The sequence below is a fragment of the Variovorax sp. P4_B11 genome, assembly GCF_056402355.1.
Genome location: NZ_JBFUHO010000024.1, coordinates 1 through 105,655 on the forward strand (window position 1 = coordinate 1; position 105,655 = coordinate 105,655).

Here is a 105,655-nt window from a genome sequence, read left to right on the forward strand (position 1 = left end):
ATGCCGGTCAGTCCAGCTTCGCGGTCCAGGCGGGCACCGCCGGCAGCAATGGCCTGGGCAGCTTCTCGCTGGCGGCCGACGGCAGCTGGAGCTACACCGCCAGCAACACCCAGGCAGCGATCCAGCAACTGGGTGCAGGCCAGTCGCTCACCGACAGCTTCACCGCGGTGTCGCTCGACGGCACGGCCAACCAGTTAGTGACCGTGACCATCACCGGCACCAACGATGTGCCGGTGATCGCCGGCACGGCCAGCGGTGCCGTGCAGGAAGACATGGCGGTGGTTGATGGTCACCTCGCGACCGGCGGTGCGCTGACGATCGCCGATGTCGATGCGGGCCAGTCGAGCTTCGCGGTCCAGGCGGGCACCGCCGGCAGCAATGGCCTGGGCAGCTTCTCGCTGGCGGCCGACGGCAGCTGGAGCTACACCGCCAGCAACACCCAGGCGGCGATCCAGCAACTGGGTGCAGGCCAGTCGCTCACCGACAGCTTCACCGCGGTGTCGCTCGACGGCACGGCCAACCAGATGGTGACCGTGACCCTGGCCGGCACCAACGATGCACCCGTCCTGAGTGCTGCCGCCACGCCGATCCTGGCATCGGTCAACGAGGATGCTGGCGCACCGGCCGGGGCTGTCGGGACGCTGGTGTCGAGCCTGGTGAATCTGAACCCGCCGGCCGGCGGCCTCGACAATGTGACCGATACGGACAGCGGCGCCATGACCGGCATCGCCTTGACCGGCGTGAATGCGACCCACGGAAGCTGGTGGTACTCCACCAATGGCGGCGCCAGCTGGGCGGAGGTGGGTGCGGTGTCGGACGCGTCCGCGCTGCTGTTGGCTGCGGACGCGAACACGCGTGTCTACTTCCAGGGGAGCTCGAACTTCAACGGGACGGTCAGCGACGGCATCACCTTCCGCGCCTGGGATCAGACGAGCGGCGCAGCAGGAACCAAGATGAGCGCCGCGACGAATGGAGGCAGCTCCGCGTTCTCGAGCGAGACCGACGCGGCGAGCATCACTGTCAGCGCCGTGAACGACGACCCGGTCGCGGTGGCCGACAGGATCATCGTGTCGGACAACACGCTCGTCACGCTGTCCGTGAACTCACTGCTCGGCAACGATACCGACATCGACGGCCTTGCGTTGTCGATCACTGGCGTCGGCAGCGCGGTCGGAATTTCAGGCCTGACCCTGGATGCTGCCAACGGCACGATCAGCTTCACCAGCGGCAGCACAGCGGGAGCCACGGCCGGCAGCTTCCAATACACCGTGTCGGACGGCGCCGGGGGCACCTCGACCGCAACGGCGACGATAGACATCAGAGCCTTGTCCAGCGGAAACGGCGCCGATACCCTTGATCTCAGCGCGACCGGCACCTACCAGGCTTCCTTCATCGATGGCCGCGGCGGCGCCGACAACCTGACGGGCGGTGCGGCCGGCGACGTCTTCGTCGGAGGGATCGGCAACGGGGCCGACACGCTGATCGGCTCTGCCGGCAACGACCTCCTGATTGGCGGCGATGGCAACGACACCCTGACAGGCGGCGCCGGCAACGACGTCCTGCGAGGCGGCACCGGCAACAACGACGCGATGGACGGCGGCGCCGGCACCGAGGATCTGCTCGACTTCTCGGACGGGACCGTGGCAGTGAATTTCACGCTGGTCCAAAGTGCGGCATCGACCAGCATCGCGAACGGCACAGGCGGGCTCGGCACCAATGACACGTACCAGAACATCGAAGGTGTGATCGGCACAAGTCTGGCAGACACCCTCATCGGCAGCGCATCCAACGACATCATCCGCGGCGGCGCCGGCAACGACACGCTGGACGGCGCAGGCGGAACCGCCGACCTGCTCGACTTCTCGGACGGCACGGCCGGGCTCACGTTCACGCTGACGCAAGGCAGCAGCGCGACGATCTTCAATGCCAGTGCCGCAGGCCTCGGCACCGACAACTACAAGAACTTCGAGGGGGTCATCGGCACGGCCTTCGCCGACACGATCACCGGCTCGACATCGAACGACCAGTTGCGCGGCGGCGGCGGCAACGATGTGATCAACGGCCTCGCCGGCGACGACCGCATCGTGGGCGGGGCTGGCGCCGACACGCTGACCGGCGGCGCCGACAACGACACCTTCGTCTTCGACTCGGCGCCGAACGCGGTCGACTTCATCACCGACTTCAACGCCTCGGGGTCGGCGGCGAGTGGCGACCTGATCGAACTGTCGCTCGGCACGTTCACGGCGCTCTCGACCGCGAATGGCAGCACGCTGTCGGCGGCCGAGTTCGCGTCCTTGAACGGTGGTGGTGCTGGAGACACGGTGGGTGCGGGGGTGCACGTGATCTACGACAGCGCGACGGGCAACCTTTACTACGACGCGGACGGCCTCAGCGCCGCCAACCGCACGCTCGTGGCGACGCTGACGCTGAGCAATCCGGCCGACACATTCGACAACAACGACATCAAGGTCGGCCTGTGACTTCCGGTGCGCTGTCCCCCAAGGCGGCTGGCGGACCACACGGGAAGTCGCCGAGTTCATGAAGCCTCTGCTCCAACTGCTCAAGCGGCCGCTCCTTGTGGTCGCGGGCTTCTCCTTCTTCGTGAACCTGCTGCTGCTCGCGCCTGCGCTTTTCATGCTGCAGGTGTTCGACCGCGTGCTGACGAGCCAGAGCAAGGAGACGCTGTTGGTGCTGTTGCTCGGCGTGGCCGTGGCCCTCGGCCTGATGCTGATGCTGGACTACCTGCGCAGCCGGCTGCAGGGCGTCGCGGGCCATCTGATCGCCGAGTACCTGTCTCCAACCGTGGCCAAGGTCATGCTGGCCCACACGGCGAGCCGCGCCGAGCGCGCGCCGTCCGAAGGGCTGCGCGACGTCGCGGCGCTGCGCAACCTGTTCTCCGCCCAGGGTCTGCTGGCGCTGTTCGACACGCCCTGGGCGTTCGTCTACGTCGCCGTCATCTGGCTGGCGCATCCGCTGCTGGGCATGGCGGCCGCAGCGGCGTCGTTGCTGATGATCGTCCTTGCCGTGGCGAACGACCGGGTCACCCGCCGCGACATCGAAGCGCTGCAAAGGGAAGCCGCCAAGGCCACGCGCTACCTCGAATCCTCCATGCAGAACGCGGAGCTGGCGCAGTCGCTCGGGATGGGGGACGCGCTGATCAGGCGCTGGCGTCATCTGAGCGCCGGCGTTGCGTCGCTACAAGGTCCGACCGCGCGCAAGTCGGTGGCGATGGCGGCGCTGACGCGTACCACACGCCAGTCGGTACAGGTCCTGCTGCAGGCGCTCGGCGCGTACCTCGTCATCACCGGCGAAGGCACGCCGGGCATCCTCGTGGCCTGCACCATCCTGCTGGGCCGGGCGCTGGCGCCGGTGGAGCAGGTGGTGGCGAGCTGGCGCGTGCTGGCCGAGGGGCGTCTCGCCTTCACGCGCCTGTCGGATCTGCTGGGCGCCGCCGAGCGCCAGCCACAACGCATGGCGCTGCCGGCCCCGACCGGCCGGCTGCACGCACAGGGCCTGGTGTTCCGGGCACCACGGAGCGAACGGATGATCCTTGCCGGCGTATCGCTGAGCCTGGAGCCCGGTGAGTCGCTGGCCATCACCGGCGCCAGCGGCGCCGGCAAGTCGACCCTGGTGCGCCTGCTGACCGGCCTGTGGAAGCCCCACGCCGGCGTGGTGCGATTGGACCACGTCGATCTGGCGCAATGGTCTCGCGAAGCGCTCGGGCCTTGGCTCGGCTATGTGCCGCAGGCCGTCGAACTGTTCGAGGGCACCGTCGCCGACAACATCGCGCGGCTGGGCGATGTCGACTCGCAGCAAGTCGTGCGGGCAGCGCAGCGAGCCGGTGTCCACGAACTGATCCTGACGCTGCCCGAGGGCTACGATACCGTGATCGACACCATGGGCGTGATGCTGTCGCCGGGCCAGCGTCAGCGCATCGCGCTGGCACGGGCGCTGTACGGAGACCCGAAGCTGCTGGTACTGGACGAGCCGAACTCCAACCTGGACGGGTCCGGCGAACTGGCGCTCGCAGCGGCGTTGAGGGCGCTGCGCGGGGAAGTCACGGTGATTGTCGTCACGCACCGAAGCACGCTGGTGCAGCACATGGACAAGCTGCTGGTGCTGGAGGCCGGTCGCGTACAGCAATACGGGCCGGTGGAAGAGGTCATGCAGTCGATCAAGCGATCGAGCCAGGGCACGGGCGGCGCCCAGGTGGTGATGATGCAGCCGCGCCCGGTGGAGAAAGTGTCATGAACAACACGGTCCATGCCGTCGCGGCCAATGATCCCCTGGCGCTGCACTTGCGCGACGCGCGCCGTCTTGCGAACTGGGGCATGGCCGTCCTTGTCTGCGGCGTGCTTCCGATCGCGGCCTGGATGAGCTTCGCGCCGTTGTCGTCCGCCGTGGTGGCGCAGGCCCATGTGAAGGTGGACCTCAACCGGCGTCCGGTGCAGCATGCCGAAGGCGGCATCGTGCGCGAAGTGCTGGTGCGCGACGGCCAGCGCGTGCGGCAGGGAGAGCCCTTGCTCGTGCTGGGCGACGTGTCGGTGGACGCCGACAGGAACCGGCTGGATCACCGTGTCAAGACCGAGCGCGCCAGCATGGCGCGGCTCGACGCCGAGCAGACCCTGGCGCGCGCGATCACTTTTCCGCCGGACGTGGTCGAAACTGCGGCGGTCGACCCACGGCTGGCCGAGCAGATGGACAAGGAACGCGCGCTGTTCGAGGCGCGGCGCGATGCGTTGGTTGGACAAGTGCAATTGCTTCGCTCGCAACGCGAAAAGGTGGCGGAGGAGATCGTCGCGCTGCGCGCCCAGATCGTGCAGGCGAGCGAATCGATGAAATTCCAGAAAGGCGATCTCGAGACCAACAAGAAGCTGCTCAAGGACGGGTTCATATCAGCCGCCCGCATCGCCCAGCTGGAAGGCGCTGTTGCCGACTACGGGGTGAAGATCGAGGAGCGACGTGCGGAGCTGGCACGCGCCCAACAGCGCGCGGTGGATGCCGATCTGCGCATCCGATCGTTGGAGAGCGACTATCGCCAGCAGGCGAGCGACCAGCGAAAGGCCACGGCGGCGCGGCTTTCCGAGATCGAGCAGGAGCGGCGCAAGTCGCTCGACGCCTCGGCGCGCCAGGTGATCACCGCGCCGGCCAGCGGTGAAATCATCGACCTCAAGTATTCGACACCCGGCGCGGTGATCCCGCCGCGCGAGACGATCGCGGACATCGTTCCCGAGGACGCCCGCCTGCTCATCGAGGCACGCGTGCGAACGGAGGACATCAACCGTGTCCGGCGTGACCAGCCGGCGGACGTCCGATTCACGGCCTTCCAGTACCGCACGACGCATCTGGTGCATGGCAAGGTTGTCTATGTCTCTGGCGACCGCCTGATGGAGCGGGCCAGCAACATCCCCTACTACTCGGTGCTCGTCGAGGCCGATCCGGCTTCCCTGTCGGAGGCCGGAGACCTCAAAATGTTGGCGGGCATGCCCGCGGAGGTCTACGTGACGGGAGAGACGCGGACCGCGCTTCAGTATTTCCTGGAGCCGATCCTTCAGGTCCTGCGCCGCTCCATGCGGGAGCGTTGATCCGCCGGCTGTCAGGGCCCATTGGCCTGCTGGCGCGGCTGGTACCGGCCGAGGTGGTCAATGCTGTGCCTGCGATGGGCAAATGCCCTCGGAAACTGCGAAGCCCGCCATGTGCGGGCTTTTTGCATAGCGATCATGGCGCGCTCCTTCGGCGAGCTCTCGTGTGTAGCGTTTTGTCATGCCTGACGTAGCTCGAAGCAGGCGTTCAGTCCTCTTCAAAAAAGGGCATGACGCTCATGAATACGCTTGCTTGCATGCCTACATTGGACCCTAGGCAGGATCCAGCATTCGAACTAACGAGGCCCGGCCTGTCGGTGAAAGAGAAAAATCATCTTGGAGATGCGCATGCGATTTGTCGTCTTTCTTGTCGGCCCCCTTGCGACGGTGGCATTGGCCGTTGCGTTTGGCTGGCCGGTGCTGCTTGCAGGCTTTGCTCTTGCATTGGGTACGCTTCTTTTCTCCACTGCCGACACCGAAGCCGGGGAGTCGTCGTATTACGAAGAAGGCTTGGGCCAACTCAAGAGTTCCTCGGGCCAAACCGCCGAAGCGGTGTCGAAGGCAGTATTGATGGCCCCCGACTGAGGGACGATTGCCTCCAAAATTCCGAGCCGCCCACTTGGGCGGCTTTCTTCGTTCCGCGCGCGGCGTCATGTCGTCGTGCCTCACTTCGCCAGGTCTTCAACATTGGTACGAGCGCTGCCGACGCAATGGTGACCCTATGCGCGGCCACGCGACTCAACCATGACCGTGCGGCATCTCGTCGTTGTCCATGCCCCAGTTGATCGAGCGAATGAGTGTCCGCACTCATGAAACCGCCAACTAAGTCTCACACGGCCGATTCAACACGTTGGATCTGGTAACACCGAGTTATATTTGCTTACAAAAGTAGTATGCTGGGCCCGCCATAGAGGCAATGTGAAGCTTGCACATTTGCCTTGCTGGGATGAGATGTCGGGAAGGAGGGGCCAGATGCTTGTTCACAAGCCGGACGGAAGAAATGAAGTCGATACGAGTCTTGTCGCCGATGCACAGATGGTGGCCAGCATGCGGCTGGTGCTCTCCATTTCTGCCCTGTCGGCGGTTCTTGTGGATCCATCTGGATTGAGAGGAATCGCAGGATTCACCTGGCTCCCATTCTTCGGGTACATCCTGTACGGCCTGGTGGTGTACATCTGTTCGCGCCTGGACACGCCGTTCTCTCACAGCAAGGCGGTTCACTGGCTGGATCTCTGCTGGTATGCGCTGATCGTCCTCTCCACGGACGGAATCCACAGTTTCTTCTTCCTGTTCTTTTTCTTCGCCATCCTCACCTCATCCTTTCGATGGGGCTTCGAAGAAGGCGCGCGCGTGACCCTCGCCTCGGTCGCATTGTTCGCGGCCTGCGGCGTGGGATCGACGACCGAAAAGGATCTGCCCCGCCTGCTCCTGCGAGCTACGTTTCTGCTGGCGCTCGGCTACATCAGCGTCCATTGGGGCGGGTCGAAAGTCGAATTGAAGCGGCGCCTGGCGCTTCTTCGCGATGTCAGCCGCCTGTCGAACCCGAGGTTTGGAGTCGACCACACCATCACCAGCGTCCTGGAAAAGATCCAGATGTTCTTCAAGGGAAGCTGCTGCATCCTGGTCATGCGGGACAAGGAGTCCGGCTCCTGCTCCATGCGCACGATCAGGGGGGGAGGCGCGAAGCATTCGGTCAATGCCGAGTGGATCGGCGCGGAAGCGGCTGCGCCTCTCATGGCGCTTCCGCAGAACCGCAACGTCGCCTACAGCCGCCCCCACTGGCCGGCCCTGTCTGCGTTTGCCGGGGCCGCAGCATTCGACAGCGCCGAGGGCAAATGGAGCAATCTCGATGGGCGGGCAAGCGACAGCCTCGCCGAGCTTCTGGATGCTCGTTCATTCATCTGCGCACCGGTGTCGCTGAGAAGCAGCGAAGGCCGGCTCTATGTGTTCTCCGGCCGGAGGGCCTTCAGGAAGTCCGACGCGCTCTTCCTGAGCCTTGTCGGCGCCCAGGTCTTCCCAGTGATCGAAAACATCGAGTTGCTGGACCGGATGGCCTCGGAAGCGGCTTTGCAGGAACGGCAAAAGATTGCTCTCGATCTTCACGACACTGCCATTCAGCCCTACATCGGATTGACCATGGGCCTGAGCGCCCTGCGCAACAAGGCTGCGGCCGACAACCCGCTGATCGGCGATCTCGACAAGCTCGGGGAGATGGCCGCAAAAGTGATTGGCGATTTGCGCCGTTATGCCGGCATGGTCAGAAACGGGCTTGGCAAGACGGAGCAGGCGCTCATCGTCGGCTTGCGGCAGCATGCAGCGCAGATGAAGGACTTCTACGGGATCGATATCGCGGTCCGCGTGGAAGGTGAACTCAACGTGTGCGACCGTCTGACCGCAGAGGTCTTGCAGATCGTGCGCGAGGGCTTGAGCAACATCTGCAAGCACACGCTCGCGCGCCGCGGAACCGTCAAGCTGGAATGCGCGGACGGCTTGATCAGGGTACGGATCGAGAACGATGCCGACGGAACCCAGTCGGTGCAATTTCAGCCGAGGTCGATCATGGAACGCGCCGCCGCCCTGGGTGGAAACGCGAACGTCCGAATGGGGACAAGCGGCGCCACCGCCGTGGACATCGAAATACCTGTGTAGGAGGGGAATCATGCAGCCAGCGGAAAAATCCATCGGCGTGATGCTTGTCGACGATCACCAGACGATGCTGTGGGGGTTGTCCAGATTGATCGATGGGGAAAGCCCGCGAATGCGGGTGGTCGGCACGGCGGGAAACTGCGACGACGCGCTCGAACAGGCCCGCAAGGTGGTGCCCGACGTCATCCTGCTGGACCTCGACCTGGACGGGAAGAGCGCGCTGGACATCCTGCCCGGCCTGCTGTCCAACTCGGTGTCGCGCGTGTTGATACTGACGGGCGAGCGCCAGCAGAAAACCCTGGACCTGGCGGTGCTCGGGGGCGCACGCGGCGTCCTGCGCAAGGACGCCGCCGCGGAACACGTGCTGCGGGCCATCGAGAAGACGCACAACGGCGAACTGTGCCTGGACAACGAAACAATGGGCCGCGTGTTCGCGGAATTCATCGACGCGAAGCGGCCGCACAAGATCGATCCCGAGGCGGAGAAGCAGGCGACGCTGACCGCGAAGGAGAGGAAGATCGTTCACGCCGTGGTCGATGGCTGCGGTGCGTCGAACAAGACGCTGGCCGAGCGGCTCTTCATCACGGAGCACACGTTGCGCAATCACTTGACTTCGATCTATCAGAAGCTGGAAGTTGCGAATCGGCTTGAGTTGTATGTCTATGCGGTGAAGTTTCAGTTGGGCAAGCCGTTGTCCTGAGGACGACGAGCCAGGCGAATCGTTTCGCGCATCATCTACCGCGGCAATCCCGTGTCGACACGCACATGGACGACAGCCGTGTCGTCTTGATAGACCCTGCGCCAGCCCGGGAGGTCGTCGAGCACCGCGATCGCGGATGTTCCGGGTGCGAGCAAGGTCCATCCGAACCCGTGCTCGTTCAGAAACTCGAGGAACTGCTTGCGCTCCTTGAGCTTGAGTGCACCCACCAGTTTCTCGAGGAATGCGTCGCCGTACATATCCCCGCGGCCGTCGACGAACACCGGGATGCCTTCGTAGATCAGAAAGCCGCCGAAGGAGTATTCGTTCAGCACCGCCCCCTTGGCGCCGGCGGCCATCGCGGCGTCGATCGCGGGCTTGGGTGTGATCATGGACGCGGGCGCGGGCGGTCGTAGATGCATGGATGTCGCTGCGAACAATGCCGTCGCGCACGCGCACACGGCGATGGAGATCGGCCGTGCCGGCGCGGCCAGCGACAGGAACCATCGGTCGAGCGATTGCGCGTCCCGGTTCGGGGATCCCGTGGCGTACCAATGCCGCGCGAACGGGGTCGCCATCAGAAACGGGACAACGAGTCCCAGCACCGAAATGTTTCTTTGATGCTTCAGCGCCAGGTGAATCAGCCCGAACACGAGAACCGTCCGCAGCCACGGCAAGCGTACCCGGCCGCTGAGCGCAAGGGCCAGCAGCAGGAGCAGCCATAGCTCTAGCGAGCTCGGTTGCTGGAAATTCGGCGACCGAAACTCTCCGATGTTGGCAAGTGCGAACTCCATCATCGTCATGATGTAGACCGTATGCCAGAGCGCCTGCCAGCCGCTGGGTGTCAAGATCCCCGCGCCTACAGACAGCGCGACGAAAAGGCCCCACGATCTGGCGACCGCCATGCGCATGCCGCGCGGATGTGCAAGCACCGCATCCAGCGCCATGCCGGCGCCGAGCAGCAGGCCCAGGACGAAGCTGCCGTGCATGTTGGCCCAAAGGACCATCAGGCCGAGCAGCCACCACGGCGGACTGCGGCGCGCCTCCGCCGCATCCACCAGCGTCGATATCCATAGCGCCAGCAGTAGCCAGGCCATCACGTGAGGCCGCGCGAGCAGGTGCGTCGAGAGCATGCTCCCGGCAAGCACGGTGAACAGCAGCGCGTGCACCGGCTCCATGCGGGCCAGCAGGAATCGCATCAGCAGCGCGAGCACAAGGGCGAAGCTGCAGGCCGCAAGCGCAGCCAGACCCGCCCAGCCGCCGAGTCGATAGACGCCCAGCATCACCAGTTCGGACAGCCACTCGAACGCCGTCCAGGGCGCGCCGGGCATCGAATGCGAGAACGGGTCGAGGGTCGGCACGGAGGCGTGCTCCAGAATCCAGCGTCCGGCGGCGAGGTGCCAGTAGGTGTCTGCATCCCGCAGCATCAGATTCGGCTGGTATGCGATCAGGGCCACGATCGTGGAGACGAAGACGATCAGCGGCCACGACAGACCCCAAGTTCGCACTGCGGGCGCTGCCGCGCTGGCGTCGATCGTTGAATTCATGGGCCTGACCTTTCTCGAAGTGGGGATCTTCTTGGAGCAGCGCGTTAGCCATTGCCATTCAGCATCGGCATCAGCGAGCGGATCACCTGGATCGCCGCCGGCCCCATGACCACCATGATGATCGATGGAAACACGCACACCACCAGCGGGAACAGCATCTTGGTCGGCACCTTGGCGGCCAGTTCTTCGGCGCGCACCTGACGCTTGTGGCGCAGGTCGTCCGAGAACACGCGCAGCGACTCGCCAATGCTGGTGCCGAACTTGTCGGCCTGGGTCAGCATGGTGGCGAAGGTGGCAATCTCCTCGACCCCGGTGCGCGTCGCAAGGTTGCGCAGCGATTTCTCGCGTGCGCTGCCGGCTCGCATCTCGAGGTTGGTCCAGTGCAGTTCCTGGGCCAGCGCTTCGCTCTTGATGCGGATCTCGTCCGTCACTTTCGTGAGCGCCGCGTCGAGGCCCAGGCCGGCCTCCACGCAGACCAGCATCAGGTCGGCGGCGTCGGGAAAGTTTTCGAAGATCTCGCGCTTGCGGGCCTTCGAAAGCAGATGGAGAGACGCGTTGGGAAGGTAGCACGCGACCAGCGCCGCCGCCATGAGCCAGAAGACCAGCGTCAGCCCTTCGGTCGGATTTGTCGCCTGCAGAAGGACGAAGGTCATGAAGGCGAACAGGAAGGGCAGCACGGTCTTGACGCCGAAATAGATCAGGGTCGCATCCGGGTGCCGGATACCAGCGTGGAGGAACCTGATCCGCAGGGGCGATGCATCCTCGTCGGCGGTCGGCGAGGACAACTGAGCGAAGGGGCCGACGAGTTTGACCACGGTCTCGGCCCATGCCGATTTCTCGGGCTTCGGCGCCAGCGCCTGCAGTCGCTGCTGGGCGCGGGTGGGCGCCCACCACAGGTACGCCCCGATCAGCCCGAGAGTGACGGTCAGAAAGACCAGCGCGGAAAGGACCAGCATCTACATGCTCCTAGACGTGAATGCGCACAATGCGCCGCATGATGAGAACGCCGATCGCCATCAGGACCAGCATGTGCTTGATGATCGCGATGCCGATCGGGTCGGTCCACAGGAGCGACATGAACTCCGGATTGACGAGGTTCATGGCTCCGGCGAGCGCGAAGGGCATCACCCCGAGCACCCAGGCCGACAATCGTCCTTCGGACGACAGGACGCGGACCTTGGCCAACAGCTTGAGCCTTTCGCGGATCAGACGGCTCAGGTTGCCGAGCACCTCGGTCAAGTTGCCGCCCGACTCGCGCTGGATCAGCACCGCAACGACGAAGTAGCGCACGTCGGTAATCGGGATGCGCTCGCTCAGATTCGTCAGCGCCTGCTGCAGCGACACGCCGAAGTTGACTTCGTCATGCACGATACGGAATTCCGACGCGATCGGCTCCGCCATTTCCTCTCCGATCATCTGGAGGCCCGATGAGAAGGCATGCCCCGCGCGCAGCGCGCGCGTCACGAGGTCGAGCGCTTCGGGCAGTTGCGCCTCGATGCGCTTCAGACGGCTGGCGCGGCAATGGGAAAGGTACGCCAGAGGCGCGAGCGCGAAGACCGCGCCGGCCACGAGCCCGGAGCCTTCGGTCTGGTGCGCCAGCCCCACGACGGCCATGAAGCCCACCACGCCCAGCGCGGCACAGCCGAGCAGCAGCTTGGACACCGTCCAGTCGAGGCCGGACTGCAGGATCTGCCGGTCCAGCTTGTGCGCGCGCGGCACGCGCAGCAGCCAGCGCTGCAGCGCCGGGACGTCGCTGAGCATCCGTTCCTTCAGGACCTTGGCCTGGGGCGTGCTGTCGCCCGAGCCGGAAAGGGCCTGCAGCCGCTTTTCGAGCTTCCGCGCTTCCGGGCCCTTGTACGACTTCCACACGAGGTAGAGGCCTTCGAGGAGCAGCAGGACCGCGACGAAGACCAGCACCACGACCATGAACAATGAATTACCCGTGAGGTTCTGCATGATCCCGCCCCCTCAGTGGTAGTTCTTTGTCGGATCGAACATCGCGTCCGGCAACGGCACGCCGAAGGCGCGCAGCCGTTCGGCGAATTTCGGCCGCACACCGGTCGCATGGAAGTAGCCCTCCACCTGCCCTTCCGGTCCGACGCCAGTTTGCCGGAACGCGAAGATCTCCTGCATGGTGACGACTTCGCCCTCCATGCCGGTGAGCTCCTGGATGCTCGTGATCTTGCGCTTGCCATCCGTCATTCGCAGCGCCTGGATGACCACGGTGATCGCGGAGGCGATCTGCTGCCGGGCCGCGCGGTGCGGCAGGTTGAGGTTTGCCATGCCGATCATGTTCTCGAGTCGTGAAAGGGCGTCCCGCGGGGTGTTGGCATGGATGGTGGTCAGCGAGCCCTCGTGGCCCGTGTTCATGGCCTGCAGCATGTCCACCGCCTCGGCCCCGCGCACCTCGCCGATCACGATGCGGTCGGGCCGCATGCGCAACGCGTTGCGCACCAGCGCGCGCTGCGTGATCTCGCCGCGGCCCTCGATGTTGGCCGGCCGGGTCTCCAGGCGCACCACGTGCGGCTGCTGCATCTGCAGTTCGGCGGCATCCTCGATGGTGACGACTCGTTCGGACTCGGGGATGTAGCCGGAGAGGATGTTGAGCAGCGTCGTCTTGCCGGCGCCGGTGCCGCCCGAGATGATCATGTTGACCTTGGCCTTGGCGAGCCCTTCGAGCAAGGCCGCCATCGGCGGCGTCAGGCTCTTCATGTCCTCCACCAGGTTGCTCATCTTCAGCGGTATGTGGGCGAAGCGGCGGATGGACATCATCGGCCCGTCCAGCGCCACGGGCGGGATCACCGCGTTCACGCGCGAGCCGTCGGGCAGGCGGGCGTCGACCATCGGGCTCGACTCGTCGATGCGCCGCCCCACCAGCGAGACGATCTTGTCGATGATGCGCAGCAGGTGCTTCTCGTCCGTGAAGCTCACCGAGCTCAGCTCCAGCCGCCCGCGGCGCTCGACATAGATCTGGTCGTAGCGGTTCACGAGGATGTCGGACACCGTCGGATCCGCCATCAGCAGCTCGATCGGGCCGAAGCCCAGCATTTCGTGCTGGATATCGCGAATCAGCGTGCGGCGCTCCAGGTCGTTGACCGCCGCCTGATCCTCCTGCACCAGGCGGCCGACCATCGTCGCGATCTCCTGGCGCAGCGCTTCCGGGGCCAGCGTGTCGAGCGAGGCGAGGTCGAATTTCTCGAGCAGCTTGAGATGCAGCCGGCCCTTGAGCGCCTTGTAGGCCTCGGAGCTTCCGGTGCCGTGGGAATCCGCTGCCCCGTGCTGGGCAGGAAGGGCGGCGGCATCGTTCGCCACCACGTTGAGTTTTTCGCGCAGGGACATGGGAGGCCTTTCGAGAATCAGGCGCGGCCGAGGAGCCGGTTGAACAGGCTGGGGCTCTCTTCCTGTCGCGGCGACAGCGCCAGGACCCACTCGGCCAGGCTGCGTACCACCGGATTCGAGCGCGACAACTGAGCCAGCGGAATGCCGCGGTTGACGGCGGCATTGACTTCCTTCGGCGAATCGGGAATCAGGCGCTGGGCGGCGCCGCCGAGCGACCGGCGCACCTCGGGTGCGCCGATCTCGCTGCTCTTGACGATGCGATTGACGAGCAGTTCGATCTTCTCCGGCGAGTAGCCCAGCGACTTGAACACGCCGAGCAGCTTCGTGGCGTTGCGCAGGCCCGGCAGCCCGGCCTGCAGCACGGGGAAGATGCGATGCGCGCGGTCGAGCGCTCGAATCGACAGCGTGTCCAGCGAGCGCGAGATGTCGAGCAGCACGAAGTCGTACTGCAGCACTGCGAGGTTCAGGATGGCGTCGATGTGCTCGGGCTTCACCTCCATGGCCATCGAGGGGTCCTCGGGGGCCGCGAGCAGGCTGAAGCTCGGCGTGATCTTGACCGTGCTGGCCTCGAGGAAGGAGGCGTCGAGCCGGCTGAATTCGCGCGCCACGTCGGCAATGGTCGACTTCGGCCTGTCGTCGCTCATGAACGACAGCGCGTCGCCGAACTGCAGGTTCAGGTCGATCAGCAGCACCGAGTTGTGCTCGGCGAGCTGCCAGGCCAGGTTGGTCGCGAGGAAGGTGGCGCCACTGCCGCCCTTGCACGGCATGAAGGCCAGAACCTTGCCGGCGGGCATGCCGTGCGCGCTCGCGAGCTTGGCCGCGACGCGCTGCACCACGGCTTCGAGGGCGGCGGCGCTGGCCGGCGAAGGCAGCACCTCGCGCACCCCGGCGCGCATCGAGTTCAGCAGGAAGTCGGGCGTGTGGGTCGCGCAGAGCAGCACGACCGCGGTGCGGGGGTGGTGCGTGGTCACATGCTCGACCATCGAGAGTTCGTTGGGGTCGCAGCACATGCCGTCGACCAGCAGCAGGTCGGGCTGCTCCTGCTCCACCAACTGGCGCATCCTGCTCTTGCCGCCTTCGGCCAGCACGACCGTGTGAGACCGGGCCTCGAGCACCTTGCCCATCTCCTGCAAATGGCTCTTGTTGGGCGAAATAACGGCAATCTTCATGGGGGTTCCTTCAGGAGCAGATGGCGGCACTGTTCGGGTCCTGCCGCATGATTTCGCGCGGCAGGAAAGTGGGGAAGGTGGGCATCGGAATCGGGGCTCGCGCGGCCAGCCCCGCGATGGGTGAGATCCACTGGTAGTTGAGGCCGGTGATGGTCACCGTCACGCCTTCGCAGGTAGAAGCCGAGCAGCCGGCGGGGCTCCAGGCCACGCCGATGGTGCTGATCTGGGGCAGCATGGCCTGCATTCGGGACAGCACCTGCGCCTGCTGCGAGGTGTCGTCGCAGACCGCCGCGTATCGGGCGCCCGCGCGGGTGGCTTCCTGGGCCGCGCTCCAGGTGAACAGCATGCGGCTGAAATCCATGATGCCCAGCAGGAAGGTGAGGAAGAGGAGCAGCGCGAGCGCGAACTCGACCGTGGTGGCACCGATCTGGCGATGGATCATGTCTGGGCCCTCATGGTGGCGGTGATGTCGCTGAAGACGATGTTCCCGTTGGCGTCGCCGATGGTGACCATCCCGAAGATGCTGGAGACCATCGAATGGAAGCTGTAGCTGCTCACCCGCACGGTGACGGTGGTGACCACCGGATTGCTGCCGGTGGTCTGCCACGTGCAGCAGCTCCCCGCCGGGACATTGGCGAGGGTGAGGCCGCGCGCCAGCGGCGTTCCCGTGCCGGCGAGGTTGCCGTACACCATCAGGTTGCGCGCCTCCGTGATGTGGGTGCCGGGCGTCTGGAACGACAGGTAGCGCACCGCGTCGCGCGCCGACTTGGTGACGGCGTTGTACTCGTACATCGCCCGGCCGAATTCGGTCGTGATGAAGGTCAGGAGGAGCAGGAAGGGAATGATCAGCGCCAGCTCCACGAGGGCCACGCCGCCTTGCCGGGTTTTCATGGTTTTCATGGTTCTCATGGTTCTCATGGGCTTCACCGGACCAGTACCGGAACGAGCGGCCCCGCCGAGCCGCCGGGCAGCCCGCTGGTTGTGCAGGGACTCCCCGTCGCGCCGGCATTGCCCCTGAACTCCAGCTTGGCCTGGGACATCGGGATCGAGAGCGGCTGCAGCATCAGCATGCAGGCGTAGTCGATCACGCTGTTGGCTCCGTTGATCACGGGCACCGTGACGATGCGTCGGTTGGCCCCGTACTGCATGTGGCCGCCCGTCGTGTTGCCGGGCGCCGCCAGGTTCTGGAAGCTGTTGAGCGACAGCCCCGTGATCGACTCGCAGCTGTTCGAGCCATTGACCCTGGTGCCCGTATCGGCACAAGAGGCGTATGCCGCGCGCTTGGTCACGAAGTTCTGCGCTGCGCCGGCACCGGGCGTGCCGTCGTACGCGTTGAAGGCGGCCGGCCAGTTGGTCGTGGTGTAGGCATAGCCCGTGAAGTCGGGATGGTTGGCCGCCGGGCCGCTGCTGTTCTTGTAAATGCCGAAGCGGGCATTCCATGCATCGGCCACGGAAGTCTGCACCCCGGGCGTGCCCAGGTTGTCTCCCACGCGCGTTCCGCAATGGCCGTTCATCTCGGCTTCGGTTTCGGAGGCATTGTTGCTGCCGTCGAGGTTGGCCCAGCCGATCTCACCGCCCTGTGCCGCGTTCTGCGCATTGATCAGCACCACCCATTCGCCGACGGTGAATCCGTAGTTGGGTGCGGCGCCGCCGGCCTTCGGCTTCATCGCGATGGGAATGGGACAGGTCGTCTGCGCGCTGGCGCGTGTGGCCACGGCCGAGGCAAGCACCGAACGCGTGCCGGGATTGGCGGCCGTATCGCCGGTGAAGGCGCCCATGGCCTGCATCAGCCGCGTGACCACGTTCGACTGCGTGTGCTGGCACTGCGCATAGCGCGCGTCGGCGGGCACGGTGGTCGGGACGTAGGCCGAATCCTTGAAGGTGATGTTGGTCGCGACGATCTGGCCCTGCCCGCTCCAGTTGGTCGATTGCATGTTGACGCGGTTCAGATTGCCGGCGGTCATGCCGGCACTGGTGGCGCGGGTCAATGCGGTGCTCTGCCCGTCGAGTTCCTGCGCGGCCGACAGGGCGCAGCTGTCCATGGCCGTCTGCAGTTCGGTCTTGACGACGAACAGGTGTCCGAAGTCCAGAGCGATCCCCATGAAGCCGAGCAGGAGCAGCAGGACCAGCGCGGTCGTGACGATCACGGCGCCTTGCTGTCGACGAAGGCTGGAGAGCTTGCGCATGGTCGAATCTCTGATCGGGGTCGTGGGGGGTCAGACGCAGGTCGCTGTCAGGCAGGTTGCGAATCGCGCGATGAAGGTGGAGAAGCTAGATCCGATCAGCAGCGGCTGAAGCCCCAACACCAGCGCGATCGAAATGAGCGCGACGATCAGCGCGTATTCGATGACCAGTGCGCCTTCCTCATCGCGCAGCAAATTGGCGGGCATGGGGCTTCTCCTTTGACAGGTCCTGTGGTGTTCGGGCTCGATGAGCGAGGCGCCAGAAGGCGGGTCTGCGCTCTTCGGCGCGGTGTCGCCTCCGGGAGTCTTCAGACGCAGGCGTTCGTGGTCAGGCAGTTCGTGACGCGGCCGATGAACGTATTGAAGGACCCGCCACCAAGAGCCTGCAGGGCGATCACCAGGGCAATCGACACAACGGCGATGATGAGTGCGTACTCGACGACCTGGGCGCCGTCCTCGTCGCGCAATAAGTTCGTAAACATGATTTTCTCCTTCGACAGGTTGGGTATGGTTGAGCTCGATGAGCTCGATGAGCGAGCTAGCGAATGCGGGTCCGTGCTCTTCAGCACGGTGCCCGCCTCGTGATGCATCTTTCAGACGCAGGCGTTCGTGGTCAGACAGTTCGTGACGCGACCGATGAACGTATTGAAGGACCCGCCACCGAGAGCCTTCAGCGCGATCACCAGGGCAATCGACACGACGGCGATGATGAGCGCGTACTCGACGACCTGGGCGCCGTCCTCTTCCTTCGCAAGGGGACGCAGGAAGTTGTTGATCAAAAGAAGAAGGTAGTTCATGAATAAACCTCAAGAATGAGTAATAAGAAAGAAATGGGTTGGGGCGGAAGGTCCGCCAGGTGAACATGGGTCGTCGTTGGCTGAACTCCTTTCCGCCAGAGGCAATGAAGACGTGCACGGGCGGCGGACCTAGCGGCCCCCGATGTTGCCGCCGATGTTGATGACATTCACCACCGGCGGCGGCTCCTTGAAGCTGTCGTGGTAGTGATTGAGCCCGTCATGCGTCGCCCGCCCATCCAGGCCCATCGCCATGTCCGGGTTCTTCCCGGCATCCGGATTGATGGTCATCTTTCGCTTCGCATCGCGCACCGCATCGCCGAAGCGCGCGTCGTAGTTCGGCGTCGAGGTCTGGCAACCCGCGGCCAGCATGGCAAAGAGAATGGCAAGGGCCTGCGTCTTCATGGTCTGCACTCCTTATTGCTGCGATTGAGGCGGCGGCGCATCGGCCGGTGGCGTCGAGCTCTCCATCGCGCCGTTCAAATAGATCTCGGCCCGGGTCGGCACCACGTGGTTGTCGGTCGGCAGCCGCGGCGATTCCGCCAGCGGCTTGACCAGGCGCGGCGTGATCACGAACAGCAGCTCGGTCTGGTCGTTCTGGAATTCGACGCTGCGCGCCAGTGCGCCCACGACCGGGATTTCGCCGAGCCCTGGAAAGGCCTTCACGGCCGAGGCGATGTTGTTACTGATGAGACCGGCGATCACGAAGCTCTGGCCGTCGTTGAGCTGGACCGTGGTGTCTGCGCGGCGCACCCTCATCGAAGGCAGCACCGCCGTGACGCCGTTGACCGTGGTGAAGGGCGAGCCGGTCTGGGAGAGGTCCGACACTTCGGAGATCATCTTCAGATTGATCAGGCTGCCGTTCAGGACCGTGGGCATGAACTTCACGCCGATGCCGAATTCCTTCTCTTCCAGGGTGAGGACCGGCGTTCCGCCCGCATTCGATTGCGCGACGGGAATGAAGATCTTGCCGCCCGAGAGAAAGCTCGCCTGCTGCCCGCTGATCGCCATCACGTTCGGCTCGGCCAGCACGCGCAGAATGCCGTCGTCCTTCTCGCCGTCGATGGTCAACCTGGCACGCCCCACCCGCAACGCGTCGAGTAGCCCGGCGCCGCCGCTCAGGAAGTTCGACAGCAGCGTGTAGGTGTTCATGCCGTTGCTGTAGCTGTTCTGGTAGGCCAGTCTCGCGCCCAGCTTGTCGAGCAGCTTCTTGCTCACCTCGGCGATCTTGACTTCGAGCATCACCTGCTGCGCCGATGCCGTGCGCATCATGTTGATCACCTTCTTGCCCTCGCCGTACGAGTTCGCGAGGATCATGACCTCGTCGAGCTTGCCCGGGTCGCTGACTTCGCCGCTGAGCACCAGCGTGTTCTCGGCGCCGCGCACCTTGACGCGCGTCTCGCCTGGCAAGATCTCGGCGAGCTTGGCCTGCAGGGCGCCCGGATCGATGGTGACGACGATGTCCTTGATGAAGCACACGCCCTCGGCGTTCTGCATGATCACGTTCATCGAGCCCGCGCGCTTGCCGCGGAAGAACAGGTCGGTCGGGCTCAGCAGCATGACCTCCATGTCGGCAACGCCATCGCCCCCGTTGCCCCCCTGCACGGAGGCCGGCATGGCCTGCGGCGGCATCGGCGCGTAGGCGCCGGGCGGCATCGGCGCGTAGGCGCCGGGGGGCATCATCACGGGCCGCGGCGAGGGTGGCTGGCCACTCACGAGGATGCGGGTCACGCGCGACTTGAGCGGGATGACCGTCGACTTGCCGAGCGTGACCGTGGCCGGCGTGTCGACCTCCACGCGCGAGCAGCGCTTGTGGTCGGAGAACTGGGCCGAGGCCATCGCAGGCGCCGTGGCGGGCGCGGCCATCGCCGAGCCTGGTGCGGGCGGGGTCTGTGCCAGGACGCCGGGACCGGACATCAGCACCGCGCAGGCGGCAAGGGCGACGACCGTCTTGTGGGCACGAAGCAAGTAAGTCAAGAGCTGGACTCCTTCTGGTGATCGATCGGTGTTCAGAAGCAGCTCAGCGAGCGGCTGGCGTTCTGCACGACTTCGACGCAATTCGCCGGCGGCAACACCACCGGCCGGGGCCGGGGCGCGGCAGGCTTGGCCTCGGCCACGACCTTCGCCTCGACGGGAGCGGGCGCGACCACTTCCTTGATGCCGAACAGCTGGTTCTTGGTGATGCCGTTCGTGGCCACGGTCTCGCTGTCGCCTTGGTTGCGCAGCACCAGCGACAGGGTGCCGACGCTGCGCGCAAGGTCGAGCTTCTCGGAATCCTCCAGGCTCAGCTCCAGCGTGACGGCGCTCACCACCTTGGGCTTGGTGTCGTCACGCCCCGCCTCCTGCGCCACGGCCAGCACGAGCACGCGCTCGAGCACGGTCTTGCTGATCGGCTTGGCGTCCTCGCTCTTGCCCTTGTCCTGCTGGGCGTGCACGACCACGTCCACGTAGTTGCCCGGCAGGGCGAAGCCCGCGACGCCGACCACGTCGTTGACGCGCACTGTCATCGCGCGCTTGCCCGGTGCGATGACGGCCGAGAGCCCGCCCTGCGTGCCCTTGGGCGCGAGCTTGCCCTCGAGCACGGCCTCGCCCCGCAGCACGCCCACCTTGGCGACGCGGTCCTGCAGGTCCTTGATCTCCGCGAACGTGCCGGGCGGCAGGGATCCGCTCGGCCAATCCACGACCGAAAGCATCTGCGCATTGATGCGGCTGCCGAGTTCGATGTCGTTATTCGCGACCACCACCTTGTTGGACGCGATAGTCCCCTGGCGGGCCACCCACCCGGCCGCATAGACCGCGGCGGCCAGACCCGTCAGCAAAGCCAAAACCAGAAGACCCAGTGCCTTGATATTTCTCATTGCCTGCCCCAGTAAATAACGCCTGTAATTCCTGCGACCTGTCTCGGCTCATGCAAAGCCAAGTTGCCGGCCCAGCACATAGCCCATCGTTCCGATGCTGATGCAAATGCCGTAAGGGAGTTTTCCGACCGATTGGGTCGCAGCGATAGGAGCTTCCGGCCTGGCGCCTGCCATGCCAAAAGCCAACATTCCGTACACCGCGTCTTTGGTGTTGTTCAGCATGCGGCGCAGCTTTCCCTTGCAAAGCGCGAATCCAATGGCTGCTATTCCGCCGACGATGAATGCGAAAAGGACGGCCTGGAATGTTTCATGGACACCCAGAAATGCACCAACCATGGCCATGAGCTTCACGTCACCCGCGCCCATGACACGCAGCGCATACAGCGGAAGCATGGTGAAAAATCCGATGAGGAGGCCTCCAATCGCCGCCAGGAAGGCCGTCGACGGCGAGACGGCAATGGCCGTCTCGTAGACCAGCGCAAATGCAGCGCCGCCAACCGTCAGCCAGTTGGGAATCCTGTAGCTGCGGTAGTCGCTGACAGAGGCGAAGATGAGCAACGCGAACAGGACCACGGTGCGCGGATCGGTCGCCAGCATCCCGAGAAGCTCGAGCAGTGCGTGAAATTCTTGTGTATTCACAGTTTTCCGTTCGTTCAAAAAAGCTTATGAATTCCTTCGCCATGCGAGCAACAAAAGCATGCAGACGACCAGAATGAGAGAGCCAACGAGCGCGTATTCCATCAACGAGGCCCCGGCCTCGTCCCTCAATAAATCAGCGAGCGCGAATGACAGACGACCGGCAAATCGCATTCGGATCTCCCAATTGCTCTTTCATATTGAATCTGTTGCATTTGCCAGTCCGGCATCCGCTCTGGCTCCAATGTAGGAGCGAGAAGAAGCCGATGCATGAGCGCTGCGTCCTGAATTCAGCAGGACGGACCGCCTCTTTTGACCCGCGAGATTCAGGACAAAAAGCCTACAAAAGTACTCATTCTTGAAGGGGATGTAGACCGGCGCGACTCGCCAGACGCGGAGCCTGGGCTGTCGGCGGCTGTTGCCGCGGGTGGTCCGCAAGGCACAGGAATACATGGCGGCGCATGCCGATCAGCCGCTGTCACTGGCCGATGTTTGCCGCGAAGTCGGGTGTAGCGCGCGGGCCTTGCAACTGGCGTTTCGCCAGCACGCGGGGCAGGGGCCGATGGAGTTCTTGCGGGAACTCAGGCTCGACAAGGTGCGGGGCGAATTGCTGGCATCCGCTGGCGTGGCTGGGAGCGGTGTGCGCGAGGAGAGGAATGATCGGAATGAATGAAAAGACGACTCGACGCGAAGCAGTCTTGGCCATGACTCTGGGAGCGCTCGGCGCATGGGTGCCGAGCGCCCATGCGGCTGATGGCCTCTTGATCGACGCCAAGGACGCAGTCGAGGATGCGCTCACGGACGTTGAAACAGACGTCAAGGCACGGCAGGCGCGCGACCTCGCGATCGAGGCCTATGTCTATGCCTATCCACTGGTCACGATGGAGCTGACCCGGCGCACCTTCGTCAACGTCGTGGAACCCGATGCAAGCAAGGCGCCGATGGGCCAGTTCCTCAAGCTGCGCGGCTACCCGGCCGTCGACAACCATGCCGTGACGGCGCCGAATGCCGACACGCTCTACACCACCATCTGGCTCGATGTGACGAAGGAGCCCTGGATCATCAGCTCGCCTGACATGAAGGGTCGCTTCTGGCTTCATCCTCATGATGCGTTCTCTATTGGCCGAAGGAAACGCCGCCCTCGTTGCTGGACGGCAGTTGGACCATCCCGCGCGCCAAGGCGGTCTGATACGCCCCCCGAAGCGCCTTCGGCGCCTCCCCCTCAAGGGGGCGATACCGGCGGCCCGGCAAAGCCGGTTCCGCGGCATCCCTGGCATTTGGCTGCGCCGGCTTCATGCGCCGCGGGTCGCGCGATCGCGTGGTGGAAAACTGAGATGGACAGCATGGTCTCCGCCTTGGCTTCAGATCTCAAGGTGGGGCGGCTGGCCGCTTGCAGCGCAGGCTATATTTCTGACTCAGCAACAAGAGAACAGAAATCACCATGCCAAAAGCCTATTGGGTCTGCGCGTACCGTGCCGTCAAGGATGCCGACAAACTTGCGGCCTACGCGAAACTGGCCGGCCCGGCCATCACTGCCGGCGGTGGGCGCTTTCTGGCGCGCGGTCTGCCCGCCAAGGTCTACGAGCACGGCTTGACCCAACGCACCGTGTTGATCGAGTTCGACAGCGTCGAGCAGGCTACGGCCACGCATGACAGCCCTGAGTACCAGGCCGCGCTGGCCGCCCTGGGCGACGGTGCCGAACGGGATCTCCGGATTGTCGAGGGGCTCTGAGCCGCGCGTGAAGGCGGATTAGGGAAACACCGCCAGGCCAGACCTCAAGGCGCATCGCTTTCCCTCAGAAACGAAAGAAGGTGTCCTCGGATGTCCTGCAACTGCTGATCCGTCAGCCGGTGATGAATCAGCAAGTCGGGAAGCTTCGGCGCCAGGTTTCTCAGGTCCTGACGCACTGGCTCCGGAGAAACGTCCAGCAGGTGCGTCACGGCAAGACCCATCGCTATCTGCTGCGCCTCCAGTTTCTGGAGAGCAGCCTTGACATATTCCTCGTTCATGGGCGCCCCTTTCGAAAGACGTGGGTGGGTGGGAACTTTGCATTGTCGATGGGCCGTGGCGTTCAATCTCGCTCCCTGCAACCGTGAATACTTGCGGCAAGGGCTGGACGGTCATCCCAGGCGATGGGCAACGCTCATTCCAGGCGCGAGCCACTGCCTGCCGCATCGAACAGATGCATCGTCCCCGGCTTCGGCCGCAGGTGCAAGGTATCGCCCGGCACCACGGCCAGGCGCTCGCGAACCAGCACAATCACCGGCATTTCGCCCAGCCGCAGGCTGAGCTGGGTCTCGGAGCCCAACGGTTCCACCAGCAGCACCTGCGCCGGTACGCCCTCGCCAGCCGCGCAGGGCTCCAGGTGTTCCGGGCGCACGCCGCAGATGGACGCACGGCCGGCATGCGCGGCGGCGCCGGGCATGGGCAGCAAGAGGCCGCCAGCCGTGGCAAAGCCTTCGGACGTGCAGTGCCCGGGAATGAAGTTCATGGCCGGCGAGCCGATGAAGCCGGCCACGAACAGGTTGGCCGGCCGGTCGAACAGCTCCAGCGGCGCGCCCACCTGCTCGACGCGCCCGGCGTTGAGCACCACGATGCGGTCGGCCATGGTCATGGCCTCGACCTGGTCGTGCGTGACGTAGACGGTGGTGGTCTTGAGCTTCTGGTGCAAGGCCTTGATCTCCCCGCGCATCACGATGCGCAGCTTGGCGTCCAGGTTGGACAGCGGCTCGTCGAACAGGAAGACCTGCGGGTCGCGCACGATGGCGCGGCCCATGGCCACGCGCTGGCGCTGGCCGCCCGAGAGCTGGCGCGGATAGCGTTCGAGCAGCGGCGCCAGGCCCAGGATGCCGGCCGCCCAGCGCACCCGCTGCGCAATCTCGGCCTTGGGCCGGCCGCGGTGTTCCAGCGAGAAGCCCATGTTGGCCGCCACCGTCATGTGCGGATAGAGTGCGTAGTTCTGGAACACCATCGCGATGTCGCGGTCCTTCGGGTCCAGTTCGGTCACGTCGCGCGTGCCGATGCGGATGCGCCCCTGCGTGACCGACTCCAGGCCTGCGATCATGCGCAGCAGCGTGGACTTGCCGCAGCCCGAGGGGCCGACCAGCGCGACGAACTCGCCATCGCGGATCGACAGGTCGATGCCGTGGATGACCGCGGTGGTGCCGTAGTGCTTCTGGAGCTGGGCGAGCTGGACTTCTGCCATGAATGCGATTGGGGTTGAGAACGATCACTTGAGCCCGGTATGGGCCAGGCCTTCGACGAACTGCTTTTGCGCCAGCACGAACACGATGAGCACCGGCAGCGCGGTGAGCGTGGCCGCCGCCAGCTGGATGTTCCACATCGGTCCGCCGTAGGCGTCGGTGTACTGAGTCAGTGCCTGCGGCAGCGTGAACATGCTGGGCGTGGACAGGAACACGATCGGCTCCAGGTACAGGTTCCAGCTGTGCAGGAAGGTGAAGATGGCCACCGACGCCAGCGCAGGCCGAGCCAGCGGCAGCGCGATGGTGCGAAAGATCTTGAAGCGCCCGAGTCCATCCACCCGCGCCGCCTCTTCCAGCTCCAGCGGCAGCGTGATGAAGAACTGGCGCATCACGAAGGTGGCAAACACACTGGGCGCGCCGAACACCGGGACCAGCAGGAGCGGCCAGTGCGTGTTCACCAGCCCCAGCTTCAGGAACAGCTGGAACAGCGGCACGATGGTGACTTCCGAAGGAATCAACAGGCCGGTGAGCACCACGATGAAGAGCGCATTCGCACCTGGAAAGCGGATGCGCGCGAAGGCGTAGCCGGCCATCGACGAGACGACGAGCGTTCCGGCGGTGACCAGGGCGGCGATGTAGGCCGAGTTCCAGTACTGCTGCGCAAAGGGCTGGATGCTGAACACCTGGCGGTAGCTGCTCCAGTCCGGGTGGGCGGGAAAGAGCTGGGGCGGGAACACGAAGATCTCGCTGATCGGTTTGAGCGAGGAGGTCACCATCCACCACGTGGGAAACACGAAGGGGATGAGCAGCACGCACACCAGCCCGTAGAGCGCCACCTTCACGCGCGGCGAGAGTTCACTGTTCATGAAAGACGAACTTCCTGCGCAGCTGCCACTGCGCCAGGGTCAGCAGCGCCACGATGGCGAACAGCAGCACCGCCAGCGTCGAGCCGTAGCCGAAGCGGTGGAACTGGAAGGTCTGCTGGTACAGGTAGTACACCAGGACGGTGGTCGACACGCCCGGCCCGCCCTGCGTGAGCACCGCGATCTGCGCAAACACCTGCAGCGAGCCGACGATGGTGATGATGGAGGTGAGCAGCACGGTCGGGCTGATCAGTGGCAAGGTGATGCGCCGGAACTGCCGCCACGCCGGCGCACCGTCGATGCGCGCGGCCTCGTACAACTCGCGCGGCACGCCCTGCAGCGCGGCCAGGAACAGGACCATGTTCAGGCCCACGTTCTTGAACACCTGCACCACGATCACCGACACCATCGCAGTGCCGGGCGAGCGCAGCCAGTTGGGCCCCTCGATGCCCACCAGCGCCAGCATCCCGTTGATGCCGCCGTTGTGCTGCAGCAGGAAGCCCCAGACGATGGTCCAGGCTACCAGCGACACCACCACCGGCGAGAAGAACAGCGTACGCAGGAGCGTGATGCCGGCCAGCTTCTGGTTGAGCAGCACGGCCAGCAGCAGCGCCAGGCCGAGGTTGAACACCACCAGCCCGGCGCAGAACAGGACAGTCGCACCCAGCACGCTCGGCAGCGTCGGGTCCTGCAGCAGCTGCTGGTAGTTCTGCGCGCCGGTGTAGCTGAAGGTGTTGGCCAGCACGTTCCACTCGTGCAGCGAATACCAGAACACCAGCGCCAGCGGCAGCAACACGAAGAGCGCGATGCCGGCCAACTGCGGCGCGGCGAACAGGTAGCCGGCGGCGCGCTCGCGCCGAACCATCGTCCAGAACGAACGCGGCGCGTGCTGCGGCTCGGTCATCGCTCGATGCATCGCCGGCTGCGCTTTCGCCTATTGCGCCAGCAGCGGGCCGATCTGGCCGCACACCGACTGCATCGCCGCCTGGATGTTCGCATTCGGCTGCCAGACCGCGTCCATGCCCGAGCGCACCATCTGCTGCAGGCGCGCGAAGCCGGTGTGGCCCGGCATCAGCTTGCCGGTCGAGATGCCCGAGACCACCACCGCATCCAGCTGGGCCGGCGACAGCAGCGCATTGGTCTTGCCCAGCGTCTGCGCGTTGAGTTGCGACTTGCGCGCCGAGGGGAAGAACTGCGCGAGCTTGGCCGAGTTCTCCGGGTTTGTCATGTAGGCCACGAAGCGCGTGGCGGCGGGAGCGTTCTTGCTCGCCTTGAGCACGCCGACGCCGGCCTGCCCCACCAGCGCGTACTCGCCCACCGGTCCCTTGGGCAGGGGCACCAAGTCCCAGGCGAAGGGCTTGTCCTTGGGCAGCAGCGAGGCGCGGCTGATCTGCGTGATGGTCATGGCCGCATCGCCGGCGAAGAAGTCCACGTTCTGGCCCGGGCCGGGCATGGCCTTCTTGTTGAACACCGCGTCGTGCACGAAGGTCAAGGCATCCACCATCGGCTTGTCGGCCAGGGTGCAGCGCTTGCCGTCGGCGCTCCAGGGTGTGGCGCCCCAGCCGTAGGTGACCGACGACAGGAACTGCCAGGCCTGGTAGTTGAAGTCGCGCACCACCAACCCACCCTTGCCGGGCTGCGACTGCGCCACCGCCTGCGCGACAGCGATGGCACTGGGCCAGGTCCATTGGCCGGCGGCGATCAGCTCGGCCGGCGTCTTGGCGCCGGCCTTCTTGATCAAGTCGTTGTTGACGAACACGCCGAAGGGCGAAGTCGAGAAGGGATAGGCGTAGAGCTGGCCGTCCCGGCTCCAGCGCTCGGTGGCGCTGGCGGGCACCTCGCCCAGGTTGTAGCCGGCCGTGCCATCGAGCGCCGCCGTGAGCGGCACCAGCGCGCCCGAATTGACGAAGTCGGAGGCCGAGGTCTCGAAGATCCAGGCCATGTCCGGCGCATTGCCGCCGGCGATCTGCGTGGTCAGCGCGGTGGTGTAGTTCTCGAAGGGGAGCGGCTCGAAGCGCACATTGACGTTCGGGTTGTCCTTCTTGAAGCCCTCCGCGATGTCGTTGAAGAGCTTCAGGTGCGCCTCGTTGGCGCTCCAGATGGTCATGCGCAGGTTGACCTCCTGCGCCATCGCGGCGCCGGCCAGGGACAGCGCCAGCGCTCCGGCGAGGGCAGCCAGCAGCGAACGTTTGCGGATGGGATGGGCCATGTGTGTCTCCTCGGTTCTGGTGAATGTCGGGGTCGATGAAATTCAGTAGGCCCGCACGTCGGGCCAGTGCAGCTGCACGCCGGCCTGCTCGATCCGCGCCTGGAACGCGGTCAGTTGCGCGTCCGACGCCTGCACCTGGTGTGGCGTCGCGCCGGTGTTCAGGCAGTGCGCGGCCAGCATGCCGGCCACCTCGCCCACGTTCCATTCCACCGGATGCAGCCGGTAGCAGCCGTTGGTGATGTGGGTGGTGGCGATGTTCTTTCCACCGGCCAGCAGGTTCGTCATGCGCCGCGGCAGCAGCGCACCCAGCGGAATCTCGAAGGGGCAGGAGGGCACGTCGATGTAGTTGTCGCCGCCGGTGGACGGGTGCAGGTCGATGCGGTACATGCCCACGCCCACGCTGTCGCGGTACTTCACCGCGCCCTGCTCGCCGCGCACGGCATGCGACAGGTGCTGCTCGACGATGCGCGTGACGCCCAGGATGCGCCGGCTCTCGCGGATGTAGGGCGCCATCGCCAGGCCATGCTCGGTGCCGGTGATGTCGCCGCGCAGGCGCAGGCCGCGAAAGCCGGTGCCGCCGTCCGCGCGCGGCGCCTCGGTCTGCAGCCAGTAGAACATCGCGTACGACAGCTCGGCCGCGGCCTGCAGGTGGCGCTGCTTTTCGGCCTCGGGCAGGTCGATGATCGAGGCTTCCATGTAGTCGATCATCGGCCAGTTCACCAGGCAGATGTCCGAGGCGTAGGCGCCCGGCACGAAGTTGCGGCGCGCCGCGATGCGCCGGAAGGTCCACAGGTTGTGGTCGCCGCCGCCCTGGCGCTGGTCGGCGTCCACCCGCAGCGGGTCGTCGTCCGGGTTGGGCGTGAAAGTGCGCTCGACGATCTCCAGCGTGCGCGGATGCGGCGCCTTGAAACCCAGCAGCGGCCCGCCCCAGAAACCGGGCTGGACGGTGCGCCAGCGGTCGTAGTTCTTCGGCTTGTCGATGGTCTGGTCGCCTTTGACATGGTCGATGGCGAAGCAGATCGACACCGCCTGCACGTTGTCCGGCTGAGCCGTGGCCGGCGCGCTCGGCTCGCCCGTGTCGGCCTGGCTTTCGAAGCCCTTGGCGTACTCGGTCCCGGTGAGCGGAAGCAGGTCGCCCAGCTCGGTGGCGTCGATCACGTAGGCGGCCGCCACCGTCACCTCGCGCCCGCTGTCGCGGTGGCGCAGGGTGACGGCGCGCACCGTGTCGCCCTGGGTGTCCGCCGCCACCGGGCGGTACGGCTGCAGCACCGTCAGCAGGCCGGCGCCGCGGTAAGGCGCGAGCATGGCCTCGAGCACGGCCAGCCCCACGCGCGGCTCGGCGCAGACGCGGCTCACCCAGCCGGCACCGGGGTTCAGCTCCGGCCAGGCACGGCTGGCCGCGGTCAACGGATAGTGGTCGCGGTAGTACTGGCGGATGCCGTTGCGCAGTTGCCGGTAGCGCCGGGTGATGCCGAACTGCTCGACCCAGGTGTGCTCATCTGGCGGCACGGCCTGACTGGTGAGCTGGCCGCCGATCCAGTCGTACTCCTCGCTCATCACCACGTGGCGCCCCGCCTCCAGCGCGCCGAGCGCGGCGGCGACGCCGCCCAGGCCACCGCCCACGATGAGGATGTCGGTCTTCAGTTCTTGCATGCTGTGTCGGTCTTCCTGCTTGTTCGTTGGATTCAGCGCGGCGCCGGCCCCAGGGTGTCGCCGGCGATCGGCTCGCAGGGCAGCAGCACCTGCTGCACCGGCTCGCCCGCGCCGCCTTCGACGCGCCGCACCAGCATCGCGGTGGCCTGGCGGCCCATCTCCTCGCGCGGGATGCGAAAGGACGCGAAGCGGGTGCGGCTGCTCTCGGCGCGCATGTGCGAGCCCAGCGCCATCACTGACAGGTGCTGCGGCAGGCGCAAGTCGCGCGCGTGGGCCGCCGCCTCCAGCCGCATCGCATCGGCCAGCTCGACGCAGAACACGGCGGTAGCGCCGCTTTGCAGCACCGCGTCCACCAACGCGGCATCGGTGCCCGCGGTGTCGGTCATGTGCAAGGCGATACGCAGGTCGGTGCCGAGCGCGGCATGGAAGCCACGCCAGCGGTCGGCCGTGGATTCGGCGGTATCGGTGGGGCCGAGGTAGGCCAAGCGCGTGTGGCCGAGGGCGCGCGCCTGCTGCACCAGCTGCCCGGTGGCGGTGGCGTAGTCGGCGCCGACGAAGGGCACGCGCGCGCCCGCGTCCTCGCGCCGGCCGATGGCCACGAAGGGATAGTCGCCCGCCACCAGCCGCTGCAGTTCGTCGCGGTCGAAGGCGCGGCCCAGCACGATGCAGCCGTCGGCGATGCGCAGCCGGCTCTCCTCGGCAAAGATCTTTCGCTGCGCGCCCTGGCCGGCGCCGGTGAGCAGGAGCAGGTCGTAGCCGCGCGACTGCGCTTCTTCCTCGATGCCGAACAGGAAGGGCAGGAAGAAGTCGGCCTGCGCACTCGGGAAGGCCGGCTCGTAGGTGAACACGCCGAGGATCCGGTTCGCGCCCTTGGCCATGCGCCGGGCGATCGGGTCGGGCACGTAGCCGGTCTCGCGGATGATCTTTTGCACCCGCTCGCGGGTTTCCTGCGGAATGCGCGCCAGCGCGTTCGCGGCGCCGTTGAGCACCAGCGACACGGTCGCCTGGCTCACGCCGGCGAGCTTGGCGATGTCGATCTGGGTCACGCGACGGTGGGAGGCCATGGATGACGAATGGCGTTGATTATGCGTATTAGCTGATTGCTAATGCGCATTATCTTGAGATCGTTCGACAATTCAAGGGCCGAATGGGGAGGGATTTCCCGTGGCGCGGCCCCGCGGGCTCGTCGATGTCGTTCTCCGCCGCCGCTTGCACCGGCGCAACCCGCCGATTCTCTGGCGGACGGACAGCGCCTTCGATGGGCAAGTCAGGAGCAGGACAGGGCCGGCCGGTCATAGTGCGCAATCCGAAGAACGTGACCGGAGGGCGCATGGAAGAGACTTGTCAACGGTGCGAACGCATCGAGGCTCATCCGCGCCGGCCCTGGGAAGGCGCCATGATCGAGCGCTCCGTCAAACGGGATTTCCGCGGCGCAATCATCGCGAAGTGCGAGTGCCCCCATTGCGGTGCGCTTTGGACACGGGCGGAAGATCCCATCAAGGGGTCGTTGACCTGGGAAAGATCCGATTAGACGAAGGTGGATCTTGCGGGCCGGGCTGGACCATTGCCATGGTTCGGATGCGCTGCCGCGCACCCGAACTTCTGAAAGCCTGCAGGGGGCCCTGAACTGCCTGAGCGATTCGCGAGTTCAGTCCCGATCGCCTCGTTCATCCCAATCCCGACGATGGTGATGGCGATGGCGCCAGCGGTCGCCCGGCTCGTAATAGGCCTGCGCGGGCGGGCCGTAGTACACGGGTTCCGGACGGACATACACGGGCGCGGGTGGGCGGTAGTACACCGGGGGCGCTGGCTGATAGTAGACCGGCGGTGCAGGACGCGAGTAGACAGGCGCCGGCTCGTAGTACACGGGGCCAGGCTCGACCACGCCGACCGAAACACCAGGCACGTTGACGCCGACAGACCAGTTCACCTGGGCATTCGCTGACGCCGCGGCGAAAAGCGCGCCAGTTGCCAAGGTGCCGGCGGCTGCCCACTTGAAGAAGAAAGAACGAGTGAAGTTCACAGGGATCATCCTGAGAGGGCAGCGAAGACCGCCCCATGCAGCAAACAACGTGCGACCCGCGTACGACGTCGACGTCTGCGCCATGAAGAAGGTTGCCAAACGTCACGACGCCATCGTCCGCCATTGGCGCTGCTCCCCAAGCCCTCAGACCCCAAGCGAATCGCCCGCAGGAACCACGAGGTCCGCGTGGCCGAGGAATTCCCGCTGCCCAAAGTCGAGGGCTCGATCAAGGAGTTGGACGTGCTCAACACCGGGGCGGTGATCCTGAACGGCGTATTCGACCTCGCGCAACTCGAGGCGATCGTGGCGCACATGAAGGCACTTGGTGCACCGGAGTAAGGCGCATCAGAAGACCGGGCCATCGGTGACTTTCTTTTCCCGCTAGGCGGATCAAGCGAAGCGCCAGGCGCTTCGGTTGCAATTCCTGCAACGGCCGAGCGCCCAAGATGCGGATCGAGCTTTACAACGGTGAAAACCCGAATACAAAAGTATTCATTTACGCCCCCTAACGGGGCCGTGCTGCGTATCATTTTTGTAGCGGAAAGTATCCCGGTTTCGATGAATCGGACTGGAGGGGTCGATGTGCAATATGAGCAATGTTGCCGCACCACCATTGGCTGCGCATCGCGTGTGGGCGGATGATCCTGCCGCCTTTTCCACGCACAGAATCACCGCGCTGCATCACAATTTTCACGAGCACCCGCTCTTCCAAATTGCCGAACTCGTCAAGCTCGGCAAGGAGCTCGCGCGCTTTGATCAGTGCCGATTCATGAGGCCCGGCAACACGGTCGCCTCCGTCATCGCGCACGATAGCCGGCATCCTGATGGGCGCAGCATCGACGAATTCTTTCAACGTCTGGAGGAGCCGAGTTCGACGGTGGCCCTCTACAACATCGAAGTCATTCCGCGCTACCAGGCCTTGCTTTTCAACATTGTCGACACCATGCGAGGAAGCGTCGAGCCTGAACAGCCCGACATCTTCCGAGTGAATGGGTTCGTCTTCATGTCGGCGCCGCCCTCCGTGACGCCTTTTCATATCGATCGCGAGAACAACTTCTGGCTGCAGTTGCATGGGCGCAAGGTCATGAACGTCTGGGATCACCGGGACCGGACCATTGTCGCGGCCGACGCGGTGGAGGATTTCATCGTCACCCAATCGCTCAGGAAGGTGCGCTTCAAGGAAGAGTTCCTCGCTCGCAGCCAAGAGTTCCATGCGCGCCCGGGCGACGGCGTCTATTTCCCGAGCACCTCGCCGCACATGACGCGTTCCGAACCTGACTGGACCTCCCCCGGCGATCGCGTGTCGATCTCGATCGGCGTGACCTTCTACACATCGGTCACGCGAAAGGTCGCGCGTGTACACCAAGTGAACCGTGTCCTGCGCCGGTGCGGGTTGTCGCCCGCCTACCCGGGCGATTCACCCGCGATGGATGTACTCAAGGCGTCCGTGGGCGGGCTGGTCGGAGCCACGCGAGCCAGACTCGTCGGTATGACCGCCTCGGCGCGACGCTTCAAGATGGTGACGACACCGCCGCCGGGCTCCTACTAGGAAGAATGCATTGGAGTGCGGCCTGCGAGACCGCCGGCGGAGAGTGTGAGATTCGAACTCACGGACGGTTGCCCGTCGGCAGTTTTCAAGACTGCTGGTTTAAACCACTCACCCAACTCTCCTGGACTGCCTTCGTCGCGCGGGAAGGCAGGGTCGGGATTTTAGTCTGAGCCTTGGGCCGCTTCCGCAGCCGAATCCGGCGCCCACCCCCGCAGCACCAGGTCCACGATGCCTTGCGCCCACACCCGCCGCTCTTCCGGCCCCGCCAGGGGCTTCGAAATGAAGAAGCGCACCCCGCCGAAGGCCAGGGTCGACAGCTGCACCGCCCCCAACTCGGGCTGGGGCACGTGCAGCCGGCCCGTGCGGTGCGCCTCGGCCAGGTACTCGACGACCGGCGCCAACACGTAGCTGTTCTCGGCGTACAGCGACTTGGCCAGCTCGGGGAAACGCACCGCCTCGGCGATCACCAGGCGCATCAGCGCCAGGGTCTTGGGCTCGGTGGCGCTCAGGTACATGCGCTCGACCAGGTCGAGCAGCACCTGCCGCTCGTCGCTGACGCGGTGCACCAGCGTGTTCTGCATGGTCTCGCGGGCGTCGCTGACGGCGCGGTGCACCACCTCGCGGAACAAGGCTTCCTTGTTGTCGAACTGGCGGTAGATGGTGATCTTGGCCACGCCGGCCTCGCGGGCAATGGCCTCGATGCTGGTGGCCGAGTAGCCCTTGTCCAGGAAGGACTCCAGCGCCGCCGCCAGGAAGGCTTCGCGCAGCGCGGCCGCCTGCTCGGGGCTGGGCCGGCCGCGGGCGCGGCGCTTGATGCTGGCGTTGCTCGTTGTCTCTAGGGCTTCGATGTCGTTGTTCTGGTCCATGGCTTTGTCCCCGTTCAGTCCGGCAGGAAGATGGACTGCAGGTCGCTCAAAAAGTCGAATCCACGCGTCGTCGGCCAGACGCGTGCGAGGTCTCTTTCTATCAAACCCTTGCGCTCGGCCTCCTCGAGACCGCGCTGGATGGAGGTAATGGCCAGCCCGGTGCGCTCGCCGAATTCCGCCAGCGTAAACCCATCCTTCAGTCGCAGGGCATTGAGCATGTATTCGAAGGGCAAGGCCCCGATGCCGACCTCGTCGCTCTGGGCAACGGCACGGCCGGCGATCGCGTTGTCCATGTACAGCCGCGGCTCCCGGTACCGCACCTGCCGCACCACCCGGTGCGCAAACGTCAACTTGCTGTGGGCGCCGGCGCCGATCCCCAGGTAATCGCCGAACTGCCAGTAATTCAGATTGTGCGCACAGGTATGCCCCCTCTGGGCGTAGGCCGATATCTCGTATCGCTGGAGGCCGGCGGCGGCTGTGCGCTCGGTGATGCGGTCGAGCATGTCGTAGGCCAGGTCGTCCTCGGGGATCACGGGCGGAAACTTGGCGAAGTAGGTGTTGGGCTCGATGGTCAGGTGGTACACGGAGAGGTGCGGCGGCTGCAGCGCCAGCGCCTGGCCCAGGTCGGCGTCGAGCCCTTCCAGGGTCTGGCCCGGCAGCGCGTACATCAGGTCGAGGTTGAAGGTGTCGAAGGCGGCCGCGGCCTCTTCCACCGCGGCAATGGCCTGGGCGCGGTCGTGCACGCGGCCGAGCGCCTTCAAATGCGCGTCGTTGAAGCTCTGCACCCCCACCGACAGCCGCGTGACACCCGCCGCCCGGTAGGCGCGGAAGCGGTCGCGCTCGAAGGTGCCGGGGTTGGCCTCCAGGCTGATCTCGCAGTCGGGCGCGAGCTTGAGGCGGGCCCGCAGGTCACCGATCAGGCGGTCGATGGCGGCCGGCGAGAACAGGCTGGGCGTGCCGCCGCCGATGAAGATGGTGTGCACCGTGCGGCCCCACACCAGCGGCAGCGCGGCGTCGAGGTCGGCCACCAGGGCGTCGATGTAGCGCTGCTCGGGCAGGGCCTGGTCGGTGGCGTCGTCGCGCCATTCGTGCGAATTGAAGTCGCAGTAGGGGCACTTGCGCAGGCACCAGGGCAGGTGCACGTAGAGCGACAGCGGCGGCAGCGCCGCGAACTGCAGCGGCCCCGGGCGCATCAGGTGCAGCACGTCGTTGGCGCCGGCCGCGCCGTCGGCCGCCTCGTCGGCGCCGGTGGCGATCGGGATCACGATGCTCACGACATGGGCCAGCGGTCGCGCATCAGGGCCAGCATCGCGCGCGCGGCCTGACCGCGATGGCTGTTGGCGTTTTTGACGTCGGTGGGCAGCTGGGCAAAGGTCTTGCCGAACTGCGGCAGGAACATCACGGGGTCGAAGCCGAAGCCGTTGTCGCCGATCGGCTCGCGGGTGATCTCGCCCGGCGCGCGGCCGACCGCGATCAGCGGCTCGGGGTCGTCGGCGCTGCGCAGCGCGACCAGGGTGCTGACCAGCGCGGCGCGGCGGTTGTGCACGCCGGCCATCTGCTCGAGCAGCGCGCGCACGTTGTTGGCGTCGCCCTTGGCGTAGCCGAACCGGGTGGCATAGTAGGCGGTGTCGACGCCCGGCAGGCCGCCGAAGGCCTCGACGCACAGGCCGGCATCGTCGGCGATGGCCGGCAGGCCGGTGGCAGCCGCCGCGTGGCGGGCCTTGGCGAGCGCGTTCTCGACGAAGGTGCGGAAGGGCTCGTCGGCCTCGCCGACGCCGAGCTCGGACTGCCGCACCAGCTCGACGCCGAGCGGCGCGAACAGCGCCTGCAGCTCGGCCAGCTTGCCGGCGTTGTTGGATGCAAGAACCAGTTTCATCGCCAGGGGGCACAAGTCATCAGGCCGCCAGGGCCTGCGTCTGCAGCGCGGTCAGCTCGACGATGCCCTTCTCGGCCAGGGCCAGCAGCTGGTTCATCTCGTCGCGCGAGAAGGCGACGCCTTCGGCCGTGCCCTGCACCTCGACAAAGTGACCGGCGCCGGTCATGACGACATTCATGTCGGTGTCGCAGGCCGAGTCCTCGGTGTATTCGAGGTCGAGCAGCGGCGTGCCCTTGACGATGCCGACCGAGACCGCGGCCACGTGGCCGAGGATCGGCGTCGCCTCGATCTTGCCGTCGGCCAGCAGCTTGCTGACCGCGTCCTGCGCGGCCACGAAGGCGCCGGTGATGGCCGCGGTGCGGGTGCCGCCGTCGGCCTGCAGTACGTCGCAGTCGAGGTGGATGGTGCGCTCGCCCAGGGCCGACAGGTTGAACACGGCGCGCATCGAGCGGCCGATGAGGCGCTGGATTTCCTGCGTGCGGCCGCTCTGCTTGCCGCGGGCGGCTTCGCGGTCGCTGCGGGTGTGGGTGGCGCGCGGCAGCATGCCGTATTCGGCCGTGACCCAGCCCTCGCCGCTGCCGCGCTTGTGCGGCGGCACGCGCTCTTCGACCGAGGCGGTGCACAGCACGCGGGTCTGGCCGAACTCGATCAGCACCGAGCCCTCGGCGTGGATGGTGTAGCCGCGGGTGATGCGCACGGGACGCAGCTGGTCGGCCGCACGGCCGCCGCTTCGAACGAAAACTGTCATGGTGATCCGGAAAAAGGTGGGGAGAAACTCAGGCCCCGAGCGCGACAGGCCGGCGCCGGGCCGCCCCAAGGCGGCCTGCGGCCCCCTCGGGGGGCAGCGAGTACACGAAGTGACAGAGCGCGGGGGCCACATTCGGCCGGCGCCGGGCCGCCCCAAGGCGGCCTGCGGCCCCCTCGGGGGGCAGCGAGTACACGAAGTGACRGAGCGYGGGGGCCAYATTCGGCCGGCGCCGGGCCGCCCCAAGGCGGCCTGCGGCCCCCTCGGGGGGCAGCGAGTACACGAAGTGACGGAGCGTGGGGGCCATATTCATCAGCCTTTGCGGGCGGCTGAGCGGCGGATGGCTTCGTTGATTTCGGCGATGGAGCGCTCGATGGCGTCGTCGTCGAGGTCGTCGAGCTCGCTGTCGGAAGGCATGCCGGCCTGGATGGTGGAGGCGAACACGCCGTCGCTGATGCTGTCGGTGGAAACGCCGCGCTTCTGGCCCAGCTCGTCGTGGGTTTCCCATTCGAGCGCGATCAGCGTGACGTTGTCGCTGTGGCTGCCGCCGTTGCGCAGGGCCATCTCGGCCAGGTCGGGCGCCGAGTCAGACACCGGCTTGCCCGACGACAGGATGTGCACGATGACACCGTCGTCGAGCACGCCCCAGACGCCGTCGGAGCACAGCATGATGCGGTCGCCGCGCTGCAGCGCCAGCGGCGCCGAGACGTCGAAAAGCGGCGTGGTCGGCGAGCCCAGGCAGGTCAGCAGCAGGTTGCGGTTGACCGGCTCGGGGCCGGCGTTGGCACGCGGGCGCTCGGCGTGGGAGTGGTCGCGGGTGCGGGTGAGCAGCTCGCCGTCGCGGATCACGTACAGGCGCGAGTCGCCGCAGTGGATCCAGGTGGCCGTGTTGTCCTGGATGACCGCCGCCACGACCGTGGTGCGGGGCGTGTCGAGCATGCCCTTGTTGCCGGCGTAGCGCATGATCTGCTGGTGCGCGGCCATCACCGCCGAGGTCAGGAAGGCCTTGACGTCCTTGACGACCGGCCGCGCCTCGTGCTGGTAAAGCGCCGCGATGGACTGCAGCGCCAGCTGGGCCGCCACCTCGCCTTCGGGGTGCCCGCCCATGCCATCGGCCAGCACGAAGAGGCCCGACTCCCGCGTGTAGCAGTAGCCCATGCGGTCTTCGTTCTTGAGACGGCCGCCTTTGCGGCTGACCTGGAATACCGAGAATTTCATGCCGGTCGTGTAGTGGGTGCTGCGGCTTTGGGCAGGCCCTTCTTTTCGAAGGAGCGCATGTTGTCGATGGAAAGACGCACCTTCTCGCCGACCGTGAGCTTGGTGTAGCGGCGCTCGCCTTCGCGGCTGAGCTCTTTTTGCAGCGCGAACACCGACTGCGGGCGCGACAGGGGGTCGAGCGACATGCACCACTCGACCACCTCGATCAGGTTGTCGGAGTAGATGCCGCGCAGCCGCGAGAGCGACAGGCCGAGGCGGTCTTTCTCGATGCGCTGGGGGGCATCGTTGGGCGGGTAGCCCTGCATGCAGGCGTAGATGCAGGCGCCGATGGCATAGATGTCGGTCCAGGGACCCATCGACGAGTCGCGCCGGTACATCTCGGGGGCCGCGAAGCCGGGGGTGTACATGGGGCGGATGAAGTTGCCCTCCTTGGACAGCACCTCGCGGGCGGCGCCGAAGTCGATCATCACGGCGCGGTCGTCGTCGGTGACGAAGATGTTGGCGGGCTTGATGTCCAGGTGCAGCATCTTGTGCTGGTGGACGATGCGCAGGCCGCGCAGGATCTCGTCGAAGAGCGAGCGGATGGTCGACTCGCGGAATACTTTCTGCTTCTTCAGGTCGCGCGCAGTAACGATGAAATCCTGCAGGGTGGCGCCCTCCAGGTAGTTCATGACCATGTAGACGGTCTCGTTCTCGCGGAAGAAGTTGAGCACGCTGACCACCGAGGCGTGCGAGATCTGGGCCAGCGAGCGGCCTTCCTCGAAGAAGCTCTTGAGGCCCAGGCGGTAGAGCGAGAGCTTTTCGGGCGGCACCTGGGGGGCGAGCTCGCCGGTGCCGCGGGTGGCCAGCGACGAGGGCAGGTATTCCTTGATGGCGACCTGCTGGCCGCCGGTGTCGACGGCCAGGTAGACGACGCCGAAACCGCCGGCGGAAAGCCGCCGCACGACGCGGTAGCCCCCGATCATGGTGTCGGGAAGCAGGGGCGAAGGTTTGACCTTTGACATAATCCGGGAGTTTCGCCCGAAGGCGATGGTGCAGCAAGCGAACGCCGTGCCGAGCCCTCGGTGAAAAGCAAACAAACCACAGCGAGGCGCGATGCCAGTTTACAGCATGACCGGCTATGCCAGCGGCCAGAACGGCCCCACGGGCAGCCACTCCGACACCGAGGCACGGCCCCAGCCAGCGGGCCGGCTCGGGGTCGAGATCCGTTCGGTCAACAGCCGATTCCTCGACCTGACCTTCAAGCTCCCCGAAGAGCTGCGCCAGCACGAACCGGCGCTGCGCGAGCTGCTCACCGGGCAGTTGAAACGCGGCAAGGTCGAGCTGCGGGTGGCGATCGAGAACACCGCCACCGCCGGTGTCGCCGACCCCTCGCCCAGGCTGCTTCAGCGGCTGAACGGGGTGCAGGACACCATCAAGGCCTGGCTGCCGAGCGCGCGGGACCTGAGCGTGGCCGACGTGCTGCGGCTGGCGGCCGGGGATTCGGCGCCCCGGGGCGACTGGGGGCCGGAGCTGACCGATCTCACCGAGAAGACCGTGAAAGCCCTGATGGCCGCGCGCGAGCGCGAAGGTGCGCGGCTGGCCAAGATGCTGCTGGACCACCTGGGCCAGCTGCGCAAGCTGGCGGCCCAGGCCCTGCCGCTGGTGCCCAAGCTGGTCGAGCAGCAGCGCACCCGTTTTCTCGAACGCTGGACGGAGGCCATGGGCCTGGGCGGCGGCACCACCCCGCCCGAGGCGGCGCAGGACCGGGCGCTGTCGGAAGCCACGGCCTTCGCGATCCGCATCGACGTCGCCGAGGAGCTGACCCGGCTCGACTCGCACCTGGACGAGATCGAGCGGCTGGTGAAGAAGGGCGGCGAGATCGGCAAGCGGCTCGATTTCCTGATCCAGGAACTGCACCGGGAGGCCAACACCCTGGGTTCGAAGTCGGCCACGCTGGAGCTGACGCGGATCGGGGTGGACATGAAGGTGCTGGTGGAGCAGATGCGGGAGCAGGTGCAGAACATCGAGTGAGGGTTTCAGCCGGCCGAGAGAGGGTGCTCGGCCGCTATCCCGACTACCGCATCAAGGATGCCCGGGAGACGGTCAGAACTCGTCGTACTTCTCGCGGCTGCCGCGCGCGCGGTCGACCGGATACTTCACGGCGTCGACCCTGAAGTTTGGCCTGCACCGCCGCGATCGGATCGATGCCCAGCGCGCGTCGAAAACGATCATGCGGACGGCCAACAAGGCTGGCATCGAAATGAGGCGACGATGCGCCGAACCCCTGTCACAACACGAGGACCTGAAACGTCTGAAGTGCACATGACCGACCCCACCGCCACCTTCAACCGCCTCCGCCCGCGCCTGCAGGGCATCGCCTACCGCATGCTCGGCTCGGTGGCCGAGGCCGAGGACGTGGTGCAGGACGCCTGGCTGCGCTGGCATGAAGCCGATCAGGCCAGCATCGACAACGCCGAGGCCTGGCTGGTGACCATCACCACGCGGATCTCGATCGACCGGCTGCGCGCCGCCAAGGTGCAGCGCGAGCACTACGTCGGCTACTGGCTGCCCGAGCCGGTGCTGACCGATGCGCCCTCGACGCCCGAGCAGACCAAGGAGCTGTCGGACGATGTCTCGGTGGCCTTCCTGTTCATGCTCGAACGCCTCGCGCCCGAGGCGCGCGCCGCCTTCCTGCTGCGCGAGGTGTTCGACGCCGACTACGACGAAGTGGCCAAGGCCATCGGCAAGAGCGAGGCGGCCTGCCGCCAGATCGTGCACCGCGCCAAGACGCAGCTGCGCGAGGCGCGGCCGCGCTTCGCGGTCTCGCGCGACACGCACCACCAGCTGATGCGCGGCTTCGCCGAAGCACTGTCGCGCGGCGACTTCGCGGCCATGAACGGCATGCTGGCCGAGAACGCCGAGCTGATCGGCGACGGCGGCGGCATCGTGCCGAGCTTCGGCAAGCCGCTGCTGGGCGGCCAGCGCATCGCGCAGCTCTTCTATGCCACCCACCTTCGCTTCGGCAACGGCGTGCGCGTCGAGCTCGCGATGGTCAACGGCGAATGGGCGCTGCTGCGCTTCATCGACGGGGTGCTCGAATCTGCCCAGTCGTACGAGACCGACGGCGAGCACATCACGCGCATCCACGTGCAGCGCAATCCCGAGAAACTGGCGCGGCTGGCGGCGGCTTTCCAGGGCCATTGAGGCGGGGTCTGTCACAAACCGGCGAGCTGGCGCGTCTTGTGGGTATGGATGAAGAAGATCCGTCCATACCGCGAAGTTTCGCAAGCGGATGCCTCAGCCGTTCTGGGGCGCTCCAGGAAGTGACCATGACCCAACGCATCAACGCCATGCAGCAATCGCCTGCGCTGTTCAAGAAATTCGTCGAGTTCAGCATGCTGCAGAAGGACAGCGCCATCGAGCAGAAGATCCAGGACCTCGTGCACATCCGCGCCTCGCAGATCAACGGCTGCGGCTTCTGCCTCGACATGCACGTGAAGGAAGCCAAGCTGCACGGCGAGCGCGAACTGCGCCTCTACCATCTGCCGATCTGGCGCGAATCGACCCTGTTCAGCCCGCGCGAGCGCGCCGCGCTGGCCTGGACCGAGATCCTGACCCGGCTGCCCGAGCACGGCGTGCCCGACGAGGTCTACGACCGCGTGCGCACCCAGCTGTCGGAAAAGGAGCTGTCGGACCTGAGCTTCGTCGTGATGGCGATCAACGCCTGGAACCGCCTCAGCGTCGGCTTCCGGACCGCGCCGGGCTCGGCCGACAAGGCCTACGGCCTCGACAAGGCGGGACTGGAGTGAACAAAACCATGGAGATCGTCGCTCGATCCCCTGCACCATCGTCCAGTCGACGCACCGAGCGGCAAGAGCCCGTGGCTGGGCTCGGCGGGGTTCACTTCGCATCCCCCAGTCCCCCGACCCGCTCCACCCGCTTGCGCACCGCGCCCTGCATCACCTCGGGTGCCGCCACCAGCGTGAACCAGTGCCGGGCCCGCGTGATGCCGGTGTAGACCAGCTCGCGCGTCAGCACCGGGCTGGCCCGTTCGGGCAGCAGCAGCGCGGCATGCGCGAACTCGGAGCCCTGCGACTTGTGGACCGTCATCGCGAACACGGTCTCGACCGCGCGCAGCCGGCTCGGCAGCACCCAGCGGATGCCGTCCTGGCCGTCGCCGGCGGCGAAGGCCACGCGCAAGGTCCAGCGCGGGCGCTGCTCGCCAGGCACCGAGCTCGGCATCGCCAGCGTGACGCCGACGTCGCCGTTCATCAGGCCCAGGCCGTAGTCGTTGCGGGTGACCAGCACCGGACGGCCGGGGTACCAGCCGCCATGCTCGGCCTCCAGCAGGCCCTCGGCGCGCAGCAGGCCGGCGATGCGCTGGTTCAGTCCCTCGACGCCCTGCGGGCCGCTGCGCAAGGCGCATAACAGCTGGAACCTGCCATAGGCCGCGAGCACCTTGCGCGCCCAGGCGTCGAAGTCGGCCTGCGCGGCATCGATGCCCGGCTTGCCTTCGCGCATCTGCGCCAGGTAGTGGCGGTAGCCGGCCGGCGGCGGCACGGCCTTCCCGCCATCGAGGCGCCCCTGTCCCTGGCCCGCGAAGCCCTCGGGGGCGCCGTCGACCACCAGTCGGCGCAGCGCCGCGTCGTCGAGGCTGCGCTGCTGCGACAGGTCCGCATAGCCGCGCTCGAACACGCGCCGCGCCGCGCCGGCGTCGCCCGCATTGACCGCCTCGGCCAGCTTGCCGATGCCGCTCGCGGCACTGAAGCGATGGCTGATGCGCAGCTTGACCACCGCCTGGTCGAGCGGGCTGCCGTCGACATCGCACAGCTCGGGCTCGAGCAGTTCGCCGGTGACGGCCTGCAGCCATGTGTCGGTGTCGACGCTGTAATGGCCCGCATCGGCGCGCCGGCAGAGGTCGCCCAGCACCGCGCCGGCCTCGACCGAGGCGAGCTGGTCCTTGTCGCCGAGCAGGATCAACGGCGCATGCGGCGGCAGCGCCGCGAAGACGGCCGCCATCATCTCGAGGTCGAGCATCGAGGCTTCGTCGATCACCAGCAGGTCGAGCGCCAGCGGATTGCGAGCGTCATGGCGGAAATGGCGGGTGTCGGGGCGGCTGCCGAGCAGCCGGTGCACCGTCGTGACCTCGGTCGGGATGGCCGCGCGCACCGCCGCCGGATCGGCCAGCCCGTCGAGCGGCAGCCGCTCGACCGCGCCGGCGATCGATTCGTTGAGCCGCGCCGCCGCCTTGCCGGTGGGCGCGGCCAGCCGGATGCGCAGGCGGCGGCCCTCCCCGCCGGCCAGCGCCAGGTGCTGCAGTACCGCCAGCAAGCGCACCACGGTGGTCGTCTTGCCGGTGCCCGGGCCGCCGGTGACGATGCCGAAGCCCTGCCGCGCCGCGAGCGCGCAAGCGATCTTCTGCCAGTCGACGGCGGCGCCGTCGCGATGCGGGAACAGCACGTCGAGCGCCGCGGCCAGGGTGGCCCGGGCCTCGGGCGCGGCCACCGCGGTGGGCGTCGCGACCCGCTCGGCGATGGCCGCGCGCACCGATTGCTCGTACTGCCAGTAGCGGCGCAGATAAAGGCGATGGCCGATGCGCACCAGCGGCGTCGCGCCGGCGCCGCCGCCGACCAGCGCGGGATGCGTCAATGCCTTGGTCCAGCGCGCCAGCGTCACGCCGGCCAGCAAGGTCGAAGGCGCGGTGATCGGCGCGGCGTCCTCGGCCGCCCGCCCAGCGCCTTCGGGCGGCATCGACAAGACCAGGCCCGCATCGGCCAGCGCGGCCTGCAGGTCCAGGCAGGCATGGCCGCGGCCGAGCTGATGGCTGGCGAGCGCGGCGCCGAGGATCAGCAGCGGATCGGCATCGGGCGCCTTCTGCGCCAGGAAGGCCGCGAAGCTGCGGTCGAGCGCGCGCAGCCAGCCTTCGGCGACCCAGCGATCGAGGTCGGCGAGCAGGGGCGCGTGGCGCGCGGGCAGCGGGCCGAGGAAGACGCCGGCGGACACGGACGAGGCTTTCATGCCGACAACTCCGTCGCGGGGATCGCCGCACCGCCGAACAGGGCGTCGAGCGCATCGATCAGCACTTTCGGCGGCCGCTCGCAGTGCAGCCCCTGGCCCGGCGCCGCGTGGCCGCGCAGGAAGAGGTAGACCGCGCCGCCGACATGGCGCTCGTAGTCGTAGTCGGGCAGCCGCGCGCGCAGCAGCCGGTGCAGCGCGAAGACGTAGAGCACGTACTGCAGCTCGTAGCGGTGCTGCAGCACGGCGTCGCGCAGCGCGGCGGGCGTGTAGTCGGCATCGCGCGGGCCCAGCCAGTTGGACTTGTAGTCGGCCACGAAGTAGCGGCCCTGGTGCTCGAAGACGAGGTCGATGTAGCCCTTGAGCATGCCGTTGAGCTGCTGCGGCAGCAGGGCGGCGCGCGGCGCGCCGCCGAGCGTGTGGCGGCAGACCAGCGCGTCGAGCGCGCGCAGGTCGACTTGCTGCACGCCGAACCAGAACTCCATCTCGATCTGCACCCGGCCCAGCGACGCCGGGGCCACGGCGCCGGCATCGGGGCCCAGCGCGGCGAGGTCCAGCGGCGCGGCCAGCCAGCCCAGCAGCCACTGGCGCAGCGGCTCGGTCCAGGCGCTCCAGCCGCTCAGGTTGCAACGCCGGGCGATCAGGTCGGCCAGGTCGGCCTGCGCCGCCACGTCGGACCGCACGCGCCCGAAGCCCTGGCGGCCCACCCATTCGAGCAGGCCGTGCAGGAAGCTGCCCGGGCCGGCGCCGCGCGGGAAGTCGTGCAGGCCGCCGGTGCTGGGCGCGTTGATCTCGACTTCCGGCGCGGCGGCATCGGAGCGGCTGTCGGCGTAGATGTCCTCGGCGGCACTGGTCGGCGTCGGCGGCAGGGCCAGCCGCGTCGCGGGCTCGCCGAGCGCCAGCGCGGCTTCGTCGTCGAGCGTGTCGGCGGCCCGGCTCAGCGCCGAATAGCTGGCGATCCACCAGCGCTCGCGCGGGCCCGGGGGCAGCGCGGGCTCGGGCGCGAGCTGCGGGGCGGCAGCGACCGGGCGATAGCGTTCGTCGCCCGCCGCGGGCGCGGCTTCGACCGCGATCGCCGCAGAAGTCTTTGCCAGTTCGAGCAATGCGTCGGTGAGAGCGGAAGACGGCAGCGACGCGCCGCCGCCCAGCAGGTAGCCGAGCGCGCTGCGCTCCACGCCGGCCAGCGGCGCGACGCCGATCCAGGTCGCATGGCGGGCACGCGTGAGCGCCACGTAGAGCTTGCGCAGGTCTTCGCCGAGGCGCTCGCGGTCGACGCGTTCCAGCGCATCGGCATCGGCCTGCAGCGCGACCACGCGTCGCCCCTGGTCGTCGTGCCACTTGAGCGGCAGGTCGTCGGCCTTGGCGGCTCGGAAGGCGGTGGCGAAGGGCAGGAAGACCAGCGGATACTCGAGCCCCTTGGACTTGTGCACGGTGACGACCTTGACCAGGTCGGCATCGCTTTCGAGGCGCAGCTTGCGCGCCTCGTTCTCGCTCGCGCTGTCTTCGCGCTGCTCGGCCAGCCAGCGGATCAGCGCGTGCTCGCCGTCGAGCTGCGCGCTGGCCTGCTGCAGCAGTTCGGCCAGGTGCAGCAGGTCGGTCAGCGTGCGTTCGTCCCCCGCGGCCAGCAGGCGCTGCGGCACGCCGAAGTCGTTCAGCAGGTGGCGCAGCATCGGCAGCACGCCCTGGCGCCGCCAGGTCTGCTGGTAGCGGCGGAACTGCAGCACCCGCGCTTCCCACTGCAGCTCGTCGTGGTTGAGGCGGTCGAGTTCGGTCCAGCTCAACGCCAGCGCGGCGCTGCCCAGCGCGGCGCGCAGCGGCCGGTCATCGTCGGGCTCGGCGCAGGCGGCCAGCCAGCGCTGCAGCTCGGCCGCCACCGGGCTCTCGAAGACCGAATCCTTGTCCGACAGATAGACGCTGCGCACGCCGCGCTGGGCCAGCGCCTGGCGCACCGCGCCGGCCTCGCGGCCGCTGTTGACCAGCACCGCGATGTCGCCGGGCTGCACCGGACGCAGCGCCTCGCCTTGTTTCGCGAAGCCGGTGCGGCCAGCCAGGCCATCGGCGAGCAGCCGCACGATCTCGGTGGCGCAGGCGGCGGCCATCAGGCGCTGGGCCTCGCCGTTGCCGGGCGGCGGGTCGGCATCGAGCGTCCAGCAGGTGAGCGCGGATGCGTCCTCGCCGGCGACAACCCAGCGCTCGCTGCGGCCCCGCGCCTGCACCGCGAGGAACGGCAGCGGGTTCTCGCCACGCGCGCGGAACAGGAAGGCGCCCTGCCCTTCCTCGCGCTCCTCGGCCTGCCGGAAGACGCGGTTGACCGCCTCGACCATCGCGGGGGTCGAGCGGAAGTTGGTGCCGAGCGTGGCGTGCCGCCCGCCGGTGTCGCGCCGGGCCGCCAGGTAGGTGTGGATGTCGGCGCCGCGGAAGGCGTAGATCGCCTGCTTGGGGTCGCCGATCAGCACCACGGCGCTGTCCTGCGCGTTGGCGGCGATGCCGTAGACGGCGTCGAAGATGCGGTACTGCAGCGGATCGGTGTCCTGGAACTCGTCGATCAGCGCCACCGGGAACTGGCGCCGGATCAGGGCCGCGAGACGCTCGCCGTTGGGGCCCTGCAGCGCGGCGTCGAGCCGGGTCAGCAGTTCGTCGAAACCCATCTGGGCGCGGCGCGCCTGCTCGCCGGCGAAGCGCTCGGCGGTCCAGCGGGCCGCGTGGCGCAGCAGGTCCTGGCGGCCGTCGGGCAGGGTCCTCGCGGCGTCCTGCAGGCCGGCCAGTGCGTGCAGCGCCGGATGGCGCAGCAATGCGGTGTCGCCACTCCAGCCGTCACTCAATCCGCTCGGCGTGAGCCGGTCCCAGGCAGTCTTGGTCAGCGCGGGCAGGAGCGCATCGCCCTCGGCCCAGTCGCGCAGCTTCTGCATCCACTCCTTGCGCTTGGGCAGCTTGCACTGCTTGGCCGCGGCGGCGGCCTCGAGGCCCGCCAGCAGCTCGGCGGCCCAGCCTTCGTCGCCGGCCCACGGTGCCTTGAGGACGGACAGCTCGCGCCCGGTGCGCTCGCGCGCGCGCTGCAGCGCCGCGGCAGGCGGCAGGCCTTCGCCCAGCACCTCGCTCAGGCCGACCAGCTTCTCGACCGCCTTCAGCAAGGCATCGGGCGTGGCCCACCAGCCGTGCACCTGCTTCGCATCGGCCGGCGCCAGCGGCGTGAAGAAGCTGCGCCAGTAGTCGCGCACGACCTCGGCCTGCAGCTCGCGCTGATCGGTCTCCAGCGTCTGCGTGAACAGGCTGCCGCTGTCAAAGGCATGCTCGCGCAGCATGCGGTTGCACCAGCCGTGGATGGTGGACACCGCGGCCTCGTCCATCCACTCGGCCGCGAGCCGCAAGGTGCGGGCGCAGGCCAGCCATTGCGTGGGCGGATAGTCGGCGCGCAGGTCGTGTAGCAGGTCCTCGCCCGGCGCCTTCGGCTGCACCGCCGCGGGATCCGCGAGGAAGGCCTCGGCCGCTTCGGCCAGCCGGGCCCGGATGCGGTCGCGCAGTTCCTTGGTGGCGGCATCGGTGAAGGTGACGACCAGGATCTCGGGCGGCGCCAGCGGCCGCGTGAAGGCGGCCGCGCCGCCGTGCCCCAGCACCAGCCGCAAATACAGCGCGGCGATCGTGAAGGTCTTGCCGGTGCCGGCGCTGGCCTCGATCAGCCGGCTGCCGCGCAACGGGAAGCGGAACGGCTCCAGCAGGGAGGGCAAGGTCATGCGGCCTCCCTGGCCGGCGCCCGGCCGACCGCATCGCTCATCGGCTTCAGCAGCGCCAGGGCCCAGCGGGCGAACTCGCCATCGGCCCACAACGCCTCGAAATCGGGATAGGCGCGGGCCAGGTAGGCATTGCCGTCGCGTTCGCCGAACTTGCCGTACTGCGGGTCGCTGTCCTCGTAGCTGGCGCGTGCGGCTTCGCGCGCCGCGCCGGCCGCCGGATCGGCCGCGGAACCGCCCTTGCCCAGCCACGCCAGGGCGCTGCGCAGCGCCATCGGCAGCGGCCGGGCAAGGCCCTGCTGCCAGGCGTCCAGCAGCACCGACCAACTGGCACGCGCCTGCGCCACGTCGAGCGCATGCAGCGTCACGCTGCCGGCCTTGCTGACGATGCGGCTGGTGAGCGCACCGCCCTCCAGGTGCGCAGCCACGTGCGCGACCCAGAAGGGCACCAGCTTGTCGAGGCGGTAGCGGCCGTCCTTGACCAGGCTGCCGCTGTCGAGCAGCAGGCGGCAGCGCTCGCCGCCGGCATTCGCGCGCAGGCCGCCGAGCCAGTCGGACAGGCGCAGCGGCTCTGCCAGGCCCTCGGGCAGGTAATCCAGCGCTGCATCGGGCAGCGCCTCGGGCCATTCGGCCAGCGCCTTCGTGTACTCGGCGAACATCTTCTCCATCGGCTCGGCCAGGCGCTCCTGGGCGAGGTCGGCGAAGTGGCCGGCCGGCAGTTCGCCGCGCCGCGCCATGCGCGCAAGCTGCGCGGCCATCGCCTCTTCGCGCGAACCGCCGGCCTCCAGCGCCGCGCGCTGCGCCTGGATCAGTTCGTTCTGCAATTGCCAGTTCTCCAGTGCATCGATGGCGAAGGGCTCCTCGTCCTCGCCGACCGGATCGTCGACCTCGAAGTGAATGCCCAGGCGTTGCCTGAAGAAGCTGCGCACCGGGTCCTTGAGGAAGTCGGCCAGCAGGCGCAGCGTGAGCGGGCCGTCGAAGGCCCAGGGCGCCAGTGCCGGTGCACCGGCATCCGCTTCGATCGACGGTGGTGCCTGCAGGCCGGACCGCCATTCGCGCGCATGGCTGAACAGCCGCGCATCGCCGCCGAGCGTGAAGTAGGCCGGGTGAAAGGGCTGGAGCCGGTGCTCGACAGTCAACGCATGCAACAGCCGCTTGGCGGCTTCCTGCTGCGTCAGGTGCTCGTCGCCCGCCAATCGCCAGCCGGCCGCGAGGTGGTCGCGCAGCTGGGCCACCAGCACCGAGGGCGGGCGCTCCGAATGGTCGAGGATGCTGCGCCCGACCCAGCTGATGTGCAGACGCTCGCGCGCCGACAGCAGCGCCTCGAGGAACAGGTAGCGGTCGTCCTCGCGCCGCGAGCGGTCGCCGGGCCGCCAGTCGTGGCCCATCAGGTCGAAGTCCATCGGCACGCGGCTGCGCGGATAGTCGCCGTCGTTCATGCCCAGCAGCGCCACCACGCGGAACGGAATCGCGCGCATCGGCATCAGGGTCGCGAAAGTCACGGCGCCGGCGAAGAAGGGCTGGTTGAGCGTCGGCTGGTCGATCTGCGCCAGCCAGTGCTCGCGCACCACCGACAGGGGAATCTCCTCGGCCAGGCCGGCGCTGGCGCAGGCGTCGAGCCACTGCTGCAGCGAGATTTCGAGCCGCTTCAGCGTGAAGCCGTCGCTGTCCTCGTCGGCGGCGAAGAAGTCGGCCAGCAGCGCGCGCAGCCGCTCGCCCCAGGTCGCGGGCGCGGCCGGCGTGGCCAGCGTGCGCCAATGCGATTCGAGCGCGGCCAGCAACTGCACCAGCGGGCCGAGCAGCGCGGCGTCGAGCCCGCCCACCTCGTCGAGCGGCTCGACCTCTTGCCAGGCCTCGCCGCTGCCCACGGCATAGCCCAGCAGCATGCGCTGCAGGCCGAAGTCCCAGCTGTTCTGCGCCAGCGCCTCGGGCAGGTCGAGCATGCGGCGCTGCTCGGCATGCAGGCCCCAGCGGATGTTGGCCGCCGAGATCCAGCGGTGCAGCAGCGGCAGCTGGTTCTCGTCGATGCCGAAGCGGGCACGCAAGGCCGGCACTTCGAGCCAGTCGAGCAGGTCGCTGACCGCGATGCGCGATTGCGGCAGGGCCAGCAGCTTCTCGAGCGCGCCCAGCAGCGGGTCGTGGTGACGCTGGCCCTGGTCGGCCAAGGTGTAGGGCAGGTGGCGCGGATCGTCGGCGGCCAGCAGGCCGAACACGGCCTGGATGTGCGGCGCGTAGGCGGCGACGTCGGGCACCATCACGATCACGTCGCGCGGACGCAGCGTGTCATCGGCCGCAAAGGCCGACAGCAGCTGGTCGTGCAGCACTTCGACCTCGCGCTGCGGGCCGTGCGTGACGTGGAAGCGGATCGAGCGATCGGCCTGCGCGTCGACGGCCGGCCAAGTCTTGCGGGTCTCGGCCAGCGGGCGCAGGTCGCGGATGTCGTCCTGCAGCTGGCGCAGCAGCGTGTCCCGCGGGTTGGCGTCGAAGCAGTCGATGCGCTGGCCGATGGCATCGAAGTGCTGCGCGTAGGCCTCCTGCGCATCGTGGGCGTCGAGCAGGCGGATGAAGTCGCGGCCCTGCTTGCCCCAGGCGGCCAGCAGCGGCTGCGCGTGCAGGTGCAGGCTCTCCTCGGCGATGACGCCTTCGCCGCCCGGGCGCCGGCGCTGCCGCAGCCGCTCGGCGCGCAGCAGGTCCTTGTCGGCCACGATGTGCGACCAGTCGTGCTCGCACGGGTTGTGCACGCACATCAGCACCTGCATCCAGCGCGCCAGCGCACCGAGCACCTCGAGCGACTGCTGCGGCAGCGACGAGATGCCGAACACCACCAGCCGCCGCGGCAGTCCGGCCGGCCGCTCGCCCTGCCAGCCGGCGGCCGCGGCCATGAAGCGCTGGTGCACGGCGGCGCGACTGTGGGTGGCGCCGGCCGGGCCGACGTCGCCCTGCAGCGCGCGCCACAGGCGCGGCTGCCAGCGCAGCTCGTCGGGCACCGGCTGGGCACCGGTGCGGCTGGCGACGATCCGGTCATGGCCTTCGGCCCAGCCGGCCAGCCAGTCGGCCCGGTAGACCTGGTACTGGTCGAACAGGTCGGCCAAGCGCTCGGCCAGCTGGTGGCGCTTGCGCAGGTCGGCGTCGTCGGCCAGGAAGCGGCGCAGCGGCGCGAACACCGCCTCGCCCTGCAGCGCGGGCAGCAGGCGCATCAGCCGCCATACCAGCAAGGGCTTGTCGAAGGGCGAGGCCGCGGGCACGGCCTGGACGCCCAGCACCGTGCGGTAGGCCTGCCAGATGAAGGCGGCCGGCAGCTCGGTCTGCAATGCGGCGGCGATGCCGATGCCGCCCTGCCCGGCATCGCGCGCCAGCGACAGCTTGAGCCACTGCGCCACGCCGTTGCTCTGCACCAGCACCCATTCGTCCTCCAGCGGCGCCAGCGGATGGCGCGCCATCCAGGCCAGCATCAGGTCGCGCAGCGCTTCCGGATGGTTGCTGTGCACGGCCATGAAGCCGGGGAGGAGGACAGGGTCGGTCATTGCTTGGGGGATGGGGGATCGTGTCAGGCCAGCGGCCGCACGGCCACGCCCATGTCCTGCCAATTCTGCGGGTGGCAGGTGAACAGCAGCACCTGGTGGCGCTGCGCGGCATCGAAGAGCACGCGCTTCATCCGGGCCAGGCGCGGCGCATCGCTGTGCACCAGCGCATCGTCGAGGATCAGCAGCGTCGGCCGGCCGGCCTGCTGCAGCAGGTCGGCGTAGGCGAAGCGGCTGATCAGTCCGAGCTGCTCGCGGGCGCCGAAGCTCAGGTCCTGCACCTGGCCCGATTCGATCGCGCCGCCGTCCTGCGTGCGGATCAGCGTGCCGGGCGCGAGGCCGGCGTCGATCTGCACCGTGGCGCCGGGCAGCAGCAGCGGCAGGTAGTGCTGCAGCCGCTCCTGCAGCGGCGCCTGCAGGCGGGCCAGCGTGGCCTGGCGCTTGGCGTCGAGCATGCTGCACAGCAGGTCGAGCGCCTCAGCGCGGCGCTGCAGTTCGGCATGGCGGCGGCGGGCCTGGGCAAGGCGGCCGGCCAGCGCGTCGCGCTGCTCCTCCAGCCCCTGCGCGCCGGCCTGCTGCAGCGTGTTCTCGAGCAGCAGGACGTCCTCGCGGCGCTGCTGGTGGCTGCGCGTCATCTGCTCGATGCTGCGCTGCAGGCGGTCGATGTCCTGGGCCACGATGTCGGGCCGGGCCTCGCGCACTTGGGCGCCGGCCTCCTCGATCCGCGCCGCCAGCGCAGCATGCTCGGCGCCGGTGGCCAGCAGCTGCAGCTGCGCCTCGGCCTGGCGCCGGGTGCGCGCCGGATCGGCCAGCGCGGCCTGGGCCGCGCGCTGCTCGTGCCGGGCCGTGTCGTGCAGGCTCTGCGCCGCGGCTTGGCGGCGCTGCGCCTGGACCAGCGCGGCGGCGGTGCGCTCCTCGGTGGCCGCGGCGGCGTCCTGCTCGGCCTCGGCCTGGTCCTGCGGCCGCACGGCCTCGGCCGGGGCCGCCGGCAGGCGGGCCAGGGCTTCCTGCGCCGTGCGGATGCGCGACTGCGCCTCGGCCTGGGCGCTGCGCAGCGGCTCCAGCCCCTTCGGCGCGACGATCGCGAAAGCCTGCTCGGCCAGCCGCATCTGCGCTTCGCGATCGGCGACCGCGCCGAGCCGCGCCTGCGCTTCGGCAAGGTCGGCCACGCCCAGCGCCAGCAGCCCGGCCTGCAGCCCCTGCTGCGCCTGCGCATGGCTGCGGGCCAGCTGCGCCAGGTCATCGCCGCCCGGCGTGATGATCAGCTCGCCGCCGCCGGGCAGCTGGAGCGTGGTCGGCGCATCGAGCAGCCGCTCGCCGCGGGCTTGCAGGTCGAGGCTCTGGCCCTGGGTGCGCAGGCCGAGCCTCTGGCCCTCGGGCAGGTTGAACTGCAGCCGCGTGGCCACCGCCTGGCGCCGCAGCGCGGCATCGCGTTCGGCGCGGTCGAGTTCGAGCAGCCGCTGCACCTGGGCCTTGCCGATGGTGGGCGCCGCGGCGGCAACGGCGCGCAGCGCGGCCAGGCGCTGCTGGGCTTCTTCGGCGCGCTGCAGCGCTTCCGCGCTGCGAACGCGCTCGGTCTCGGCCTGCCGCACCTGCTGCCGCAGGCTGTCGCGCTGGCCTTCCTGCCGGGCGATGCGCGAGGCCTCGCGGGCTGCGTGGGCACGCGCGCGGGCCGCTTCGGCATGCTGGCGCGCCGTGGCCACAGCCGCATCGGCAGCCTGCAATTGCTCGGCGGCCTGGGCCTGGGCCTGGCCGCGGGCGGCGGCGTCGGACTGCTGCCGCGCCAGCGCTTCGAGTTCCTTGGCGAGCAGGCCGCGGGTGCCTTCGAGTTGAAGCAGGCGGGCCCGGTCGCCGTGCAGCTGCGCCTGGCTCGCCTGCAGCGCCTGCTGCCGCTGGCGGGCGGCGGCCAGTTCCTGGCGCAGCGCCTCCCAGGGCTGGGCCACCTCGTCGGTCCGATGCTCCAGGCGCAGCGCGGCCAGCTGGTCGACCTGCTGGCGGTAGCTGGCGATCTGGGTGTCGAGCGCATCGGCCTGCGATTGCAGGGTGGCGATCGCCTCGGCCGCCTCGAGGTAGGCGGCGCGCGGCTTGCCGGTGCTGGTCAGCAGTTCATTGCGCTGAGCCCGGAACTGCTCCAGCAGCTCATCGCCGCCGGTGGCCGCCAGCGCGCCCGCAGCGGCGCCGACCTGCCCCTGCAGTGCATCGTGCAGATGGTCGCGCGCCGGGTCCACGTCCAGCTCCTGGCCGGTGCCCTGCTCGACCCACAGCAGGCCCGGAATGCCCCAGTGCTCGGGCTTGCTGGCCCCCTTGCTGGCGAAGGCGAAGCCGAGGCTCTGGGCCAGGTGGTCTTCGGCCTCGGTGCCGTCCAGCGTGCGCACGCCGATGCGCAAGGTGCAGCGCTTCTTGCCGAGGAAGCTCTTGACCAGCTGGTGCGGCTGGCCGTCGAGCACGAAGTCGAGCTCGACTTGCGGCGCCGCGCTGCTGCCCTCGCCCCAGGGCCGCAGGTCGTCGACCACGGTGGAGCGGTGGCGCTCGAAGAAGGCGGCGCGGATGGCGCGCACCAGCGTGCTCTTGCCGGCCTCGTTGGGGGCCGCGAGGATGTTGAGCCCGGGTTCGAAGCCGCGCAGCTCCAGCGGCTGGCGGAAACGACGCAGCTGCTCGACGCGCAGCCGGGTGATCTGAAGGCTCATGCCGCCGCCGCCTCCAGCGGGACGATGGCCGCCGCCGGCGCGCGCTGCACCAGCGCGGTGGCCAGCAGGGCGAGCGCGTCCTGCGCGACCTGCGCCTGCGGGTCGGTGCCGCCCTGGGCTTCGCGCAGCGCGGCGATCACCTCGCCCAGGTAGCCGTCGGCCTGCAGGCCGGCGATGTCCTCGTCGGTCGGCACCAGCTGCAGCGCCGACAGGTCGGCCTGCAGGTGGCGCGCCCGCGCCTCGGCGCTGCCGACCGCGGCTTGCAGCCGCTGCCGCCCTGCCAGGTCGATGCGGCCCTGCACGCGCAGGTCGACCACCTCCTGGGCGCCGAGCTCCGCGAGTTGCGCCAGCAAGCCATCGAGATCGCTCGCGACATGCAAATGGGCGCCCAGCAGGTGCCAGCGGAACTGGCCGACGGCCAGCGGCGTCACCTGCGGCTCGGCGCCCGGCGCCGTGATCTCCACCAGCAGCGCCTGGCCGGCGTCGTTGGCCTTGAAGCGGTCGGGCTCGGGCGTGCCGGCGTACCAGGTGCGGGCGTCGATGCGCTTGCAGCCGTGCCAGTCGCCCAGGGCCAGGTAGTCGAGCCGCGCGCTGGCGGCGCGATCGGGCGCCAGCGGGTTCGCCGAATCGATGCCTTCGGCCAGGATGCCCTGCACGCTGCCGTGCCCGAGGCCGATGCGCAGCAGGCCGGCCGGCGTCTCGGCGCCGTCGAACCAGGCCGTCAGGTCGTTGTAGGTGTGGCGCTGCGTCAACGGGGCCGGCAGCGCCGCGAAGCCCTGCGCCTCGAAAAGCCGGAGCTCGGGCGCCAGCAACAGATGGACGTTGGGCGGCACGGCGCCCAGGCGCTGGGCGCGGGTCCAGACGCTTTCGGCCAGGGCGGCGTCATGGTTGCCGGGAATCATCAGCCAGGGGCCGGCGTAGCCCGCCAGCGCATTGAACAGGCGGCGCACGGTGCGCTCCGACACCGTCTGGGCGTCGAACACGTCGCCGGCGACCAGCACCGCGTCGACCCGGTGCTCGGCCGCCAGCGCGGCCAGGCGCTCGACCGCGGCGATGCGCGCCTGCGCGAGGATCGGCGCATGTTCGGGGTCGAAAGAAGCGAACTGGCGCCCGATCTGCCAATCTGCGGTGTGAATGAAGCGGGGCATGGATCTCCAGAAAACCGGGGACGAGGTGGTGAGCGGGTCGAGTGTTGCATTTTCTGCGGTCGACCCCGGGGCCGGCGGGCACTGGAGCCCGGCTGATAAAATGCCGAGGATCGCACCGCCGCTGGTTCGCTCGCCTGCCTTGATCGCATGCCGTCGCCCGACAGCGCAGCCAACCGTAATCGAACACAGAACACCAGCGAATGGACTACCCCGGCAACATCTTCGTGGTCGCTGCACCCAGCGGCGCCGGCAAATCGAGCCTGGTCAAGGCCCTGATGGAGCTCGACTCGGCCGTGCAGCCCTCGGTCTCGCACACCACGCGCCCGCCCCGCGGCCAGGAAAAGCACGGCCGCGAGTACTTCTTCGCCTCGCACCCCGAGTTCGACGCCATGGTCGAGGCCGAGGCCTTCGTCGAATGGGCCCACGTGCACGGCCAGCGCTACGGCACCTCCAAGAAGGCGATCGAGGAGCGCATCGCCCAGGGCGCCGACGTGATCCTCGAGATCGACTTCCAGGGCGCGCTGCAGATCCGCAAGACCTTCTCGAACGCGGTGATGATCTTCATCCTGCCGCCGAGCTGGGAAGAACTGCGCTCGCGGCTCGAGCGGCGCGGCGAGGACAGCGCCTCGATCATCGAACTGCGCCTCCAGAACGCTGCCGAAGAGATGGCGCGCGCAGGGGAATTCGACTTCGTTATAATCAACGAGGTATTTGAGCGCGCACTTTTCGACCTGAAAGCGATCGTCCACGCTCAGCGGCTGCGCTATTCCGCACAGCGCCGCGCACGCGCCGACACCTTCGCCGCGCTGAACATTCCCTGAAACGACCCCTCGTCCGCCCACCGAAAGATCCTCATGGCCCGCATCACCGTCGAAGATTGCCTCGTTCACATCCCGAACCGCTTCCAGCTCGTGCTGGCCGCCACCTACCGCGCGCGCATGCTGAGCCAGGGCCACGCCCCGAAGATCGAAAGCAAGAACAAGCCGGCCGTGACCGCGCTGCGCGAAATCGCCGAAGGCAAGATCGGCCTCGAGATGCTCAAGAAGGTCCCCGGTTGAGAAGTTGATGCTCACATGCAACAAGGAAGCACCGTACGCGGTGCTTTTTTTGTGCCTGAATGCGACGATTCGGCGGCCAAGCTAAAGTGGTACCCATGAGCGCGGTCGTCAAGCCCCAGACCGGGGCACCTCCTGCCCTGCGGCCGAGTCCCGCAGCGCTGAACGCGGCCGCCGCCAGTTTCGCGGCCCTGACCGACCGGCTCGACTACCTGGGCCCCGAGGACATCGATCAGGTTCGTCGCGCCTACCGTTTCGCCGACGAGGCCCATCTGGGGCAGTTGCGCAACAGCGGCGAGCCCTACATCACCCACCCGATCGCGGTGGCGGCGCAATGCGCCGAATGGAAACTCGACGCCCAGGCGCTGATGGCGGCCCTGCTGCACGACGCGATCGAGGACTGCGGCGTCACCAAGTCCGAGCTGATCGAGCGCTTCGGCGCCCCGGTGGCCGAACTGGTCGACGGCCTCACCAAGCTGGACAAGCTGCGCTTCAACACCCGCGAGGAGAACCAGGCCGAGTCCTTCCGCAAGATGCTGCTGGCGATGGCGCGCGATGTCCGGGTGATCCTGGTCAAGCTGGCCGACCGCACCCACAACATGCGCACGCTGGACGACGCGCCGCGCGAGAAATGGGCCCGCATCTCCAGCGAGACGCTCGACATCTACGCCCCGATCGCGCACCGGCTGGGCCTCAACCAGACCTACCGCGAGCTGCAGGACCTGTCGTTCCGGCACCTGCGGCCCTGGCGCTATTCGGTGCTGTCGAAAGCGGTCGCCAAGGCGCGCGGCCGGCGCCGCGACCTGATCCAGAAGGTGCAGCAGGAGGTCGAGACTTCCTTCGCCGCCGCCGGCATGAACGTGCGCATCGCCGGCCGCGAAAAAACGCTCTACTCCATCTACCGCAAGATGGACGAGAAGCACCTGAGCTTCGCCCAGGTGACCGACATCTACGGCTTCCGGCTGATCGTTCCGACCGTGATCTCCTGCTACACCGGGCTCGGCATCCTGCACCAGATGTACAAGCCGCTGCCGGGCAAGTTCAAGGACCACATCGCGATCGCCAAGCTCAACGGCTACCAGTCGCTGCACACCACGCTGGTGGGCCCTTCGGGCGTCAACGTCGAGTTCCAGCTGCGAACGGAGGCCATGCACGTGGTGGCCGAGTCGGGCGTCGCGGCCCACTGGCTCTACAAGGCGGCCGAGCCCACGACGGCGACCAGCGAGCGGCTGGGCGCCAAGTGGCTTCAGTCGCTGCTCGACATCCAGGACGAGACCCGCGACGCCGCCGAGTTCTGGGACCACGTCAAGGTCGACCTGTTCCCCGACGCGGTCTACGTCTTCACGCCCAAGAGCCAGATCATGGCGCTGCCGCGCGGCGCGACCGTGGTCGACTTCGCCTACGCGATCCACAGCAACATCGGCGACCACACCTCGGCGGCGCGCATCAACGGCGACCAGGTGCCGCTGCGCACCGAGCTGAAGAACGGCGACGTGGTCGAGATCATCACGGCGCCGGTGTCGACGCCCAACCCGGCCTGGCTCGGCTTCGTGCGCACCGGCCGCGCCCGCTCCAAGATCCGCCACTACCTCAAGACCCTGGCGCATGCCGAATCCGAAGGCCTGGGCGAGAAATTGCTGGCGCAGGCGCTGCGCGCCGAAGGCCTGGGCAAGCTGCCCGAGGACGACGCCGAGCACCAACCGCTATGGGAAAAGCTGCTGCGCTTCACCGGCAACCGGAACCGCTCCGAGCTGCTGACCGACATCGGCCTGGGCAAGCGCATCGCCAGCATCGTGGCCAAGCGGCTGATGGCGCTGCTGGCCGAGCGCGGCGAGAAGCCCGACGCGCTGATGCTGAGCCGCGAGCGCTTCACCGCGCACGAGGGGGTGTCGCAGGGCGCGGTCACGCTGGACGGCAGCGAGAACTCCTCGGTGCGCTTTGCGCTCTGCTGCCGGCCGATTCCGGGCGACGGCATCGTCGGCTACCTCGGCCACGGCGAGGGGCTGGTGGTCCACACCGAGGAATGCGGCGTCGGCCAGCGCTTGCGCTACAAGGACAGCGAGCGCTTCTTCGCGGTCGAATGGGCCGACGAACCGGTGCGCACCTTCGAAACCGGCGTGGTCATCACGGTGCGCAACGACAAGGGCGTGCTGGCGCGCGTAGCGGCGACGCTCGCCGATGCCGAAGCCGACATCACGCACGTCGAGATGGCCGACGAGACGCCGCAGGATTCGACCGACCTGCGCTTCGTGATCGCGGTGCGCGACCGCACGCACCTCGATGCGGTGCTGCGGGCGGTGCGGCGGACGTCGTCGGTGCTGGCCGCGGCGCGGACGGTTCCGGCGCCCTGAATATTCAGGTCAGGCCGACGCCGGGCCGCCAGCGCGGCGAAGTCCGCGCTTCGCGCAGACGGGCGGCCTGCTGACTCCCCCTCGGGGGGCAGCGACCCACACGAAGTGGGGGAGCGTGGGGGCCCTAGCTCTCGGGGTAGCTGACCGACAGCACCTCGATCTCGTGCACGCCACCGGGCGTCGCGAGCTTGACCACATCGCCTTCCCTGGCCTTCAGCAGCGCCCGCGCGATCGGCGAGATCCAGCTGACCTGCGCCTGGGCGCTGTTCGCCTCGTCGATGCCGAGGATGGTGACTTCGCGCTCCTCGCCTTCCTCGTCGGCGTAGCGCACGGTGGCGCCGAAGAACACCTGGTCGCGGCCGTGGTGCACCGTCGGGTCGGTCACCTCCGCCACCTCGAGCCGCTTGGTCAGGAAGCGGATCCGGCGGTCGATCTCGCGCAGCCGCTTCTTGCCGTAGAGGTAGTCGCCGTTCTCGGAGCGGTCGCCGTTCTTGGCCGCCCAATGCACCGCCTCGACCACCTTCGGCCGCTCGTTGTCCATCAGGTCGAGCAGTTCGGCGCGCAGCCGCGCATAGCCGGCCGGCGTCATGTAGTTCTTGCCGCCAGCGGGCAGCGGCGGCAGGGCGGCGCCTTCGCCGTCATCGTCGCCGCTGTCGCTTTCCTTCGTGAATGCCTTGCTCATGCTCCGAAGCTTGTATCACAGCCAAAAGCCAGGGCCTGTTCACCCTATTTCCGGGGATCGCGTTGCCACGCGAAGGGGCTGGATGCAAGGCGCCTGCGCGCAGCAAGGCTTCCGCCTTGCAAGCGCGGGCAACGCCGCAGACGGCCCCTTCGCGCGGCAACCCGAAGGGAAGGCATGCCAGGACGAGCCACTCGGCGTTGCGCTCCTCGCATGTGCCAACGCACATGCCGCGTCGCGCGCCTTGATTGGCCCGTCCTGGCATGCCTTCGCGACCCCGGAAATAGGGTGAACAGGCCCTAGTCGGTGGTGCTCAGCACCTCGCCGAAGACCTGCCATTGCGAGCCCGTGAAGCGCGCCAGCTGGCCCTGCTTGACCAGGAAGAAATCGGTCGGCGTGGTGTTCAGCGACATGCCCGTCAAGAGCAGCGGCAGCCTCAGGTTCTTGATGTTGGCGGCCTGCTTCATCACGTTCTCGCGCGTGAGATCGTTGCCGCACTGCTTGAGGATCTGCACCATGGTCTGCGCCGCCAGGTAGGCGTAGAGGTTGGCGGCGTCCTTCGGGTCGCCCTCCTTGTAGTAGCGGCCCATGAAGGCACGCCACTCGAGCATCGCCGGGTCGTCCTTCCACTGCGGGTCGTTCGGGTCCTTGTAGTACAGCAGCGTGAGCAGTCCGGTCGACTTGTCGAGCCCGGCCGGTGCCAGCACCGAGCCCACCGAGGCGGCGACGTTGTTGACGATGTGCAGCGGCTTCCAGCCCGAATCGAAGGCCTTGCGGATCGCCTGGGCCGCGAACTTCGGCGTCGTGATGTCGATGAAGGTGTCGGCGCCGGAGTTCTGCAAGGTGAGGATCTGCGAGTCGACCGTCGGGTCGGTCACTTCGTAGCTGGCTTCGGAGACGACCATCCTGGCGCCCTTCGCGCCCAGGCCGTCCTTCACGCCCTTGAGCAGGTCCTTGCCGTAGTCGTCGTTCTGATAAAGGATCGCGATCTTCGCGTTGGGCTTCTCCTTCATCAAGTACTTGGCGTAGATCAGGCCTTCGGCCTGGTAGCTCAGGTTGAAGCCGAGCGTCCACGGAAAGTTCTGGGGGTCGGCCCACTTGGTCGCGCCGGTGGCCAGCAGCAGGTGCGGCACCTTCTTCGCGTTCACGTACTTGTGGATCGCCGAGTTGCTCGGCGTGCCCAGCGTCTGGAACAGCGCCAGCACCTCGTCCTGCTCGACCAGCCGGCGCACCTGCTCCACCGCTTTCGGCGGACTGTAGCCGTCGTCGAGGCTGATCAGGTTGATCTTCCGGCCGTTGATGCCGCCGTTGTCGTTGATCATCTTGAAATAGGCCTGCTCGAGCTTGCCGATGGTGCCGTAGGCCGAGGCCGGTCCGCTGTAGGGCATGGTCTGGCCGAGCTTGATCTCGGTGTCGGTGACGCCGGGGCCGTATTTCTTCTGCGCCAGCGCCGGTGCCGCGATGACGGCGAGGGCCGCGGCGAGCAAGGTGGCGCGACGGTAGGGACTGAATTTCATGATGTCTCCTTCTGTGTCAACGATGAACTCTCTTGTCGCTCGCGCCGCTGCCGGAAGCGGCCGGCGAGGATGCGAACCAGCCCGGCCACGCCGGTGGGCATCACGTACATGAAGACGATCAGGAAGATGCCGTAGATCGCCCACGGTGCGGCCTTGGAGATCTGGTCGGCGACGTTCGGTATGAACTGGATGAACAGCGCCCCGTAGATCGCGCCCTGGATCGATGCCAGGCCGCCGATCACCACACCCACCACCAGCGTGATCGACAGGAAGATGGTGAACGAGTCCGGCGCGACGAACTGGACCACGATCGCCCCCAGTGCCCCCGCAACGCCGGTGTACATCGCCGAGACGCCGAAAGTCAACGACTTCACCATCGCGGTGTCGACCCCCATCGCCTGGGCCGCGATCGGCTGGTCGCGGATCGCCACCATCGCGCGTCCGATGCGCCCGCGCAGCAGGTTCCAGGCGAGGACGAACATCACGACCAGCACCCCCAGCACCACGAAGTAGAGCCACTGGTCCTGCGAGAGGCCGGTCCATTCGGGCGCCTCGGGCTTGACGATCACGATGCCCTGCGCGCCGCCGGTCCAGTGCTCGAAGTGCTTGTACTTGAGGATCTGCGGCATCGCCACGCCGAGCGCGAAGGTGGCCAGCGCGAGGTAGAGCCCTTCGAGCCGCAGTGCCGGCAGGCCGAACAGGAAACCGGCCAGCAGGCAGACCGCGCCGGCGGCCGGCAGCGTGAGCCAGTAGGGCACGCCGAACTGGTCCATGAGGATCGCCGCCACATAGGCGCCGATGGCGTAGAAGGCGCCGTGGCCGAGCGAGATCTGGCCGTTGTAGCCGGTCAGCATGTTGAGCCCGAGCAGGGCGATGGCGTAGACCAGCGCCAGCGTGAACTGGAACACCCGGTAGTTGCTGACCACGAAGGGCAGCGCGCAGGCCAGCGCGACCAGCAGCAGCAGGCCTGCCAGTTGGGCCCTGCTCGGCGCCGTGCGGGTCGGGGTGGGTGGCCGCTTCATGGCTCAGACCCGCGTGACGCTGACCTTCCCGAACAGGCCCGAGGGCCGGATCACCAGCACGCCGACGATCAGCACCAGCGCGACTGTGAGCTTGAGTTCGGTGCCCAGCACCGCGCCGACCAGGTTCTCGAGCACGCCGACGATGAAGCCGCCGAGCACCGCGCCGCCCGGGCTGTCGATGCCGCCGAGCAGGGCGGCGGCGAAGGCATACAGCAGGATGCCGGCCATCATGTTGGGCTCGAGGAACACGGCGGGCGCGACCATGATGCCGGCGATGGCGCCGATCGCCGCCGCCAGGCCCCAGCCGAGGGCCAGCATCCAGCCGACCCGGATGCCCACCAGTCGGCTCGAGACCGGGTTCTGCGCCGCCGCGCGCATCGCCAGGCCCAGCGGCGTGTAGCGGAAGAACACGAACACCAGCGCCAGCACCGCCAGCGTGATGCCGATCGAGCCCAGCTCGTGCGAGGACATGAAGCGATTGCCGAACAGCGGCTCGGCCGGGAACGGGCTCGGGAAGGGCTTGATCGTGTAGCTGAAGATCCAGCCCGCGAGGCTGTTGAGGATGACGAGCAGGCCGATGAAGACGATGACCACCGAGAGGATCGGCGCGTTCTCGACCGGCCGCACGACGATGCGCTCGATCAGCACGCCGAGGGCGAAGGCGATCGCCACCGTGACGAAGAACGCGGCCCAGTAGGGCAGTCCGGCCTGCATCAGGCTCCAGGCGATGTAGGTGGAGAACATCGCGAGCTCGCCCTGCGCGAAGTTCACCAGGTGCGTGGCCTGGTAGATCATCACCAGCGCCAGCGCCACGCTGGCATAGATCCCGCCGGTGGCGAGGCCGGAGAGCACCTGGTGCAGGAGGAGGTTCATGGCGCCGCGCTCAGTAGCCGAGGTAGGAACGCCGCACCGCTTCGTCGTTGCGAACGGTCTCGGCGCGGCCGGAGATCACCACGCGGCCGGTTTCGAGCAGATAGGCGTGGTCGGCCAGCCGCAGCGCCAGTGCCGCGTTCTGCTCCACCAACAGCATGCTCACGCGCTCCCTGGCATTGATCTCGCGCAGGATCTCGAACAGCTCATGCACGATGCGCGGCGCCAGGCCGAAGGAGGGCTCGTCGAGCAGCAGCAGCCGCGGCCGCAGCATCAGGGCGCGCGACACCGCCAGCATCTGCTGCTCGCCGCCCGACAGCGTGCCGGCCTGCTGGTAGCGGCGCTCGCGCAGCCGCGGGAAGTGGTTGTAGACGCGCTCGAAATCGGCCGCCACCTCGGCCTTGTCGCGGCGGGTGTAGGCGCCCAGGCGCAGGTTCTCCTCGACGCTCAGCGCGGCGAAGGTGCCGCGCCCGTCCGGCACGTGGGCGACGCCGAGCCGGACGATGGACTCGGTCGCGCGGCCCTCGATGCGCTGGCCCGCGAAGGCGATCTCGCCCTCGGTCCTGACCATGCCGCAGACCGCCCGCAGGGTGGTCGTCTTGCCGGCGCCGTTGGCACCGAGGATGGTCGTGATGCCGCCCTCCTCGACGCCGAAGTCGATGCCGTGCAGCACCCTGCTCGCGCCGTACTGCGCGCGCAGGCCGCGGACGTCGAGCAGGCGGGCCATCAGTCCGGGTCTCCCAGGTAGGCGCGGATCACTTCGGCGTTGGCCTGCACCTCGGCCGGCGAGCCGTCGGCGATGACGCGGCCGAAGTCCAGCGCCACCACCTGGTCGGAGACCCGCATCACGAGGTTCATGTGGTGCTCGACCAGCAGCATCGTGAGCCGGAGCCGCTCGCGCACCTGGCGCAGCAGGTCCATCAGCTTGCCGACTTCCTCATGGTTCAGGCCGCCGGCCGGCTCGTCGAGCAGCAGCAGCTTCGGCCGGCTCGCCAGCGCCCGCGCCAGCTCGACGCGCTTCTGGGTGCCGAAGGGAAGGTCCATCACGCGGGTGGCGGCCACGGCGCCGAGGTCGAGCAGGTCGACCAGCTGGTCGGCGTGCGCTTCGAGCACCTGCTCTTCGCGCCGCACTCCCGGCAGCCGCAGGGCATTGGCGAGGAAGCCGCTGCGGGTGCGGCAATGGCCGCCAAGCAGGATGTTCTGCCGCACGGTCATGGTCCGGAACAGCGCCAGGTTCTGGAAGGTGCGGCCGATGCCCATCGCCGCGACGCCGTGCGCCGGCGTCTCGACCAGCGAGCGGCCCTCGAACGAGATGCGGCCCTCGCTGAAGGCATAGAGCCGCGACAGGCAGTTGAAGAGCGTGGTCTTGCCGGCACCGTTCGGACCGATCAGGCCGACGATGAAACCCTCGGGCACCGCGAACGACACCTTGTCGAGCGCCGTGATTCCCCCAAAGCGCACCGTGACGCCTTCGACGCGCAGCAGATCGGCACGGGGGGCAGGCGAGGCGATTTCCGACTCCTTGCACAGTGGAACCCAACCCGAGCGGGACACTCGGATGCCACTGGATACAAAAGATACCGGTGTTCGGACGAATGGAAAGCCGGCTTTACCCTTGATTGCCCGGCGCGGCAGCCCACGGCTGCGCCGGCGCGCGGACCGCGAAGGCCTGCTGCCGGATCGGAACTGGGAGAGCCTGGGTCAGGCGCGGCGCTCAGCCGACCTGCACTTGCGCGTCGGACGGCAAGGGGCCGGATGCACCGAAGGTCTGCTGCTGGACTTGCACGGGCTCCGTCGCGAGGGCCGACGCCTTCTTGGGCACGACGCCCCGGACGAGGTGCCTCGGCACGTGGTGCTTCTTCTTCAGCAGGGCCAGGGCCTCGCTGCGCGCGGGCTCGGAGGCCGGCAGGAACATGTGCAAAAAGCTCATCGTGGTCGCCCCAATGAACGCCAGGATTCGACAGGGGCCCCTGGCTTGGCCGGATGGCGATTATGGGCGGCGGGCGGTCCGCCGTCACTGGCGGCCCCGCCGGCGGTAGTGTTGATGGGGCCGCCGGTTACACGTGCGACCGACCCGCCCTGCCCGACGATGGTCATCACGGAGCCCGGCGGGCGGCCGTGGATCTCATGGCCCAGCGCGCTGTACCGCGAGACCTGGCGGACTCTCGCGCCCTCGGCGACGCCGCATGGGCTCACGAACCGCCCGGGATGTTGGCGACGATGCGCTTGCCCATGCTGACGCGCGGCTCAACCACGTAGCCAAGCGCTTCGTAGAAGGCCGCCACCGACTCGCTGCCGGGCGCAATCTGCAGGTTGATCTTCATGCAACCCCGATCCGCCAGGGCGCGCTCCGCGTGCGCGACCAAGGCCGTGCCGATGCCCCGCGACCGATGCCCCGGATCCACGGCGACCGAGTACAGCCAGCCCCGGTGTCCGTCGTAGCCCGCCAGCACGGTGCCGACCACCGAGCCCTGCGCCAGAGCGACGAAGAAAAGACCATCGGCGACCGCCAGCTTCTTGTCGATGCCGAGGGCGGGAGCGTTGTGCGCCGTGCCGTAGCGGAATGCGGTCTCCCAGAGACGGATCACCTGCGCTCGGTGGACATCATCGAGGTACGGGGCGACCAGGGTCATGCAGTCCCTCTCGGGGTCCGGGGCATGGCAGGCGACGCAGAACTTGTTGCCGTCGGGATCCCGGAAGTAGGCGCCGTAGTAGTGCGGGTGGTACTGGGCCCTCAAGCCGGGTGCGCCTTCGCAACTGCCGCCCTGGGCGAGCGCGACGCGGTGCACCGTGCGCACCATGGCCCGGTCGGCCGCGGCGAAGGCCACCATCTGGCCGTTGCCGGGCGCATGCGGCAGGCCGTTGTGCGGCTTGCAGATCACGAAGAAGGGCCGCGTGCGGCCGGTGCCGTGCCAGCCGGCCCAGGGCTTGTCTCGCTCGCAGAAACGAAGCTCGAGGCCCAGGCCCTGCATCACCGGCCGATAGAAAAGCAGTGCGCGCTCGAAGTCGCCCACGCTCACGAAGACATGCGAAAACATCTCGGCTCCCCGGAGCGCTTGCCCCTGACGAGCCGAAGATAACGGAAAGCGCTCAGTTCTTCGCCGGCACCGGCACCTCGGTGGGGCGAGAACGGCAACAAACCGGACGTCCTGCGCACGCTCCAGCTACCAGAACCGCCACCAAGGCCGCGCAGGCCTGCCTTCGGGCTCCAGCGGGGTGCGATCGGACGGCGTGGAACCCAGGCGCCTGCGCAGCTCCGCCTCCATGCGTTGCGCCTGCTTCAAGGCATCCGGGTCGCCAAGCGCGGCCCGCTTTCGCAGCACATACGCGGCCGCGGCGAGTTCTTCGTCTCCCATCGTCTCCATTCATGAAATTCTGGCTGCGGCCGTCGAGGCGGCCAATAAGCCATCCGGCCGGTGCAACTCGGCCGCGCGACATGCGCCCGCCCCAAGTCTTGGTGGTGGATTTCGAAGACGCGGCCACGCCGGTGGCCAGGAAGACCCAGGCAATCAGGCTGACGAGCGTGCCGCCCCAGCCGAACCCGGTCCTGCAGTCGACCTTGAAGAATTCCGCGACCAGCGGAAAGCTGTCGACGATGACCATGCCCCATCCGGTGGTCCTTGCGGCTCGAGCAGGCGGAGGGAAGGACCGACTCCCCTGAAAGGCCCCCCAAAAGAAAATGGCCTAGAGGAGAAAAATCCTCTAGGCCATTCGAGAGAGTGGTGCGGCTGGCAGGAATTGAACCCACGACCCCTTGGTTCGTAGCCAAGTACTCTATCCAACTGAGCTACAGCCGCACAGCTTGCGATTATAGCATCCATTTCAGCCATCTGTCCACGCTTCGATTCTTGACTTGCAAAAGAAGCTTCGCGCAAGCAGACCCGAGTCTCCGGCGGATGCTTTTGGTAGGCCGTGCTGGGCTTGAACCAGCGACCAACGGATTATGAGTCCGCTGCTCTAACCAACTGAGCTAACGGCCCACGTGGCACCGATTCTAGTAGGGCGCGGCGCCCTTCCCTACTTGCGGTGGCTCAGCGCGTTGGTGACCAGCTTCGACGTGATGTCGACGATCTGGATCATGCGTTCGTAGGGCATGCGGGTCGGGCCGATGACGCCCAGTGTGCCGACAACCTTGCCGTCGACCTCGTAGTTCGCGCTGACGATCGACAGGTCGTCGAAGGGCACCACCTGGCTCTCGCCGCCGATGAAGATGCGCACGCCCTCGGCCTGGCTCGAGACGTCGAGCAGGCGCATCAGCTGCGTCTTGTGCTCGAACAACTCGAAGGCGCGCCGCAGGTGCCCCATGTCGCTGGAAAAGTCGGTGACCGCGAGCAGGTTGCGCTCGCCCGCGATCACGACCTCGTCCTGGGCCTCGGTCATGACCTCGGAGCTGACCTGCACGGCAGCCTGCATCAGCGCCGCGATCTCGCCGCGCAGCTGCTCGACCTCGGACTGCAGCCGGTCGCGCACCTGCTCGATCGAGAGGCCGGCGAAATGGGTGTTGATGTAGTTGGAGGCCTCGACCAGCTGCGACTGCGTGTAGTCGACCTCGGGGAAGATCACGCGGTTCTGCACGTCGCCGTCGGGCGCGACGATGATCACCAGCAACCGACGGTCGGACAGCCGCAGGAACTCGATCTGCCGGAACACCGAGGCGCGCCGCGGCGCCATCACCACGCCCACAAACTGCGACAGGTTCGACAGCAGGTTGGCGGCGTTCGCGATCACCTTCTGCGGCTGGTCGGCCGCCAGGCTCGGCGCCGACGCGAACTGCTCGCGCTGCGCGGTCAGCATGGTGTCGACGAAGAGGCGGTAGCCCCGTGCGGTCGGAATGCGACCTGCGGACGTGTGGGGGCTTGCGATCAGCCCGAGCACCTCGAGGTCGGACATCACGTTGCGGATGGTCGCGGGGGACAGGTCCAGCCCCGGCGCGCGGGAAAGCGTGCGCGACCCCACGGGCTGCCCGTCGGCGATGTAGCGCTCGACGAGAGTCTTCAGCAGCAACTTGGCACGGTCGTCCAGCATCGAATGATTTTAATGTTGTAATTTGTGAATGAGCTCCCGCTTTCGGCATGTCGCACTGATCGGTAAATACCAGGCCTCCGGCGCCCGGGCGCAATGCGGCGCGCATGACGACGTCATGGAGGGGATCGGCGCCTTCCTCGAATCGCAGGGCTGCAAGGTCTTCGTCGAGAAGTCGCAGTCGGACTCGGTCGAATCCGGCCCCTATCCCGCACTGACGGTGGAGGAAATCGGCCAGCAGTGCGATCTCGGCCTGGTGGTCGGCGGCGACGGCACCATGCTCGGCATCGGCCGCCAGCTGGCGCCGCACGACGTGCCGCTGATCGGCATCAACCGCGGCCGGCTCGGCTTCATCACCGACATCTCGCTCGACAACTACCAGGCGACGCTGATCCCGATGCTGGCCGGCGACTACGAGGAAGACCTGCGCACGCTGATGAAGGCGCGGGTGGTGCGCGACGGCGAGTCGGTGTTCGACACCCTGGCAATGAACGACGTGGTGGTCAACCGCGGCGCCACTTCGGGCATGGTCGAGCTGCGGGTCACGGTGGGCCACCATTTCGTGGCCAACCAGCGCGCCGACGGCATGATCATCTCCACGCCCACGGGCTCGACCGCCTACGCGCTGTCGGCCGGGGGGCCGCTGCTGCATCCCGCGGTGCGCGGCTGGGTGCTGGTGCCGATCGCGCCGCACACGCTGTCGAATCGGCCGCTGCTGCTGCCCGACGCCGACGAGGTCACGATGGAACTGGTCGGCGGGCGCGATGCCAGCGCCAATTTCGACATGCAATCGCTGGCCACGCTGGCCATCGGCGACAAGGTGATGGTGCGCCGCTCGGACTATCGGGTGCGCTTCCTGCATCCGCGAGGCTGGAGCTATTTCGACACCTTGCGCAAGAAACTGCATTGGAACGAAGGGGGATCTTGAGATGGCGTTGAGGCGCATTGCGCTGCGGGATTTCGTGATCGTGCGGTCGCTCGAGCTCGATTTCTCCGCCGGCTTCACGGTGCTCACCGGCGAGACCGGCGCCGGCAAGTCGATCCTGATCGACGCACTGCAGCTGGCACTGGGCAACCGGGCCGATGCCGGCGCGGTGCGCGAAGGCGCCGAGCGGCTGGACGTCAGCGCCGAGTTCGATGCCGACCCGGGCCTGGCCGGCCGGCTCGACGAGGGCGGCTTCGAAGGCGGCGATGCTCTGCTGCTGCGCCGCACGGTCGACCTCCAGGGCCGCAGCCGCGGCTGGATCAACGGCAGCCCGGCCACCGCCACCCAGTTGCGCGAGCTCGGCGACCACCTGCTGGACATCCATGGCCAGCACGCCTGGCAGAGCCTGACCCGGCCCGAGGCCGTGCGCGGCCTGCTCGATGCCTATGCCGGCATCGACACCGGCGCGCTCGAAAGCGCCTGGCAGCTCTGGCGGCAGGCGATCGGGGCACTCGAAACCGCCCGCTCGGCCCAGGATTCCCTGCAGCGCGAACGCGAACGCCTCCAATGGCAGGTCGCCGAGGTCGCCAAGCTGGCACCGGGCGAGGACGAGTGGGAAGAGCTGTCGGCGAGCCACAGCCGCATTTCCAACGCCCAGGCGCTGATCGATGCCGCCGAGGGCGCCAGCAACGCGCTCGAGGATGACGACAGCGGCGCCCTGGCGGCGCTAGCCCGCGCCCTCACGCTGCTGCAGAACTGCGAGCACATCGAGCCGGAATTCAAGGCGCTGGGCGAGGTGCTGGCCTCCAGCGTGGCCCAGGCCTCGGACGCCGCGCATTCGCTGCACAGCTACCTGCGCCAGGCCGACCCCGACCCCGAGCGGCTGGCCGAACTGGACGAGCGCATGGGCAGCTGGATGTCGCTCGCGCGCCGCTACCGGCGTCCGCCGGCCGAGTTGCCCGCCTTGCTCGCCGGCTGGCAGGCCGAGTTGAAGGCCCTCGACGCGCAGAGCGACCTCGACGCGCTCGAGCGCACCGAGCAGTCGGCGCAGCAGGCCTACCTGAAAGAGGCCAAGGCCGTGGCCAGGGCCCGCAAGCAGGCGGCGCCCAAGCTCTCGCAGGCGGTCACGCAGGCGATGCAGGAACTCGGCATGAAGGGCGGCCGCTTCGAGGTCGCACTGCAGCCGCTGGCGCAACCCGGCCGGGCCGGCCTCGAAGAGATCTCCTTCCTGGTCAGCGGCCATGCGGGCAGCACGCCGCGTTCGATCGGCAAGGTGGCCTCCGGCGGCGAGCTCTCCCGCATCGCGCTGGCCATCGCGGTCACGACCAGCGAGCTCGGCGCCGCCCAGACACTGATCTTCGACGAGGTCGATGCCGGTGTCGGCGGTGCCGTGGCCGAGACCGTCGGCCGGCTCATGAAGCAGCTCGGCCGCGACCGCCAGGTGCTGGCGGTGACCCACCTGCCGCAGGTGGCGGCCTGCGCGGACCACCACCTGGTGGTCGCCAAGCGCCAGACCGCCGCCAAGGGCCAGGACACCGCCCGCACCGAAAGCAGTGTCGCCGTGCTCGACGGCGAAGGCCGCGCCCAGGAGGTTGCCCGGATGCTGGGCGGCGAGCGCGTCTCCCGAACCTCGCTGGCGCATGCGCGCGAGATGCTGGGCCAGAAGGCACAGGTGGCCGAGACATGAGCCTCGAACTCGTGCTCATCACCGGCATGTCCGGTTCCGGCAAGTCCGTCGCCCTGCACGCGCTCGAGGACGCGGGCTATTACTGCGTCGACAACCTGCCGCCCGAGCTGCTTTCGCCCTTCATCGCGCTGCAACAGCAGCAGCATGTCGCCAAGGTGGCGATCGCGATGGACGTGCGCAGCGGTGTCTCGCTGCCCCTGGTGCCGCAGCAGCTCGAGGGCCTGCGGCAGCAGGGCATTTCGCTGCGCTCGCTGTTCCTCGACGCCACCACCGATGCCCTGGTGCGCCGTTATTCCGAAACCCGGCGCCGCCATCCGCTGTCGCGCCAGGAAGGCCGCACCGACGCGCCCGAACAGCAGCGCGTGCTGGTGCAGGCGATCGAGCTCGAGCGGGAATTGCTCGCCGACCTGCGCGATGGCGCCGACGTGATCGACACCAGCATCATCCGCCCGGCGCAGCTCCAGAGCTACGTCAAGGCGCTGATCTCGGCACCCGACAGTGCGCTGACCCTGGTGTTCGAGTCCTTCGCCTTCAAGCGCGGCGTGCCGCTCGACGCCGACTTCGTGTTCGACGTGCGCATGCTGCCCAATCCGCACTACGTGCCGGCGCTGCGCGCACTGACCGGACGCGATGCGCCCGTGATCGAGTGGCTGCGCGAGCACGAGGATGTCGCCCGCATGTACGGCGACATCGAGCAGTTCCTGCAGCGCTGGCTCGACGCCCTGGCGCGCGACCATCGCAGCTATGTCACGGTGGCCATCGGCTGCACCGGCGGCCAGCATCGCTCGGTGTTCCTGGTCGAGCAGCTGGCGCGCGGCTTCGGCGCCCGCTGGGCCGCGCTCAAGCGGCACCGCGAGCTCGACAGCGCCTAGGGCCTGTTCACACTATTTTCGGGGATCGCGTTGCCGGGCAAAGGGGCTGGATGCAAGGCGCCTGCGCGCAGCAAGGCTTTCGCCTTGCAAGCGCGGGCAACGCCGCAGACGGCCCCTTCGCCCAGCAACCCGAAGGGAAGGCCTGCCAGGACGAGCCACTCGGCGTTGCACTCCTTGCATGTGCCAACGCACATGCCGCGTCGCGCGCCTTGATTGGCCCGTCCTGGCAGGCCTTCGCGACCCCGGAAATAGGGTGAACAGGCCCTAGCTGCTGCTCACAAGCCGTTTTCGCACGGGTGCCGGCAAGCCCAGCGCGGTCCACTGATCGGCGGCAAACCAGCCCCCCGTCCCGGCCAGTGGCTGCGTGCTGCGGCGTTCGACCGCCACCGGATGCAGGTGCAGATCCTTGTGCGTGAGCACATGCAGGAAGGCGGCTTCGTCGTGGACGCTGGCGAGGTCCCTGGCAGTGAGCGTTGCCGCCAGCGCCTCGCGACTCTCGTAGATCGGCACACAGTAGAGCCCGGCCCAGATGCCGCGCGACGGCCGCTTCTCCAACCACACGCGCCCCCCCGGGTCGCGAGCCAGCAGCATCCAGAGCGACTGCGACGTCCGCCGCAGCTTGCGGGTCTTGACCGGATAGTTCTCCGGCGCCCCCTGGCGGCGGCCCGCGCACAGGTCGCTCACCGGGCAGATCATGCAGCTGGGCTTGCGCGCCAGGCACACCGTGGCACCCAGGTCCATCAAGCCCTGGGTGTAGCCGGCGATGGCGCCTCGATCCTCGGCCGGCGGCAGCAGTTCGGTCGCCTCGTTCCACAGCAGCCGCTCCTGGGCAGCCGACGACAGGTCGCCGTCGAAGGCCAGCAACCGTGACAGCACCCGCTTGACGTTGCCGTCCAGGATCGCCACCCGTTCGCCGAAGCAGAAGGCCGCGATCGCCGCCGCGGTCGAGCGGCCGATCCCGGGCAGTGTCTGCAGTTCGGCCGCCGTGCGCGGGAATTCGCCGCCGAAGCGCGCCACCACGTCCTGTGCGCAGCGATGCATGTTGCGCGCGCGACTGTAGTAGCCGAGTCCGCTCCAGAGCCCGAACACCTCGTCCTCGGTGCCGGCCGCCAGGTCGGCCACCGACGGGAAGCGTGCCAGGAAGCGCGCGAAGTAGCCGAGCACGGTGCTCACCTGGGTCTGCTGCAGCATCACCTCGGACAACCAGACGCGATAGGGGTCCCGGGTGTTTTGCCACGGCAGCTCGCTGCGGCCGTGGCTGCGCTGCCAGGCCACGATGCGCTCGGCGAAGCCCGGTGCGCGCCCCTGCGGACTTTCAGGCAACAAGTTCGGTCCGTGCCACCGGAGCGTTCGGCGCTTCGTTGCTGGTCAGCAAGGTGGTGAGCTCGGCCAGCCGCCGGTGCAGCTCGCCCAGATGGCCCTCCTGGGCGGCCAGCTCGGCCAGGCGCTCGTCGAGGCTGCCAGCCGCGCCCTGGATGCGTTCGACGGCCTCGATGCGCTTGGTGAAATTGCGGCGCCGCTCCCTGAGCTGCGCATCGAGCTGGGCGCCTGCACCCTTGCTCCAGCGCTCGACCTCGGTCATCGCTGCCTCGTTGACCACCCGCAGCCGACTGGCCAGCGCGCGCACCAGCTTGTCGCAGAAATCGGGCTGTGCCAGCTTGAGCATGTTGCCCACGCCCAGGTAGTGGACATGGCTGCGTTCGATCTGGTCGAGCTGCTGCTCGAAGCCCGACAGGTCGGGCTCGGGCGGCGCCTGCAGCGTGAAGCCGTGTTCGGCATTGAGCTGGCGAAAGGTCGCATGCAGCATCGACTGGATCTCGGCGCTGGTCGCCTGCACCTCGCGCAGGTTGTTGCGCAGCGATTCGAAGGTCTCGCCGTAGACCTTGCGCACGCTGAACTTGATGCCTCGCCGCTTGAGCGCCGCCGACAGGCGGCCCATGTCGGCCTTGAGCGCGGTGCCGCCGAGCACCGCATAGACCTCGCGCAGCAGCTTGCCCTGCACCGAGCGCAGCGCCAGGATGCGGGCGTTGCTGCCCTCGAACTCGGTCTGCTCGGCCTCGATGCGGGTGCGCATGTGGCGGATCACCGATCCGTTCTTGCCGCGCAGGCCCTGCAGTTCGAGCGCCTGCTCGGACAGGTCGCGCTGGCGCACGTTGAGGATGCGCGCGGCCTCGGTCCTGAGGGCGACGATGCCGGCATCGACGGCGAGCCTGAGCATTGTCTCGCGCTTGCCAAGCAGGCCCTCGCCGAGCACCGCCTCGAGCGCCGGCAGCCGGCTCGCCTGGAGCAGCGGCACATCGCGGCGGATCTTGGCCTGCAGCCCCTTCTGCGCCGAGACCGGCAGGACCTGCGGCAGCGGGACGCCGAGCAGTTCGGCGGCACCCTTGCGCTGGCGCTGGATCTGGGCATCGATCTGGGCCGGCGTGCTGAGGATGTCCCACATCGTGTCGATCTTGTTGAGCACCACGATCCGGGTTTCGCTCAGGTCGCCCTCGGTGACCAGGTGCTCGCGCCAGATGGAAAGGTCGGAACGGGTCACCCCGGTGTCGGCGCCGAGAATGAAGACCACCGCGTGGGCCTGCGGAATCAGGCTCACCGTGAGTTCGGGTTCGGCGCCGATCGCGTTGAGGCCGGGCGTGTCGAGGATCACCAGCCCCTGCTCCAGCAGCGGATGCGGCATGTTCAGCACCGCATGGCGCCAGCGCGGGATCTCGACCCGGCCATCCGAATCGGGCACCGGGTTGTCGTCCGGGACATCGTCGCTCCAGAAGCCGAGTGCGCGCGCTTCCTCGAGCGGCACCCAGCGCACCTCGGCGACCTTGCTCATCGCCTGCGACAGTTCCTCGGCGTTCTCGACATTGATCGCGATCTCGATCCAGCGCTCGGGCTCGTCGCGCCAATGGGCCAGCGAATGCGCCTCGAGGCGGGTTTCGATCGGCAGCAGACGCAGGCTGGGCGGCAGCGTGTGGTCATAGCCGAGCTCGGTCGGGCACATCGTGGTGCGGCCCGCGCTGGCCGGCATGATCCGGCGCCCGTAGCCGGCGAAGAAGATCGCGTTGATCAGCTCGGATTTGCCGCGCGAGAACTCGGCCACGAAGGCGACCATGACCTTGCTGGTGCGCAGCTGGGATTCCAGGTCGCGCAGCCGCTCGGCCACGCTCTGGTTCAGTAGTTCGTTTTCATTCAGCCAGCGGGACAACCACTTGAGGCGGTGCGCGAAATTGCGCCGCCAAGCGCCATGCTTGTCGAATTGCTGATTGAAGGAATCGGTCAAAGCAGGATTTGTAAGGGCGACTTACAAAATATAGCATCGGCACGCGCTTCGGGGCGCCATTCACTGGTGAGATTCAATGCTTTTGGCACACCGGACAGAAATAGGTTGCGCGCTGGCCCTGGCGAATCATGCGCACCGGTGTCGCGCAGACCCGACACGGCTCGCCCTCGCGCCCGTAGACCGTGGCCTCCAGCTGGAAATAGCCGCTCTGGCCGTCCACGTTCGAGAAATCCCGCAAGGTGCTGCCGCCGCGCTCGACCGCCCGCGCAAGAATGTCCCGCACCGCGGCATGCAGGCGCAGCGCACGCGGCCGGCTGATGCGCGCGGCCGACAGGGTCGGGCGGATGCCGGCAAGAAAGAGCGCCTCGGACGCATAGATGTTGCCCACGCCGACCACCACGTCGCCCGCCAGCAGCACCTGCTTGATCGGCGCGCGGCGCCGGCGCAGGCCGGCGTGGAAGGCCTCGAAGTCGAAGGCATCGCCGAGCGGCTCCATGCCCAGCCCGCCGAGCAGCTTGAGCGCCAGCGGCGAGCGCTCGTCCTCGACATGGACCACGGCACCGAAGCGGCGCGGATCGTTGAGCCGCAGCGTGCCGCGGCTGGTGACGAGATCGAAGTGATCGTGCGCCCCAGGGGCGGGCAGCGCGGTGTCGAAACGCAGGCTGCCCGACATGCCCAGGTGCATCAGCAGCAATCCGGCATCGAGGTCGACCAGCAGGTACTTGCCGCGCCGGCGGACGGCGCGCACGGTGCGCCCCACCAGTTCGACGGGATCCACCGTCAACGCCCAGCGCAACGGCTTGCCGACCCGCACCGCCTCGATGCGGGCGCCCGCGATGCGATCCGCGAATCCGCGGCGGGTGACTTCGACTTCGGGGAGTTCAGGCATGGGAGCGGGCTGACTTGAAAAAAGGTCGGCGTTGAAACCCCACGCGACAAGACGCAAAAGGCTTGGATTATTATGGCTTCGATGACCTTTACGCCTCGCCGATCCCGCCTTGCGGCGGCCGCTTTCCTGGCCCTGATCGCGCTCGCGGCGCAAGGCCAGACCGAAGCGCCCGCACCCTCCGGCCCCGCATCCATCGTCGACCCCGCGCGGCCCGCAGGATCGCCCGAGACACCGGAGCCCCCCAAGGCGAGCGCGCAGGCCCAGCCGTCGGCAATGACCGCCGAGCTGTTCTACGAAGTGCTGCTGGGCGAGCTCAACGCGCGCTCCGACCCTGGCACGGCCTACGGACTGGTGCTCGACGCCGCCCGTCGTGCGCGCGACGGCAAGCTGTTCCAGCGCGCGGTCGAGATCGCACTGCAGTCGCGCTCCGGCGATTCCGCCCTGGCGGCGGCCCGGGCCTGGAAGGAAACGCTGCCCGATTCGCGCGATGCACGCCGCTTCGAGCTCCAGATCCTGATCGCCCTGAACCGCATCGCCGAGACGGTCGAGCCGCTGCGCGCCGAGATGGCCGCCACGCCCCAGGTCGAACGCCCGTTCCTGATGGCCGTGATCGCCCGCAACTATTCCAGGGCCACGGACAAGAAGCTCGCGGCATCCGTGGTCGAACAGGCGCTGGCCGACGAACTCGCAAGCCCCGCCACCGGGGGGGCCGCCTGGGCCACCGTGGGCCGCCTGCGGCTGGCCGCCGGCGACATCCCCGGTGCACTCGACGCCGCCATCAAGGGCCAGCAACTGGATCCGTCGGCCGAGGGACCCGCGCTGCTGGCGCTCGAGATCATGGACCCCAGCCAGCCGCTGGCCGAGCCGATCGTCAAGCGCTACCTCGCCGGACCGAAGGCCCAGCCCGAAATGCGCGTCGGCTACGCACGGGCGCTGGTCGAGGGACGGCGCTACGCCGAGGCCTCGGCCGAGCTCACGACGCTCACCGCGGCCCGGCCCGAACTGCCCGAACCCTGGCTGCTGCTCGGCAGCCTCCAGATTCAGGCGCGCCAGGACAAGGCGGCCGAGGCCTCGCTCAACCGCTTCATCTCGCTCGCGCCCACGCTGCGCGACCCCGAGAGCCGCGAGCGCGGCTTGACGCAGGCCTACCTGCTGATGGCGCAGCTGTCCGAGCGGCGCAAGGATTTCACCGGCGCCGAGGGCTGGCTGGCCCGCATCGACAGCACCGACGACCTGGTCGGCGCACAGGCGCGCCGCGCCGCGCTGCTGGCCCGCCAGGGCAAGCTGGCGCAAGCGCGCGAGCTGGTCCGCAGCCTGCCCGAACGCACCGCGGACGAGAAGAAGCAGAAGTTCCTGACCGAAGTGCAGCTGCTGCGCGATGCCAAGCAGTACCAGGCCGCCTTCGACATGCTGGCCCAGGCCAGCGCCGCGGCGCCGACCGACACCGACCTGATCTACGACCAGGCGATGGTGGCCGAGAAGCTCAACCGCCTCGACGAGATGGAACGCCTTCTGCGCCGCATGATCGAGATCAAGCCGGACAACCAGAACGCCTACAACGCGCTGGGCTACTCGCTGGCCGATCGCAAGGTGCGGCTCGAAGAGGCGCGCACGCTGATCCAGAAGGCGGTGCAGCTGGCGCCCGACGATCCGTTCATCGCCGACAGCCTGGGCTGGGTCGAGTACCGGCTGGGCAACATGGCCGAGGCCACGCGCATCCTCGAAGACGCCTACAAGCGCCGGCCCGACCCCGAGATCGGCGCCCACCTGGGCGAAGTGCTGTGGGCCGCCGGCCAGCGCGATCGCGCGGTGAGCATCTGGAAGGAAGCGTCGCTCGCGGATGCGGACAACGAGACGCTGCAGGAAACGCTCAAGCGCCTGCACGTGAAGCTTTGAACCGGCGCCGGGCGCTGCTGGCCGGCGCGGCCGGCCTCCTGCTGCTGGCCGGTTGCGCAAGCCCCGGGGGACCACCCGGCGCGGCCCGCCCCGAGGCCTGGAGCGGCCGCCTTTCGCTGCGCATCGACGGCGAGACCACGCAAAGCTTCTCGGCCCTGTTCGAACTGCGCGGTGCGCCGCAGGCCGGCGAACTGATCCTCACGAGCCCGATCGGCAGCACCCTGGCCCAGCTTCACTGGGCCCCCGGCGAAGCCCTGCTCAGGAACGGCAGCGAGACCCGCCGCTACGACTCGGTCGATGCCCTGATCGAGGCCGCGACCGGGGCGGCGATCCCGGTCGCCGCCCTGTTCGCCTGGCTGGCCGGCCGCGAGGAGCGGGTGCCCGGCTGGCGGCCCGACCTGTCGCAGGTCGCTGCCGGCCGCCTGCAGGCCACGCGCGAGTCGCCGACGCCCCGGGCCGACCTGCGCATCGTCTTCGAGCGCGCATGAAGGCCCTCTACGACCTCCCGGCGCCGGCCAAGCTCAACCTCTTCCTGCACATCACGGGCCGGCGGGCCGACGGCTACCACCTGCTGCAGTCGGTCTTCATGCTGATCGACTGGTGCGACACGCTGCACATCGAAAAGCGCGCCGACGGCGCGATCACGCGCGAGGACCTCACGACGCCGCTGCCGGCCGACGACCTGGTCGTGCGCGCAGCCAAGGCGCTGCAAGCCGCCGCCAAGACACCTCTGGGGGCCCACATCGGCGTCGCCAAGCAGGTGCCGGCGCAGGCGGGCATGGGCGGCGGATCTTCCGACGCGGCCACCTGCCTGCTGGCGCTGAACCGGCTCTGGGGCCTCGACCTGCCGCTCGCAACGCTGGAACGGATCGGCCTCGGCCTGGGCGCCGACGTGCCCTTCTTCCTGCGCGGGCACAATGCCTGGGTCGAAGGAATCGGCGAGATCATCACGCCGATCGCGTTGCCGCCAGGATGGTTCGCGGTCGCGAAACCACCCGAAGGACTCGATACCCGTCAGATTTTTGCAGCAGAGGATCTGCAACGCTCAACTCCTGCTGCTATAATCTCGGGCTTTGCTGCACATAGCGAATCGCGCCAGGGTCAAATCGAAAAACGATTTGGCTTTGGTCGGAACGATCTGCAGCCGGTTGCCCAGCGCCTTTGTCCCGCGGTCACCGAAGCCATCGAATGGCTCGGTCGCCAAGGACTCGAGGCCCGGATGACCGGTTCGGGAAGTTCGGTGTTTGCAGCAATGCCGCACGACGCGGAACTCGCCGAAGCCCCCATGGGCTGGCAGGTTCGCAAGTGCAGCAACCTGGCCGTTCACCCCCTCGTGGGTTGGGCGGCCTGAGAAGATAATCAGGCCGCTCACGCGATCTGACGTGGTAGATATCAGGCCGCTCACGCGATCTGAATTGATAGTTATCAGGCCGCTCACGCGTCCTGGTGCGACATATATCGGTTGGCGACCTTGGTCGTCGACCCGTGTAGGGGAGTCGCCAAGCTGGTTAAGGCACTGGATTTTGATTCCAGCATGCAAAGGTTCGAATCCTTTCTCCCCTGCCAAATTCATTCAAGAGATTTTTGGCGGCTCCTCAAAGAGCCACTTCGCATTGCCGGGACGCACTCATGCAGGTTCAACACCCTGACTTCATGGTTTTCACCGGCAACGCCAATCCGGGCCTTGCCGCCGAGATCTCGCAGCACCTGGGCACCTCGCTCGGCGCCGCGCGCGTCGGTCGCTTCTCCGACGGTGAAGTCACCGTCGAGATCAACCAGAACGTCCGCGCCCGCGATGTCTTCGTGGTGCAGTCGACCTGCGCGCCGACCAACGAGAACCTGATGGAACTGCTCATCATGGTCGACGCGCTCAAGCGCGCTTCGGCCGAGCGCATCAGTGCCGTGATCCCCTACTTCGGCTATGCGCGCCAGGACCGCCGTCCGCGCTCGAGCCGGGTGCCGATCTCGGCCAAGGTGGTGGCCAACCTGCTCGAAACAGTGGGCGTGGCCCGCGTGCTGACCATGGACCTGCACGCCGACCAGATCCAGGGCTTCTTCGACATCCCGGTCGACAACATCTATGCGTCGCCGGTGCTTTTGGGCGACCTGCGCCAGAAGAACTACGAAGACCTGATCGTGGTCTCGCCCGACGTCGGCGGCGTGGTCCGCGCCCGGGCGCTGGCCAAGCAATTGAATTGCGACCTCGCGATCATCGACAAGCGCCGTCCGCGCGCCAACGTGAGCGAGGTCATGCACGTGATCGGCGAGATCGACGGCCGCAACTGCGTGATCATGGACGACATGATCGACACCGCCGGCACGCTGGTGAAGGCGGCCGAGGTCCTGAAGGAACGCGGCGCGAAGAAGGTGTATGCCTACTGCACGCACCCGATCTTCTCGGGCCCCGCGATCGAGCGCATCGCCCAGGGCAGCGCGCTCGACGAAGTGGTCGTGACCAACACGATCCCGTTGAGCGACAGCGCCACCGGCTGCACCAAGATCCGCCAGCTGTCCGTGGCGCCGCTGATCGCCGAGACGATCCAGCGCATCGCCAAGGGCGAGTCGGTGATGAGTTTGTTCTCGGACCAGGAAAATCTCTTCTGAGATTTCCATAAAGCCTGTTCCGAGAGAAGAGCCGGGCTTTCCGCAGCGGAAGCCCATTTTGAAACCGGAGTCGCACTGGTCGCGGTCGACTTCCACAGGAGTTATCCATGAAATTCGTCGCTTATGAGCGCGCCAAGCAGGGCACGGGTGCGAGCCGCCGTCTCCGCATCACGGGCAAGACGCCCGGTATCGTCTACGGTGGCGAAGGCCAGCCGCAACTGATCGAGCTCGATCACAACGCGCTGTGGTACGCCCTCAAGAAGGAAGCCTTCCACTCGTCGATCCTCGAGATGGAACTTGCCGGCGCCACCACCAAGGTGCTGCTGCGCGACGTGCAATACCACCCGTTCCGCCAGCTCGTGCAGCACGTCGACTTCCAGCGCGTCGACGCCCGCACCCGCATGACGGTCAAGGTGCCGCTGCACTTCAAGGGCGAGGAAGAGTCGACCGCCGTCAAGCTCGACCACAACCTCGTGAACCACGTGATGACCGAACTCGAAGTCAGCTGCCTGCCGGCCGACCTGCCCGAGTTCATCGAGGTCGACCTGTCGGGCCTGACCAAGAACGCCACCGTGCACGTCAACGACATCAAGCTGCCCAAGGGCGTGAAGTTCGTGAGCCACGGCAAGGTCAACCCGGTGCTGGTCTCGGCCGTGCCGCCGCTGGTCGCCGAAGAGCCGGCCGCCGGCACCGAAGGCGCCCCGGCCGAAGGTGCTGCGGCACCGGCCGCCAAGGCCGAGGCCAAGGCGCCCGCGAAGAAGAAGTAATCCTTCGGACAGCAGCGTTCATCGCTTCGACGGCCCGCCCAGTGCGGGCCGTTTTCATTTGTCGGGCGCAAGTCACAATCCATTCCCATGATCAAGCTGTTTGTCGGCCTCGGAAATCCGGGCCCTGAATACGAAGCCACGCGCCACAACGCCGGCTTCTGGTGGATCGACGCGCTGGCCCGCGACCTGAAGCTCACGCTCACGCCCGAACGCAGCTACCACGGGCTGGTGGCGCGCACGCAGATCGGCGGCAAGCCGATCTGGCTGCTCGAGCCACAGACTTTCATGAACCTGTCGGGCAAGTCGACGGCCGCGCTGGCGCGCTTCTTCAAGATCGAGCCGAACGAGATCCTGGTCGCGCACGACGAACTCGATGTGGTGCCCGGGCAGGCCAAGCTGAAATTCGGCGGCAGCCACGCCGGCCACAACGGCCTGCGCGACATCCATGCCCAGCTCGGCACCGGCGACTACTGGCGGCTGCGGCTCGGCATCGGCCACCCGGGCGTGAAATCCGAGGTCGTGAACTGGGTGCTGAAGAAGCCGCTGAAGGAACAACGCGAAGCGATCGAGGATGCGATCGTGCGCACGCTGCACGCCTTTCCGGCCCTGGTGGCTGGCGAGATGGACAAGGCGACCCTGCTCATTCACACGAGCAAGCCGCCGCGCCCCAAACCTCCGCGGCGCGAGCCCGGCGACGGGGGTGCACCCGCCGCGGGGTAGCGGAAGCAAGAGAGAGAAGGAACAGGGAGACAACAAGAATGAGACTGTCACACGCACGAATCGCAAGCCGGGGCAGCCTGCTGCTGGCGGGCGCCTGCATTCATTGGGCCGCGCAGGCGCAAGGCGTCAGCGGCGTCTGGCGCTGCGGCGATACCTACACCGACCAGCCCTGCAATGCCGGCCGGGCCCTGCCGCTCGATGAAGCCCCCAGCACGGCACGCAAACGCGAAGCCGACCGGGCGACGCGGGAAGCCCGCGCCGAGGCGCAGCGCATGGAACGCGATCGGCTACGGCTCGAAGCTGCGCAGGGGCCCGGGCAAGCGGCGCTGATCGACAACGCGCCCCGGGCGCGAGAGGCCGCGCCGGAGCCTCGGGACACCGCAATGAAAAAGGGCAAGGCAAGAAAGGATCCGCAGTACCTGAGCCCGCAGGATCCGTCGGCGCCGGGCAAGAAGAGGCGCCCCAAGGCGGGCGCCGCGAACGACCCGAAAAGCTAGGGCGCCGGGGCGGCGGCCGGGTCCGCCTGCGCCGCCGCCTTGGCGGCCTTGGCTGCCGCGAGCCGCTCGAACTTCTGCCACAGGGTCTCGCGGGTTTCGACGTAGCCCGGGTGGGTCGGGATGCAGGCGACCGGACACACCTGCACGCACTGCGGTTCGTCGAAGTGGCCCACGCATTCGGTGCACTTGTGCGGGTCGATCTCGTAGATCTCTGCGCCCATGTAGATCGCGTCGTTGGGACACTCCGGCTCGCAGACGTCGCAGTTGATGCATTCGTCGGTGATCATGAGAGCCATGGGGTCGATTATCGATCGACTCGGGCATGGACGTTGCGTGTCGGGTTATGCTGCGGCCCGCCCTATGAGTCTGTTTCTCTTCAAGCGTTTCCTGACCCTGATCGCGACCCTGGTCGGCGCATCCGTCATCGTTTTCCTGGTGCTCGAGATCCTGCCGGGCAATGCCGCGCAGATGCTCATGGGCCCGGACGCCGCACCCGAGGCGGTGGCCGCGCTGGCCGCCAAGCTCGGCCTCGACCAGCCGGCCTGGACCCGCTACTGGCACTGGATCGCCGGGCTGCTGACGGGCGAGCTCGGCGACAGCTACGCCTACAGCTCGCCGGTGCTCGACCTGATCCTCGAACGCCTCGCGCTGACCGTGCCGCTGGCCCTGCTGGCGATGGCCTTCACCACCGTGCTGGCGCTGGCGGTCGGCGTGACCGCCGCGGCCCGCCACAACAAGCTCGGCGACGTCGGGCTGATGGGGCTGACGCAGGTCGGCATCGCGATCCCCAACTTCTGGTTCGCGATCCTGCTGATCCTGGTCTTCTCGGTGCAGCTGCAGTGGTTCTCTGCCGGCGGCTTCGAGGGCTGGGGCGAAGGCATCCTGCCGGGGCTCAAGGCACTGCTGCTGCCGGCCCTGTCGCTGGCGGTGGTGCAGGCCGCGATCCTGGCGCGGATCACGCGCTCGGCGGTGCTCGAGGTGATGCGCGAGGACTTCGTGCGCACCGCGCGCGCCAAGGGCGTGTCGCAGCGCGCCGTGCTGTGGAGCCACGTGCTGCGCAACGCGATGATTCCGGTGGTCACGGTGATGGGCATGCAGTTCTCCGAACTGCTGGCCGGCACCATCGTGGTCGAGAACGTCTTCTACCTGCCGGGCCTCGGCCGGCTGATCTTCCAGGCCATCAGCAACCGCGACCTGATCGTGGTGCGCAACTGCGTGATGCTGCTGGCCGCGATGGTCGTCATCGTCAACTTCGTGGTCGACGTGCTGTACGCCGTGATCGACCCGCGCATCAAGGCTTCCGACATATGAGCGCAGCGACATGAGCGCCCTTCCCACCGCCGTGCCGAGCGCGGCCGCCTTCAAGGTGCCGGGCTTCTGGCGCCGCGCCCTGCGGCACCGCAGCTTCACGATCGGCGCCGTGCTGAGCCTGTTGCTGATCCTGGCGGCGGCGGTCTCGCTGGTCTGGACGCCCTGGTCGCCCTACGAGATGGACCTGGCGAGCAAGCTGCAGAAGCCGAGCTGGACCCATTGGCTGGGCACCGACACCTTCGGCCGCGACGTCGCCACGCTGCTGCTGGTCGGCGCCCGCGCCTCGATCCTGGTCGGCGTCATCGCGGTCGGCATCGGCCTCACGGTCGGCACCGCGCTCGGGCTTCTGGCCGCGGCGAAGCGCGGCTGGGTCGAGGAGGCGATCATGCGGCTGACCGACTTCACGATGGCCTTCCCGGCGATCCTGTCGGCGATCATGATGACCGCGGTGTTCGGCGCCGGCATCGTCAACGCGATCATCGCCATCGGCATCTACAACATCCCGACCTTCGCGCGCATCACGCGCGCCTCCGCCAACGCGATCTGGTCGCGCGAGTACGTGGCGGCGGCGCGGGCCTGCGGCAAGGGCGCCTTCTCGATCACGATGCAGCATGTGCTGCCGAACATCTCGGCAGTGCTGATCGTGCAGATCACGATCCGCTTCGCGGTCGCGATCCTGGCCGAAGCGGCGCTCTCCTACCTCGGCCTCGGCACGCAGCCACCGCAGCCTTCGTGGGGCCGCATGCTGAGCGAAGCCCAGACCATGATGTTCCAGGCCCCCCTGCTGGCGGTGTTCCCCGGCATGGCGATCGCGCTGGCGGTGCTGGGCCTCAACCTGCTCGGCGACGGCCTGCGCGATCTGCTGGACCCCCGCCTTGCCCGCGCCCGCTGAATCCCCCATGCCCCTTCTCGAAGTCAACGACCTCCATGTCCAATTGCAGACGCAGCGCGGCCCGGCCGAAGCGGTGCGCGGCATCGGCTTCACGCTGGAGCGCGGCGAAACGCTGGGCATCGTCGGCGAGTCCGGCTGCGGCAAGTCGATCACGGTGCAATCGCTGATGGGCTTGTTGCCATCCAGCGCCAAGGTCAGCGGCAGCATCCGCTTCGACGGCACCGAGCTGGTCGGCCTGCCGGAGCGCGAGATGTGCCGGCTCCGCGGCGACCGCATCGGCATGATCTTCCAGGAGCCGATGACCGCGCTGAACCCGGTCCACACGATCGCGCGCCAGGTCGGCGAACCGCTGCGGCTGCACCGCGGGCTGTCGGCCACCGAGGCGCGCAAGGAAGCGCTGGCGCTGCTCGAGCGGGTCGGCATTCCCGATGCCGCATCGCGCCTGGACGCCTATCCGCACCAGTTCTCCGGCGGCCAGCGGCAACGCATCGGCATCGCGATGGCGCTGGCCTGCGGGCCCGACCTGCTGATCGCCGACGAACCGACCACCGCGCTCGACGTCACGATCCAGAAGCAGATCCTCGAGCTGATCCGCGGCCTGGTGGCCGAGCGCGGCATGGCGCTGATCCTGATCTCGCACGACCTCGGCGTGATCGCCGAGAGCGTCTCGAAGATGCTCGTGATGTACGGCGGCAGCGTGGTCGAGAGCGGTCCGACCGCCGCGGTCTTCGCCGAGCGCGCCCATCCCTACACGCAGGGCCTGTTCGCGGCCCGCCCGGCGCTGGGCGCGCCGCGCGGCGTCAAGCTCGCGACCATCCGCGGCAGCGTGCCCGAGCTGGTCGACCTGCCGCCGGGCTGCCCCTTCGCGGGCCGCTGCCGCTTCACCGTCGATGCCTGCCAGGCCACGCGACCGCCACCGGTGCCGCTGCCGCATGACCACCGCGTGCGCTGCATCCGGCTCGACGAGATCGCCGCCGAGGAAGGAGCTGCAGCGTGACCGAACATCGCTTCGACCCCGACCCGAAGTCCGCCCCGCTGCTCGAAGTCACGGACCTCGTGCGCCACTACACGCTGCCGCGCGAGCGCCTCTTCGGGCCGCCTCCGCTGGTCCAGGCGCTCAACGGCGTGAGCTTCAGCGTCCGGCCCGGACAGAGCCTGGGCATCGTCGGCGAATCGGGCTCGGGCAAGTCGACCATCGCACGGCTGGTGATGGCGCTGGACCGGCCGACCTCGGGCAGCGTCAGGCTGCTCGGTCGCAACCTGCACGCACTGCCGAAGAACGAACTGCGGGCCGCGCGGCGCGATGTGCAGATGGTGTTCCAGGATCCCTACGGTTCGCTCGACCCGCGCCAGACCGTGGCGCGGATCGTCGCCGAGCCGTTGGAAGCATTGGCCGAATTGCCGCGCAAGGCGCAGCGCGAGCGCGCGGCCGAGTCGCTCGCCGCCGTCGGCCTGCGCAGCACCGACATGGACAAGTACCCGCACGAGTTCTCGGGCGGCCAGCGCCAGCGCATCGCGATCGCGCGCGCCCTGATCACCCGGCCGAAGCTGATCGTCGCTGATGAGCCGGTCAGCGCGCTCGACGTCTCGGTGCAGGCCCAGGTGCTCAACCTGATGCAGGACCTGCAGCAGCAGTTCGGCATCAGCTACCTGCTGATCAGCCACGACCTGGCCGTGGTGAACCACCTGTGCGACGAAGTCTGCGTGCTGCACCGCGGCATCGTGGTCGAGCGCGGGGCGCCGCAGCGGCTCTTCGCGCACGCGAAGCATCCGTACACCCAGGCGCTGCTGGCGGCCGTGCCGCGGCCCGAACCGCTGACTTCTGCATGAGCAAATGCTTGCCCTGCGGACGCCCGTTGGCGATGATGTAACGTTGTATTTCCCTACCTGCTTTTCCCTGGAGCCCTGAACCATGCTGAATCGCCGTACCCTCCTGACCACCGCCGCACTCGCCACCGTGCCGCTCGCGCTGCCGCAAGCCGCGCTGGCGCAGGGCCGCAAGGACTCGATGGTGATCGGCATGACGCTCGAACCGCCGGGCCTGGACCCGACCGCCGGCGCCGCCGCCGCGATCGCCGAGATCGTCCAGTACAACATCCTCGAGACCCTGACCAAGATCAATGCCGACGGCAGCGTCTCGCCGCTGCTGGCCGAGAGCTGGGAGGTCTCGCCCGACCTGCGCACCTACACCTTCAAGCTGCGCCGCGGCGTCAAGTTCCAGAACGGCGAGCCCTTCAACGCGCAGGCGGTCAAGTTCTCCTTCGACCGCGCCGGCGGCGAAAAAAGCACCAACAAGGACAAGCGCACCTTCGCCAACATCAGCACCCAGGTGGTCGACGACTACACGGTGGTGCTCATCAACAAGGAGATCGACCCCGACCTGCCCTTCGTGCTGGGCCAGGCGACGGCCGTCATCGTCGAGCCCAAGAGCGCCGACACCAACGCCACCAAGCCGGTGGGCACCGGACCCTACAAGCTCGACAGCTGGAACAAGGGCAGCTCGCTGGTGCTGAGCAAGTGGGACGGCTTCCGCAATCCGGGTGCGGCGAAGCTCAGCAAGGTCACCTTCCGCTTCATCTCCGACCCGGCGGCCCAGGCCGCCTCGCTGCTGGCCGGGGACGTCGATGCCTTCCCGCGCATCGCCACGCGCGTGGTGCCGCAGTTCAAGAACAACCCGCAGTTCCAGGTGATCCTGGGGGGCTCGCGGGCCAAGACCATCCTGGCGATCAACAACAAGCGCAAGCCGCTCGACGATGTGCGCGTGCGGCGCGCGATCTCGATGGCGATCGATCGCAAGGCGGTGATCGAGGGTGCGGCCGACGGTTTCGGCGTACCCATCGGCAGCCACTACGTGCCGGGCGCGGCGGGCTATGTCGACACCACGGGCGTGAATCCCTTCAACATCGAGAAGGCCAAGCAGTTGCTGGCCGAGGCCGGCGTGAAGACGCCGCTTGAACTCACGATGACGCTGCCGCCGCCGCCGTATGCGCGCCAGGGGGGCGAGGTGATCGTTGCCCAGCTGGCCAAGATCGGCATCAACGTGAAGATCCAGAACGTCGAATGGGCCCAATGGTTGAGCGGCACCTACGGCAACAAGGACTACGACCTCAGCATCGTCTCGCACGTCGAGCCCTTCGACCTCGGCAACTACGCCAAGTCGGACTACTACTGGGGCTATCAGTCGAAGGAATTCAACGCGCTGTTCGACAAGATCAAGGCGACCGGCAACACGGCCGAGCGCAACAAGCTGCTGGGCGATGCGCAGCGCCTGCTGGCCAACGACGCGGCCAACGCCTTCCTGTTCCAGCCGCAGTTCCCGGTCATCGCGAAGAAGGGCGTCAAGGGCCTCTGGAAGGAGATGCCGATCTTCGCCAACGACCTGGCGGCGCTGTCCTGGTCGTGACCGGCGCGCTGTACCAGCTGTCGGCGCAGGAACTGATCGCCGGCTACCGCGAGAAGCGTCTTTCGCCGGTCGAAGTCACGCAGTCGGTGCTCGCGCACATCGAGCGCTGGGAGCCGCACCTTCAGGCCACCTGGCTGCTGCGTCCCGAGTCTGCGCTCGAACAGGCCCGCGCGGCCGAGGCGCGCTGGGCCCGAGGCGAGCCACTGGGCCCGCTCGACGGCGTGCCCACCACGATCAAGGAAAACATCGCAACCCGGGGCGATCCGATGCCGGCCGGCACCGCGGCGACCGAGCTGCGACCGGCCGCGGCCGACGCGCCCCCCGCGGCGCGGCTGAAGGAAGCCGGCGCGGTGATCCTGGCCAAGACCACCATGCCCGACTACGGCATGCTGTCCTCGGGACTGTCGAGCTTCCATGCGCCGGCGCGCAATCCCTGGGACCTCTCGCGCACGCCCGGCGGATCGAGCGCCGGGGCCGGCGCCGCGGCGGCCGCGGGCTACGGGCCGCTGCACATCGGCACCGACATCGGCGGCTCGCTGCGGCTGCCGGCGGCCTGGTGCGGCATCTTCACGCTCAAGCCCAGCCTGGGCCGGATCCCGATCGACCCACCTTACATGGGGCGCGCCGCGGGCCCCATGACGCGCACAGTGGCCGATGCGGCGCTGATGATGGCGCCGCTGACGCTCGCCGATGCGCGCGACAGCATGAGCCTGCCGCCACAGGACATCGATTGGTCCGGCTTCGACGTGGGCGCCGATCATCTGCGTGGCCTGCGCATCGGCTTGCTGCTCGACGCCGGCTGCGGCCTCGCGGTCGCGCCCGAGATCCGCGCCGCGGTCGAACATGCGGCCCGCCTCTTCGAGCGCGCGGGCGCGATCGTCGAGCCGATGCCGCCTTTCATGATGCAGTCCATGCTCGAGGGCATGGACCACCTGTGGCGCATGCGATCGCTGGTCGACATGAAGGCGCTGCGGCCCGAACAGCGCGCCAAGGTGCTGCCCTACATCCGCCAGTGGGCCGAGAGCGCCGAGGGCTTCGGCGGCGAGCATGTGTTCCGCGCCTTCAGCCAGTTCCATGCGACGCGCGTGGCCAGCGTGGCGGCCTGCGCCCGCTACGACTACGTGATCTCGCCGACCGCGCCGAACCTGCCGGCCGCGGCCGAGGCGCCCTCGCCCACCAACGACCCGCTGCACCCGCTGGAGCACATCGGCTTCACGGTGCCCTTCAACATGTCGGAGCAGCCGGCGGCCTCGATCAACTGCGGCTACAGCGCCGGCGGCCTGCCGATCGGCCTGCAGATCGCGGGGCAGCGCTTCGATGACCTGGGCGTGCTCCGGGTCTCGCGCGCCTTCGAGCTGATCCGCGATCCGCAGCGGCCCTGGCCCGAACCGCCGGGCGGCTGATCGGCAGGACGAAACGCACAACGCCATGCGCTTCACCGACAGCCTGGGCAATCCGGTCACGGTCGACGACGCCGCGAGCCTGCCGGCGATCGATGCCTTCGTCGAGGGCTTCATCTCCTGCGAGGCCCGCGCGGTCGACGCGCTGGCCGCCGCCGAAGATGCCAGCCCGCTCGTGCAGGCCTACTGCGCCACCTTGCACCTGTTCGCCGAATCGAAGGATGCGGCGGCCAACGCCCGCCCCTTCCTCCAGCGCGCACAGGCCGGCGCGTTGCGCGCCACGCCGCGCGAGCAGCGCTACATCGAGGCCATCGCGGCCTGGGCCGCCGGCGACATCGCGCGCGCGATCGCGCTGCACCGGGAGCAGGCCAACGAGCATCCGCGCGACCTGGCCTCGCTCAAGCTCGGCCAGTACCACTGCTTCAATACCGGCGACTGCCCCGGCATGCTGCGGCTCGCACTGGCGGCGCTGCCCGCCGCCGGCGACGTGCCCTACCTGCACGGCATGGCGGCCTTCGGCTACGAGCAGTGCCACCTGATGCGCGAGGCCGAGGCCAGCGCGCGACGGGCCATCATGATGCGCCGCAAGGAGCCCTGGGCCCACCATGCGCTGGCCCACGTGATGCTGACCGAAGGGCGACTCGCCGAGGGGCTGGCCGTCATGCGCGCCCTCAGCGACACCTGGGTCGGACTCAACTCCTTCATGGTCACCCACAACTGGTGGCACGTGGCGCTGTTCCTGATCGACCTCGGCCGCGATGACGAGGCGCTGGCCCTCTACGACCGCGAGGTCTGGGGCGTGGTCAAGGACTACTCGCAGGACCAGATCGGTGCGGTCTCGCTGCTGGCGCGCTTCGAGCTCGCAGGCATCGACGTCGGCGAGCGCTGGCACGACCTGGCCCTGCACCTGGCGCAGCGGCTCGACGACCATGTGCTGCCCTTCCTGGACTTGCAATACCTCTACGGGCTGGCCCGCGCCGGGCGCAGCGAGGCCGACGTGCTGCTGCACAACATCGAGGCCTTCGCACCGAACGCGCCGCCTTCCACGCGCGACGCCTGGCAGCGCGTCTGCGTGCCGGCAGCGCACGGGCTGCGCGCCCACGCCCGCGGCGACTTCGCGGCGGCGATCGATGGATTGGGCCTGGCCCTGCCCCGGCTGGTCGAGATCGGCGGCAGCCATGCACAGCGCGACCTGTTCGAGCAGGTGTACCTCGATGCGATGCTGCGCCTCGGCACCGAGTCTTCGCTGGCCGGCGCGCAAGGCATCCTGCAGCAGCAGCTCAACGGCCAGCCCGAGTCGCTGCGGCTGCGCCGGCAGGCCGCCGCGGTCTACATGCGGCTCGGCCTGCCCGCCTTCGGCTGATCAGCCCTTCGCCACTTCGTGGGCAGCCATCTGCTCGAGCGCCTTGACCAGCGCCGAGTGATCGAGCTGGTCCCAGCCGTGGGCGGCACAGGACTGCATCAGCTGGGCCGCGGACGCGGTCTGCGGCAGCGCCACGTCCATTTCCTTCGCGCCCGCGAGCGCCAGGTTCAGGTCCTTCTGGTGCAGCGCGATGCGGAAGCCCGGGTTGAAGGTGCGCTTGATCATCCGCTCGCCATGCACCTCGAGGATGCGGCTGGCCGCGAAGCCGCCCATCAGCGCCTGCCGCACCTTGGCCGGATCGGCGCCGGCCTTGCTCGCGAACAGCAGCGCCTCGCCGACCGCCGCAATGTTGAGCGCCACGATGATCTGGTTCGCCACCTTGGTGGTCTGGCCGTCGCCATTGCCGCCGACCAGGGTGATGTTCTTGCCCATGGCCTCGAACAGCGGCCTGGCGCGCTCGAACACCGCGGCGTCGCCGCCCACCATGATCGTCAGGCTCGCGGCCTTGGCGCCGACCTCGCCGCCCGAGACCGGCGCATCGAGGTAGTCGCAGCCGAGCGCGTTGATCTTCTTCGCGAAGCGCTTGGTCTCCATCGGCGCGATCGAACTCATGTCGATCACGGTCTTGCCCTGGGTCAGGCCCGTGGCCACGCCGTCCTCGCCGAACAGCACCTGCTCGACGTCGGGCGTGTCGGGCAGCATCAGGATCACGACCTCGGCCGCGCGCGCGACCTCGGCGTTGGTCTTGCAGACGGTGGCGCCCTGCAGGGCGTCAGGCACCTTGCTGCGCGTGCGCACGACCATCTCGTGGCCGGCCTGCATCAGGTTCTGCGCCATCGGCGCGCCCATGATGCCGAGGCCGATGAATCCGATCTTCATGTTCTGTTTCCTTTCAGTAGGTGGAGGAGCCGGGCGCGGCCGGTGCGGCGCGCATCCTGGAAAGCAGCTGCTGCGAGCCGGCCGCGATCATTCGCGCATCGGAGCTCACGGTGACGAATTGGAAGCCCTTGGCGATGCGCGCCAGCGCGCCCTCGGCCGTGCCGTTGTGGATGCCGGCCACCAGGCCGTGCGCCTTGGCGCGCTCGAGGATGTGGTCGATGGCCTGCGCCGCCGGCGGGTCGACATCGTCGAACACCGGCCGGCAGCCGAGCGCCAGCGAAAGGTCCGACGGCCCGATGTAGACCGCGTCCAGCCCCTCGACCGACATGATCGCATCGAGGTTCTCGAGCGCCTGGGCGGTCTCGATCATCGCGAAGGTGACGATGGTGTCGTTGGCATGCTGCGCATAGTCGGCGCCGCCGTAGAGCGAAGCCCGGATCGGCCCGAAGCTGCGCGTCCCGCGCGGCGCGTAGTGGGTATAGGCCACCAGCTTCGCGGCCTCGTCGGGCGTGCTGATCATCGGGCAGATGACGCCGTAGGCACCGGCATCGAGCGCCTTCATGAGCGCGCTCGGGTCGAGCCAGGGCACGCGCACCACGGGCACCGTGTCGGTGGTCGAGATCGCCTGCAGCATCGGAATCATCGCCTGGTAGTCGACCACGCCGTGCTGCAGGTCGATGGTCAGCGAGTCCCAGCCCTGGTGGGCCATGGTCTCGGCCGAGAAGCCGTTGGGGATCGCGAGCCAGCCGTTGACCGCGGCGCCCCCCGATTTCCACAGCGTGCGCAGGCGGTTTTCTCTCATGGGTGGCTCCTTGGGGGGGTCAACGGTCGAAGGCCGGCCGCTTGGGATCGAATGTCCAGCCGGGAATGAGCGCCTGCATCGCCATGGCGTCGTCGCGCGAGCCCAGGCCGTGCTGCTTGTACAGCTGGTGGGCCTTCTCGACCTCGGCCATGTCGAGCTCGACGCCCAGGCCCGGCTTCTTCGGCACCTGCACGTGGCCGCCGACGATCTGCAGCGGGTCCTTGGTGAGGCGCTGGCCGTCCTGCCAGATCCAGTGGGTGTCGATCGCGGTCACGCGGCCCGGGGCGGCGGCGCCGACCTGAGTGAACATCGCCAGCGAGACGTCGAAGTGGTTGTTCGAATGCGAGCCCCAGGTCAGCCCCCAGTCGCGGCAGGTCTGGGCCACGCGCACCGAGCCGGCCATCGTCCAGAAATGCGGATCGGCCAGCGGGATGTCGACCGACTGCAGCGCCAGCGCATGGCTCATCTGGCGCCAGTCGGTGGCGATCATGTTGGTGGCGGTCGGCAGGCCGGTGGCGCGGCGGAACTCGGCCATCACCTCGCGGCCCGAGAAGCCCTCCTCGGCGCCGCAGGGATCCTCGGCATAGGCCACCACGCCGCGCATGTCGCGCATCAGGCGGATCGCATCCTTCAGCAGCCAGCCACCGTTGGGGTCGAGCGTGACGCGCGCCTCGGGGAAGCGCTCGTGCAGGGCGACGATGGCCTGCACCTCTTCCTCGCCGCGCAGCACGCCGCCCTTGAGCTTGAAGTCGTTGAAGCCGTACTTGTCGCGCGCCGCCTCGGCCAGGCGGACGATGGCCCCGGGGGTCATCGCCTGCTCGTGGCGCAGGCGGAACCAGTCGTTGTCGGCCTCGGGCTCACGGGCGTAGGGCAGATCGCTCTGGTCGCGGTCGCCGACATAAAAAAGATAGCCGAGCATCTCGACCGCATCGCGCTGCTGGCCTTCGCCGAGCAGCGCCGCGACCGGCACGCCCAGGTGCTGGCCCAGCAGGTCGAGCAGCGCCGATTCGATCGCGGTCACGGCGTGGATGGTGGTGCGCAGGTCGAAGGTCTGGAGGCCGCGGCCGCCGGCGTCGCGGTCGGCGAACTGCTTGTGCACCCGCTGCATCACGCGCTGGCAGTGGCCGATCGACTGGCCGACCACCAGATCGCAGGCGTCTTCGAGGGTCTGGCGGATCTTCTCGCCGCCGGGCACCTCGCCGACCCCGGTGCGGCCGGCGTTGTCCGTGAGGACCAGGATGTTGCGGGTGAAGAAGGGACCGTGGGCGCCGCTCAGGTTGAGCAGCATGCTGTCGCGGCCGGCGACCGGGATCACGCGCAGGTCTGTGACGAGGGGGGTTTCATTCGGCATGGCGAGATTCAAAAAAGTTCAGCAAGCGAGGACCAATCCATACCCCAGGCCAGGAACACCGCGCAACCGGCTGCGCCGGGCCGCTGGTGTTGCCCCCGGTCGGGGGTGGGCGCCCGGACACGAAGTGCCGGGCAACCTGGGGGCGAGCTCAATCCACCGTGATCTTGCCCGTCTCGATCACCTTCTTCCAGCGGGCGAACTCCTGCTGCTGGAACTTCGCGAATTGCTCGGGCGTGTTGGCGACCACCTCGAGGCCGATGGTGGTGAACTGCTGCTTCACGGCGGGGTCGTTCAGCGCGGCGGCCATCGCATCATGCGCCTTGCCGCGCACCGTGGGCGGCAGCCCCTTGGGGGCGACGATGGCCTGCCACGAATAGACCACGAGGTTCCTGATGCCGGCCTCGGCCGCAGTGGGCACCTCGGGCAGCACCGGCGATCGCTTGTCGCCGGTGACCGCGAGCGCTCGCAGCTTGCCGGCGTTGATGTTCTGCACCACCGCGTTGACGTTCTGGAACGAAGCGTCGACCTGCCCGCCGAGCAGGTCGGTGATCGCCGGCGCGCCGCCCTTGTAGGGCACGTGCAGGCCGCTGGTGCCGGTCTGCTGCCAGAACAATTCGGCCGTGAGGTGGTCGCTCGAGCCATTGCCCGAGGAGGCGAAGGTCATCTTTCCCGGGTTCGCCTTGAGGTTCGCCACGACGTCGGCCACCGTCTTGTGCGGCGACTTGGCCGGCACCACGAGCACGTTGGGCGCCTGGACCGCCACCGTGATCAGGTCGAAGTCCTTCAGCGCGTCGTATTGCATGCCCTTGATCAGGTGCGGCGCGATCACCAGCGGTCCCAGCGAGCTCACCAGGAATGTGGCGCCATCGGGGGCCGAACGCTTGACCTGGGTGGCGCCGATGGTGCCCGTGGCGCCGGCCTTGTTGTCGACCAGGAAGGTCTGGCCCAGCTTCTCGCCGAGCTTCGGCGCGATGGCGCGCGCCACCATGTCGGTCGATCCGCCGGGCGGGAACGGAACCACCAGGGTCACCGGTTTCTGGGGCCAGTCCTGGGCCTGGGCGCCGAGCGCCGCGAGGCCGAGGGCGAAGCTGCCGAACAATCTCTTCATGTCTGTCTTCTGGGAGTGATTTGAAATGGTAGCGCTACCTTAGATAAACCAATGATAGCGCTACCGTTCCGGGAAGAAATCAGAATCAACTAGGGGTTTGTACGGATCAGGCGCTCTCGCGCTCGACGATCGAGAAGCCGATGTCCACCACCCGTGGCCCGACTTGCCGACCCTCCGCCCGGTCGACGATGAACTGGGCGGCCTGGCGGCCGATGGCCGTGCCGTCGATGCGCACCGTCGTCAGTGCGGGATGCAGGTCGGCGGCGAATTCGAGGTCGCCGAAACCGACCACCGCGACCTGGCCGGGCACGGCCACGCCGCGCGCCTGTGCCTCGGTCATGACGCCGAGCGCCAGCAGGTCCGAACTGCAGAACACGGCATCGATGCCGGGCGCTTCGCGCAGCAGTTGCGCCAGCGCCGTACGGCCGCTCTTCAGCGTCGTCGGCGCCGGCACCCGAACCACCGCCACCTCGGGCAGCCCGGTGCTGCGTGCGGCTTCCTGGAAGGCCTGCAGCCGCCGGAAGGCGCGCTCGTCGTCGCCCGCGACGACCGCCAGCCGGCGCCGGCCCCGGGCATGGAGGAATTCGACCACCGCGCGGCCGACGGCGGGGTGCGAGAAGCCCACCAGCATGTCGAGCGGCGTCGGCGTCAGGTCCCAGGTCTCGACCACCGGGATGCCGGCAGCCAGCAGCCGCTTGCGCCCCTCGGGTGAATGCATGATGCCGGTCAGGACGATGCCGTCGGGGCGGCGGCCGATGATGGCTTCGAGCAGCGCGTCCTCGCGCGAATCGACGTAGCCGCTCTGGCCCAGCATCAGCTGGTAGCCGCGTTCGGCCAGCGCCTGGGTCAGCGATTGCACGGTCTGCAGGAACACCGGGCCGGCGATCGTCGGCACCACCGCCGCGACCAGCCGGCTGCGGGTGGACGCCAACCCGCCGGCCAGCACGTTGCGCACGTAGCCGGTGCGCTCGACCGCGGCCGTGACTTTCTTCAGCACCTCGGCCGACACCTGCCGGGGCGAGCTCAGCGCCCGCGAGGCGGTGATCGGCGCCACGCCCGCGAGCCTGGCGACATCGTGCAGCGTGACCGCACCGCTGCCGCGGCGGGCACGTCGGGCGGGGGGCTGCTCGCTGCTCATGCTGCAGATTCTAGGCGCTTGGTAGCGCTACCGAAGGGCCGCACGCCTCAGGCATCGTAGTCGCGTGGCACCACGAATCCGCCGAGCGCGCGCTCCACGGCCTCGGCGAAGGCGATCGTCGTGCGATCTTCCAGGTAGGGGCCGATGATCTGCATGCCGACCGGCAGCCCCTCGTCGCTCCGCCCGATCGGCATGACGGTCGCGGGCAGGCCGGTCAGCGTCGCGAGACTGGACCAGGGGGACTGGTCCTTGTAGGCGATCTCGCGTTCGTCGACGCGCAGCCGCCGCGCCTCCATCTCGCCCTGGTCATGGGCGAAGGCCGGTGTCGGCGCGACCGGGCACAAGACCACATCCCACTGCGCGAAGAACGCGCGCCACCGGTGCGCGATGCTGGCGCGCACGCGGTCCGCGTGGATCCAGTCGCGGTGGCTGATGCCGGCTTCGACGCCCGGCATGTCGGCACCCAGCTGCGCCCACAGCAGCTGGCCCCACAAGGATGCAATCCGCGCCAGGTCCGGCAGCAGCGGGCTGCCACGGCCGACCCGGCAGCCGGCTCGCTCGAGCGCTTCGCCGAGGCGCTGCAGGGCCGAACGTACCGCCTTCGAGGTCGGCACCAGCGGATGCGCGTCGAGCAGCAGCACGCGGAAATCGGCGAGCGCGGCGTGGCGCGCGGGCGGCAGCGCCAGCCGGTAGGCGATCGCTTGCGCATCGTCGGGACCGGCGACCACATCGAGCGCCAGCGCGAGGTCGGCGGCGCTGCGCGCCATCGGGCCGACCACGGCGAGGTCGACCGCCGGATCCGCCGACAGCGCCGGCGTGCCCGGCGGCGCGCTGCCGCGCATCGGCACCAGGCCGTGCGTGGGCTTGTGCGCGAAAACGCCGCAGAAATGGGCCGGCACGCGCAGCGAACCGACCAGGTCGGAGCCGAACTCGAGCGAGACATAGCCCGCCGCCAACGCGGCCGCGCCGCCGCCGGACGAGCCTCCCGGCGTGCGCGCCAGGTCCCACGGATTGTTCGTGGTGCCGTAGACCGGATTGCTGGACTGCCAGTCGGCCAGTTGCATCGCGACGTTGGTCTTGCCGAGAACGACGGCACCGGCCGCCTTCAGGCGTCGGACCAGCACCGCGTCTTCGGCCGCGGACGGCTGCCCCGTACCCGGAATGCCCCAGGTGGTCGGCAGGCCCTCGACGTTGAAGGCTTCCTTGACCGTGACGGGAACGCCCAGCAGCGGGCGGCGTTCACCGCGCGCCAGCGCCGCATCGGCGGCCCGGGCCGCCTCGCGGGCACGCTCGAAATCGCGCACCACCACGGCATTGAGCGCGGGGTCGAGTCGCTCGATGCGCGCGACCGATCGCTCCAGCAGGGCGACGGCCGAGGTCGTTCCGGCTTGCAGCGCCGCGACGAGTTCCCGGGCGGTCGCGTAGTCCATGGGCATCGGTCCGGCGGGTTTCACACGGCTACTTCTTCAGGTGCCGGCTCTGGTCGTAGGTCGGCTGTGCCGGCAGGTCCGCCAGGTGCCGCGTGTCGGCCCAGTCGACGATCTCGATCTGCTCGGGCTGCGCGGCATCGGCGATGCGGATCCGGTTGAAGCCGGCATTGGGGATGTCGCTCTGACGCGGTCCGTTGAGCCCCAGTCCGCGCGCGGTCCGCCAGACCATGTCGAGCACGCCGCCATGCGTGACCACCAGCAGCTTCTGCCCGGTGTGTGCAGTCGCGATGCGGCCCAGCGCCGCGATGATGCGGGCATGGAACTGGCGCGGCGATTCGCCCTCGGGCATCGCATGGTCCTCGCGGAACTGCAGCCAGTCCTCCCAGGCCCGCGGGTGCAGGGTCTGGATCTCGTCGGCGCGCATGCCTTCGACGATGCCGAAGTGCTGCTCGCGCAGCGAGACTGTGGTGAGGATCTCGAGCTCGAGCTGGCGCGCCGCCGGCGTCGCGGTCTGCTGCGCCCGCATCAGGTCGCTGCTGATGAGCTGCTGCACCGGCTCGCCGGCCAGGCGCAGTCCGAGCCGGCGCGCCTGCTCGTGGCCCATGTCGTTGAGGGGAACGTCGATGTGGCCCTGGAAGCGCAACTCGCGGTTCCAGTCGGTCTCGCCGTGGCGGATCAGGATGAGTTCGGTGGTGTTGGGCATAGGCTGGGCTCCATTCTCCCCCGCAGCGCGTGCCGGGCATACGGCGGCGCCCGCTTCGCCGAGAATCCGGACATGCCAAGTCTCGTATTGCTGCCCGGCCTCGCCTGCGACGAACGCCTCTGGGAGGCCCAGCGGCCCGTCCTGCCCCCCGTCCTCGATGTGCGCGTGACCGACGCCCACATGCGCCACGACCGCATCGAAACCATGGCCGCCGCCGTGCTGGCCGAGAACCCCGGGCCCCTGATCCTCTGCGGCGCATCGATGGGCGGCATGGTCGCGATGGAGGTCGCGCGGCAGGCGCCAGGCCGCATCGCCGGCCTGGCGCTGCTCGGCACCAATGCCCGCGCCGAGACGCCCGAGATGTATGAATTGCGGCTTTCGGCCATCGAACTCTTCGAGAACGGCGAGGCCCGCGACGTCATCGAGTTCAACGCCGGCTTCGCCTTCCATCGTTCGCGCGCCGGCGACGCGGCACTGCTGCGGCGCTACGTCGACCTGGTGCTCGACGCCGGCGCGCCGCAGCTGGTGCGGCAGAACCGGGCGCTGATGGCGCGTCCCGACGCCCGCTCCCACCTGCCCGGCTTGCGCTGCCCGGTGCTCGTGATGTGCGGCGACGACGACCGGCTGACGCCGCCCGAATGCTCGCGCGAAATCGCCGCGCTGATCCCGCAGGCCGAGCTGGTCTGGGTCGCGCAGTGCGGCCACATGCTCACGATGGAGCGGCCCGAGTTCGTCAATGCGACGCTCGGCCCCTGGCTGCAGCGCTGGGTCGAGAAACCTTGACCGCCCGGGGGTCAGTGCAACTGGCCGCCGGTTTCGCGTACATCGTCGCGAACCACGAGCGCCGTGGCGATCGCGATGCGCAGCCCGGCGACCACGGTGGCCAGCGCCATGCTCGGAAGCCCCGGCCGCTGCGCCACCTGCTCGGGCAGATAGGGAATGTGGATGAAGCCGCCGCGCATTCCTGCCACCGGCCGGGTCGCGATCCGATGCATCAGGCCGAAGAACAGGTGGTTGCAGACGAAGGTGCCGGCGGTATTCGACACCGCGGCCGGAATGCCCGCGGCGCGCAGGTCGCGCACCATGGCCTTGATCGGCAGGGTCGAGAAATAGGCCGCAGGCGCGCCGGCCACCACCGGGGTGTCGATCGGCTGGCAGCCGGCGTTGTCGCAAATGCGGCCGTCGTCGACATTGATCGCCACCCGCTCGGGCGTCAGCTCGCTGCGGCCGCCGGCCTGGCCGACGGCCAGCACCAGCTGCGGCTGCAGTTCGTCGATCGCGGCGTCGAGTTCGCGCAGCGCGCTACCGAACACGCACGAGATGCGGCGCACATGCACCACGGCGCCCTCGGGGCGCCAGCCATCGAGCGCGCGCACCGCTTCCCAGGACGGATTGACCGCCTCCTGCTCGAAGGGCTCGAAGCCTGTCAACAGGACGTTCACGTCGCCGCCACCGCAATGCCTTCGGCCGCCAGCCGCTCGCGGATGCGGCGCGCGAAGGCCAGTGCGTGCGGGCCGTCGCCGTGCAGGCAGACGGTTTGCGCGTTCACCGCCACCAGGCTGCCGTCGATCGCACGCACCCGGTGGTCGCGCACCAGCGACAAGGTCTGCGCCAGCGAGGCCTCTTCGTCGTCGATCAGGGCGCCCGGCTGGCTGCGCGGCACCAGGCTGCCGTCGGGCATGTAGCCGCGGTCGGCGAAGACCTCTTCCACCGGCACCAGGCCGGCGCGCTCGGCGGCGCCGATCATGCCGCTGCCCGCCAGCCCGAAATAGCGCAGCGAGGGATCGAAGCGGCGCACCGCTTCGCAGATCGCCTCGGCCAGCGCCGGCTCCCTGACCGCCTGGTTGTAGAGAGCGCCATGCGGCTTGACGTGGGCCAGCTTGCCACCCTCGGCCTTGACGATCGCCGCCAGTGCGCCGATCTGGTAGAGCACGCCGGCCACGATCTCGTCGGGCGGCAGGTTCATGGTGCTGCGGCCGAAGTTCTCGCGGTCCGGGAAGCTCGGATGGGCACCGATCGCGACGCCGTTGGCGATCGCCCAGCGCACGCACTGCTGCATGGTGCGGGCGTCGCCGGCGTGCCAGCCGCAGGCGATGTTGGCCGAACTCACCAGGCCCAGCAAGGCCTCGTCGTTGGCGCATCCTTCGCCGAGGTCGGCGTTGAGGTCAATCTGCATGGCTTTCTCCTTGGGCCGGATTCTGCGCCGGCACGGCCCAGCCTGCGGACGCCAGGCCTTGCGCCACCTGCGCCAGGTAGCGCCGGCGCTCGTCCCAGGCAGCAAGGGCTTCGGCCGAATCCACCTGCTGCAGGCGCAGGCGGCCATTGAGCGGGGCCTGGGCCAGCTTCCAGAGGTCGGCGCGGATCACCACGCCGATGCGCGGATAGCCGCCCGTCGTCTGGGCATCGCCCATCAGGATGATCGGCTGACCCGAGGGCGGCACCTGGATCGTGCCCGGGATCACCCCCGAGGACAGCATGTCGACCGCGCGCCGGCGCTTGAGCTCGAAGCCCTCGAGCCGGCTGCCCATGCGGTTGCTCTGCGGCGTGATTCGCCAGGAGCCGCCCCACATCGCCTCGCGCGAGGCGATCGTGAACTGCCCGAACTCGGGGCCCGGCATGACGCGCAGCAAGGTCACACGATCGCCATCCAGGCGCGGCGCAGGGCCGCGGACACCGAAGGGGCTGCGCGCCAGCTGCTGCGCATCGAGTGCCGAGGCGCCGAACATCAGCTTGTCGCCCTTCTTCAGCGCCCGCCCCTGGAGGCCGCCGAACCCGGCCTTGAGGTCGGTGCTGCGCGAACCGAGGATCACCGGCACGTCGATGCCACCCGCCACCGCCAGCCAGGTCCTCAGCCCCGTCTTGAGCGGTGATCGGTTGGCTCCGGCCAGCGCGAGCACCTGCCCGGCAGCCACCGGCAGGCTCCAGTTCGGCCACAGCGCCACGCCGTCGAGCGTGGCGCCGAAATCGTCGCCGGTGATCGCGATCCGCGTGGCGGTCTCGAAGCGAATTGCGCAGCCGCCCATCGTGAACTCGATTCCGGCGGCGCCATCGGGGTTGCCGACCAGGCGATTGGCCAGCGTCATCGCCAGGGTGTCGAGCGCTCCGCCCGGGCAGATGCCGAGGTGGCGATGGCCCGGGCGGCCGAGGTCCTGCACCGAGGCCAGCATGCCCGGTCGCAGGACCGTGAGTCCGGTGCCGGCCGCCATCAAAGCGTCACGCTTTCGACCACGAAGCGCACCTGGTCGCCGGGCCGCAGCCGGGTCGGCTCGGCCGCGCCCGGATCGAACATCTCCAGCGGCGTGCGGCCGATCAGTTGCCAGCCGCCCGGCGAGACCAGCGGATAGATGCCGGTCTGCTCGCCACCGATGCCCACCGAGCGCGCCGGCACCGCCAGCCGCGGCTCCCTGCGGCGCGGCGTCGCCAGCTCCGGCGGCAGCCCGCCCATGAAGGCGAATCCCGGCAGGAAGCCGAGCAGGTACACCACATAGTCGCCCGCACTGTGGCGCTTCACGACCTCGGCCGGAGACAAGCCCGTGTGGCGGGCGACCTCGGCCAGATCGGGACCGGACTCGCCGCCGTAGGCGACCGGAATCTCGATGCGGCGCCCCTGGATGCCGGCCGCGGCCAACTGCGGCCAGGCCGACAGCACCTGCATCTCGAGCTCGACCACGTCGATCTGGGCCGGATCGAACAGCAGGCTCAGGTTGTTCATGCCCGGCAGCGCCTCCTGCACCCCGCGCCACCGCAGCGCTTCGGCGGCCAGTGCCCAGATCCGCTGCTGCTGCGCCAGCGTGGCGGGCGCCGGCAGCTCGCACACCAGGGCCGCCTCGCCCAGCGAATGCAGCCTGAGCGGCGCCTCGCTCACGCGGCGCTCATTCACGACCGAGGCTGCGGACCTTGGCGAGCAGGCTGTCCTGGACGTTGGGCGAGACGAACTTGTCGACCTCGCCGCCCAGCATCGCGATCTCGCGGACGAAGGTGCTCGAAATGAACTGGTACTTGTCGCTGGGCGTCAGGAACACGGTCTCGACCTCGGGCATCAGCGAGCGGTTCATGCCGGCCAATTGGAATTCGTAGTCGAAGTCGGTCACGGCGCGCAGGCCGCGCACCATCGCCTTGCCGCCGCGCGCCACCACGAAGTCGCGCAGGAGGCCCGAGAAGCTCTCGACCGTGACCTGGTCGCTGTAGGGCTTGACCGCGTCGCGCGCCATGTCGATGCGCTCCTGCAGCGTGAACAAAGCCTTCTTGTGGTGTCCCGCCGCCACCGCGACGATGACCCGGGAGAACAGTTGGGTCGCCCTGCGCACCACATCCTCGTGGCCTAGCGTCATGGGGTCGAAGGTGCCGGGATACACCGCGATCACGTTGCTGGACATGCTTTGCTTCCTCCTGATTCGGCCCTGGTGGCACGGTTCGGCGGATTATGCAGCGGCGTTCGCCGCCGGCTGGAGAAGATGGGCATGCACCGCGCCGGCTTTCAGGTAGCGGTAGGCCGCGAGGCCGCGCTCGGCGAGTTCGTCGTCGCTCCAGCGCCGAGCCGCCTCCAGGTAGATCACTCCCTCGGGCCGCAGGGCCCGCAGGGCCGCGCGCAAGGCCGGCTCGTACAGGACCGCGTTCTCGAACGGCGGGTCCAGGAACACCGCATGCAGACTGCCGGCCGGCACGCGCTCGAGCGCCGTGACGCCGTTGCCGCGCTCGATGCGCACCGCGTCGGCATCGAGCTTGGTCTTCAGCGCCTGCAATTGGGCGACCAGCGCCGGGTCCTGCTCGCACAGCAGCACCGAGGCGGCGCCGCGCGAGGCGGCTTCGAGGCCGATCGCGCCGGTGCCGGCGAAGGCATCGACGCACTGCCAGCCCGGCAGCTCGCCGCCGCCGGCGCCGGCCAGGCTGGCGAGCCAGTTGAAGAGGGTTTCGCGCACCCGGTCGGGGGTCGGCCGGAGGCCGGGCTTGTCGGCGACCGCGAGGCGGGTTCGCTTCCACCGGCCGCCGATGATGCGGACGAAATGGGGCGCCTTGGCGAGCTTGCTCGGCTTCGCGGGCGCCGCGGGCGCGGGGGTTCGGGGCTTCGTTTTCACACCCGGAGCTTAACGGCAGCCACCCGCCCGGGCCCGCGGCCGCCGCCGGGCCGCTCCCAAGGCGGCCGGCGCCCCCTCGGGGGGCAGCGAACCACACGAAGTGGGAGAGCGTGGGGGCCCGCGGCCGCCGCCGGGCCGCTCCCAAGGCGGCCGGCGCCCCCTCGGGGGGCAGCGAACCACACGAAGTGGGAGAGCGTGGGGGCCCTATCCCCTCACGGTGCGCCGCCCACCACCACCGTCACCATCTTCTCGGGCTGCAGCTTGCGGGCGAACGCGGCCTTGACGTCGGCCACGGTGATCGCGTTGACGCGCGCGGTCCAGGTGTCGAGGTAGTCGAGCGGCAGATCGTTCCAGGCGATGTTCGCGACATTGCCGAGCAGCTTGCGGTTGCTGTCCAGCAGCAGCGGAAAGCCGCCGACCAGGTTGTCCTTGGCGGCCTTGAGTTCGGCCGCGGTCGGGCCGTCGGCAACGAACTTCGCCAGCACCTCGTTCGACACCTTCACCGCTTCGGCGGCCTGGTCGGGCCGGGTCTGGAAGCCGATGCGGAAGGCGCCTGCGTGCAGCCCCGGCGAAAAGCCGCTGTAGACGCTGTAGGCCAGGCCACGCTTCTCGCGCACCTGTTCGGTCAGGCGAGAGACGAAGCCGCCGCCCCCGAGCACGTAGTTGCCGAGCGTCAGCGCGAAATGATCGGGGTCGGCACGGCGGTAGCCGGGCTGGCCGATCAGCACATGGGCCTGCGCCGAGTCGAAGGGAATGCGCTCGTCCCCGGGTGCCGCCAGCGGCTGCACCTCGGGCACGACCGGCAGCTCGGCGCAGGCGCCACCGGCCGGCAGCCTCGACAGCAGCGTGGTGGCGATGCCTTCGGCCTGCGCGCGCGTGACCGCGCCGACGATGCTGACCTTGGCGCGGCAGGGGACGATCAGGCGCTCGTAGTGCGCGCGCATCGCCGCCACGTCGATCCTGGCCAGCGTGGCCTCGGTCGTTTCGAGGCCGTAGGGATGGGCGCCGTAGACGGCATGCGCGAAGCTCCGCTCGACCCGGGTCGCGGGCTTGGTGTTGGCCTCGCGGATCGAGGCGCCGAGGCGCTCGCGCTCGCGCTTCCACACATCTTCCGGGAAGGCCGGCTCACCGATCTCGCGCGCCGCGAGCCGCACCGCCTTGTCGAGCAGCGCCGGGTCGGACAGCGTGCGCAGCGTGAAGCTGGCGCGGTCAGTGCCGGCGCTGGCGTCGAAATTCGCGCCGAGGTCGGCCCAGGCCTCGCCGAGCGCATTCTGGTCGAGCGCCGGTTCATAGCCCCCCACGCTCGGCACTGACGTGTCCTCGCTGCCCCCCGAGGGGGCTGTCCCGCCTTGGGGCGGCCCGGCGGCGGGACGGCCATTTGCGCGAACGCCCTTCTCGACCATGCCCGCGGTCACCGAGGCGAGGCCGGCCTGAGCCGGCGGATCGCGCCGCCCGCCGGCATCGAAGTCGACCTCGACATCGACGATCGGCAGTGCCTGGGTGGCGGCCAGGTAGACCTTGGCACCGTTCGGCAGGCTCCAGTGCTGGATCGGAATGGCGGCCTGGGCGGCAACGGCCAGAGAAAGCGCCGCGCCGGCGAGGAGGCCGCGCAGCTTGAAACGTCGTGAATCGATCATCGGGATGCAGCCTTGGTTCAGCGCAGCTCGCCCGCGGGCGCTGCAAAGCCGCGCGGGCGGCGGTTGGGTTCGGGCGGCAGCGGCCGCAGGGTGGCGGCCGTCATCTGGTCGTCGCCGAAGTACCTGGCGGCCACCGCCTGCACCTGCTCGGCCGTCACCGCCCGCAGTTTCGCGATGATCCGTTCGCTGGCGTCCAGCGGCAGGCCCTGCACCCAGTTGCTGCCGAGCTCGCGCGCCTGCGCCATCACCGAGTCGCGCTTGTAGGTCTCGCTGGCCACCCACTGCGTCTTGACGCGGGCCAGTTCGGCCGCGCCGACGCCTTCGCGCGCGACCTTCGCAACCTCGGCGCGCAGCGCGGCCTCGAGCGCCTCGGGGGTCTTGCCCGCGGCCGGCACCCCTTCGAGCACGAAGAGCTGCGGCCCACGACCGACGAAACCCGCATAGGCGCCGGCCGAATCGGCCACGCGGTCAGGCCCCTGGGTCAGCGCGCGGTCGAGCCGGGAGCCGGCATAGCCGTCGAGCAGGGCCGAAAGCACCGCCAGCGCATAGGCGTCGTTCTTGGCGGCAGCGTCGAACTGGTCGCCCGTCGCGATCTGCGGCGCGCGGAAAGCCAGCGACACGTAGGCCTGCTCGGCCGGTGCCTTGAACTCGACGCGGCGCACGCCGCGCTGCGCGGGCTCGGTGCGCGGCTTGCGCGGGGGCACCGCACGCGCCGGGATCGAGCCGTAGTACTTCTCGGCCAGGGCCCGCACCTTGTCGACATCGACGTCGCCGGCCACCACGATCGCCGCGTTGGACGGAACGTACCAGGCCTGGAAGAAGGCGCGGGCATCGGCCGGCGTCATCGACTCCAGGTCGCTCATCCAGCCGACCACCGGGCGGTGGTAGGGCGAGGCGGTGAAGATGGCCGCGTTCTGCTGCTCGCCGAGCAGCGCGCGCGGCTGGTCGTCAGTGCGCATCCGGCGCTCCTCCTTGACGACCTCGATCTCGCGCTTGAATTCGTCGTCGGGCCACTGGTTGCTGGCGAAACGATCGGACTCCAGCTTCATGACCTGCTCCAGCTGATCGACCGGAATCTGCTGGTAGTAGCCGGTGTAGTCGCGTGTGGTGAAGGCGTTCTCGCGGCCGCCGAGACCGGCTACGCGACGCGAGAACTCGCCTGGCTTGAGGTTCTTGCTGCCCTTGAACATCATGTGCTCGAGCACGTGCGCGACGCCCGAGGTGCCGTCGACTTCGTCCATCGACCCGACCCGGACCCAGAGCATCTGGACCGCGGTCGGGGCCCGCCGGTCGGGCTTGACAATCAGGGTCATGCCGTTGGAAAGCGTGAATTGCCGGGCCGGAATCGCCGCCGTGGCGGCGCTCGACGAAGCGGCGGGGGGAGGGGCGTCCTGGGCCAGGGCAGGCAGGCTCGACAGCGCGATCAGCACCGAAGCCAGCACCGCACCCGACGCAGCGCGGCGTGGCAAGGGGTGTTTCATAGAATGGCTCGGATTGTAAAAAGCGCCCAATGTTCAGTTTCTTCAAGAAAAAACCTGCGCTCGAGAGCTCGGCGCCGGCTCCCGAGCCCGCGGCCCCGCCAGCCGAAACGCCGGCGGCTGCGCCGAAATCGGTCTTTTCGCCTTCCAGCTGGTTCGGCGGCAAGGCTGCGCCGGCGGAGCCACCGGTTCCGCCTCCGCCACCGCCTCCCGTGGCCGCGCCGACTCCGACGCCAGTTCCCGCGCCCTCTCCGGTCGCGCCGGTCGCCGCGCCGGTCGCCGCGCCGGCCGAGCCGGTGC

General features: G+C 68.4%; 98 protein-coding genes, 4 tRNA genes and 3 pseudogenes. 37 read left to right on the forward strand and 68 right to left on the reverse strand.

Features of this window, described 5'->3' with window-relative positions; genetic code table 11:
* The 6 genes from AC1DYD_RS20920 to AC1DYD_RS20945 form a co-directional block, all read left to right on the forward strand.
* Nucleotides 1-2,480 (forward strand): beta strand repeat-containing protein (locus tag AC1DYD_RS20920; protein ID WP_478174672.1); only part of this gene is annotated, 2,480 nt, incomplete at its 5' end.
* A 58-nt stretch (nt 2,481-2,538) separates the two neighbouring features.
* On the forward strand, nt 2,539-4,251 hold the full coding sequence (locus tag AC1DYD_RS20925; RefSeq protein WP_478174673.1) for a type I secretion system permease/ATPase: 1,713 nt from the start codon (nt 2,539-2,541) through the stop codon (nt 4,249-4,251).
* On the forward strand, nt 4,248-5,585 hold the full coding sequence (locus AC1DYD_RS20930; protein ID WP_478174674.1) for an HlyD family type I secretion periplasmic adaptor subunit: 1,338 nt from the start codon (nt 4,248-4,250) through the stop codon (nt 5,583-5,585). The genes AC1DYD_RS20925 and AC1DYD_RS20930 overlap by 4 nt, the downstream gene beginning before the upstream one ends.
* A gap of 345 nt (nt 5,586-5,930) precedes the next feature.
* The gene (locus AC1DYD_RS20935) at nt 5,931-6,167 is read left to right on the forward strand and encodes a hypothetical protein (RefSeq protein ID WP_478174675.1); all 237 of its coding nucleotides are present in this window, start codon (nt 5,931-5,933) and stop codon (nt 6,165-6,167) included.
* Nucleotides 6,168-6,554: 387 nt separating this feature from the next.
* The gene (locus AC1DYD_RS20940; RefSeq protein WP_478174676.1) at nt 6,555-8,231 is read left to right on the forward strand and encodes a sensor histidine kinase; all 1,677 of its coding nucleotides are present in this window, start codon (nt 6,555-6,557) and stop codon (nt 8,229-8,231) included.
* Complete coding sequence (locus AC1DYD_RS20945) at nt 8,164-8,928, forward strand: response regulator (RefSeq protein ID WP_478174677.1); 765 nt, start codon at nt 8,164-8,166, stop codon at nt 8,926-8,928. The genes AC1DYD_RS20940 and AC1DYD_RS20945 overlap by 68 nt, the downstream gene beginning before the upstream one ends.
* 35 nt (nt 8,929-8,963) lie before the next feature.
* Here AC1DYD_RS20945 and AC1DYD_RS20950 read toward each other — a convergent pair whose 3' ends face one another.
* The 15 genes from AC1DYD_RS20950 to AC1DYD_RS21020 form a co-directional block, all read right to left on the reverse strand.
* The gene (locus tag AC1DYD_RS20950; RefSeq protein WP_478174678.1) at nt 8,964-10,610 is read right to left on the reverse strand and encodes a hypothetical protein; all 1,647 of its coding nucleotides are present in this window, start codon (nt 10,608-10,610) and stop codon (nt 8,964-8,966) included.
* Nucleotides 10,517-11,428 (reverse strand): type II secretion system F family protein, encoded by a 912-nt coding sequence (locus AC1DYD_RS20955; protein ID WP_478174679.1) that lies wholly within the window; start codon nt 11,426-11,428, stop codon nt 10,517-10,519. Before AC1DYD_RS20955 ends, AC1DYD_RS20950 begins: the two co-directional genes overlap by 94 nt.
* 10 nt (nt 11,429-11,438) lie before the next feature.
* Nucleotides 11,439-12,431, reverse strand: a complete 993-nt coding sequence (locus AC1DYD_RS20960) for a type II secretion system F family protein (RefSeq protein WP_478174762.1) — start codon at nt 12,429-12,431, stop codon at nt 11,439-11,441.
* Between the two features lie 9 nt (nt 12,432-12,440).
* On the reverse strand, nt 12,441-13,811 hold the full coding sequence (locus AC1DYD_RS20965; RefSeq protein ID WP_478174680.1) for a CpaF family protein: 1,371 nt from the start codon (nt 13,809-13,811) through the stop codon (nt 12,441-12,443).
* 17 nt (nt 13,812-13,828) lie between these two features.
* Entirely contained in the window at nt 13,829-14,980 is a 1,152-nt protein-coding gene (locus AC1DYD_RS20970; protein WP_478174681.1) for a CpaE/TadZ family protein, read from the reverse strand.
* A gap of 10 nt (nt 14,981-14,990) precedes the next feature.
* Nucleotides 14,991-15,422 (reverse strand): TadE/TadG family type IV pilus assembly protein, encoded by a 432-nt coding sequence (locus tag AC1DYD_RS20975; RefSeq protein WP_478174682.1) that lies wholly within the window; start codon nt 15,420-15,422, stop codon nt 14,991-14,993.
* The gene (locus tag AC1DYD_RS20980; protein WP_478174683.1) at nt 15,419-15,880 is read right to left on the reverse strand and encodes a TadE/TadG family type IV pilus assembly protein; all 462 of its coding nucleotides are present in this window, start codon (nt 15,878-15,880) and stop codon (nt 15,419-15,421) included. The genes AC1DYD_RS20975 and AC1DYD_RS20980 overlap by 4 nt, the downstream gene beginning before the upstream one ends.
* Nucleotides 15,881-15,903: 23 nt before the next feature.
* Complete coding sequence (locus AC1DYD_RS20985) at nt 15,904-17,166, reverse strand: TadE/TadG family type IV pilus assembly protein (protein WP_478174684.1); 1,263 nt, start codon at nt 17,164-17,166, stop codon at nt 15,904-15,906.
* Nucleotides 17,167-17,196: 30 nt separating this feature from the next.
* A complete protein-coding gene (locus AC1DYD_RS20990) occupies nt 17,197-17,370 on the reverse strand; it encodes a Flp family type IVb pilin (RefSeq protein ID WP_478117747.1) in 174 nt (57 codons plus the stop codon).
* A gap of 101 nt (nt 17,371-17,471) precedes the next feature.
* A complete protein-coding gene (locus AC1DYD_RS20995) occupies nt 17,472-17,645 on the reverse strand; it encodes a Flp family type IVb pilin (RefSeq protein WP_478174685.1) in 174 nt (57 codons plus the stop codon).
* Nucleotides 17,646-17,756: 111 nt separating this feature from the next.
* Nucleotides 17,757-17,960 (reverse strand): Flp family type IVb pilin, encoded by a 204-nt coding sequence (locus AC1DYD_RS21000; RefSeq protein ID WP_478174686.1) that lies wholly within the window; start codon nt 17,958-17,960, stop codon nt 17,757-17,759.
* Between the two features lie 129 nt (nt 17,961-18,089).
* On the reverse strand, nt 18,090-18,362 hold the full coding sequence (locus tag AC1DYD_RS21005; protein ID WP_478174687.1) for a hypothetical protein: 273 nt from the start codon (nt 18,360-18,362) through the stop codon (nt 18,090-18,092).
* Nucleotides 18,363-18,374: 12 nt separating this feature from the next.
* Complete coding sequence (locus tag AC1DYD_RS21010) at nt 18,375-19,874, reverse strand: type II and III secretion system protein family protein (protein WP_478174763.1); 1,500 nt, start codon at nt 19,872-19,874, stop codon at nt 18,375-18,377.
* Between the two features lie 92 nt (nt 19,875-19,966).
* Nucleotides 19,967-20,815, reverse strand: coding sequence for a Flp pilus assembly protein CpaB (gene cpaB, locus AC1DYD_RS21015; RefSeq protein ID WP_478174688.1), 849 nt, complete (start codon nt 20,813-20,815; stop codon nt 19,967-19,969).
* 48 nt (nt 20,816-20,863) lie between these two features.
* Nucleotides 20,864-21,454, reverse strand: coding sequence for an A24 family peptidase (locus AC1DYD_RS21020; RefSeq protein WP_478174689.1), 591 nt, complete (start codon nt 21,452-21,454; stop codon nt 20,864-20,866).
* A 448-nt stretch (nt 21,455-21,902) separates the two neighbouring features.
* On the opposite strand from AC1DYD_RS21020, the gene AC1DYD_RS21025 reads away from it, so the two are divergent.
* The 3 genes and pseudogenes from AC1DYD_RS21025 (at nt 21,903) to AC1DYD_RS21035 (ending at nt 23,183) form a co-directional block, all read left to right on the forward strand.
* On the forward strand, nt 21,903-22,124 hold the full coding sequence (locus AC1DYD_RS21025) for a helix-turn-helix domain-containing protein (RefSeq protein ID WP_478174690.1): 222 nt from the start codon (nt 21,903-21,905) through the stop codon (nt 22,122-22,124).
* Between the two features lie 268 nt (nt 22,125-22,392).
* Nucleotides 22,393-22,539, forward strand: a pseudogene (locus tag AC1DYD_RS21030) (DUF1254 domain-containing protein); the annotation flags it as partial.
* Nucleotides 22,540-22,892: 353 nt separating this feature from the next.
* Entirely contained in the window at nt 22,893-23,183 is a 291-nt protein-coding gene (locus tag AC1DYD_RS21035) for a DUF1330 domain-containing protein (protein WP_478174691.1), read from the forward strand.
* Nucleotides 23,184-23,227: 44 nt separating this feature from the next.
* Here the strand turns inward: AC1DYD_RS21035 and AC1DYD_RS21040 are convergent, their stop codons facing one another.
* The 8 genes from AC1DYD_RS21040 to AC1DYD_RS21075 all read right to left on the reverse strand — a co-directional run bounded on the left by AC1DYD_RS21040 (nt 23,228) and on the right by AC1DYD_RS21075 (nt 31,403).
* A complete protein-coding gene (locus tag AC1DYD_RS21040; protein WP_478174692.1) occupies nt 23,228-23,461 on the reverse strand; it encodes a hypothetical protein in 234 nt (77 codons plus the stop codon).
* A gap of 134 nt (nt 23,462-23,595) precedes the next feature.
* A complete protein-coding gene (locus AC1DYD_RS21045; protein ID WP_478174693.1) occupies nt 23,596-24,657 on the reverse strand; it encodes an ABC transporter ATP-binding protein in 1,062 nt (353 codons plus the stop codon).
* 24 nt (nt 24,658-24,681) lie between these two features.
* Complete coding sequence (locus AC1DYD_RS21050; protein ID WP_478174694.1) at nt 24,682-25,521, reverse strand: carbohydrate ABC transporter permease; 840 nt, start codon at nt 25,519-25,521, stop codon at nt 24,682-24,684.
* The gene (locus AC1DYD_RS21055; RefSeq protein ID WP_478174695.1) at nt 25,511-26,422 is read right to left on the reverse strand and encodes a carbohydrate ABC transporter permease; all 912 of its coding nucleotides are present in this window, start codon (nt 26,420-26,422) and stop codon (nt 25,511-25,513) included. The genes AC1DYD_RS21050 and AC1DYD_RS21055 overlap by 11 nt, the downstream gene beginning before the upstream one ends.
* 30 nt (nt 26,423-26,452) lie before the next feature.
* On the reverse strand, nt 26,453-27,727 hold the full coding sequence (locus AC1DYD_RS21060; protein ID WP_478174696.1) for an ABC transporter substrate-binding protein: 1,275 nt from the start codon (nt 27,725-27,727) through the stop codon (nt 26,453-26,455).
* 42 nt (nt 27,728-27,769) lie between these two features.
* Nucleotides 27,770-29,380 carry an FAD-dependent oxidoreductase gene (locus AC1DYD_RS21065; RefSeq protein WP_478174697.1) on the reverse strand — a complete coding sequence of 537 codons (1,611 nt, stop codon included), beginning with the start codon at nt 29,378-29,380 and terminating at the stop codon, nt 27,770-27,772.
* 32 nt (nt 29,381-29,412) lie between these two features.
* Complete coding sequence (locus AC1DYD_RS21070; RefSeq protein WP_478174698.1) at nt 29,413-30,444, reverse strand: LacI family DNA-binding transcriptional regulator; 1,032 nt, start codon at nt 30,442-30,444, stop codon at nt 29,413-29,415.
* A gap of 584 nt (nt 30,445-31,028) precedes the next feature.
* Nucleotides 31,029-31,403: a hypothetical protein gene (locus tag AC1DYD_RS21075; RefSeq protein ID WP_478174699.1), complete on the reverse strand. Its 375-nt coding sequence runs from the start codon at nt 31,401-31,403 to the stop codon at nt 31,029-31,031.
* Between the two features lie 186 nt (nt 31,404-31,589).
* Here AC1DYD_RS21075 and AC1DYD_RS21080 point away from each other — a divergent pair, with 186 nt between their 5' ends.
* Nucleotides 31,590-31,742, forward strand: coding sequence for a hypothetical protein (locus AC1DYD_RS21080; protein ID WP_478174700.1), 153 nt, complete (start codon nt 31,590-31,592; stop codon nt 31,740-31,742).
* A 250-nt stretch (nt 31,743-31,992) separates the two neighbouring features.
* A complete protein-coding gene (locus AC1DYD_RS21085; protein ID WP_478174701.1) occupies nt 31,993-32,952 on the forward strand; it encodes a JmjC domain-containing protein in 960 nt (319 codons plus the stop codon).
* Nucleotides 32,953-32,989: 37 nt separating this feature from the next.
* Here AC1DYD_RS21085 and AC1DYD_RS21090 read toward each other — a convergent pair.
* The 7 genes from AC1DYD_RS21090 to AC1DYD_RS21120 all read right to left on the reverse strand — a co-directional run bounded on the left by AC1DYD_RS21090 (nt 32,990) and on the right by AC1DYD_RS21120 (nt 38,661).
* A tRNA-Ser gene (locus AC1DYD_RS21090) sits at nt 32,990-33,074 on the reverse strand.
* A gap of 39 nt (nt 33,075-33,113) precedes the next feature.
* A complete protein-coding gene (locus AC1DYD_RS21095) occupies nt 33,114-33,818 on the reverse strand; it encodes a TetR/AcrR family transcriptional regulator (RefSeq protein WP_478174702.1) in 705 nt (234 codons plus the stop codon).
* A 14-nt stretch (nt 33,819-33,832) separates the two neighbouring features.
* Nucleotides 33,833-35,011, reverse strand: a complete 1,179-nt coding sequence (hemW, locus tag AC1DYD_RS21100; RefSeq protein ID WP_478174764.1) for a radical SAM family heme chaperone HemW — start codon at nt 35,009-35,011, stop codon at nt 33,833-33,835.
* Between the two features lie 77 nt (nt 35,012-35,088).
* Nucleotides 35,089-35,694, reverse strand: coding sequence for an RdgB/HAM1 family non-canonical purine NTP pyrophosphatase (rdgB, locus tag AC1DYD_RS21105; protein ID WP_478174703.1), 606 nt, complete (start codon nt 35,692-35,694; stop codon nt 35,089-35,091).
* A gap of 19 nt (nt 35,695-35,713) precedes the next feature.
* The gene (rph, locus tag AC1DYD_RS21110; protein WP_478174704.1) at nt 35,714-36,442 is read right to left on the reverse strand and encodes a ribonuclease PH; all 729 of its coding nucleotides are present in this window, start codon (nt 36,440-36,442) and stop codon (nt 35,714-35,716) included.
* 309 nt (nt 36,443-36,751) lie between these two features.
* Nucleotides 36,752-37,657 (reverse strand): PP2C family protein-serine/threonine phosphatase, encoded by a 906-nt coding sequence (locus AC1DYD_RS21115; protein WP_478174705.1) that lies wholly within the window; start codon nt 37,655-37,657, stop codon nt 36,752-36,754.
* Complete coding sequence (locus AC1DYD_RS21120) at nt 37,654-38,661, reverse strand: serine/threonine protein kinase (RefSeq protein ID WP_478174706.1); 1,008 nt, start codon at nt 38,659-38,661, stop codon at nt 37,654-37,656. Before AC1DYD_RS21120 ends, AC1DYD_RS21115 begins: the two co-directional genes overlap by 4 nt.
* 91 nt (nt 38,662-38,752) lie before the next feature.
* Between AC1DYD_RS21120 and AC1DYD_RS21125 the strand changes: the two genes are divergently transcribed.
* On the forward strand, nt 38,753-39,670 hold the full coding sequence (locus AC1DYD_RS21125) for a YicC/YloC family endoribonuclease (protein ID WP_478174707.1): 918 nt from the start codon (nt 38,753-38,755) through the stop codon (nt 39,668-39,670).
* Between the two features lie 72 nt (nt 39,671-39,742).
* Here AC1DYD_RS21125 and AC1DYD_RS21130 read toward each other — a convergent pair whose 3' ends face one another.
* Complete coding sequence (locus tag AC1DYD_RS21130) at nt 39,743-39,871, reverse strand: hypothetical protein (RefSeq protein ID WP_478174708.1); 129 nt, start codon at nt 39,869-39,871, stop codon at nt 39,743-39,745.
* 90 nt (nt 39,872-39,961) lie between these two features.
* Here AC1DYD_RS21130 and AC1DYD_RS21135 point away from each other — a divergent pair, with 90 nt between their 5' ends.
* Together AC1DYD_RS21135 and AC1DYD_RS21140 are read left to right on the forward strand one after the other, a co-directional pair.
* The gene (locus AC1DYD_RS21135; protein WP_478174709.1) at nt 39,962-40,843 is read left to right on the forward strand and encodes an RNA polymerase sigma-70 factor; all 882 of its coding nucleotides are present in this window, start codon (nt 39,962-39,964) and stop codon (nt 40,841-40,843) included.
* Between the two features lie 125 nt (nt 40,844-40,968).
* Nucleotides 40,969-41,448: a carboxymuconolactone decarboxylase family protein gene (locus tag AC1DYD_RS21140; RefSeq protein WP_478174710.1), complete on the forward strand. Its 480-nt coding sequence runs from the start codon at nt 40,969-40,971 to the stop codon at nt 41,446-41,448.
* 91 nt (nt 41,449-41,539) lie between these two features.
* Here AC1DYD_RS21140 and recD read toward each other — a convergent pair whose 3' ends face one another.
* Genes recD through AC1DYD_RS21165 form a run of 5 tightly spaced genes read right to left on the reverse strand, consistent with a single transcriptional unit; the run spans nt 41,540 to nt 54,738 of the window.
* Nucleotides 41,540-43,657, reverse strand: coding sequence for an exodeoxyribonuclease V subunit alpha (gene recD, locus AC1DYD_RS21145; protein ID WP_478174711.1), 2,118 nt, complete (start codon nt 43,655-43,657; stop codon nt 41,540-41,542).
* Nucleotides 43,654-47,385: an exodeoxyribonuclease V subunit beta gene (gene recB, locus AC1DYD_RS21150; protein ID WP_478174712.1), complete on the reverse strand. Its 3,732-nt coding sequence runs from the start codon at nt 47,383-47,385 to the stop codon at nt 43,654-43,656. The genes recD and recB overlap by 4 nt, the downstream gene beginning before the upstream one ends.
* Nucleotides 47,382-50,906, reverse strand: a complete 3,525-nt coding sequence (recC, locus tag AC1DYD_RS21155; protein ID WP_478174713.1) for an exodeoxyribonuclease V subunit gamma — start codon at nt 50,904-50,906, stop codon at nt 47,382-47,384. The genes recB and recC overlap by 4 nt, the downstream gene beginning before the upstream one ends.
* Before the next feature lie 23 nt (nt 50,907-50,929).
* A complete protein-coding gene (locus AC1DYD_RS21160; RefSeq protein WP_478174714.1) occupies nt 50,930-53,590 on the reverse strand; it encodes an AAA family ATPase in 2,661 nt (886 codons plus the stop codon).
* Nucleotides 53,587-54,738 carry a metallophosphoesterase family protein gene (locus AC1DYD_RS21165; protein ID WP_478174715.1) on the reverse strand — a complete coding sequence of 384 codons (1,152 nt, stop codon included), beginning with the start codon at nt 54,736-54,738 and terminating at the stop codon, nt 53,587-53,589. Before AC1DYD_RS21165 ends, AC1DYD_RS21160 begins: the two co-directional genes overlap by 4 nt.
* A gap of 200 nt (nt 54,739-54,938) precedes the next feature.
* On the opposite strand from AC1DYD_RS21165, the gene gmk reads away from it, so the two are divergent.
* From gmk to AC1DYD_RS21180, 3 genes are all read left to right on the forward strand, one after another.
* Entirely contained in the window at nt 54,939-55,559 is a 621-nt protein-coding gene (gene gmk / locus AC1DYD_RS21170; RefSeq protein WP_478174716.1) for a guanylate kinase, read from the forward strand.
* Between the two features lie 33 nt (nt 55,560-55,592).
* Nucleotides 55,593-55,796, forward strand: coding sequence for a DNA-directed RNA polymerase subunit omega (rpoZ, locus tag AC1DYD_RS21175; protein WP_019656435.1), 204 nt, complete (start codon nt 55,593-55,595; stop codon nt 55,794-55,796).
* Between the two features lie 95 nt (nt 55,797-55,891).
* The gene (locus AC1DYD_RS21180) at nt 55,892-58,144 is read left to right on the forward strand and encodes a RelA/SpoT family protein (protein ID WP_478174717.1); all 2,253 of its coding nucleotides are present in this window, start codon (nt 55,892-55,894) and stop codon (nt 58,142-58,144) included.
* A 124-nt stretch (nt 58,145-58,268) separates the two neighbouring features.
* On the opposite strand, the gene greB is transcribed toward AC1DYD_RS21180, so the two are convergent.
* The 13 genes and pseudogenes from greB to hrcA all read right to left on the reverse strand — a co-directional run bounded on the left by greB (nt 58,269) and on the right by hrcA (nt 67,257).
* Nucleotides 58,269-58,826, reverse strand: a complete 558-nt coding sequence (greB, locus tag AC1DYD_RS21185; RefSeq protein WP_478174718.1) for a transcription elongation factor GreB — start codon at nt 58,824-58,826, stop codon at nt 58,269-58,271.
* Nucleotides 58,827-59,122: 296 nt separating this feature from the next.
* A complete protein-coding gene (locus AC1DYD_RS21190) occupies nt 59,123-60,340 on the reverse strand; it encodes an ABC transporter substrate-binding protein (protein ID WP_478174719.1) in 1,218 nt (405 codons plus the stop codon).
* Nucleotides 60,337-61,362, reverse strand: coding sequence for a branched-chain amino acid ABC transporter permease (locus AC1DYD_RS21195; protein ID WP_478174720.1), 1,026 nt, complete (start codon nt 61,360-61,362; stop codon nt 60,337-60,339). The genes AC1DYD_RS21190 and AC1DYD_RS21195 overlap by 4 nt, the downstream gene beginning before the upstream one ends.
* 3 nt (nt 61,363-61,365) lie before the next feature.
* Nucleotides 61,366-62,235 carry a branched-chain amino acid ABC transporter permease gene (locus AC1DYD_RS21200; protein WP_478174721.1) on the reverse strand — a complete coding sequence of 290 codons (870 nt, stop codon included), beginning with the start codon at nt 62,233-62,235 and terminating at the stop codon, nt 61,366-61,368.
* 10 nt (nt 62,236-62,245) lie between these two features.
* Nucleotides 62,246-62,959 carry an ABC transporter ATP-binding protein gene (locus AC1DYD_RS21205; protein ID WP_478174722.1) on the reverse strand — a complete coding sequence of 238 codons (714 nt, stop codon included), beginning with the start codon at nt 62,957-62,959 and terminating at the stop codon, nt 62,246-62,248.
* Nucleotides 62,959-63,744 (reverse strand): ABC transporter ATP-binding protein, encoded by a 786-nt coding sequence (locus AC1DYD_RS21210; protein WP_478174765.1) that lies wholly within the window; start codon nt 63,742-63,744, stop codon nt 62,959-62,961. Before AC1DYD_RS21210 ends, AC1DYD_RS21205 begins: the two co-directional genes overlap by 1 nt.
* A gap of 202 nt (nt 63,745-63,946) precedes the next feature.
* Nucleotides 63,947-64,162: a hypothetical protein gene (locus AC1DYD_RS21215; RefSeq protein WP_478174723.1), complete on the reverse strand. Its 216-nt coding sequence runs from the start codon at nt 64,160-64,162 to the stop codon at nt 63,947-63,949.
* Nucleotides 64,163-64,424: 262 nt separating this feature from the next.
* Nucleotides 64,425-64,865, reverse strand: a complete 441-nt coding sequence (locus AC1DYD_RS21220; RefSeq protein ID WP_478174766.1) for a GNAT family acetyltransferase — start codon at nt 64,863-64,865, stop codon at nt 64,425-64,427.
* A gap of 18 nt (nt 64,866-64,883) precedes the next feature.
* Nucleotides 64,884-65,270: pseudogene (locus AC1DYD_RS21225) on the reverse strand (VOC family protein); the annotation flags it as partial.
* Between the two features lie 126 nt (nt 65,271-65,396).
* Nucleotides 65,397-65,597: a hypothetical protein gene (locus AC1DYD_RS21230; protein WP_478174724.1), complete on the reverse strand. Its 201-nt coding sequence runs from the start codon at nt 65,595-65,597 to the stop codon at nt 65,397-65,399.
* Nucleotides 65,598-65,952: 355 nt separating this feature from the next.
* A tRNA-Arg gene (locus AC1DYD_RS21235) sits at nt 65,953-66,029 on the reverse strand.
* A gap of 106 nt (nt 66,030-66,135) precedes the next feature.
* Nucleotides 66,136-66,212, reverse strand: a tRNA-Ile gene (locus AC1DYD_RS21240).
* Nucleotides 66,213-66,249: 37 nt separating this feature from the next.
* The gene (hrcA, locus tag AC1DYD_RS21245; RefSeq protein WP_478174725.1) at nt 66,250-67,257 is read right to left on the reverse strand and encodes a heat-inducible transcriptional repressor HrcA; all 1,008 of its coding nucleotides are present in this window, start codon (nt 67,255-67,257) and stop codon (nt 66,250-66,252) included.
* Between the two features lie 28 nt (nt 67,258-67,285).
* On the opposite strand from hrcA, the gene AC1DYD_RS21250 reads away from it, so the two are divergent.
* From AC1DYD_RS21250 to rapZ, 3 genes are read left to right on the forward strand one after another with little or no spacing between them, the layout of a single operon-like run.
* A complete protein-coding gene (locus AC1DYD_RS21250; RefSeq protein ID WP_478174726.1) occupies nt 67,286-68,182 on the forward strand; it encodes an NAD kinase in 897 nt (298 codons plus the stop codon).
* A 1-nt stretch (nt 68,183) separates the two neighbouring features.
* Complete coding sequence (gene recN, locus AC1DYD_RS21255) at nt 68,184-69,866, forward strand: DNA repair protein RecN (protein WP_478174727.1); 1,683 nt, start codon at nt 68,184-68,186, stop codon at nt 69,864-69,866.
* Complete coding sequence (gene rapZ, locus AC1DYD_RS21260; RefSeq protein WP_478174728.1) at nt 69,863-70,738, forward strand: RNase adapter RapZ; 876 nt, start codon at nt 69,863-69,865, stop codon at nt 70,736-70,738. Before recN ends, rapZ begins: the two co-directional genes overlap by 4 nt.
* A 264-nt stretch (nt 70,739-71,002) precedes the next feature.
* Here rapZ and mutY read toward each other — a convergent pair whose 3' ends face one another.
* The 3 genes from mutY to mutM form a co-directional block, all read right to left on the reverse strand.
* On the reverse strand, nt 71,003-72,064 hold the full coding sequence (gene mutY / locus AC1DYD_RS21265) for an A/G-specific adenine glycosylase (protein ID WP_478174729.1): 1,062 nt from the start codon (nt 72,062-72,064) through the stop codon (nt 71,003-71,005).
* Nucleotides 72,054-74,012 (reverse strand): dynamin family protein, encoded by a 1,959-nt coding sequence (locus tag AC1DYD_RS21270; protein ID WP_478174730.1) that lies wholly within the window; start codon nt 74,010-74,012, stop codon nt 72,054-72,056. Before AC1DYD_RS21270 ends, mutY begins: the two co-directional genes overlap by 11 nt.
* 73 nt (nt 74,013-74,085) lie before the next feature.
* Nucleotides 74,086-74,901: a bifunctional DNA-formamidopyrimidine glycosylase/DNA-(apurinic or apyrimidinic site) lyase gene (gene mutM, locus AC1DYD_RS21275; protein ID WP_478174731.1), complete on the reverse strand. Its 816-nt coding sequence runs from the start codon at nt 74,899-74,901 to the stop codon at nt 74,086-74,088.
* Nucleotides 74,902-74,982: 81 nt separating this feature from the next.
* Here mutM and AC1DYD_RS21280 point away from each other — a divergent pair, with 81 nt between their 5' ends.
* From AC1DYD_RS21280 to AC1DYD_RS21315, 8 genes are all read left to right on the forward strand, one after another.
* Complete coding sequence (locus tag AC1DYD_RS21280) at nt 74,983-76,797, forward strand: tetratricopeptide repeat protein (RefSeq protein WP_478174732.1); 1,815 nt, start codon at nt 74,983-74,985, stop codon at nt 76,795-76,797.
* Nucleotides 76,794-77,285 (forward strand): lipoprotein insertase outer membrane protein LolB, encoded by a 492-nt coding sequence (locus AC1DYD_RS21285; protein ID WP_478174733.1) that lies wholly within the window; start codon nt 76,794-76,796, stop codon nt 77,283-77,285. Before AC1DYD_RS21280 ends, AC1DYD_RS21285 begins: the two co-directional genes overlap by 4 nt.
* Nucleotides 77,282-78,148: a 4-(cytidine 5'-diphospho)-2-C-methyl-D-erythritol kinase gene (ispE, locus tag AC1DYD_RS21290; protein WP_478174734.1), complete on the forward strand. Its 867-nt coding sequence runs from the start codon at nt 77,282-77,284 to the stop codon at nt 78,146-78,148. Before AC1DYD_RS21285 ends, ispE begins: the two co-directional genes overlap by 4 nt.
* Nucleotides 78,149-78,286: 138 nt before the next feature.
* A tRNA-Gln gene (locus tag AC1DYD_RS21295) sits at nt 78,287-78,363 on the forward strand.
* A 63-nt stretch (nt 78,364-78,426) separates the two neighbouring features.
* Nucleotides 78,427-79,401 (forward strand): ribose-phosphate pyrophosphokinase, encoded by a 975-nt coding sequence (locus AC1DYD_RS21300; protein WP_478174735.1) that lies wholly within the window; start codon nt 78,427-78,429, stop codon nt 79,399-79,401.
* A 107-nt stretch (nt 79,402-79,508) separates the two neighbouring features.
* On the forward strand, nt 79,509-80,168 hold the full coding sequence (locus AC1DYD_RS21305; RefSeq protein ID WP_478174736.1) for a 50S ribosomal protein L25/general stress protein Ctc: 660 nt from the start codon (nt 79,509-79,511) through the stop codon (nt 80,166-80,168).
* An 87-nt stretch (nt 80,169-80,255) separates the two neighbouring features.
* The gene (gene pth, locus AC1DYD_RS21310) at nt 80,256-80,888 is read left to right on the forward strand and encodes an aminoacyl-tRNA hydrolase (protein ID WP_478174737.1); all 633 of its coding nucleotides are present in this window, start codon (nt 80,256-80,258) and stop codon (nt 80,886-80,888) included.
* A 38-nt stretch (nt 80,889-80,926) separates the two neighbouring features.
* Complete coding sequence (locus AC1DYD_RS21315; protein WP_478174738.1) at nt 80,927-81,385, forward strand: hypothetical protein; 459 nt, start codon at nt 80,927-80,929, stop codon at nt 81,383-81,385.
* Here the strand turns inward: AC1DYD_RS21315 and AC1DYD_RS21320 are convergent.
* Nucleotides 81,382-81,681, reverse strand: coding sequence for a YfhL family 4Fe-4S dicluster ferredoxin (locus AC1DYD_RS21320; RefSeq protein WP_478174739.1), 300 nt, complete (start codon nt 81,679-81,681; stop codon nt 81,382-81,384). The two genes, AC1DYD_RS21315 and AC1DYD_RS21320, sit on opposite strands and share 4 nt — an antisense overlap.
* 64 nt (nt 81,682-81,745) lie before the next feature.
* On the opposite strand from AC1DYD_RS21320, the gene AC1DYD_RS21325 reads away from it, so the two are divergent.
* The 7 genes from AC1DYD_RS21325 to AC1DYD_RS21355 all read left to right on the forward strand — a co-directional run bounded on the left by AC1DYD_RS21325 (nt 81,746) and on the right by AC1DYD_RS21355 (nt 89,754).
* The gene (locus AC1DYD_RS21325; protein ID WP_478174740.1) at nt 81,746-82,696 is read left to right on the forward strand and encodes an ABC transporter permease; all 951 of its coding nucleotides are present in this window, start codon (nt 81,746-81,748) and stop codon (nt 82,694-82,696) included.
* 10 nt (nt 82,697-82,706) lie between these two features.
* Nucleotides 82,707-83,588, forward strand: coding sequence for an ABC transporter permease (locus AC1DYD_RS21330; RefSeq protein WP_478174741.1), 882 nt, complete (start codon nt 82,707-82,709; stop codon nt 83,586-83,588).
* Between the two features lie 7 nt (nt 83,589-83,595).
* Entirely contained in the window at nt 83,596-84,585 is a 990-nt protein-coding gene (locus AC1DYD_RS21335; protein WP_478174742.1) for an ABC transporter ATP-binding protein, read from the forward strand.
* The gene (locus tag AC1DYD_RS21340; RefSeq protein ID WP_478174743.1) at nt 84,582-85,418 is read left to right on the forward strand and encodes an ATP-binding cassette domain-containing protein; all 837 of its coding nucleotides are present in this window, start codon (nt 84,582-84,584) and stop codon (nt 85,416-85,418) included. Before AC1DYD_RS21335 ends, AC1DYD_RS21340 begins: the two co-directional genes overlap by 4 nt.
* Before the next feature lie 82 nt (nt 85,419-85,500).
* Nucleotides 85,501-86,991 carry an ABC transporter substrate-binding protein gene (locus tag AC1DYD_RS21345; RefSeq protein WP_478174744.1) on the forward strand — a complete coding sequence of 497 codons (1,491 nt, stop codon included), beginning with the start codon at nt 85,501-85,503 and terminating at the stop codon, nt 86,989-86,991.
* Complete coding sequence (locus AC1DYD_RS21350) at nt 86,988-88,394, forward strand: amidase (RefSeq protein WP_478174745.1); 1,407 nt, start codon at nt 86,988-86,990, stop codon at nt 88,392-88,394. The genes AC1DYD_RS21345 and AC1DYD_RS21350 overlap by 4 nt, the downstream gene beginning before the upstream one ends.
* A gap of 25 nt (nt 88,395-88,419) precedes the next feature.
* Complete coding sequence (locus AC1DYD_RS21355; protein ID WP_478174746.1) at nt 88,420-89,754, forward strand: tetratricopeptide repeat protein; 1,335 nt, start codon at nt 88,420-88,422, stop codon at nt 89,752-89,754.
* Here the strand turns inward: AC1DYD_RS21355 and AC1DYD_RS21360 are convergent, their stop codons facing one another.
* The 7 genes from AC1DYD_RS21360 to AC1DYD_RS21390 all read right to left on the reverse strand — a co-directional run bounded on the left by AC1DYD_RS21360 (nt 89,755) and on the right by AC1DYD_RS21390 (nt 97,165).
* Nucleotides 89,755-90,633, reverse strand: a complete 879-nt coding sequence (locus tag AC1DYD_RS21360) for a 2-hydroxy-3-oxopropionate reductase (protein ID WP_478174747.1) — start codon at nt 90,631-90,633, stop codon at nt 89,755-89,757. It abuts the gene before it with no gap.
* 13 nt (nt 90,634-90,646) lie between these two features.
* Nucleotides 90,647-91,435 (reverse strand): HpcH/HpaI aldolase family protein, encoded by a 789-nt coding sequence (locus AC1DYD_RS21365; protein ID WP_478174748.1) that lies wholly within the window; start codon nt 91,433-91,435, stop codon nt 90,647-90,649.
* A 19-nt stretch (nt 91,436-91,454) separates the two neighbouring features.
* Nucleotides 91,455-92,786, reverse strand: coding sequence for a glucarate dehydratase (gene gudD / locus AC1DYD_RS21370; RefSeq protein ID WP_478174749.1), 1,332 nt, complete (start codon nt 92,784-92,786; stop codon nt 91,455-91,457).
* A gap of 148 nt (nt 92,787-92,934) precedes the next feature.
* Nucleotides 92,935-93,894 carry a Bug family tripartite tricarboxylate transporter substrate binding protein gene (locus tag AC1DYD_RS21375; protein ID WP_478174750.1) on the reverse strand — a complete coding sequence of 320 codons (960 nt, stop codon included), beginning with the start codon at nt 93,892-93,894 and terminating at the stop codon, nt 92,935-92,937.
* Nucleotides 93,895-94,000: 106 nt separating this feature from the next.
* Nucleotides 94,001-95,032 carry a LacI family DNA-binding transcriptional regulator gene (locus AC1DYD_RS21380; RefSeq protein WP_478174751.1) on the reverse strand — a complete coding sequence of 344 codons (1,032 nt, stop codon included), beginning with the start codon at nt 95,030-95,032 and terminating at the stop codon, nt 94,001-94,003.
* Between the two features lie 47 nt (nt 95,033-95,079).
* On the reverse strand, nt 95,080-96,462 hold the full coding sequence (locus AC1DYD_RS21385; RefSeq protein WP_478174752.1) for an amidase family protein: 1,383 nt from the start codon (nt 96,460-96,462) through the stop codon (nt 95,080-95,082).
* Nucleotides 96,463-96,490: 28 nt separating this feature from the next.
* Nucleotides 96,491-97,165, reverse strand: a complete 675-nt coding sequence (locus AC1DYD_RS21390; protein WP_478174753.1) for a histidine phosphatase family protein — start codon at nt 97,163-97,165, stop codon at nt 96,491-96,493.
* Nucleotides 97,166-97,237: 72 nt separating this feature from the next.
* Between AC1DYD_RS21390 and AC1DYD_RS21395 the strand changes: the two genes are divergently transcribed.
* Complete coding sequence (locus tag AC1DYD_RS21395; protein WP_478174754.1) at nt 97,238-97,948, forward strand: alpha/beta fold hydrolase; 711 nt, start codon at nt 97,238-97,240, stop codon at nt 97,946-97,948.
* An 11-nt stretch (nt 97,949-97,959) separates the two neighbouring features.
* Here the strand turns inward: AC1DYD_RS21395 and pcp are convergent, their stop codons facing one another.
* The 8 genes from pcp to AC1DYD_RS21435 form a co-directional block, all read right to left on the reverse strand.
* Complete coding sequence (pcp, locus tag AC1DYD_RS21400; RefSeq protein WP_478174755.1) at nt 97,960-98,607, reverse strand: pyroglutamyl-peptidase I; 648 nt, start codon at nt 98,605-98,607, stop codon at nt 97,960-97,962.
* Nucleotides 98,604-99,341: a 5-oxoprolinase subunit PxpA gene (gene pxpA, locus AC1DYD_RS21405; RefSeq protein ID WP_478174756.1), complete on the reverse strand. Its 738-nt coding sequence runs from the start codon at nt 99,339-99,341 to the stop codon at nt 98,604-98,606. The genes pcp and pxpA overlap by 4 nt, the downstream gene beginning before the upstream one ends.
* On the reverse strand, nt 99,331-100,371 hold the full coding sequence (locus AC1DYD_RS21410; protein WP_478174757.1) for a 5-oxoprolinase subunit C family protein: 1,041 nt from the start codon (nt 100,369-100,371) through the stop codon (nt 99,331-99,333). Before AC1DYD_RS21410 ends, pxpA begins: the two co-directional genes overlap by 11 nt.
* The gene (gene pxpB / locus AC1DYD_RS21415; protein WP_478174758.1) at nt 100,371-101,045 is read right to left on the reverse strand and encodes a 5-oxoprolinase subunit PxpB; all 675 of its coding nucleotides are present in this window, start codon (nt 101,043-101,045) and stop codon (nt 100,371-100,373) included. The genes AC1DYD_RS21410 and pxpB overlap by 1 nt, the downstream gene beginning before the upstream one ends.
* Nucleotides 101,038-101,541 carry a pantetheine-phosphate adenylyltransferase gene (gene coaD, locus AC1DYD_RS21420; RefSeq protein WP_286506056.1) on the reverse strand — a complete coding sequence of 168 codons (504 nt, stop codon included), beginning with the start codon at nt 101,539-101,541 and terminating at the stop codon, nt 101,038-101,040. The genes pxpB and coaD overlap by 8 nt, the downstream gene beginning before the upstream one ends.
* A 45-nt stretch (nt 101,542-101,586) precedes the next feature.
* Complete coding sequence (locus AC1DYD_RS21425; RefSeq protein WP_478174759.1) at nt 101,587-102,240, reverse strand: RsmD family RNA methyltransferase; 654 nt, start codon at nt 102,238-102,240, stop codon at nt 101,587-101,589.
* A 212-nt stretch (nt 102,241-102,452) separates the two neighbouring features.
* Nucleotides 102,453-103,877, reverse strand: coding sequence for a M16 family metallopeptidase (locus tag AC1DYD_RS21430; RefSeq protein ID WP_478174760.1), 1,425 nt, complete (start codon nt 103,875-103,877; stop codon nt 102,453-102,455).
* A 17-nt stretch (nt 103,878-103,894) separates the two neighbouring features.
* A complete protein-coding gene (locus AC1DYD_RS21435; protein ID WP_478174761.1) occupies nt 103,895-105,358 on the reverse strand; it encodes a M16 family metallopeptidase in 1,464 nt (487 codons plus the stop codon).
* A 29-nt stretch (nt 105,359-105,387) separates the two neighbouring features.
* Between AC1DYD_RS21435 and AC1DYD_RS21440 the strand changes: the two are divergent.
* Nucleotides 105,388-105,655 (forward strand): annotated as a pseudogene (locus tag AC1DYD_RS21440) (signal recognition particle-docking protein FtsY); the annotation flags it as partial.

Bases quoted from the DNA above. Each gene is read 5' to 3' on its own strand.
- AC1DYD_RS21280 (WP_478174732.1), top strand. From the start codon at position 74,983: ATGACCTTTACGCCTCGCCGATCCCGCCTTGCGGCGGCCGCTTTCCTG.
- AC1DYD_RS21050 (WP_478174694.1), bottom strand. From the start codon at position 25,521: ATGAACAGTGAACTCTCGCCGCGCGTGAAGGTGGCGCTCTACGGGCTG.
- cpaB (WP_478174688.1), bottom strand. From the start codon at position 20,815: ATGAGAAATATCAAGGCACTGGGTCTTCTGGTTTTGGCTTTGCTGACG.
- AC1DYD_RS21410 (WP_478174757.1), bottom strand. From the start codon at position 100,371: ATGGCGGCCGGCACCGGACTCACGGTCCTGCGACCGGGCATGCTGGCC.
- AC1DYD_RS21065 (WP_478174697.1), bottom strand. From the start codon at position 29,380: ATGCAAGAACTGAAGACCGACATCCTCATCGTGGGCGGTGGCCTGGGC.
- AC1DYD_RS21035 (WP_478174691.1), top strand. From the start codon at position 22,893: ATGCCAAAAGCCTATTGGGTCTGCGCGTACCGTGCCGTCAAGGATGCC.
- AC1DYD_RS21300 (WP_478174735.1), top strand. From the start codon at position 78,427: ATGCAGGTTCAACACCCTGACTTCATGGTTTTCACCGGCAACGCCAAT.
- AC1DYD_RS21165 (WP_478174715.1), bottom strand. From the start codon at position 54,738: ATGCCCCGCTTCATTCACACCGCAGATTGGCAGATCGGGCGCCAGTTC.
- recB (WP_478174712.1), bottom strand. From the start codon at position 47,385: ATGACCTTGCCCTCCCTGCTGGAGCCGTTCCGCTTCCCGTTGCGCGGC.
- AC1DYD_RS21220 (WP_478174766.1), bottom strand. From the start codon at position 64,865: ATGACCCTGGTCGCCCCGTACCTCGATGATGTCCACCGAGCGCAGGTG.
- AC1DYD_RS21125 (WP_478174707.1), top strand. From the start codon at position 38,753: ATGCCAGTTTACAGCATGACCGGCTATGCCAGCGGCCAGAACGGCCCC.
- AC1DYD_RS21345 (WP_478174744.1), top strand. From the start codon at position 85,501: ATGCTGAATCGCCGTACCCTCCTGACCACCGCCGCACTCGCCACCGTG.
- AC1DYD_RS21160 (WP_478174714.1), bottom strand. From the start codon at position 53,590: ATGAGCCTTCAGATCACCCGGCTGCGCGTCGAGCAGCTGCGTCGTTTC.
- AC1DYD_RS21200 (WP_478174721.1), bottom strand. From the start codon at position 62,235: ATGAACCTCCTCCTGCACCAGGTGCTCTCCGGCCTCGCCACCGGCGGG.
- AC1DYD_RS20970 (WP_478174681.1), bottom strand. From the start codon at position 14,980: ATGAAGATTGCCGTTATTTCGCCCAACAAGAGCCATTTGCAGGAGATG.
- AC1DYD_RS21060 (WP_478174696.1), bottom strand. From the start codon at position 27,727: ATGGCCCATCCCATCCGCAAACGTTCGCTGCTGGCTGCCCTCGCCGGA.
- AC1DYD_RS20955 (WP_478174679.1), bottom strand. From the start codon at position 11,428: ATGCTGGTCCTTTCCGCGCTGGTCTTTCTGACCGTCACTCTCGGGCTG.
- AC1DYD_RS21360 (WP_478174747.1), bottom strand. From the start codon at position 90,633: ATGAAGATCGGATTCATCGGCCTCGGCATCATGGGCGCGCCGATGGCG.
- greB (WP_478174718.1), bottom strand. From the start codon at position 58,826: ATGAGCAAGGCATTCACGAAGGAAAGCGACAGCGGCGACGATGACGGC.
- ispE (WP_478174734.1), top strand. From the start codon at position 77,282: ATGAAGGCCCTCTACGACCTCCCGGCGCCGGCCAAGCTCAACCTCTTC.
- AC1DYD_RS21190 (WP_478174719.1), bottom strand. From the start codon at position 60,340: ATGAAATTCAGTCCCTACCGTCGCGCCACCTTGCTCGCCGCGGCCCTC.
- mutM (WP_478174731.1), bottom strand. From the start codon at position 74,901: ATGCCTGAACTCCCCGAAGTCGAAGTCACCCGCCGCGGATTCGCGGAT.
- AC1DYD_RS21195 (WP_478174720.1), bottom strand. From the start codon at position 61,362: ATGAAGCGGCCACCCACCCCGACCCGCACGGCGCCGAGCAGGGCCCAA.
- AC1DYD_RS20980 (WP_478174683.1), bottom strand. From the start codon at position 15,880: ATGAAAACCATGAAAACCCGGCAAGGCGGCGTGGCCCTCGTGGAGCTG.
- AC1DYD_RS21205 (WP_478174722.1), bottom strand. From the start codon at position 62,959: ATGGCCCGCCTGCTCGACGTCCGCGGCCTGCGCGCGCAGTACGGCGCG.
- AC1DYD_RS21315 (WP_478174738.1), top strand. From the start codon at position 80,927: ATGAGACTGTCACACGCACGAATCGCAAGCCGGGGCAGCCTGCTGCTG.
- AC1DYD_RS21005 (WP_478174687.1), bottom strand. From the start codon at position 18,362: ATGAAGACGCAGGCCCTTGCCATTCTCTTTGCCATGCTGGCCGCGGGT.
- AC1DYD_RS21365 (WP_478174748.1), bottom strand. From the start codon at position 91,435: ATGAGAGAAAACCGCCTGCGCACGCTGTGGAAATCGGGGGGCGCCGCG.
- AC1DYD_RS21025 (WP_478174690.1), top strand. From the start codon at position 21,903: ATGGCGGCGCATGCCGATCAGCCGCTGTCACTGGCCGATGTTTGCCGC.
- pxpA (WP_478174756.1), bottom strand. From the start codon at position 99,341: ATGCAGATTGACCTCAACGCCGACCTCGGCGAAGGATGCGCCAACGAC.
- AC1DYD_RS21135 (WP_478174709.1), top strand. From the start codon at position 39,962: ATGACCGACCCCACCGCCACCTTCAACCGCCTCCGCCCGCGCCTGCAG.
- AC1DYD_RS21395 (WP_478174754.1), top strand. From the start codon at position 97,238: ATGCCAAGTCTCGTATTGCTGCCCGGCCTCGCCTGCGACGAACGCCTC.
- AC1DYD_RS21085 (WP_478174701.1), top strand. From the start codon at position 31,993: ATGAGCAATGTTGCCGCACCACCATTGGCTGCGCATCGCGTGTGGGCG.
- AC1DYD_RS21070 (WP_478174698.1), bottom strand. From the start codon at position 30,444: ATGGCCTCCCACCGTCGCGTGACCCAGATCGACATCGCCAAGCTCGCC.
- AC1DYD_RS20985 (WP_478174684.1), bottom strand. From the start codon at position 17,166: ATGCGCAAGCTCTCCAGCCTTCGTCGACAGCAAGGCGCCGTGATCGTC.
- AC1DYD_RS21335 (WP_478174742.1), top strand. From the start codon at position 83,596: ATGCCCCTTCTCGAAGTCAACGACCTCCATGTCCAATTGCAGACGCAG.
- AC1DYD_RS21375 (WP_478174750.1), bottom strand. From the start codon at position 93,894: ATGAAGAGATTGTTCGGCAGCTTCGCCCTCGGCCTCGCGGCGCTCGGC.
- AC1DYD_RS21095 (WP_478174702.1), bottom strand. From the start codon at position 33,818: ATGGACCAGAACAACGACATCGAAGCCCTAGAGACAACGAGCAACGCC.
- rdgB (WP_478174703.1), bottom strand. From the start codon at position 35,694: ATGAAACTGGTTCTTGCATCCAACAACGCCGGCAAGCTGGCCGAGCTG.
- AC1DYD_RS21115 (WP_478174705.1), bottom strand. From the start codon at position 37,657: ATGAAATTCTCGGTATTCCAGGTCAGCCGCAAAGGCGGCCGTCTCAAG.
- AC1DYD_RS21325 (WP_478174740.1), top strand. From the start codon at position 81,746: ATGAGTCTGTTTCTCTTCAAGCGTTTCCTGACCCTGATCGCGACCCTG.
- hemW (WP_478174764.1), bottom strand. From the start codon at position 35,011: ATGCGCCCGGGGCCGCTGCAGTTCGCGGCGCTGCCGCCGCTGTCGCTC.
- AC1DYD_RS21305 (WP_478174736.1), top strand. From the start codon at position 79,509: ATGAAATTCGTCGCTTATGAGCGCGCCAAGCAGGGCACGGGTGCGAGC.
- AC1DYD_RS21120 (WP_478174706.1), bottom strand. From the start codon at position 38,661: ATGTCAAAGGTCAAACCTTCGCCCCTGCTTCCCGACACCATGATCGGG.
- AC1DYD_RS21010 (WP_478174763.1), bottom strand. From the start codon at position 19,874: ATGTCCGGTCCCGGCGTCCTGGCACAGACCCCGCCCGCACCAGGCTCG.
- AC1DYD_RS21055 (WP_478174695.1), bottom strand. From the start codon at position 26,422: ATGACCGAGCCGCAGCACGCGCCGCGTTCGTTCTGGACGATGGTTCGG.
- AC1DYD_RS21430 (WP_478174760.1), bottom strand. From the start codon at position 103,877: ATGATCGATTCACGACGTTTCAAGCTGCGCGGCCTCCTCGCCGGCGCG.
- AC1DYD_RS21230 (WP_478174724.1), bottom strand. From the start codon at position 65,597: ATGGAGACGATGGGAGACGAAGAACTCGCCGCGGCCGCGTATGTGCTG.
- AC1DYD_RS20995 (WP_478174685.1), bottom strand. From the start codon at position 17,645: ATGTTTACGAACTTATTGCGCGACGAGGACGGCGCCCAGGTCGTCGAG.
- AC1DYD_RS21320 (WP_478174739.1), bottom strand. From the start codon at position 81,681: ATGGCTCTCATGATCACCGACGAATGCATCAACTGCGACGTCTGCGAG.
- recD (WP_478174711.1), bottom strand. From the start codon at position 43,657: ATGAAAGCCTCGTCCGTGTCCGCCGGCGTCTTCCTCGGCCCGCTGCCC.
- rapZ (WP_478174728.1), top strand. From the start codon at position 69,863: ATGAGCCTCGAACTCGTGCTCATCACCGGCATGTCCGGTTCCGGCAAG.
- AC1DYD_RS21355 (WP_478174746.1), top strand. From the start codon at position 88,420: ATGCGCTTCACCGACAGCCTGGGCAATCCGGTCACGGTCGACGACGCC.
- recC (WP_478174713.1), bottom strand. From the start codon at position 50,906: ATGACCGACCCTGTCCTCCTCCCCGGCTTCATGGCCGTGCACAGCAAC.
- AC1DYD_RS20940 (WP_478174676.1), top strand. From the start codon at position 6,555: ATGCTTGTTCACAAGCCGGACGGAAGAAATGAAGTCGATACGAGTCTT.
- rpoZ (WP_019656435.1), top strand. From the start codon at position 55,593: ATGGCCCGCATCACCGTCGAAGATTGCCTCGTTCACATCCCGAACCGC.
- AC1DYD_RS21045 (WP_478174693.1), bottom strand. From the start codon at position 24,657: ATGGCAGAAGTCCAGCTCGCCCAGCTCCAGAAGCACTACGGCACCACC.
- AC1DYD_RS21180 (WP_478174717.1), top strand. From the start codon at position 55,892: ATGAGCGCGGTCGTCAAGCCCCAGACCGGGGCACCTCCTGCCCTGCGG.
- recN (WP_478174727.1), top strand. From the start codon at position 68,184: ATGGCGTTGAGGCGCATTGCGCTGCGGGATTTCGTGATCGTGCGGTCG.
- rph (WP_478174704.1), bottom strand. From the start codon at position 36,442: ATGACAGTTTTCGTTCGAAGCGGCGGCCGTGCGGCCGACCAGCTGCGT.
- AC1DYD_RS21250 (WP_478174726.1), top strand. From the start codon at position 67,286: ATGAGCTCCCGCTTTCGGCATGTCGCACTGATCGGTAAATACCAGGCC.
- pth (WP_478174737.1), top strand. From the start codon at position 80,256: ATGATCAAGCTGTTTGTCGGCCTCGGAAATCCGGGCCCTGAATACGAA.
- AC1DYD_RS21000 (WP_478174686.1), bottom strand. From the start codon at position 17,960: ATGAACTACCTTCTTCTTTTGATCAACAACTTCCTGCGTCCCCTTGCG.
- AC1DYD_RS21330 (WP_478174741.1), top strand. From the start codon at position 82,707: ATGAGCGCCCTTCCCACCGCCGTGCCGAGCGCGGCCGCCTTCAAGGTG.
- coaD (WP_286506056.1), bottom strand. From the start codon at position 101,541: ATGTCCAGCAACGTGATCGCGGTGTATCCCGGCACCTTCGACCCCATG.
- AC1DYD_RS21385 (WP_478174752.1), bottom strand. From the start codon at position 96,462: ATGGACTACGCGACCGCCCGGGAACTCGTCGCGGCGCTGCAAGCCGGA.
- hrcA (WP_478174725.1), bottom strand. From the start codon at position 67,257: ATGCTGGACGACCGTGCCAAGTTGCTGCTGAAGACTCTCGTCGAGCGC.
- AC1DYD_RS21130 (WP_478174708.1), bottom strand. From the start codon at position 39,871: ATGATCGTTTTCGACGCGCGCTGGGCATCGATCCGATCGCGGCGGTGC.
- AC1DYD_RS20975 (WP_478174682.1), bottom strand. From the start codon at position 15,422: ATGATCCATCGCCAGATCGGTGCCACCACGGTCGAGTTCGCGCTCGCG.
- AC1DYD_RS21040 (WP_478174692.1), bottom strand. From the start codon at position 23,461: ATGAACGAGGAATATGTCAAGGCTGCTCTCCAGAAACTGGAGGCGCAG.
- AC1DYD_RS21140 (WP_478174710.1), top strand. From the start codon at position 40,969: ATGACCCAACGCATCAACGCCATGCAGCAATCGCCTGCGCTGTTCAAG.
- AC1DYD_RS20925 (WP_478174673.1), top strand. From the start codon at position 2,539: ATGAAGCCTCTGCTCCAACTGCTCAAGCGGCCGCTCCTTGTGGTCGCG.
- gudD (WP_478174749.1), bottom strand. From the start codon at position 92,786: ATGCCGAATGAAACCCCCCTCGTCACAGACCTGCGCGTGATCCCGGTC.
- AC1DYD_RS20935 (WP_478174675.1), top strand. From the start codon at position 5,931: ATGCGATTTGTCGTCTTTCTTGTCGGCCCCCTTGCGACGGTGGCATTG.
- AC1DYD_RS21380 (WP_478174751.1), bottom strand. From the start codon at position 95,032: ATGAGCAGCGAGCAGCCCCCCGCCCGACGTGCCCGCCGCGGCAGCGGT.
- AC1DYD_RS20965 (WP_478174680.1), bottom strand. From the start codon at position 13,811: ATGTCCCTGCGCGAAAAACTCAACGTGGTGGCGAACGATGCCGCCGCC.
- AC1DYD_RS21435 (WP_478174761.1), bottom strand. From the start codon at position 105,358: ATGAAACACCCCTTGCCACGCCGCGCTGCGTCGGGTGCGGTGCTGGCT.
- AC1DYD_RS20990 (WP_478117747.1), bottom strand. From the start codon at position 17,370: ATGCCCGCCAATTTGCTGCGCGATGAGGAAGGCGCACTGGTCATCGAA.
- gmk (WP_478174716.1), top strand. From the start codon at position 54,939: ATGGACTACCCCGGCAACATCTTCGTGGTCGCTGCACCCAGCGGCGCC.
- AC1DYD_RS21215 (WP_478174723.1), bottom strand. From the start codon at position 64,162: ATGAGCTTTTTGCACATGTTCCTGCCGGCCTCCGAGCCCGCGCGCAGC.
- AC1DYD_RS21390 (WP_478174753.1), bottom strand. From the start codon at position 97,165: ATGCCCAACACCACCGAACTCATCCTGATCCGCCACGGCGAGACCGAC.
- AC1DYD_RS20930 (WP_478174674.1), top strand. From the start codon at position 4,248: ATGAACAACACGGTCCATGCCGTCGCGGCCAATGATCCCCTGGCGCTG.